Raw genomic sequence first — 115,343 nt, 5'->3', positions numbered from 1 at the left:
TTAACTCTATGGCAGGAATTTTGTCAAGTTCATTAATAATTTCGGCTGTTTTCACATAATCTTCAATGGCAGATCCCGATACGTTTACAATCATATTCGTCCGGATGTCTTTTATACGGGGATATATATGCTCTACAAAGTAATCAACTCCCTTATTTTGCAGTCCCACAGCGTTTAACATCCCCGAAGGAGTTTCTGCCATACGCGGATATGGGTTTCCTTCACGTTTGTGAAGGGTTGTCCCCTTTACAATGATACCACCTATTCGCGCTATATCAATGAAATCAGAGAACTCTTCGCCATATCCAAATGTACCCGATGCGGTCATCACCGGATTTTTCATTTGTAATTCACCAATATTTACACTTAAATCTGCCATAGTAGTTTATTTATATTAAAAACAGGACCTTCTTTACATACACACAAGTGACCTTCTGTCGTGTTCTCCACACAACAAAGACAGGCACCGATTCCACAAGCCATTGTGTTTTCCAAAGAGACTTCACATTCTATCTGATTACTTTTGGCATATTTTGCCACCGCTACCATCATCGGCTTGGGACCGCAAGTATAAATCTGTTCAAAACGCACCTTATTTAATATGGAATGTTGGGTAACATATCCTTTTTCTCCGTGACTGCCATCTTCCGTAGTAGTATACACTTCGCCATATTTAACAAATTCTTCCAGTTGCAACAGATCCTTATCACTACGTGCACCCAAAAGAAAGGTAGGTTTATGACCATTCTTAGCCAATTGCTCGCCCAAATATAACATCGGTGCTGTTCCAACACCTCCACCAACTAACAAAAGCTTATCTGAAGGATTCTGAGGCATTGTATAGCCATTTCCTAATGGAAGTACCACATTGATAACATCACCCGGATTTACTTCTGCCAATCGCCTTGTTCCGTCTCCAAGCAACTGGATGAGAAACCACACTTCGTTTCGCTGTTTGTCTACAAAATTAATAGAGATAGGGCGACGCAAGAATGTAGTAGGCGAACCGTCCACCCGAAGTTCGGCAAACTGTCCCGGTAGCATTTCGGGCAGCAATGACTGAGAAGTCAACTTTAGCAATACATAGTTAGCATGCAGTTTGATATTCTCAGTAACCGTCAGATCTAAAATAAATTTCTTCATGTATGGATATAAAAAGTATAAATTCGTATTCCGGGTACAAAGATACAGGAATTTGCTCAAACCTGCGATTTTACCACTTATTTTTCAGGTCTAAACGTTTCATAGGTATTATCATCAAAGAAAATTCTTATTTCAGTAATTTTCCTGGCAGGCTTTTCTATATACCTAATCTCTTGTTTTACAATCTCTTTAGGTGTATTTCCGGTACTTCTTAATGCCATTTCCTTGCGATTTTCCAAAGTAATCGTCTCTTTGGACGGATTTACAGGATTCTCATCAAACAAAGAAGGTTGATAATCACCATTAGAGGAAGCCAATGAAGATTCTTCAGCAGAAGCCAACATTTCACCTCTTCCATATAGTAACCATTCAAGATTTACGTAATTATAAGTCTGGTGAACTTTCATCACTACTTCCAGGCTTGGTTTGTTCCGGTCATTTAAAATATGTGAGAGAGTAGATTGCTGAACTCCGATTGTTTCAGCAAAAACTCTGGGAGGAACTTTTTCTCTCTCCATTATCATCCTAATTCTGTCTTTTATTTCCATATAGCCTTTTTTGATTACAATTGTGTGCATAACATGCTGATTTCACAAAAATACAAATCCTTTATGTGAATATACAAAGGTAAATATTTTGTTTCACAAATGCAAATCACAAATCTAAAAATATAGATATGACAAATGTGTGTATTTGTTTACTGATGTATTAGTATGTTTGTATACTCATAAAAACACTATCTTTCTAAATCATATTTCAAGTTTAATAAAAAGTGGTAAATAACTAATTATTAATTATATATTATTCGTAATTTATTTATTGATTTTGTTATTCACAAAAATACATTGTGTATAATATAGTCTGTTATAGTAAAAATTTAGATATCACATGCATATTACTGATAAACAGATGTATAAATGCGTAAAGATAAAGTGTTAACCCCTCTCCTTTCACCTTTATACTACTTTATTTATTCTTGTAATTTATATCATATACTTTTGTGTATAGCTTCTTCTCGTTACACTTGTGTTTGCATTACAATATTATATTTTACAAACGGAAAGTGTAAGATATACAAAAGTGAAATTGAGTAGTTGCATCAGCAATAAAACAAGAGAAAAAATCTATAATTCACTCATGTATATCGAACGCTTTTCAAATCATCTTTTACATGTCAGGTCTAAAATGGTAAATCCTTGCAATATTTACGTACTCTTCACCTATTCTCTACTTTTTTTCAATTCTAGAGGCCTTATTTTTATCATAATAATCTATAATACAGAGTGTTATTCCCATTTTTATGATATTAATCTTTAGATAAACTAGAAAAAATGGGGAGATTATTACAGAAAATCATAAAACTATCAAAATGACAGACCAGGTTTTAAACAAAAGGAAGTTTCTCTTTCGTTTTCGCTTAAAAAATCAAGAGGATATTATATACATTACAAGTTTTGATTTAATCTTGATTTTTCAATGGGATTTATTAAAAGAGACAAAATTCGGGAATCAAGTAAGATGAAAACAAAACGGGAAAAGTAACTCAGAAACACATATTTTCTATCAGGAAAAACAGATAAAGAAAGTGTGGTAATTTTGTAAAATATTCAGTTTAAAATTAGGATGCTAACTATTCATTTGGAAGGTTCAATATAGAGAATATAATAAGAGGTATATACTTACTTGAATGACAGTAAAAGTATATACCTCTTATTGATGTGAAACAGTCGCTTTTTCTAATGAAGAATTTTAAACACTAATTCACGCAGAATATCTCCGTCCGACATAGAACTATTTTTCACTCCTTTTGATTTTGCATCAGCATATCGTATTTCTCCAACGATTTGCATCGTCTTAACTCCGCTATATTTACGCATTGCCGCCATATAATCTTTAGCTTGCCAGGGCGTTCTTAGTCCTAACATTGTAGCGATTCCCTGCTCCGATTTGTCAGGAGCATAATATGCCAACATTAAGTTGGAATAGAAACTAAACAGCAGAGACAATGTCATTTGAATCGGGTTAGTTTTCGGATTCTCCTCAAAATATTTTATTATTTTATTTGCTTTAAGAATGTCTTTTTCCACTAGTGCACTTCGCAATTCAAAGTTATTATAATCCTTGCTAATGCCGATATTCTTTTCAATCTGTTCGGGAGTAACACGTTTCTGTCCTGCGGGTAAAGTAATAATCAATTTCTCCAGTTCTCCTGTCAGCCGACTTAAATCTGAGCCGACAAAATCAGCGAGCATGACTGTTGCCTTGGGTTCCATGTCTACGCCTTTCCGTTTCATGTAAGAAGCAATGAAGGCTGGGAGCTGTGCATCTTTTATCTTTTTAGATTCAAACAGCACACCCGTCTTTTCAACTTCGGCGGCCAACTTCTTTCTGCGGTCCAATGTACCATGCTTATGGCATATTACCAAGATAGTTGAATGAAGCGGCTTCTGAAGATAGTAAGACAGTTCCTCCATGTTACGCACTGCTTGTGCCTCCTTGACTACTACCACTTGATGTTCGGACATCATCGGATAACGCTTGGCAGCATTTATGATAGTCGCTACATCTACATCAGCCCCGTATACCACAGTCAGGTTGAATTCCTTTTCCGTATCGTTCAACACATTATCAGTAATGTAATCGGCTATCAGGTCGATATAGTACGATTCCTCTCCCATTAAATAATAAATAGGACGATACTGCTTTGCCTTTAATTCCTTGAGGATATCATCACAGGTCAGCTCTTGTTTTGCCATATATATTTTTCAGAAAGACTGGGTTTACCAGTCAAATTTCAAGTGTTTAACAGTTTTCTTTTCATCAATAATCATACGCAGAGAAGCAATACCGATTTCAACATGCTCCTCTACATAATTTCTGGTAACCAAATTATCACTCTTATCTGTTTTTACTCCGTCGGGAGTCATAGGCTGGTCAGATACTAATAATAATGCACCGGTAGGAATGTGGTTGGCAAAGCCACAACTAAACAAAGTTGCAGTTTCCATGTCGACCGCCATAGCCCGTGTCTTTTTCAGATATTCCTTGAATACATCATCATGTTCCCAAATACGGCGGTTGGTAGTATATACGGTACCGGTCCAATAGTCGCGGCCTTTGTCACGGATTGACGAAGAAACGGCACGCTGTAACATAAATGCGGGTAATGCAGGAACTTCAGGAGGAAAATAATCGTTGGAAGTTCCCTCCCCACGGATAGCCGCAATAGGAAGAATCAAGTCGCCAAGCTGGTTTTTCTTGTCGATACCGCCACATTTTCCCAAGAATAAACACGCTTTGGGACGAATAGCCCCCAGCAAGTCCATGATGATAGCAGCGTTGGGACTTCCCATACCGAAGTTAATCATTGTGATACCTTCGGCAGAAGCAGAAATCATATTTGCATCCCTTCCTAAAATAGGAACATTAAACTGATTTGCGAAAATCTCGACATACTTGTTGAAGTTAGTCAACAGAATATACTCTCCAAAATCCTCCAGGTTACGTTTTGTGTAACGAGGCAGCCAATTAGCTACGATTTCTTCTTTTGTTTTCATAATTATCTATTAAATTTGTGCTCCCGATGATGGGAACCATTATTTAACTTACAAAAATAATAAATGTTATCGTTAAACCTACCAGTATTCGACACTAAAATAAACGTACGAAACGGAAAAAATGTAATTTTCGACGTGATTCGCAAACGATATGTCGCTCTCACTCCGGAAGAATGGGTGCGTCAACACTTCGTTCACTTTCTTATTGCACACAAAGGATATCCGACCGCCCTTCTTGCCAATGAAGTAATGGTAAAGTTGAACGGCACTACCAAGCGGTGTGATACAGTGCTCTATCGCAGGGATTTGTCGGCACGCATGATTGTGGAATACAAGGCACCGCACATTGAAATCACACAGACCGTATTCGATCAGATAACCCGGTATAATATGGTACTGAAAGTAGATTACCTGATTGTCAGCAATGGAATGCAACACTATTGCTGCCGAATGGATTATGAACACCAGAGTTATATTTTCCTCCAGGATATTCCAGACTATAATAACTTATAAAAAAGAGTGTCGCTATCCGGTCACGATAGCGACGTTATGTAAAGCACATACCGTCACTATCACATCCATCTACCGACACCCTGATTCAGTCGTCTTCCGGATACTTTCCGGATAGTATTCTATCTTTACATACTCCCTTCCTGCTTATCGTTGTTTCCTTTCTTCTTGCTGAATTTCTCCTGCAATTTCTGCATTAATTCATAGAAGTTAGGTATATAAACCGTTGCCAGCAGTGTATTCATTGCCATACCAAAAACAACGGCGGCACCTAATGCAATGCGGCTCTGTGCACCTGCTCCAGAAGCAAATAATAACGGCATTACTCCCAATACAAAAGCAAAAGACGTCATTAGGATAGGACGCAACCTGACGTGTCCGGCTTCAAATGCCGACTCACGGATAGAGTTACCCTCGGCATGGAAGTCGCGGGCAAACTCCACAATCAGAATACCATTCTTGGCAGAAAGCGCAACAAGCAAGATAATACCGATTTGAGTATAGATGCTGACCGGAGTTCCCATTACCAGACAGCCTATCATAGCTCCCAATAATGCTACCGGCAATCCGATAACAGCCGCCACCGGACTCGTCCAGCTTTCATATTGTGCAGCCAAAACCAGGAAGGCGACAATCAGAGCCATTACTAAAACAATGGTAGTTGTATTCCCGGCCTGCGTCTCCTGATAAGCAACGGAAGTCCATTCATAACCAAATTCATCGCCCAACTGTTCCTTGAACAATGCTTCCACTTCTTGAATAGCTTGCCCTGTGCTACTTCCCGGAGCGACATTACAAGTCAGAGAAGCAGTCGAGTACATATTATAACGGTTGATCTGATCCTGTCCTAACTGTTCCTCCACCTTGGTGAAAGATGAAAAAGGCACCATTTCTCCTGCCGCATTGGGAACACTCAGTTTCAAGACATCATCAATCACCCGTTGCGCCTGGTCGCGCGCCTCTATCTTCACTTGGTAGATACGGCCGAATTCTACAAAATCATTTACATACGCCGCACCCATATAATAACTTAATGTAGAGAATACATCATTCAAAGCGATGCCCATAAACTGTACCTTATCCCGGTCGATATTCAGAAAATACTGGGGAACGTTTGCCTGATACTGGCTGGAGACGGAAGCTAAAGCCGGCTTGGAATGATAAGAGGCAAGCATGGCATTGATAGCCTGCTGCATTTCCGTCGGTCCCAGATTCCTCCGGTCTTCCAGCTGAAGCTGTAACCCACCGGACGCTCCCAATCCCGGAATGGCGGGAGGAACCATGGCAAACACAGTCCCAGCCTGAATCGTCATATACGCTTCGCCATTAAAGCGGTTGACAACAGCGGCTGCCGTATGCTCCTTCCCTTTCCTTTCACTCCAGTTTTTCAGTACAACGAAATAAGTGGCCGAGTTACTTTGTTCTCCTCCGCCCATGACGGAAAATCCGGAGATTCCAATATAATTCTCCACTTCCGGATACGAATCTAGAATCCGGTTAATCTTGTCACCTACCGCCTGTGTACGTTCCAGACTGGCTGCGGGCGGAAGTTGGACAACCGCAATAAAATACCCGTCATCTTCATCCGGAATGAATGTAGACGGCCAGTGCATAAAGAGCAACACGGCAATAGCAGTCAATATGCCATACGACACAAGAGCCATTCCGGGACGTGCCAACAACCATTTGACTATCTTATCATACGCTCCCTGCGTCTTATCATAAGCCTTGTTGAATCCTTTGTATATGAAGAAGTTAGAAGGCTTGCTCTTTTCCAGAAACAACGCACAGAGAGCAGGTGTCAATGTCAGGGAGTTAAAACCGCTCAATACGGTAGAAGCTGCAATAGTCAGCGCAAACTGTTTGTATAATTGTCCGGAAATTCCACTAATCAGCATAGTCGGAATAAATACCGCAAGCAACACAAGCACCACTCCGACGATTGGTCCGGTAATTTCTCCCATAGCTTTCGTCACAGCTTCACGAGTTGAATATTGTCCCGTTTCCAACAATCTCGAAGCGTTCTCCACCACCACTATGGCATCATCCACCACTATGGCAACTGCCAAAATCAATCCGAACAATGTCAGTGTATTAATAGAAAAGCCGAATGCTGCCATTACCGCCAGTGTACCAATCAGAGACACCGGAATGGTAAGACAAGGAATAATCACCGCCCTCCAGTTCTGCAAAAACAGGAAAATCACAAGTATCACCAGCAGCGTTGTTTCAAAGAAAGTAACCATAACTTCATCAATAGAAGCATGAATCACATCCGTAGTATCCAACGTAACATTATAAGACACTCCTGCCGGGAAGTTGGCGGCCAGTTCCTGCATCTTGGCTTTCACTCCTTTCGAGACATCCAGCGAATTGGAACCCGGTTGCTGATAAATAGCAATAGCCGCCGTAGGCTGCCCTTTCAATCGGGACACCACACTGTAAGAAGCAGATCCCAGATCAATCCTGGCAATATCTTTCAGACGGAGCATGGCCCCATTCTGTTCGCGGCGGATGATAATATTTCCGAACTGTTCGGGAGAACTGAGCCGCCCCTGCACATTCAGTGTATATTGAAAAGCATTCTTATTCTCTTCCCCGATAGGCTGGCCGATATATCCGGCAGATACTTCCATATTCTGCGACTGGATAGACTGATAAACTTGTTGCGGTGAAATATTCCGGATACGCATTGCTTCCGGATCGAGCCAGATACGCATGGAGTAATCCCCTGCTCCCATTACATTCACGGCACCCACTCCGGGCACACGTGTCAACTGGTCGACGAGATTCAACTTTGCATAATTGGTCAGATACAGACTGTTGTAAACAGAATCCTGTGAGGTCATTGTCAGGAACATGACAATATTCGATGATTGTTTCTGTACAGTGACTCCCTGCACCACTACGGGTTCGGGGAGCGATGATTGTGCGACGCTTACCCTGTTTTGTACCTGGACGGTTGCCATATCAATATCCGTACCGACGGCAAATGTGATCGTCAGAGAATAGGCTCCCGAAGAAGATGAATTAGAGGACATATAAAGCATACCGTCTACCCCGTTCACCTGCTGTTCGATAGGAATACCTACTGTTTGGGCAACGGTTTCGGCATTTGCCCCCGGATAAACAGCAGATACCTGTACCGTTGGCGGTGTAATCTCCGGAAATTGCGCTACCGGCAATATATTGAGTGTCACCAGACCGGCTACTACAATCAGCAAGGCAAGGACGGTAGCAAATATCGGTCGGTTGATAAAAAACTTAGAAAACATAAGATTATAGTTTAGGATTAATATTCAGTTTACGGCATCGGTTTTATCTTCATTCCGTCCCTGACCTTCATCAGAGCCTTCGTGACATACCTGTCTTGCGGAGAAAGCCCTCCCGTCACTTGCCGTAAAGTATCACCTATCAACTGCCCTATCTCAATATGCCGGTAACGAACAATGTTAGAATCATTGACAAGATACAAGTATTTTCCCAACTGGTCCGTCCCGATAGAAGCCTCTTTTACCAACATGGCATTATCGGCTTCTCCATACGGTAACGTGATACTTACATATAATCCGCTCTTTAGTATCCCTTGCGGGTTGTCAAAGTTGGCACGAACTGTCAACGTTCCCGTATTCAAGTCCACGTTCGGAGACAGATAATCCAGTGTGGCCGGATACATTTCCGAACCTTCCTTGCCCAACTGAACCATTATTTTCTTCGGAAGTTCCTGTGCACTTTGCCGGTTGTTCATCAACATTCCCAGCCATTGGTTGTCAGCTACATTGAAATATGCGTACATTTGATTATCCTTATAGATAGTAGCCAAAGTGACAGGCTGCAACGAACCGCCCACATAGCTGCCTATATCAGCAGTTGCTTTACTGATCGTTCCGTCAAACGGAGCGCGGACATAGCAATAGCTCAGATTCGTACGGGCCGTGCTCAAAGCTGCTTCCGCATTATTGACCGCCGCCACACCTTCTGCCACGGAAGATTCCGCTTGAAGTACCTGTATCTGACTCACGGCATCGCTTTTGACAGCTTCTTTCATACGGCTGTAATTGCTGCGGGCATATTCCAACTGGGCTTGGGCCGTTTTTAGTGCAGCTTCCGCCTGTTCCACCTTATCCTTATATAAGGTAGGTTCGATGACAAACAATAATTGTCCCTGTTTCACCCGTCCTCCCGGAGTATACGAAGTCGATTGCAGCGTTCCGTTCACTCTGGCCACCAGGTTTACAGTCTTTTCCGTTGTCAGATAGCCCGGATAATCTTTCGTCAGAGTTACATCCTTTATTATTGGTTTAGCTACGCTAATTTCCGGAGTTGGCATCCCTCCCATTGCTCCTGCGCTTTTTTTCTCCTTGCAACCGGTCAATATCGGCAGCGCAAAGAAAATATACATTAGTTTTTTCATATCCGTTACGTTAGGTTATATTTTTATTTATAGATTCTTTATTCTTGCCAACCGCCTCCCAAAGCCTTGTAGAGAGTTATCAACTGGAGTAGCGAATTCCCCTGTGCCTGTACCAACTGATTCTCATAGGACAACAAAGACCGCTGTGCATCCAACACATTCTGAAAGGGAGAAAGCCCCTGTTTATAAAGTTCCAATGAAAGTTTCAGTGTCTCAATTCCCTGATTGCGTACTTCGCGCAGCGCTACAATCTGCTTGATTGAATTCCGGTAAGAATTCATTGCATTATCTGTTTCCTGTACAGCAGTCAGGACAGTCTGATTGAATTGGTTGATTGATTCGTCCAGTTGGGCTTTAGCCAGTCGTGTAGCATTAACCAACTGCCCTCCGCTGAAAAGCGTCCAACTCATTGACGGTGAAATCTCATACATCATGCTTTTACTCTTTGTCAAGTCTTTCAAGTCACGAGCCGCATAACCGAACGAGCCTTTCAGAAAAACTTTCGGCAACCAGTCCGCCTTTGAAGCTCCGAGCAATGCCGCTTGTGCGTTCACGCTTCGTTCCGCACTCCGCACATCGGGACGTCTCATCAACAGATCGACAGGCATTCCCACGCCGATCGGTTCCATATAGTCGGGCAATGTTCCTACAGGTTCCAGTACCGGACGAATGTCCTGCGGATACATTCCCAGCAAAACTGCTAACATCGTAATATACTGATTGATACCGGCTTCCAGTTGTGGAATGGAAGCTTTTGTGCTATATAACACAGACTTAGCCTGTGCGACATCCAGCTTAGCCACTAATCCAGTGTTATACCGTACTTCCGTGATTTTCAGTACTTCTTCCTGAGAAGCGCAGTTTTTATTCACAACTTCAAGTTCCTGTTGCAGTTCCCTCAAATTGATATAGGCCGAAGCCACTTCCGCCGCCATAGAAATCATTACTCCGGTATATTCCTCCTTACTGGCAGCAAAGTTCTCTTTCTGTGCCTTTACCCGTTTGCGGATACTACCGAACACATCAATTTCCCAACTCATGCTGAGTGATGCATCATAATAATGTTCCGTAGTTTGGGGAATTGAGCTTGTATTTCCACTTGTTTCCTGTCGGGTCCAACCGGCATTCAATCCGATTGAAGGAAAGAAATTGCCACGTTCGGCCCAAAGGTTGGCACGGGCAGCAGCGATGCGGTTAATTGCCATTGCAACGGAATAGTTACGGTCTACCGCCAAAGCAATCAGAGAATCCAGTTTGCTGTCCCCGAAAGATTTCCACCAATGGTCGTCTACCGGAAGTGTCTGTTGAAACACTTCCCCATTTTCTTCCCAGCCGTTAGGGAGAGGAGCTTTCAAATAGCGGTTTGCAGTTTGCCCAACCGCAGTCACAGTTGAAAGAAACAAAAGGAGCGATATGCTCCATGCTCGTATGTTCATATTCAGTTCAGGTTTTTATGAAATGAAAAGATAACAACTAAAGGGTGAGTTTGTTTACCGGCGTAACGACAGAACAAAGTTTCTATTCAGCGTGATGTTATCTTGGGTACGAGATCCCTGTTTATACGGACACTGATAAAAAAAGCCCTGCATTGTTGCAGGGCTTCCTATATTAAACAGTAACTTTAACTACTTGTTAATGGATGATTTCTCTTATTCAGCAGTTTTTCTTCTGATAGCTCTTTTAGTAGTTGGTGCCGGAGCTTCTTCTACCTTGTGCTCGATTTGTATGCCAGCCAATTCAGGGTCAATCATGATGCGTCCGCAATATTCGCAAACGATTACCTTCTTACGTGAACGGATGTCCAACTGTCTCTGAGGCGGAATCTTGTTAAAGCAACCACCACAAGCATCACGCTGTACGTATACAATACCCAAACCGTTGCGGGAGTTCTTACGGATACGCTTAAATGACTGTAACAAGCGCGGTTCGATCTTAGTTTCCAGGTCTTTAGCCTTGTCTCTCAGTTTTTCTTCTTCCTGCTTGGTTTCAGAAATGATTTCGTCCAGTTCGCCTTTCTTCTGTTCAAGGTCTTTCTGTCTTTCGTCAAGCACCAGTTCATTCTTTGCTACTTCAGCCTCTTTTTCTTCTTTATCTGCAGAATACTCTTTAATTCTCTTTTCACAAAGTTCAATTTCCAATGTCTGGAACTCGATCTCTTTGGTCAGGAAGTCGTATTCGCGGTTATTGCGAACGTTGTCCTGTTGCGACTTATATTTTTCTACTGAAGATTTAGCAGTTTCAATTTCCACCTTCTTGCCGGCAATAGCAACTCTCAGTTCCTCCACTTCTGCTTTGATCTTGTCGATACGAGTACTCAAACCAGCAATTTCATCTTCAAGGTCCTGTACTTCCAATGGAAGTTCACCTCTCAATGTTTTGATTTCATCAATCTTAGACAACATCGTTTGTAGTTGGAACAGCGTCTTCAACTTCTGTTCTACTGTCAACTCATTCGGATCTTTTTTTGCTTCTCTAGCCATTTTACTTACAAATATTTTATGGGATTCGTATTTATTTTACTCAATTGGAGCGCAAAATTAGGAAATAAATCCCGGATTATGGAATAAAAAATTTCTTTTGTATATTGTTCGCTTTCGTAATGACCAATTTCCGTCATCAGGATTTCCCCTTCGTGACCGAAATAATCATGATACTTTATCTCACCTGTAATAAAAACATCCGCTCCCGACCGGATTGCCTGTGGAAGCAGAAACGCGCCTGCACCTCCGCATAGTGCTACTTTTCGTATTTCCCTGCCCGTCAACTTATTATGGCGCAGACAGCCAACCTCGAAGGTTTTTTTGATACGTTTCAGAAATTCAAGTTCGGTTTCCGATTCATCCAGTTCACCGATAATTCCCGAGCCTGCCTGTGTCCAGTCGTTCTGCAACGGATAAATGTCGAACGCCGGTTCCTCATAAGGATGAACGGCCAGCAAGGCTCTGACGACTGCCGATTTTTTGAATGCAGGGAGGATAGTCTCTATCCTTACTTCTCCTTCACGATGCAATTCGCCGATTGCCCCACAGAAAGGATGCGTTCCCTCCTTTGCCCGGAAAGTCCCCTCTCCTTCTAAATTGTAACTGCATGAATCATAGTTGCCTATGTTTCCGCATCCCGCAGCAAACAGCGCTTCCCGCACTGCATCAGCTTGCGCATTAGGAACAAATGTAACCAATTTAATCAGGCTATTCTCCTTCGGTTCAAGTACTTTCAGATTCTTCAGTCCAATTTTTTCGGCTATCTTATAATTCACTCCGCCTTGGGCATTATCAAGATTGGTATGTGCCGAATAGATCACAATATCATTCTTTATTGCTTTCAGCATACAGCGTTCCACATAATCTTTGCCCGTAATGGACTTATATCCTTTAAAAATCAGCGGATGATGTGATATGACGAGATTGTATCCCAACGCGATAGCTTCATCCAACACAGCCTCGGTGACGTCAAGACACAACAAAGCCCCTGCTGCTTCCGCATCTGTCAATCCGATTTGCAGGCCGGCATTATCGAAACCGTCTTGCAATGGCAGAGGCGCGAATTGTTCAAGGGCGCTTACTATTTCCTTAATTTTCATTATTCGTAGAAAATTTGGTTGCAAATATAAGAAAATAAAAGGGAACAAACACTCTTTGTTCTCATTTTTTTAGTAAATTTGTCGCCTATCCTATAATCATTGAACACGATGAAAACAATTTTATTCTATTTTCTACTAGCTATTTTGGTAGTTTCCTGTCAATTGAAACAGAGCGAGAATACCGAAAAGGAAGTTTCCGACAACGTAAGTAACAGTGATACTGAAGAATGTATTGCGGACACAATAAGCGCCACCGCTATCTTCTGGATAGATAAAGCGGAGACAAAACATTGCAAAGAATGGGGATTCCGTACTGTTAAAGCAAAAGTTCTCATTCATGAAAACGGAAAGGTCGATTTAGAGGCTTTCGTCAAAAAACAATCGCCGGATATGGAGAAGTATGTACGGCATCATCTCGCTAAATTTCAAGTATCAGAAAAAATGTTGGAAAGCGGATATGTGCAACCGGGTGAACAGTTCGTTCAGCTTCGTTGCTTATATGGGAAAGTCAAAGCAAAGTAAGACTCCGCTCCTCTTCCAACAGGGGACGATTTCTCCCGACTGTTTAGACTTGGTGTTTCGAGCCTTGGAAACTCCAGTTCCAAGGCTCGAAACTGTAGTTTCATACGCTGGAAACTGTAGTTTCATACGCTGGAAACTGTAGTTTCATACGCTGGAAACTGTAGTTTCATACGCTGGAAACTGTAGTTTCATACGCTGGAAACTGTAGTTTCATACGCTGGAAACTGTAATTTCCCATAAGGGAAACTAGAAGTATATATACAAAAAAAGAACTGAAATCCTTGTCCACACCAATCAAAAAGGGTAGCTAAGCTGGTGTTGCAGATAAAGTGTCTGCAATGCATCTGCAACGGTATCTGCAATACCTATAACTCTTTGATTTAAAGTTTGATACAAGTGTGTGTTGCAGATGTTGCAGTAAAATAATAGAAATAAGAATTCTTCTTCAAATTTGGTGGTAATTTAGCCAGTCGGTGGTATCTCCATTCCTCTCCTTCCCGAAGGAGGGGTGGCTGAAAGCCAGGGTGGTAGGTGGATACACAATGCTGATAATAAACGACTTACGCATTCACCTACCACCTCCCCCTACGGGTACTCCTCCTTCCCGAAGGAGGAGAATGTTGAATGCTATCGATTATCAAATTATTATTTTCCTAATTAATTTTACCGTCAAATTTGAAGAAGAACCAAATAACTTGTATGAGGAAAGATAGAAATTCCTCCAACTACCCAAAATCATCAAGAGGAATTTCTTCTTTCCGTGAGAACAGTCTTTTTATTCCGGTAGAACTCCTGTGACAACATTATTGCATTTGAAATCATCTATTGCATACTCGGTGGGCCGATACCAAGTCACATAATGAAATGCTCCTCCGGGTTTATTGTCTGTAAGTATTGTCTTACCGTCAATTGTTACCGGAATCATTATCGTCTTTTCTCCTTCAGTCGCCGTCTCATAAGTAAATTCGATTTCAGTTGCAAACTCTACATTTCTCCATGTAATAATCGTTTGCTCACCTGATTTGGTTATGGACGAATAACGGGCGTTAATTAGACCGGATTTATAACTGTTTCCGTAAGATTTTCCACTGGCTTCTACCACTAATGATTCATTGCCATACAAGTCCTTGGTTACAATCTCAAAAGAATAAGTGCCTTCAGGCATATCTTCCAGCAATACCGGAACACCATTAACACCGGAAGCCGGCAGCTCTTTTACCAGAGAATTCTGACGAACATTCCAATAAATAACACACTCTTTAATACGTTGTGCTGTATAGAACAGGTCCAACTGAATGCGTTCATTTCCGGGGCGAACCACCACCGCATCCACTTTTGCTGCATAAATATGTTCTCCCTGATCCAAATAAGGCTGATGCAAATCATTCATATCAGAGCAAGAAACAAGAAAGGATATTAGCACAATCCATAGATAATTATAATTATTCTTCATTTTCATTTTTCTTTAATTTAGTCATTTCTTATTTAGGAAATTCAAAGCCTTCCGGTCTGCCCCACATCTGGAACTCCATGAAGCACATGAATAATCCGCCACTCCAGGTTTCGAGCACTTCAACACGATAATATTTATATGCCGGCATATTTACATCAATATCAAAGTCCTCGCCTTGTCTTGCATATTCCAGATCTTCATTTGTAGTTACCGATGAATTTGAAGGTTTTATTGATTCAAATTCTCCCACCGGTTCCCATTTGAGATATTCTTCCGGATTGCTTTCATTATCAATTTGGGCACCTGCCAACGGATAATCATTTCTACCCAACAATCTGAAACGTTTCAAGTTTCCATGCGTATATTCATAATCCTTACGTTGCTGTATCCTGATACGGCTTAGTTTTACCGGACCTTGTTTCACGTTAAACGTAAAATAAGCAGGCCAATATCCATCAGCTTTCGACTGATATCCGGTGGTAGTATTATCATCGAATAGACGATTCAATGTCCACCCCCAGTCAACGGGCGCACTATGACTTTGCATTGGTTCTATTGATTTAGCCGGGACTCTTTCCTCAAACATTGGCGTCAAGGTGATGTCCTGTTTGTCCGTTATGTTATCCCAACGGTCCGAGACGTAATATCTCAACTTCGTATCTTCCGCTGCCATGCCACGAATCTTGCGGACACCATTTTTGGCTTTGGTATAGATTTTCTCTAAAGAGACATACTCGTTCTTCTCGTTCATGACATCAATATTAATCACAATATTCGATTCTGTCGGATTATTGTAAGTTACATTAATGCCTCCGAAAGCAGCTTCCAGTTTCAATTCTTTCTGTACGCCAAAAATGGGTGCTTCCAATGGTTGCACTTTCACTTCCAGCGGTTCCGATTCATTCTGGCTTCTATCTACCGATACCAAAGTCACAAGACGTTCATTCGTGTCTCCAAACCCTTGTAATTCAAGTATATTAGTATATACCGAAGATTTTACTTCCGACCTTTGCCCGTTATTTAAAATAAATGTCGCTTTCACATATAGCAAATCTTCATCATCCGGAAGTGTATAAGTCAACAAGGCTCCTCCCGGGGTATTTTGCACTTGTACCCCGGTCACATTTTGGGGAGGCATATTATCTACCGGGGTTTGCCCGACACTTTCTTCTGCACAACTATATAGTAATATAGCAATGCATAACATATTTATGATGCCAACGATCTTTTTCATAATTCTTCTTTTTAAATTACCAGCCATAATTTTGTACCAGATTCTTGTTAACCGTCAAGTTATACTCCTTAATAGGCCAAAGATATTCTTTGCGGGTGAAGCTGCGACGATCTATTGATATTACATTATAATAATCCTCTTTATCTGCTCCGTCTATGTTCCAAGTGCGAACATCTTTGTTCAATTCATTCTCCGCTTCCTTCCACCTGCGTAAATCCCAGGTGCGAGCGCCTTCCATAGCCAGCTCAATACGACGCTCACGATGAATAATCTCACGAAGACCCTCTTTACTCAACGGCTTATCCGGGTAAATGGAATATTTTTGCCAAGCTTCCTTAACTCCTTTCAATCCGGCACGTTTGCGCACTAAATCCAAGTATTTGTATGCATCATCCGGTGGGGTGGATGCAGATTCGTTCAATGTTTCTGCATACAACAAATATAAATCGGCCACTCGGATTATCGGGAACGGAATCCTTCCGTCACCTCCCCATGTACCGGAACCTCCTGTTGAAGTATCCATTAACGGGCTATGCAGTTTCTTTGCCCAATATCCTGTAAAACTGTACGACTCTCCTGATTTTCCAGCTATCTCTGTACTTGCATTACCTGCATAAGCTCTAATATAACGTACTTCATCCTTGTTGTTATAATCTTTTCTCTTAAAGTCATATTTTCCGTTTCCCCACCAGATAGCTCTGTTGAAACCGATAGAGGCATAAAAACGAAGTTCACGGTCGAAATGCAAGCCGGCGGTATATTCGCCTTCCCGGATATACCATTTATATTCTGAAGTAGCCAGACGGGGTTCATAACGATGTTGATAGTCAAATTCACGGTCTTCTTCCATAGGTACGCCATTCTTGGTGTAATAAGCTTCCACTACATCAAATGTAGGGGAAAACAATTGCGATACCCACACTTGTGAGGCTTCTTTCGCAGAAACCTTACAACTAGTATATCTTTGTACTCGGTCAACAAAATGATTCTTCACAGATCCCCATACAGTTTCCTTATTCCATTTGGAGATCATTATAGCACGGAGATAATACTCTTGTTTTAAAGTATCAACCTCTACACCTACCAGTTCGGGAATCATAGGAACATCTTCGGGAAAAAGTAAACCTCCGTCAGCTGCTTCGATTGCATCAATCGCGGCTTTACACGCATCGGCTGCCAGTTTCCATTTGTTATCATCTTTTTCAATACTAAACAGATGTACATTTCTGTTATCCACCACATTGGCATAATCCGGATTACCATTGAATAAAGGACTTGCTGCCATTGTCAACAATTGCGCCTTTACACTCAAAGCAATCGCTTTCGTTGCACGCCCCATTTCATTACTTCGGTCTTGTATCTTCTCTGGAAGATCTACAATGGCTTCGTCCAACAAGTTACTGACATATTGCACACATTCGTCAAACGGAGTACGATACTGTGCCATTTGCTCCGGAGTATCGGAAACCGGCTGGTTCTCCTTTATCAAAACGATCGGACCATACATACGCATCAGGTAGAAATGATAAAATGCTTTCAAGAATTTCACTTCCGCCACCCAACGTTTGCGTTCGTATTCTTCCAGGTCATAAGGACGGTTTACATTTTCCAGGAAAATATTACAGTCGCGAATTGCCTTGTAAAGAGGTTGCCCGAACCAGACTTTACCAAATTGGTTGGATTGTTCTTCGTATTGGCCATCCCAAGTATTGCCTATCGGATTCGTTTTATTCTGAAGTCCGAATGTCAGTCCCCACATTTTGCGATCTAACCCATTTTTTACTGTGGTCATTTCACCAAAATAAAACTCATCCGCCCCCTGAAAGTCAGGAGTCTCAATAAAGTCTCCCATTGCGGGCAAATAACTGTAACACGTGAACAGGTATCCTTCGCAAGCGTGCCGATTAGCAAAAGCATGATCGAGCGTCGGAACATTATCGGGCACAACATCCAGATAATCACTGCATGAAGAAACGAATAATCCCGCCATTAAGACGATAATTACATTCTTTGTTGTCCTTTTTATTGTATTAAATTTCATCTTTTTCAAGTTTAAGGATTAACTAAAAGTTTAATTGAACACCTGCATTAATAACCATTTGAACAGGATATCCCAAGCCTTTGCCTCCCATTTCAACATCCCAAAGTTTGAATTTGCTGAATGTTAACAGATTGGTACCACTCAAATAGAATCTGAGCATACTTATATGAGCTTTCTTTGTTATCTTTTCCGGAATAGTATACCCCATTTCTACTGATTTTAACCGTAAAAACGAACCGTCTCTCATGAACCACGTACTCTTCTGATAGTTGTTCGTTCTTTTTGTTGCAGACAAACGAGGCCATAAAGCATACAAGTTACGATTTTCTTCGGACCAATGATCGTCAGCATAAGCCTTCAATAAGGTTCTTTGGTTGCCAATAAAAGGAGCTGTGTTTTCCGGATCAATCCAGAATGAAGAACGTGCCGAGCCTTGGAAGAAGCATGAGAGATCAAAACCTTTGTAACCGGCAGAAAAACCAAAGCCATATATGATTTCAGGAGAAGTCGGGTATCCAATGGGAACCATATCCGTTTCTGTAATCTGACCATCTCCATTAATATCTTTATACTTAATATCACCTGCCATTGCTTTCTGATTATCAAAACTCTGTACGGGCGAATTTGCAACATCTGCTTCATCGACAAACAATCGTTCAGCAACATATCCCCATGTCTGTGCCAAGCTATTTCCTTCGCGCCTACGCCATGGAGTATCAGAATAATCCGGTTCTTCATATTTCGAATATTCACTGGTTGCATAAGTAAAATTGCCACGTACCATTAACCACATACCATTGGAAAAAGAGTGGTTGTAATCAACAGAGGCTTCAAAACCATGACTTTTTGCTTCACCGACATTGGCTGAAGGATTTGTTTGCAAACCAATAAAAGAAGGGACGTGCGCACGCGTCATTAAGATATTTTTACGACGTTCACTAAAATAATCAGCTATAATCTCTACTTTGTCAAACAAACCTATCTCAACGCCGAAATCTGTTTTATATGCTGTTTCCCATGAGATATCTTCATTGGGATAGCGGACAAACGAAACACCACCGCCAGGATGCGAATAACTCAAATCAGTACCAAAAGCAATGTTTTTACCAGCATCTGCCACGTTCACGTTTGACAGATAGAAGAAACGGTCTTTGGTATTTCCAATAGCGTCATTACCTACCAAACCATAAGTTGCTTTCAGTTTCAACTTGTTCATCACTTTCTTCCAACTTTCCGGATAGAAATGTTCGTTTGAAATAATATAGCCGGCGCCTATTGAAGGGAAGAATCCCCATCTGTTCTTTTTGGCAAACCTCTCGGAACCATTATAACCAAAGTTTAATTCTCCAAAATAACGACTGTCATACGAATAAGTGGCACGTCCGGCAAGACCTATATTCCGGTGAGGCAACGAAAGTAGTAAAGAGCCTGCATTGGCTTCTTTATATTCACGCATCGTTCCTACAAGTAATCCTGTTACCGTATGTTTTTCATTAAAAACACGGTTATAATCTACGGCCGCTTCCAAATAATAAGAAGTATTGATTGTCTTGGGACCTTCTGTGTATTGAAGCGCTTCCGAACCTTTATCTTCATTCAAAGCACTAAGTTGATATGTGTTTGTAAACTTGTCGTATGAGTCCAGACGATAGAAGAATGGCACATACTGTCTACTTACATCAAAATATGAATAACGATTTGTGTTTGCTAATACGCGTGCATTCAGCCCTTTAGTAATAAACTCCAAATTCTGCTTCAACTCTACCTGAGCTACTATGGTAGTGGCTGAATAATCTTTATACCCCTTCACCAACTCGGCATAAGGATTTGTATAGTCCGCATTGGTTCCCGCATTACCGAATAAGATATTGGGTGCATTCTTATATCTCTCGTCCGGCTGATATACGGGTTGGAACATGACCGGATTAGTGTTCATTACCATTTCATAGAATTTACTACCATCTTTTAGTGGTCCGGTATAATCATCAAAAGTACCATACATACGCACTACAACTTCTGTACTTTTTGTCATATTGATATTAACCGTAGCTCGCATTATCATTCTTTGCAACGATATATTGTTATTAAAACTATTTTTCCCATTGACTTGCAATAAACCACTATCTTTACTATAACTTCCTGATAAATAATAACGGGCTACTTTACCTCCGCCACTGATATTGAAATTAAAACGATGATTGATTGCCTGATCTTTAAACAGCATTTCTTTCCAGTCAATAGCCGGATACACCTGTGGGTTTAATCCTGCTGCCGTAGATGCAATCTTTTCTTCAGAATAAGGCAAGGCCCCTAACGGATCACGTGTACGAACTGCTTCATTATGCAACTTCATATAAGTGATAGGATCTGCCAAATCAACAGTCCTGGTAGGACGTGACATTGCCAGTTCATAACGAATAGAAACTTTAGCTTTTCCTTCGGAACCTTGTTTTGTGCTAACCAAGATAACCCCATTAGCACCTCGCGAACCATATAATGCGGCAGCAGTAGCATCTTTCATGACAGAAAAACTTGCAATATCATCTGTTTGAAGTCTTGCCAGGTCGTCCGTACCCATTTCAATCCCATCAATAAGAATTAAAGGATTGGCACGGGTCTCACCCTCGAAGGTAGTGACACCACGTACAAAGAACTGAGCATTGTCTTTACCCGGCTCACCGCTAGTTTGGTAAGATATGATTCCCGACATACGCCCTGCCAGTGCGGTAGTAAGGTTACTGGAGGGGACTTTCAATTCTGCAGGTTTGATAGTTGAAACAGAAGCAATTACACTCTCCTTTTTCTGTTTTGCAAAAGCCACAACGGTGACCTCCTCCAACTCATCAATTTTCGGTTTCATACGAATCACATACGTACTTTTATCAGTCACCTTAATACGGGCATTCTGATAACCCAAATATGAAACTTCCAACTCCTGATTCGGAAAAGCACTCAATGTGAATTTTCCGTCCATATCTGTTATTCCACCTCCTGCTACGCCTATAACAACGACCGTAGCGCCAATAACAGGTTCTTCATTTTCATCAAGAACCGTACCCTTGATTTGCTTTTTAGATTTTTGATTTATCTCCTGAGTTATAGGAGTTGCTATATCAGTTGGCACTGCGTATGCAGATAGCGAACATAGACATGTACCAACAAGAAGAGTAAATAAAGAATATTTTTTTTTCATGTTATAAGTATTAAAAATAAAGTTTGATTTGAAATTATTTTCCAAAATTTCTTTTCACAATAGTTATTCTCCCATAGGCGTTTTGTTTTAGAGTTTATATTAAAAATATCTCCCGGTAGTTTTCTAAAAATATTTAGTATTAAGTCTAAATGAATTGCAGTAGATTTACCAAGTTCTACTGAGACTTATTTTGCATAATAGAGAAGTCTGTAAAATATTTGAGAGCGAAAAGCAACAAAAGGACTTATTTTAGAAGTAAAATATGGCTGAATATTGGATTAGAACCTTTCATCAATGATAAAACGAATATTTTAATAAAATATTTTATTAAATAAATGGTTTATTCTAAATTTATATATATATTTGCAGCAGGTTAATATGTTTGTAGTAGATATTATATAACTAATAAATTCTTTAAAGACGATATTACCAAGTCTCAGTAGAACTTGGTAATAAAAGAAAATAAAAAAATGACATAACCCAAAGAGGTTATGTCATTTTTTTATTTATTGGTTATTGCTTATAAATATGCTTTATGCTAAATTACATTTTCTAGTTTAAGGGTCCATGCATAATTGCATGGCATTTCATCATAATATAGAGAAGGCACTGTGATTACAATATCCTCTCCTTTCTGCTTCCAAACAATCTTTTTGTCTAATCCCAACATGGAGATTCTAGTTTTATTCGTTACTTTTATTCCTTTCAAAATAACAGTAGGTTTGGGATATTGAGGCAAAATGGCATATACGTCATTTCCTTTTTTTGTAAAAAACACCTCTTTCACGGCATATCCAGGTTCGGGATGAATGGTTTGTTTGAGAATCTCATTTCCACTGACATAATGTTTGCCTTTGGGTTTCCATTCTCTATTGCCTTTTGACCATTGGAAAGATTGCTTCCACATACGTGTACCGTATATAGCTTCACCATTCACACGTAGCCAATCACCAATTTGTAATAACCGTTCTTGCATTATAGGAGGAATTTTTCCGTTTGCATTAGGACCAATACCTAACAGTAAATTTCCACCTTGACTAACCACATTAACCAAAGTCAGCACCAAGGCTTGTGGTAATGTGTAGTCTTCCAGATCTTCATTCTGATTAAAACCAAATGAGAAACCTATGCCACGACACTCCTCCCAAGGCTTATTATATGTACTATTTGTATTACTATATTCTCGGGTATAATAATCCCCATGTTTGCGCCCGGTATTATTAGCCCAACGATCATTTACCACAATACTATCTTTCACCGGAGATTCTGAATAAAGCCAGGATAATGTACGTTCTACCTGCCATATCTTATCATTCATAGAATCGGGACCGTCTGCCCAAATCAGATCCGGTTTATAATTATTGACCAGGTCTTTTAATTGTGGGAAAAAGTGGCGTTCATAGAATAAATCCATTGTCTCACGATTGTATAACGGATTATCCCACTCCCGCAATGAAAAATAACATCCTACTTTCAAATCGGTCTTACGCAAAGCATTTACATATTCTCCAACCAAATCACGATGCGCGCCGATTTCCATACTATTCCAGGGTCTTCCGTATGATTTGGAAGCTTCTTTACTCGGCCATAACGCAAATCCTTCATGATGTTTAGTCGTAAGCACTATATATTTAGCGCCGGCACGCTTAAAAAGGTCCGCCCATTCGTTAGCATCATAACTCATGGCTTTAAACATAGGAGCAAAATCAGCATAAGTGAAATCCTCACCGTACATTTTCTTATGGTAGTCATAAACTTCTGTCCCGGTAAAATCTCCATTTCCAAGTAGAGTCTTCCGGTCCAACCAGTATTTATACCATTCCGAATAAGTGCCCTTGGGCGACCACATTGGTACCGAATACAAGCCCCAGTGGATAAAAATCCCAAACTTTGCATTCTCAAACCAGGAAGGGACAGGTCTTGTATCTAAGGACTCCCATGCAGGAGCATAAGTTTTTTGCCCCATTAAAGAAATAGATACCAAACAAAAAATAGCAATCAGATGTGTTTTCATCGTTTTCAAAATTAAACAGTTATTGTACTATTCTTTAAAGACATTGGCAAATATATTAAAAAATATAATTAATTGGATCATTTATTATTATATTATTTAATATGTAGGGGCAGATTAAGTTATTATACATGGCGGAATAGAACTTTATTCTTCAAAGCATATCGCTCGTCCACGACTCTATCTGTGGGGAAAAATGTAAAGATCAACCGCCATTCTCCTTTGTGATAAACGAACTTACGACCGTTTGCGCCTCGAAGAATTATTTCATATTTTTCCCATAGAAAGGCTTCAATACGTTCCGGCATTTCGCAGCCCATTGCCGAAAACTCCACTGTAATGAAGAAATGTGGAATAGATATTCCGGCAACTTCCTGAAATATACGATCGATTATTGTCATTTCTTAGCTTCTTTTGATACCTCCAAGAGCTTTCCGTATGCATCAAATGATCTTCGCGAAGCTAACGAAATGGTTATCATCAGCGACAACATGGATGCAGTGAATGTGATCACCATAATCATCATCTGATATTTGATAGCCACATTCGGACTGCTTCCTCCCAAAATCTGTCCTATCATTGTTCCCGGAAGGGCTACTAGTCCCATTACGGCAATATTGGCAATCAACGGGCTGAAGGATTTGATAATAGCTTGTTTGATAAATGGTGCCTGCGCTTCTTGTCGCGTAGCTCCATTTCCCAATAAATATCGGTATAGTTGTTGCTCACGTTTCAGGCCACTATAATATGTATTCAAAGCAATCACATTGCTCGATAGCATATTTCCCATTAGGATTCCGAAGATCGGAATAAAGTACTGGGCGCTAAAAATATTATCCAGTTGAAGCACAATACCTATAAAATATAATCCGACCAATATTACACTGCACAAGAATCCCACAGTAATGGGAATCAGTAAGATGCGTCGTTTCAGTCCGGTCCGTACCAATGCTGTTTGTCCCGCAACGAATATCATAACAATGACCCAAAGAAAATTAATCCAGGGGTTATTCCATAAAAAGAGATATTTTAGATAAATGCCGATAAAAAATAATTGAATAATCATTCGGAGTGTGCCTATCACAGCAGGTTTCAATAATCCCGTCTTAAATTTCCATAGATAGAAAAAGGGAATGGCAAGCAGCAGCAAGCCAACAAAAAGATTATAATATGATATATCAATGGTTCCCACAACAAGTTTCGTTTTATATCGTCCTAACAGATTTCGTTTATAATTCTATTAAATAATGGCATCCCGAAGCAAAGTCCTTATCATGCGATACCGCCAAAACAGCTGCCCCTTTTTCTGCCTGCCGTCGGAAAAAAGCCAGTACTTTGTCTGTCGATCCGGTATCTAATGCCGATGTCGGTTCATCAATTACAATCAACGGCTTATTGAGCAATGCGGCCACAGCTAACATAATGCGCTGGCGCTGTCCGCCCGAAACCTCATTTACTCTTTTAAAGTATAATTCATGCTCCAACCCCAACTCGTCAAAACACATAAAAAGCCTTTCTTCCGAAAAAGGAACGGAACGGTTTACTTTCAGCTCGAATGGCAAAGATACCATTTCTTTTACCCATTCGAAAGGTAACGCCAGTTCTTGGGGAATCCATGCAATCTGGCGGCGGACAAGATCAATGGTTGATTTATCCAGTAACGTCCCGCCTACTTTAATAGTCCCCTCATATAATGGCACAAAGCCCATTACGGCGTTTAGTAAGGAAGTCTTTCCACAACCGGATTGTCCTACGATACAGGCTGTCTCGCCCTTCTCCAATTTCATTTCAAAACCGGAAAAAAGGACTTCTGTTCCAAAAGCGATACAGGCATTATTGATATGTAACATGGCGTTTTTAATTCTTTCTTTCCGGCAAAGGTACTATTTTCTTGAAAAACGTTATCTTTGCCTCACTAATTAATTCGAGAAAAGTTATGATACTAAACGAAAGAGATGCCCGTCACGAGCATATATTGCAGGTTGCCCGTCAGATGATGACAGCTGCACGTACTGCTCCGAAGGGAAAGGGAATTGATATTATTGAAGTGGCCTTAATCACTGATGAAGAGATTAAACAACTATCCGATACAATGGTTGCTATGGTTGAAGAGCACGGAATGAAATTTTTCCTTCGTGACGCTGACAACATCTTAAATGCCGAATGTGTTATATTAATAGGAACGCGCGAGCAAGCGCAGGGCTTGAATTGTGGCCATTGTGGATTTACAACCTGTGCCGGGCGTATGGAAGGAGTCCCTTGCGCAATAAATAGTATTGATGTAGGTATCGCTATTGGTTCCGCTTGTGCCACAGCCGCCGATATGCGCGTAGATACACGTGTCATGTTCTCTGCCGGACTGGCAGCACAACGCCTGAACTGGCTGAAAGACTGCAAAATGGTTATGGCAATTCCTGTAAGTGCATCCTCCAAGAATCCGTTTTTCGACCGGAAGCCTAAACAGGAAACCAAGGCTTAACACCGTGTATGGCCGAGTTAAATTAAACAATTTATATAAACTTAAATAGATTAGTCTAATGGGAATTATGGTTGGACTCCCCAGCCCCAGTGGTTCGGAGAAGGATTTACAATTAAATTTCGGAAAGAATATGACCGTACAGGTGGAAATGAGAGCTCCTCATCTGCCTGCCGAATGGCATACGCAAAGCGGCATACAATTAACATGGCCACACGCCGGTACGGACTGGGCATATATGCTGACAGAAGTACAGGAGTGTTTTATAAACATAGCCCGGGAAATAGCAGAACGTGAATTACTCCTGATTGTCACTCCCGAACCGGAAGCCGTGAGAGAACAGATCGCTTCAAGCGTAAATATAGATAACGTCCGTTTCTTGGAATGTGAAACCAACGACACATGGGCGCGTGACCATGGTGCTATCACCATGATAGACAACGGCACTCCTTCCCTGCTCGACTTCACATTCAATGGTTGGGGGTTAAAGTTTGCCTCCGACTTGGATAATCGAATTACCCGACACGCCGTAGAAGCGGAAGTATTAAAAGGGCATTATGTCAATCGTCTCGGTTTCGTCCTTGAAGGAGGTTCTATCGAAAGCGACGGTATGGGTGTTCTACTCACCACTTCCGAATGCCTACTCTCTCCCAACCGGAACGGACAACTCAACCAAGTAGAGATAGAAGAATACCTGAAATCAACCTTCCATCTGCAAAAGATTCTTTGGCTGGATCATGGTTATCTGGCAGGTGATGACACTGACAGCCATATCGACACTCTAGCACGTTTTTGTTCTACAAATACCATTGCTTATGTGAAATGTGACGATAAAGAGGATGAGCATTACGAAGCACTGCACGCAATGGAAGAACAACTGAAGACATTCCGTACGCTGGCAGGAGAACCTTATCGTCTGTTAGCTTTGCCAATGGTCGATAAGATAGAAGAAAATTGCGAACGTCTGCCTGCCACATACGCTAATTTTCTGATAATGAATGATGCCGTTCTCTATCCTACATACAACCAGCCGGCAAACGACCGGAAAGCAGGTGAAGTACTGCAACAAGCATTTCCCAAACATGAGATAGTAGGAATTGATTGCCGTGCGCTTATCAAGCAACACGGTTCTTTACATTGTGTCACTATGCAATATCCACAAGGAGTTATTAAATAAACAGTCATTATGAGAAAGATAAAAGTAGGATTGATACAGCAATCCAATACCGCAGATATACGAATGAATTTAATGAATCTTGCGAAAAGTATTGAGGCTTGTGCTGCTCATGGCGCACAGTTGATTGTACTTCAAGAATTACATAATTCGCTTTATTTCTGTCAGACAGAGAATACTAATTTGTTCGATCTTGCCGAACCGATTCCCGGTCCTTCCACCGGATTTTATTCGGAACTGGCAGCAGCTAATAGAGTGGTTCTTGTCACCTCTCTTTTTGAGAAACGTGCTCCCGGGCTCTATCATAATACTGCCGTTGTTTTTGACCGTGACGGAAGCATTGCAGGAAAATACCGTAAAATGCACATTCCTGATGATCCTGCCTACTACGAGAAGTTCTATTTCACTCCCGGAGATATAGGGTTTGAACCGATCCAGACTTCTTTAGGAAAACTTGGAGTATTGGTATGTTGGGATCAATGGTATCCGGAAGCTGCCCGTCTAATGGCGCTGAAAGGTGCAGAACTTTTAATTTATCCTACTGCTATCGGCTGGGAAAGTAGCGATACGGATGATGAGAAAGCTCGTCAACTCAATGCATGGATTATCTCCCAACGTGCCCATGCTGTTGCAAACGGTCTTCCTGTTATTTCCGTCAACCGTGTAGGACATGAACCCGATTCTTCGGGACAGACTAACGGTATTCTATTTTGGGGAAATAGCTTTGTGGTCGGTCCGCAAGGAGAATTCTTAGCGCAAGCAGGTAATGACCGTCCGGAGAATATGGTCGTCGAAATAGATATGGAACGTTCGGAAAATGTACGCCGTTGGTGGCCATTCTTGCGTGACCGTCGGATTGACGAATACGAAGGACTGACTAAACGCTTTCTGGACTAGAGTTTGAGATATAATCAATAGTCGTATATTAAAAAACGAAGGGCACAGAGTTTTAATTTTACATTTCACTCTGTGCCCTTTCTATATACTGTATAATGGACTTCTTATTGGAAAGTTATCTTTTTATTAGCCAAAAAATTGGCACCTCCATAAATAAACAAGCCCAGAAATTGCGCAAGATATTCATTAACGTCCAATCCTTCTACTAACAGGATAAGAAATAAGAATTGTGCGGTGTAAGCCACTCCGAAAGCAGAGCAAAAGAGCAGTATCTGTTTCCAGAGACTGTTCTTTTTGTTTTCTACGGGAAATATCCAGTACTTACACCAGATAAAATTATGAATCTGAGCTATCAGGTACGCCGTTATATTAGCCACCATATAGTCACCGTCGAATGATATTTCTTTCATCATTAACCATACAACCAACGCCATAATCAAAGCGTTCATTGTACCGATTACTATAAAACGGAATATACGTACTGATTCTTTCACTCTCCTTCCTTGATATCAACGATCAAATTCAATTCGTCAAGTTGAGTCTGGTCAATAGCAGACGGCGCATCCAACATTACATCACGTCCTGAGTTGTTCTTCGGGAACGCAATACAGTCGCGGATAGAATCGAGCCCGGCAAACAGAGATACCCAACGGTCAAGTCCGTATGCCAAACCACCGTGAGGAGGTGCACCGTACTTAAACGCATTCATCAGGAAGCCAAATTGTGCCTGTGCTTTTTCAGGTGTAAAGCCCAGAATCTCGAACATCTTAGCTTGCAGCTGTGCATCGTGGATACGGATAGAACCGCCGCCAACTTCCACACCGTTAATAACCATATCATATGCGTCAGCGCGCACAGCAGCAGGATCTGTATCCAGCAAAGGAATATCTTCTTCTTTCGGATGAGTGAACGGATGATGCATAGCCATTAGACGGCCTTCCTCTTCACTCCATTCGAACATCGGGAAGTCTATCACCCAAAGGCAAGCAAACTTGTTCTTATCACGCAATCCTAATTGAGAACCCATTTCCAAACGAAGCTCACAAAGTTGCTTACGTGTCTTCATCACATCATCACCGGACAGGATCAAGATCAAATCACCCGGTTTCGCACCGAACGCTTCTTTCATCTGCTGCAATACTTCCTGGGTATAGAACTTATCTACGCTCGATTTCACCGTTCCATCTGCTTCGACGCGGGCATATACCATACCTTTCGCACCAATCTGCGGTTTCTTCACAAACTCAGTCAATGCATCCAGTTGCTTACGGGTATAGGTTGCAGCACCTTCCGCACAGATACCACCCACGTAAGCAGCATTATCAAATACAGAAAATCCGTGGCCTTTCATGATATCCATTAGTTCCACAAATTTCATACCGAAACGTAAGTCTGGCTTATCACTACCATAATATTTCATGGCATCTGCCCAAGACATACGCAGGAACGGTTCGGTTAGTTCCACACCACGAAGGGTTTTAAACAGATGTTTAGCCATTCCTTCGAAAGTGGCGATAATGTCTTCCTGCTCAACGAAACTCATTTCACAGTCAATCTGTGTGAATTCCGGCTGACGGTCGGCACGCAGGTCCTCATCGCGGAAGCATTTTGCAATCTGGAAATAACGGTCGAAACCAGAAACCATTAGTAGTTGCTTCAAAGTCTGCGGAGACTGTGGAAGTGCATAGAACTGTCCCGGGTTCATACGTGAAGGCACAACAAAATCACGTGCACCTTCCGGAGTGGAACCGATCAATACAGGCGTTTCTACTTCGATGAAACCTAACTTGTCAAGATAGGTACGGACTTCGATTGTCATCTTATGACGTAACTCCAAATTAGAGCGGACAGCATTACGACGCAAATCCAGATAACGGTATTTCATACGGATATCGTCACCGCCGTCCGTGTTATCTTCAATTGTAAACGGAGGAGTCATTGCAGTATTCAGTACGTTCAGTTCGGAAACAATGATTTCAATGTCTCCGGTAGGAATATTTGCATTCTTGCTGAAACGTTCGTTTACCGTTCCTTTCACCTGAATAACGAATTCACGTCCCAATTTATTGGCACGTTCACAGAGTTCTGCGTTTACTTCTTCATTAAAAACCAATTGGGTAATACCGTAACGGTCGCGAAGGTCAATAAAGGTCATGCCCCCCATTTTACGGCTGCGTTGCACCCAGCCGGACAACGTAACTTGCTTATTTACGTCAGAGATTCTCAGTTCTCCACATGTATGCGTTCTGAACATATATTTTATTATTTAGATAATTATCACTCGTGTTTCTAATTTTGGACGAGCCAAAACTTTGCAAAAGTACGCAATAATTTGTAATTCGTGAGTAGTAATTAATAAATTTATTACCCCTTTTTCGTCAGTTTCTTTAATATCTTCTTGTTTCTATCTGTTATATTATCTACAATCGCTTCATTCATTAATTTGATTCCGTTCATGTACTCCTGTGCTCTTTGAAGCACATTTGCCGCATCTTTTTCTGCTGCTTGTGGCACTACCACACGCAAACCTCTCTGAATCAATTCAATATTCACATCAGCATCCGTTTCCATAGGATCACCGTCGAAATGTACCACACCCGGAGCGGTTCTACGAATACACAATCGTCTACAACGGAATGTTTTGATACGGCTATTCTGATCAATAGTCTTATTGAATAACTGAAAAGCGAGTGAAGGAACATCTAAAACGGTAAACGGTTCGAGAATGGTCACATCCAGCAATCCATCTGTCAGTGTAGCTTGCGGAGCGATATATGCATTGTTTCCATACTGCGAAGCGTTACCGCATGCAATAAGAAAAGCTTTGTATTTGGTTACTCCATTTTCCGTTTTCAGTTCATAAGTTTCTGGCTGATATTTAAGACTTTCCTGCAATGTCTTTTCCAGATAAGTCAATAACCCACGTTTGCCGGCATGCGCAAACTTCAAGCTAACAAAAGCATCGAAGCCGACTCCGCAGGTACAGAAAAAATCTGTTCCGTTAATCTTGCCATAATCTATTACGTCCATGCAACCTTCATTAAGCACTTCCAATGCTTTCTTCGGTTCCATGGGTATATGCAGGTGCCGTGCAAGTCCATTGCCCGAGCCACAAGGAATGATTCCCAAAGCGGTATCCGTATGCACCAACGAACGAGCTATCTCATTGATCGTTCCGTCTCCTCCGATAGCTACTACTATATCTGCCTTTTCCTCGGCAGCTTTCGCGGCTATTTCTACTGCATGACCGGCTCTCTCTGTATACACTACTTCCCAAGAGTATCTCGCCTTGTCTATTTTTTCATTCAGCAAGCTAAGAATCAATTCCTTACTTTGTGTACCCGAAATAGGATTGACGACGAATATTATTTTCTTCATTCTTTCGTTCATGCTATTCTTGTCGATTGTAGACGACAAAAGTAATACAAATATATTAAATTTTAATCTATTAGAGGTTTCTAATCATACGAAGGCAACTTTTTTCCCTTAAAAAGAACAGATAAAAGCAAATTTTGTTATCTTTGCCCCCTGTTTTAAACACTTGTTAAGAAAAAAGGATTATTAGATCATCAGCGAGTGATCTGAGTATGAGTATAATAAATTATAATTCATGGGATTATTACAAGAGAAGTTAGCTAAGTACGACCTGCCACAAAAGTTTATGGCACAGGGCGTTTACCCATATTTCCGTGAGATTGAAGGAAAACAGGGTACAGAAGTAGAAATGGGCGGACACGAAGTGTTGATGTTCGGTTCCAACGCATACACTGGCCTTACGGGAGATGAAAGAGTTATTGAAGCAGGTATACAAGCCATGCACAAGTATGGTTCCGGTTGTGCCGGTTCACGTTTTTTGAACGGTACGCTTGATCTGCATGTCCAACTGGAGAAAGAACTGGCCGCCTTTGTAGGTAAAGATGAAGCGCTTTGTTTCTCAACTGGTTTCACAGTTAATTCCGGAGTTATTCCTGCATTGACAGACCGCAATGATTATATCATTTGTGATGATCGTGACCACGCTTCGATCGTAGACGGTCGTCGTCTTTCCTTCTCCCAGCAATTAAAATATAAGCACAATGATATGGCTGATTTGGAAAAGCAACTGCAAAAGTGCAATCCAGATTCAGTAAAACTGATTATCGTTGACGGCGTATTCTCCATGGAAGGCGATTTGGCAAACTTACCTGAAATTGTACGTTTGAAACATAAGTACAATGCTACTATCATGGTAGATGAAGCTCATGGTTTAGGTGTATTCGGAAAGCAGGGACGCGGTGTTTGTGACCACTTCGGATTAACTCATGAGATTGATCTGATTATGGGTACTTTCAGCAAGTCTTTGGCTTCTATCGGTGGTTTTATCGCTGCTGACTCTTCTATCATCAACTGGTTGCGTCACAATGCTCGCACATATATATTTAGTGCATCCAATACTCCGGCTGCTACTGCATCTGCTTTAGAAGCTCTTCATATCATTCAGAATGAGCCGGAAAGACTCGAAGCTCTGTGGGAAGCTACCAACTATGCTTTGAAACGTTTCCGTGAGGCAGGTTTCGAAATCGGTGCTACCGAATCACCTATCATTCCTCTTTATGTACGTGATACAGACAAGACTTTCATGGTTACTAAACTGGCTTTCGATGAAGGGGTATTCATAAATCCGGTTATTCCACCCGCATGTGCTCCACAAGACACATTGGTGCGTGTGGCATTAATGGCTACTCATACAAAAGAGCAGATTGACCGTGCTGTTGAGAAGTTAGTAAAAGCATTCAAGGCTTTGGATATTTTGTAATCAGTATTAGAATCATATAAAAAAGCTACTTTCCTGATTCCATAAAAAGGGAAGTAGCTTTTTTTATTTATTGGATGAAATGTATGTTCACATATTAAATTACATCATTTCTGTTTCGCATAGCGAATCTCCATTCCCCGATTATCCAAAACTAACGAGTCAGCCGTTATTTTTTTTATCTTCATTGTATCTATAAACTCAATTGTCTGCCCATTGCCAATACTGTTTCCTGCCAGAATCAGTTGATCACCTTCCTGCTTCCAATTTTTATAAACTAATGTAGCCATATTAACGGAAGATGCAATACCACCTTCTTCCAGTTTAATACCCTGCACTTGGTCTTCCATTCCTGGGATAGGCTCAATCCATACTCCTGTGACGGAAGCAGAGTTTCCACTACATGCAGCCAATAGCCCTGTCAACAAAGTTGTTGCCAACATTTTCTTTTTCATAATTCTACGTTATTGTTAGATTAATTATTTATTGATTCCGGTTTTTCTTTCCTATCACAATCACTTTTTGAGCGGTCGGTATAGTATTTAACCCGGGTTCTTCCTCCTCTTCTATATAATTCACTCTCACCGTATCTCCTAACTCAAAGCCTGCTACATCGTTTGGCTCTTGATCCATTGTACTAATAAAGAGTGTATCTCCTTGCAAGGTAATTAGCATAAAGTTATTCATTGAAGCGTCCTTTACAACTCCGGTTATTATTTTTATCTCTTCAGTTGGGTTAGTCGACAAACTGTCAACTTCTACCTCCTGCTCTATGTTTTGTTTACTTCTCGACTGGCATGAACTAAAACCAATCATAACTGCCAACAATAAAAAAACTTTCATTCTATTCATACACATTCTCCTATTTGATATAAAATTGGAATAGTGCAAAGATAATTTATTCAATTGTCTTTTAAACTAAAAACAACAAAAAACATTGTATTTATTCACTCTTCATTATCAATGCCGGATTGATGCGGACAGCCCTACGAACCTGCCATAACAATGTTCCTAAAGAGATTATTAATGTAAGAATAAAACCTGTTATAAATATATCGACTCCGACTGGAGCTTTCACTGTAAAGTCCTTGGTATAATCATGAATGATATAATAGGCCAAAGGAATAGCAACTGCAAATGCCGCCCCCAGTATATATAGATACTTCCGTACCAGCAATAAGGCCACTTGTTTGCCTGTAGCGCCATTTACCTTGCGCAAGGCTATCTCCCGATATCTCTGGCGAATATCATACAACGACAGACCGAACAGGCCGAGACAGGATATGCAGATAGCCAGTCCGGCAAAAGTGACATAGATCTGAGTGGCTCTTTTATCTTCATCATACAACTTTTTCACTTCATCTTCCACAAACGAGTAATCAAATTCTCCCTGTCCCAACACTTCATCATGCAACTCTTTCAGAAAATCAACCGCTTCTTTACGCTTTCCTTCCACAATTGTCGCTATCAAAGGGTTAGTAGGATTATCTCCTTTATCATATAATATAGCTAAAGGAGCATCTCCTTTCGCCAAATGTCCTGTCCGAAAATCCTCTATTACTCCTACTATCTCGAAAGGAGGATTTTTCCCTTCATCTATTCCCATACTCCACCACAAACGTGATTCCGGCTGTAATGAAGCCTCCTCTATATTCTTTATTTGAAATAACTTCTTAGCTGTTTCGTTGATAATCATTTTATACTGGGCAAACTGATCTTTGTCGTTCCACTCCCTCCCTTCTTTCAGTTTCAATCCGAACATATCCATATACTCTTTATCGGCATTCATAAGGGCTACTTTATGTTTTTCTCCGTTATCCGCTTCCAAGTTAATGTAAGGTTCCAGATTTATAGGAATTTCACCATAGCTCCATGTAACGAACAAAGGACACGCATTCATTTTCTGCTTAATAACTTGTTCTTTGTGCTGTTCCAAATCGTGCTCTTTCTGCCATTCTTCATCACTTGCATACCTCCTGTTTTGTGTCTCGTGTGACAGGAATTGGCAAGATATAATATCCTTTGCCCGATAACCCAAATCAGCATGAAGCATAGTATATAACTGGCGCACAAAATACAAGGAAACCACAATTAAACAGAAAGTGATGATATATTGAACGAATAGAAAAAATGCACGAGACACAATGGAATGTCCCCCGACACTGACTGAACGCAATGAGGTGATAGGTGAAGAGTAATTGTATCTTAAAAAGGGATAGATAGACGTAATTAACGGTAACCCGAATAATATAATAAGAGACAGTAGTAAATCAAACTTTAGATCCGGTTTCACGGGTATTGAATATACAGTTGCGAATAACCCTGCTGTAACCTCTATCAGCATCCATATAATCAGCATTGAAGTAGCAACCATACATAGATTTTCTGCATATATTTGGGAAAATACTTGAATACCATTCGCACCATACACCTTTTTAACTCCAAACTCACGCGCCCGCTTCAGTATAATAACCGTGTAGATATTGATAAAATTGAAAATTCCGACCAGCAACAGCATACATGCTACAACAGACAACACAATAACATGTTCTTTATTCCCTCTTAAGAAGAAACCGGATGCAGAGCTTACCACCTTATTAAAATATAGCTCTTTCAATGGAAAAAGCCTGAATTGTATAGGTGAATGACTAAAACAAATCAATGACTGTGGTTTAGAGATTTTTTCATTAAACTTAGCCAACTCCGTACCCTTAACCAAACGTGTTATACAAAATCCCATTCGGCTCCAATCCATATATTTTCCCTGATTCACAGGAGTTATCAAATCAAACTGCAAAGAGGATTTGGTATCCGGTTCATCTACAATTCCCCGTATAGTAAGTGTATAGCCTGCGGAAGAAACAAGTTGCTTTCCAAGCGGGTTTTCATCCTTAAAAAGATGTTTAGCATATTTTCGGGTAATGATCGCATCATCCGGACGTTGAATAGTCTTAATGCCTGAAATGACAGGATAATCCATTAGTTGTAGAAAGAAACTATCGGTCACTAAAACATTGGCTTGAAAACGGTGATCATCAACTATGATATAATCATCCTTAAAAGAAATGCAATATGAATACTTTTCTACTTCCGGATTCTTCATCGGATCAATAAAATTAGGATCATTATTCCTGTCCGTATTGTCAATTATTGAAATATGACCGTTACTTCTTTGAGCTGTCAATATATATAATTGATCCAGATCCTTGCAAAAGTGGTCTACGGTCACTTCCTGATGAATATAACGTACGATTATTAATGTTGCCGCTACACTAATCGCAAGCCCTATAATATTTATTATCGTATAAATTCTAAAACGAAACAGGGCCTTGATAGCTGATAACTGGTTCTTCATATTGCTTTTATTAAATAATATTCTTACTCACTTTTAATCACCTCTGCCGGATTCTGCCGGGCTGCTTTCCATACTCTCCAAATAATGCTCAGGAAAATGATAAGAAGCATTACAATAAATATTCCTCCATATATCCAAAGACTTATCGGAGTCTGTTTTACATAACTTTCAAGCCAATGTTTCATAATGACGTATCCTAATGGAAAAGCGATACATGATGCAATGATAAGCAAAAGCAGATATTCTTTAAAGAATAAATTCAGAATTGTTCCTATACTGGCACCATTGACTTTACGAATAGCAATCTCTTTACGACGTTGCTCGCACGATAAAGTAACTAAAGAAAAGATGCCGAATACGGCAATTGCTATACATATAAAGGAAACAATACTCAATAGCATATTTAAAGAATTTTCCGATTTCATGTACTCATCGTATTTCTCCTCCATATTAATCAAACGTAATTCTGCATTCGGATTAACTTTATAAGCTTCTTCTCTCAATTTTTGAGAAACATTTTTCCAGGTACCCTCTTTAAACTTAAAAATCAAATGACCTCTACTTTCACTTTTTTGCTTGTTGTCCGGCAAGAAGAATATAGCTGGAGTAACCGGATGTATCGGGGCATTATAATAAATATTTTTAATAACCCCTTTTACTATACATTTTTCGTTCAGGTGTATCTTCTTTCCAATAGGATGATCCCAACCAAAAGCCTTTGCCGCAGCTTCATTTATAAGGACCGCCTCTTTCCCGTCTTTTTCATCCAACATATTACCTTCCAAAACTTCAACTTGGAAAAAATTAGCATAATCCTGATTGATGGTTTCCTTCTCTAACTTGATACGTTGTTCTTTGTCCGCCTGTCCTTCCCATTCCCTCACTTCATAACTATAAAATGACATTTTAGGAATAGGAGTATAAAAGCCATATAAACATTCTATAACATCAGGCATTTGTTCCAGAATTTCTTTAAAAGGAACACCTTCAAATCCATAACCGGAAGCTATAACTCCTATATTATGTCTATTCAACCCAAGTTCTTTTGAATTCAATAGATAATCCAGCTGTTTCATCATCACCATAGTACAAAACACCAAACCAATACTAACAAATAATTGAAAGGAAACACTTCCTTTATAAAACCAACCGGAAAGATGAAGATTTGATTTATGTTTAATACTATCAAGCAAAGACTGCTTGCTGACATATCGGATAAGTATGGCTGCCAGACTTATAGTTATCAATATTAATAATAATATATACATAAGCGTTTCACTATAATAGAATGAAGTATCCTCGGCTATTTGTGATAGAGATCTAAAGCCCGGTAAAATGAGTTCTATTATCATAAGTCCTAATCCCGATGATACAATGAGTAACAATACCAATTCCCAAAGAAGCAATGACAGCAAACTACCATTAGAAGCTCCATTTACTTTCCGTAATGCCAATTCACGTTTTCGCATTCGAATACGAGTAACAAGCATTGTTAAATAGTTACATAATCCACAAATAATAACCAAAGCTCCAATCCAGGCAAAAAGACGAATGTGATTCAATTTGACATTAACATCTTCTCTCGGATGTGTACTTCGTAAGGTAGATAATAAAGCAATAGGAGTAGACATTAACTGTTTATATGAGTCTTGTTGCACTTCATATTTAGCCAATCTTTTCTCCAATGCATTTATATCACTATTAGGGTAAATACGGAAAAGTGTATGGCTTCGTTGACTCCCCCAATGTGGATCTTGATCCTCATAAGGTAATAATATATCAAAAGGATATAAAGAATGACCTTCCCATGATTTTACCACTGCAACTATTGTCATCTTTGTATTATTTGTATTAGGAAATATCAATTGCTTACCTATCGGAGATTCAGTTCCAAATATTTGCTTAGCAATTTTATCAGTAATAGCAATCTGGTTATTCTCTAATCTCATACGGTTGCTTCCTTCTAATACAATAATATTAAAGATTGAGACAAAGTTTGAATCAACTCTTAATTGTTGTGTCTGATATACATTTTTCTCATATTCAATGGGTATTATGTTTTTTTGTATTATATGGCAAGCCTTTTCTACTTCCGGACAGTTTTTCATTATATAATCAGCCAACAAACTTGACGAATAATAAGAGAATCCGTCTCCTTGCAAATCAAATTTATCACCTGCCAGATAAATACGGTCTGCTCCTTCATGAAAATTATCATACGTCATTTCATAACGAATCCATAATACGGAAAGCGCAAAGCAAGTAAAACCAACCGATAATCCAATTATGCTGATAAGTGTCTGCGTTTTGTATTTTACTAAGTTACGAAAAGCTACTTTTAAATAATGTGTAATCATAATATCACCATTAATTATTATTCATTCTTAATTACTTCTGCCGGATTCTGCAAAACAGCTTTCCATACTTGGCAGCCTATACATAGTAAGATAAAAAATCCTATAATTCCAAATATAGCTACATATATCCATACCTCAATCGGCGTTTGCCTTACATACCGATCAATCCATTGTTTCATTAAAACGTATCCGACAGGAAAAGCTATTATAACAGCTGTTGCCAGCAACAATAAATACTCACGGAAAAATAGATGAAGAATATGATATACCTGTGCTCCGTTGACTCTACGTATGGCAATCTCCTTACGACGTTGTTCACAAGATAATGTAACCAATGAGAATATTCCGAACAAAGAGATCAGAATACAAACTAATGATACGAAAGTCAACAGCTTCATTAAAGCACTTTCCGAACGGAGATACTTATCATATTCTTCCTCCTCATTAAACAATCGTAAATAGGCATTCGGAAAATCTTCTTTATGCATGGCCTCAATCGCTTTCCGGCATTCGCGCCAGGAACCTTCCTCAAATTTAAACAAAATACTGGCACGAAACAGCAGATAATTTTGTGCTTGAGGTTGTTGTAAAGCGATACATCCCGGAATACTTGTAGGCGGTTGATAACAGAAATTCCGGACAACTCCTACCACTCTATATGAATGAAGAATTTTGCCATCCTTCTCATATCCCAAAGTCTTTCCTACTCCTTGGTTCCAACCAAATATCCGAAGTGTATTTTCATCAATTACAATATCATTGGGAGCATTCTTTTCTGAGAGCAGTTCGCCTTCAATTAATTTCAAATCATAAAAATCAAAGAAATCCTTCATTGCAGGCATTATGCCAACAGTTATAGGTTCTTCTACTGCTTCAGACATATCCTCCCAATGGTTCATTTCCGCATACATCATTGGTCCGGTAGGGATAATCGGAAAATAACGGGGAGGCAGAACTTCGGTCACCATAGGTAAAGCTGCTATCTTACCGCCCCACTGTTTTATATCACCTCTCCATAATGCAACATTGGCAATATTATGACGTTCCATTCCTAAGTCTGTATGCTTCAGGAAATAAATCTGTTTCATTATAACCACTGTACAGAATATGAAAACAAGACTGACTATCAATTGTATAACAATCCCGAACTTACGGAAAGCATACGGTCTGTTTACTGAAACTTTCCCTTTGACAGCGTCTTGCAAAGTTCGGCGACGAAAATGATATAGTGGTATCTGAGCCAACAAAAGAGACAAAGCTATCACAATAAACAGATATACTAAAATCTCTCCATAATAAGAGTTGGGAGCTATTCGTGTGAACTCGAGGAAACGGGACATATATATTTCAATAAAGAACAATCCGGCTACCAAAGCTATAAACTGAACAATCAATAGTTCAACGGTCAACTGAACAAACAAATCTTTATTACCTGCTCCATTCACTTTGCGAAGTGCCATTTCACGCCTACGCATATATAACCGACTGATATAGAGAGTCAAATAATTAAATAACGAACAGATAATGACCAATCCACCGGCTAATGAAAAATATAAGATATAGCTAAAAGTAATCACGGTATCTTCCCGAGATACATAACCGGAATAGCGTAAAGCCGATAGCGGGGTCAATAATAGCTCTCCCAATTCATTTTCCTTCTCAATATCATTGATACGGAGAGCAGCAATTTTTTTCTGAAATTCTTCCCCATTTGTCCCCTTACGAATGCGAACAAATAAGTTTTCATTCGCACTCCCCCATTGTGTATAATGTCTGGCAGAAGTTAATATACTATATGGAATATTGGAATGAGAAGACCAGCCACTCACGATTGCTCCAACTTTAGAAGCATGTCCACTAACCTCTACCTCCCGACCCAATGCCTCTTCCTCTCCAAATATCCTTTTAGAAAATTCTTCTGTTATAGCAATTTCCCCATTGGTTCCCTTCAAGAAGTTCACTGTTCCTCTTAATACTCGTATATTAAAAAAGTTCATCAAAACAGAATCTGCAGCAGCCGACACAACATCCTTCTCAGTATCCTTCACACGAAATTTAACTTTCTGTACGGAAGTAGAAGCCATTGCCTCTATTTCCGGATTACCTTTCTGTAAATAATCAGCTAAAGGATAAGGAGTAGAATTGGATATCTTACCAGGTTCATGTGCATAATGTGCACGCACCAGATAAATACGTTCCGCACCTTCGTGAAAAGTATCATAAGTCATTTCATAACGAATCCACAAAGTAGACAATGCAAAGCATACAAAGCCTACTGCCAATCCTAAAATACTCACAATGCTTTGCACCTTATATTTCGCCAGATTGCGGAAAGCTACTTTTAGATAATGTTTTATCATCATACTCTTTTAATGTTACATGCTGACTTCAGTTACTACTTGTCCGTCGAACAGATTGATGACGCGATCAGCGTAACCGGCGTCATGCTGGGAGTGCGTTACCATTACAATCGTTGTTCCTTCCTTATTCAATTCGCTCAATAGCCCCATTACTTCTTTACCATTCTTTGAGTCCAGATTACCGGTAGGCTCATCGGCAAGGATCAATTTAGGGTTGGCAACTACTGCACGGGCGATAGCGACACGTTGCTGCTGACCACCTGACAATTGTTGGGGGAAATGTTTGCTACGATGAGTAATAGCCATTCGTTCCATGGCAGTCTCCACTCTCTTTTTACGTTCGGAAGCTGAGATACCCATATAGAGCAGAGGTAATTCAATGTTTTCATATACGTTCAGTTCATCTATCAGATTGAAACTCTGAAATACAAAACCAATGACTCCTTTACGGAGATTTGTACGCTGCGATTCCGTGTACTTCGAAACTTCCATTCCATTCAGATAATACTCTCCTCCTGTCGGATTGTCCAACAGTCCCAGAATATTAAGTAACGTTGACTTTCCACAGCCGGAAGGTCCCATAATAGCAACAAACTCACCTTGTTTCACTTCAATACTGACATTATTCAATGCCCAAGTTTCCACTTCTTCTGTCTTGAAAATCTTCTGTAAATTAATTGTTTTAATCATAATTGTACTATTTAAAAATTATTGAATTTATTCATTCTTGATAACTTCCGCAGGATTGAGTCGTACAATCCTTAGGATTCTAAAGATAACGGTTAGTGCAGTCAATAAAGTTACTCCTACAAATATTCCTACCCAATATAATATCCCGTCATTAAAGAATATCTGATATATTTCTTTCCACATATGGAGAATGACGTATACCACAGGAAAAGCTAATAAAGCCGATGTTGTCAAAAGTAACATATACAACCGGGAAAACAGTAAGATAATCTGTTTTATTCCCGCTCCGTTTATTTTCCGGATTGCCACTTCTTTCTGCCGACGTTCGGTGTCAAGAGTAATAGCTGAATATACTCCCAATAAAGTTATAATCAGACTTACAATAGAGAAAAATAAAGTTATATTCTTGAATTTAGTTTCCATGGCCTGTTGTTCAATGATATCATCCAAAAAAGTTGTTATTTCGGGCTCAACACTTTCCGGTAACACTTCCTGCAAAAGTTGGGTCATCCATTGGCGGACCTCTTCCTTTTTATCTGTGTAACACTTGATATAACAATGACCTACATTTCCATTATCTTTCATAGGAAAGAAAACATAAGGAGTCTGCTCCTCTTTATAAGCATAAACCGAGGGAGTAAAAGAAGACAATATACCGCGTACAGTATAAGCGTCTTTATAATGATAAAGAGTAGTCCCCAGTATATTTTCTTTTTCATTCATAAATATTTCATCGACCAATATATCATTATTGCCTTCCATATTTTGTCCTGCTGACAAGGGGATATTCATAAAAGAAATAAAATCAGGCGTTACCCTCATTATATTTATTTCCAGCCACCTATCCGAGTCTTTATCTAATTGTATGCCTGTACGATCCGGACTACCATTTAAGTAACCGTCTTCAGAAAGTAAGACATCTTTCACGCCTGAATACTGCCGGATACGTTCAACAAGCGCAACTTTTTCTTCATTTTTCATAAAAGTATAGTCCAATTTAAGACTTAATATGCTATTTTTCTCCGCTTTAGTCAACGTATTGTACAGCGTAGATATTGTAGTATTTGTTTGTAAATAAAGAGCGACAGTCATAGAAACGAATAGCCAACAAATGAAAAACTGGATTCCTAACATGCTATTACGAAAGAAATGCTTTTTACTTTTAAGCCCATTGCTCATGCCTAATTGTATGTTTACCCTACGGATATAAAAAGCAACAGAAAAACAGATCACAAATGTTGCTATGAGAAGAATGATAATATATTGTCCGGCTTGTAACATCAAACGCTCTCTATCAATGGACAAGCTTAAATCAGACAATGAGATATGCATTCCGGAAGACAATATTTCTATGAGTCCGAACATAAATAAAGAAGCGATTACAATGACCAAAAACAATTGCACAAAAAGCATCATTGCCAGATGAAACATATCATTTCCTATTATCTTCCGAATTGTAAATTCCCGTTGGCGATTGATTATACTTCCAATCTGAAAATGGAAAAAGTTTAGTAAAGCAACTAATAAGATTAAAACTGCTACAATGCTAGTTATTGAGCTAAAGATGGTTATCATGTCAGAGTTGCCATTACTTTTTCCAATAGGAGAAACAATCAGGTCATAATCGCAATTAAACATTCGGTGAGTGACATTACTCTTTCTATACACTTCATTTAAATCTTTGGCTGTTCTGCCTTCATGAAGCAATCCGTAAGTATAAACGCCTGTCTGGTCATTATTACCGGTCATTTTAAATAATCCTTCACTATCGTTCAGAATGAGAACTTCAATTGTCCGCATGAAGTTCATACTGACATTGGCTGGAATATCTTTAATCACAGCCTGAATTGTGTATGAGATACCTCCGCTATCAGGAGTTGTTTTCGGAGAAGACCATATTTTGCTTGTCATCACCATACGTTTACCGATAGCCTCCTGATTATATGGAAATAATTTGCGTGCTGTACTTTCTGTTATTACTACCGCATTAGGAGTATAGGCTGCCACTCTCCACGAACCTGCCACAACAGTCGGAGTGAACAAACGATTAAAAAACGAGTCGACTTCTATGCATTCAAATGTATAGGGTAGTTTCTTTTCATCATTTGTATACACATCAAAAGGCCGTTGCCGTGCATAAGCAACTCTGGAATATGCTTCTACTTCATGTCCATATTCTTTTGTCAACTTCTCCGCCAATATTGCAGGAGTACCGGATAACATCCTACCTTCATCAGCTAAATTGATGTCTACCAAACGATGATAATTATTAAAACATTGGTCAACACTCTGCATATAGCGGCTACAATAGAAACAAATACTGAAGCATAGCAGTCCCACAGCCAAGCCTATGGTTGATATAAGATTTTGGGTTTTATATTTCATCAAATTGCGTAAAGCAACTTTTGAATAATGCTGTATCATTTTGTTTTCTTTTATTTTCTAATTCAAATATGGTTTTCCTATTCATTTTTGATAGACTCCACCGGATTAACTCTGGCAATCTTCAAGATACGGAACCAAATCGTTAGTGCCGTTATCATAGCAACAGATATAAAAATCCCTGTCCAGAACCAGAATCCACAGTTAAAGAATACCGTATATATTTGTTTCCATAGCTGTAACACTAGGTATACTAACGGAAAGGATAGAGCTGCGGTAACCATCAACAAAGTTATATACAAACGGGCAAACAACCAGATAATATGCGACATTCCGGCTCCATTTACTTTACGGATAGCCACTTCTTTCTGTCTACGTTCAGTATCGAGGGTAATGCTGGAATATACACCCAACAAGGTAATGATGATACTGACGATTGCGAAAAACAGGATAGTATCTTTCAGCATATATTCCATAGCCTGTATTTCATATAGGTCGTCTTGAAATGTACGAACCTGATACGATATATTCTCCGGAAGTACTTCACGACGGATTTTCTCAATCCACTTTACGACTTCTTTTTGTTGTTCAGGGTAACATTTTACATAGCAATGGCCAACATATTCAGAAGGATCATAGAGCATAAAAGCATAGCCGCCACTATGATAATGGACATCAGCCTGGAAAGGAGTACAAACTCCACATACGGTATAATCATTATTTTGGTCATAAAAATTCATTCCAATTACATTCTTCTTTTGTTTGTTTTGCCATACTTTATCCATGACAAGGTCATTTTTTGTCCGGATAGTTCTGCCCTCCTCTATCGGAATATTCATAAAAGCAAAGAAATTCAGCGGAACGCACATAATATTGATATCAGTCCAGGAGTTGTCATTCCCTTTCTCGGTCATCAACAGGTTTCCGGATACTCCTTGTGTATAAGCAATATCTGCCAATAAGACATCTTTTACCCCTGCATGTTGCTGAAAACGTTCTACCACACTTAACTTCTCTTCATTTTTCATAAACGAATAGTCTAATGGAATGCTAAGAATCGCTTCTTTTTCTTTTTGGTTAAGCGTATGAAACAATGTTTGGGTTGTTTTCTCCGACTGTAAAAACAATGCGACAGTGAATGATACAAATATCCAGCAGATAAAGAACTGGATTCCCAGCATAAGGTTACGTCCCCACTGCTTACCTCGACGTTTATTTACTCCTCCATGAATGCCTGTTTGTATCGAAATTCTGCGAATACGGACAGATACAAACAGACAAATTGCAGCACAGAGCAATATAAGAAGAATGATATATTGCATAGCGTGTATCAAAAGAATTTCGGGCGGAAAAGTCATTGTAATGCCCTGTAGAGAAAAATCCATTCGGTTGCCAATCAATTCTATTCCCCATATTACTAAAAAGGAAGATATAACCACCACAATCAATGATTGTACAAACAGCAGGCAGAATTGTTGTTTCCAATTACATCCTGCCATTTTCATAATACTGTATTCTTTAGTGCGATTAAGAAAAGAACCGATCAGAAAGTGAAAGAAATTGATTAGTCCGACCAGTAATATCAATGTACCGACTATTCCTGTCACCCATCCCAACACAAAAGCACCTTTCTTCTGTGCCCTGTCGCTAATATAATTAGCAACAACCGCATAAGACTGATTATACATAGTATAACTATAATTACGCTTAGCAAACTGCTGCTCCAGTTCAGCTATATTCGTATTGGGAGAAAGCAAGACATAGGTTCTGGCTCCTGTCATATCGTGACGTTTCGTACTTCGGAAAAGTCCTTCACTATCGTTCAGAACCATTGCATCAGTATGCGTCATAAAACTAAAACCATTGTTTAGCGGGATATCTTTCATTACTGCCTGTACCGTATAAACAATACCTCCTGTTTTCGGAGTACTTTCAGGCGAAGTATGGAGTCGTCGCGCCAAAGTCAGATGCTTACCGATAGCACTTTCTATTTTACCGAATATCTTTATGGCAGTAGATTCACTTAAAATAACGGCATTAGATGTCCGGCTTGCCGTCTTCCAATTTCCGGCTACTATTTGGGGAGTGAATACCTTATTGTATAAAGTATCTATTTCTATCGTTTCAAGTTCGTATGGTAATGATTTTTCCTCTGAAATTTCGGCAAGATAAGAACGTTCACGCGAGTATGTCATACAAGAAATTGCTTCCACCTCTCCCATTGCCCATGTGCGGAGTTCTTCGGATAAAGCCACTTGTGTACCGGAAAAATATGTTTCCGTCTGATAATCATAAAGGTTTAATTCCACAATGCGAGTGTAATTACTGAAACAATGGTTGGTGGTCTCAACAAAACGACTACAATACATACATATGCAGAAACATAGTAATCCTACCGCAAGACCGATGATAGAAATTATATTTTGGGTCTTGTATTTCAGTAAATTACGAAAAGCAACTTTCAAATAGTGTCGTATCATATATTATTATTTTTATTCTATTTTCATTATTTTGGCCGGGTCAATACGTGATGCCTTTTTTATTTGCCAGCACAGTGTGCCTAAAGAGATACAACTTACTACGAGCAATGCTATCAGAAAGACATTCATGCTTAACGGAGCTTTTATCACAAGGGCTTTAGTATACTGATAAATCAAGTAGCAGGACAATGGAATAGATACTGCAAAAGCGCTTCCCAATACAACCAAATATTTACATCCAAGCAGCAAGTACAAGTCTTTCACCAATGCACCGTTTACTTTACGAATTGCAATCTCCCGATAGCGCTGACGAATATCAAATAATGAAATACCGAATAATCCGAGACAGATTATTATAATTCCAATACATGCAAAAATAGCATATACCATGGCTATTCGCCGGTCGTTTTTATAGAGTGCCGCCACATCATCATCCAATTGTGAGTATTTAAAATCTTCCGTACCATATACTTTTTTCTGAATATCTTTAAGATAATTGATGACTACCTGAGTTTTCCCCGGATAACAAGCAATCTGATAGTAATCTCCCTTCAACCGTTTATTTACGATAAATACCATAGGGCGAGCACCCAATCCTACATGTCTATCATAATAATCTTCTATTACGGCACCAATAGGCTGTGCCTGTAAATCGGGTTTTATCTTTCTCATCTGCTCATTAATTATAGTAGCCCCCTTGCAACTTGTGTAGCCTAAAGCGGCCAATGCGGCACGGTTGACAACTATAATCTCACCTCCTTGTTCTTTATCTGCTTCCGATAAATCTCCTTCAATAAAAGGAATCTCAAAGAGTTTAAAGAAACTGTCGGTAACATAACTCTGATTCAACGTAACCAGTTCTCCTTTTGCATTTCGAAATCCTGCAGAATAATCAAACCCAAGAATAGAATAAAAACCGGTTGTCCAGCTTTGGATATCCGGACAATTATCTATCAGTTGATCTATCGCTAAAACTCTTTCTTTACGTTGGTTTACAGTTTCAGATGTATACGAAGAATAATCGTTCGATTCATATATCATATTTGCCTGAATTATATCTTTTGTACGGAATCCCGGATCTGTCTGCAACATCAAATTGAATTGCTTATTAAAATAGATGGAAAGTAAGACCAATAAAAAGGTAACAACATATTGTACAAAAAGGAATATCATACGAAAACGAATAGAACGTTTATCGGTACCTAATGCCTTGAGAGCAACAGCCGGTAAAGAGCGCTGGCATTTTATATGTGAATACAGGCTTACAGTCAAAGACAGGAATATCAGGATAGATATCGACAATATCCAGTCGAATTTAGTATAGACTATCCGGCTATCCAACAAGTGGGATACAAAAACAGATGTTATTTCAACAATAAACCATGCAAACACAATAGAAACGGCTATCAGTAGAACGTTTTCTGTGAAAATTTGCGTAAACAGTGTATTGCCACTGGCACCGAATACTTTTCGAAGATTGTAAGTCCTCCCTCGTTTCACCATTAATACAGAATAAAGATTAATAAAGTTGATAATCCCGGCAAACAGTATCAATAAACAAATTCCTCCAAGAATGAATAGATGAGAACGATTCCCACTAACAAGCATACTAGGCCCTGTTTGGTAAAGTAATGCTTGCTCCCAATACATTTGACTGACAGGAATAAGAGAGAATGTGTATTTACGAACATCTCCGAAACGAGAATCTTGATTTATAAACCGGGGATAACTCCCTATTTGATTGGCTTGTTCCACTGCCTTCTCAGAAGTAAACTGAATAAACTCCAAAGGCATCCGTCCCCAGTCTGTCGAAAATGCATGAGAAAGTACTATATCGAAATTGAATGTTTGTTTATTTACCGGCTTTTTCAATATACCTGTCACCTTGATATCTTTACCGTTAGAAAAACGTAACACCTTACCTAGCGGATTTTCTTTACCAAAAAGTTTTTTGGCGAAATCTTCCATTAACAATGCTGATTCCGGAGCTTCCAAAGAAATCTCTCCCTGCAATACTTGATAAGGAAAAAGTCTGAAATAAGCATTGTCAGCTATTAAGGCATGTACAGAAAAACGATTTGTCTGATAATCTACATAATCATTCTCAAGCAATATTACACTTGAACGTGTCAGTATAACATTGTCATCTATATAAGTACTATCACGCTTTCCTATTTCTGCCTTACTCAACACCCGGTTTCCATCAAACGACACTTGAACTCCATATACCTGATTACGGTCTATACAATGCATATCTACTGTTGTTTCACGATAAATATAACGGGACAAGATAATACAACAGGCTAGACTAAGTGTCAGTCCGAGTAAATTGATAGTCGTATATGATTTCGCACGTAATAAAAAGCGTACTGCATATTTCAGTGTTTTCATACTATCTGTTTAAAGTTGTCTGTTTATCTTAATATTAATTCCTCAGCATCGCCAAAGGTATCATATCCCGTCGTAATAACCCAATCTCCCGGCCGTAAACCTTCTGTAATTTCGTATTGTTGCGGATTTTGGCGACCGACAGACAAAGGTACACGAACAGCTTTTGTTTTTGAAGCATTCACCTTATAAATCCATTGTCCTCCCGTAGCCTGATAGAAATTGCCGCGTGGGATAATAAGCGTCTGCTCCGGTTGCCCTAGTTCTATCTGTACACGGAAACTCTTGCCCACTCTTACGTTATCAGGCATATCATCTGTGAAAACAAGATCGACATCAAACATACGGTCTTTTACTTCAGGGACAACTTTCGTTATTCTTAACGGATATTTCTTCCCTTGATAATTAATGGTAGCAGGCAATCCGGTAGTAATCCGGTCAATATAATATTCACTGAGCGAAGTATGGATTTTATATTGGTCAAGTACCTTTATCTCAGCAATACTTTCGCCGGAAGACACTTGCTGCCCGGGAGTAACCTTCACAAAGCTAAGCTGTCCTTTTATCGGAGCCGTTACCACTAAATTATTCAAACGTTCATGAACGCGTTCATATTTTTTCCGTTCTCTTTCTCGGTCGTTGCGGATAAGTTCTTTACGAATCATTGTCACAGCAGAATCGTGCCGCAAGCTCTCCTGTTGCAAAGCTGCATTTTTTTGTTTATAATTATACTCATCTTCAGCTACTTGCAACTGGGCCTTACTCTTTACTCCCATTTGATATTCCTCACGGTCAAGAGCAATGCTTTTTTTCAGACGCTCAAGCTCATAATTATTCGTCAAGGCCTGCTGTTTCAAATTCAGGCTCTTTTGCTCCATTTCAATCTCCTGCTCCTGGTAGGTAATCATTTGTTTTTCCCATTCATCACGCTGATCTTCAATGTTACGAAGTAGGTCCGGATTAGAAAGAATAAGAATAGTATCACCTTGCTGAAGTAAACTGCCTTCTTCACCTACTATGCTTTCTACACTTCCTGCTTCGCGGGTATTGACTTTAATTGTCAATATAGGTTGAATTAGTCCTTCTACATCTACATATTCCATAAAGTCAGCATCTTTCACTTCCGCTATCTGAATATTCTCGGCATCAACACGCAGCTTCCTGGGACCTAATGAAAGGACGATTACATAAATCAGAAAGGAGATAAACAAAAGTCCTCCTGTCAGATAGTATCTATAACGAATGTACCACGGTTTCTTTTCTAATTTTATATCCATGAGGTTATATAGTTTTTATATTTATATCAATTATAAAAAATCATTCTATCCTATTCAATGAGGAGATTATAATCCTCCGTCAGCAACTTGTTACTCTCAAAATCATAAAGTGTCATGCTACGGAGTGTGTAATACAAACTCCAATAGTTGTATAAAGCCGATACATAATTACGGCGTGCACTATCTTTTTCTGAAATGGAAGCGTTCAAATCAAGAATGGTAGATTTTCCCAATATATAAAGTTTACGGGCAACTTCATTCCTCCGTTGGGCGGTTTCATCTGTACGGGCAGCGATACGGACACGTTGCGTTTGCAGATTAAACTGCTTCACCAGTTTACGGACATTCAGTTCAAAATCCGTCCTGTTTTGTTCCACCTGCGTATAAACCAGGTCACGGTTAGAACGGGCTACCCGTACCTGTCCCTTTCCCCGTCCCCAATCTAAAATTGGTAGGGAGATACTTAAACTTACATATTGTTGATCTAAAAGGTTTCGATAAGCCTCTGGTAATTTATCCGCTGTCTGTGTCAGTCCGAAACGAAGATAAATGTCTGCTTTCAAACCTGCATTGGCACGGGCTCTCGCAACCGCACTTTCACTTTCCAGCTTGCGCCGTTTCATCGTTTGTATATCCGGGCTATTCTCATACGCCAATGCTAGCGCCTCATTCAGATTAATACTGAAATCCGGTATCCGGGAACTGACACGTACACGAATCTCCCTCTCTTCCTGAATGCCCAGATATGAACGGAGTTCCTGCATACAGTTATCCATTTCAATACGGGCGTTCATACGATTTGTTTCTTCTGTAAGACGGTTAAGCTCCAGTTGCAGCATTTCATTCTCCGTTATTGTCCCGATATTGTAACGTCCTTGTGCATAGCGATATAACGTGTCGGCATTCGCATAATTAAAGGATGCTATGTCATAATTACTTTGGGCAGTGGCTAGAGCAAAAAATTTATTAATCGCATTGGCAGATACAAGTTCTAATGTCTCTACATAGCTTTTCTTTGCCTCCTGATAGCGTACCGGTTCTATTCGTTTATCCCATTTCAAACTATTGTAGCCGAAAAGCGATTGCCGGTATCCTATCATGATAGGTGAAGTCTGCCACGAATATTTATGTTCGCTGAACAAATCCATACGTTGTGCGGACGTTTCAAGAAACAAGGAACCTCCTGTCCAAGGTATGTTTTGTGAAAGATTCAAAGTCAGATCAGTATTCAACAAATTCTGCTCAACAAACTTAACGGAACCGTCCCCCATTGTTATCTTATTAATGGCACGATTCAGATTAGGATCGGATGTCAAGTTCAAAGTCGGTAAATAGTTGGCACGATAATATTTATAATTCCAATAAGCCGAACGGAAGCTATGACGTGCCGTCTGCGCATCGGGAGACTCTAGACGAGCAATCTTCACAACTTGTTCCAATGACAGTTCTGTTGTCTGATCTTGAGCAGCCAATAATTCCGTCGCCAGGATTCCAATACTTATGCAGATTATTTTCAGATTCATTCTTAGTTTTATTTGTTATTTATAATTCAAAACCTGTGCCATTTATATAAATATTTGTATATCAATGAAATATACTTGTTTTTCTTTTTAAAATAGCGTGCAAATACGCACGAAAATAGTGCGTAATCGCACATACAACACATGATTATTATCCATATCTTTGCCGGTGCAGTAAAGGAAAAAGATTATATTCTAATTAGCTAAAAGAATGGAAGAAGTAAACAAACTGGGAAAGATACTTATAGTAGATGATAACGAAGATGTCCTCTTCGCTCTAAACCTGCTGTTGGAACCTTACACAGAAAAAATAAAGGTAGCCACCACTCCCGACCGAATCGAACATTTCATGACCACTTTTCAACCTGATCTTATTTTATTAGATATGAATTTTAGCCGTGACGCTATTAGTGGTCAGGAAGGATTCGAAAGCTTGAAGCAAATATTGAAAATCGATCCGCAAGCGATTGTCATCTTTATGACTGCCTATGCAGATACTGATAAAGCAGTACGGGCTATCAAAGCCGGTGCAACAGACTTTATCCCCAAACCGTGGGAAAAGGAAAAACTACTGGCCACTCTTACTTCCGGAATGCGATTACGTCACTCTCAACGGGAAGTAAACATTTTGAAGGAGCAGGTAGAATTACTTAGCGGTCAGAATTCTTCGGAAGGAGATATTATAGGAGAATCTCCTGCCATGCAGGAAGTTTTCACCACAATAAATAAATTAAGCAGCACAGATGCCAATATCCTTATTTTAGGAGAAAATGGAACAGGAAAAGACGTAATCGCCCGTCTTCTCTATCGCTGCTCTCCTCGATACGGCAAACCTTTTGTCACTATTGACTTGGGAAGTATTCCCGAACAACTTTTTGAAAGCGAACTGTTCGGATTTGAGAAAGGAGCTTTCACCGACGCAAAAAAATCAAAAGCCGGACGAATGGAAGTTGCCACTAACGGAACTCTGTTTCTGGATGAAATCGGTAACCTTTCACTTCCTATGCAATCGAAGTTATTGACAGCTATTGAAAAGCGACAAATCAACCGTTTAGGCAGTACGCAGGCTGTTCCTATTGACGTCCGCCTGATTTGTGCCACAAACGCGGACATCCGTCAACTAGTGGACGAAGGAAACTTCCGCCAGGACTTGCTCTATCGTATCAACACCATTGAAATACATATTCCTCCACTCCGTGAACGTGGAAATGATATTATTCTACTAGCTGAATATTTTCTACAACGGTATGCACGTAAATATAAAAAAGATATGCGTGGCCTGACTCGGGAAGCCAAAAACAAACTGTTAAAGTATGCCTGGCCCGGAAATGTACGCGAATTGCAGCATACAATAGAGCGCGCTGTTATATTAGGAGACGGCTCTTTATTAAAACCGGAGAATTTTCTTTTCCATGCCAGTCCTAAACAGAGGAAGGAAGAAGAAATGATACTGAATCTGGAACAACTGGAGCGTCAAACTATTGAGAAAGCAATGAAACTCAGCGAAGGGAATATCTCCCGTGCTGCCGAGTATCTGGGCATAACCCGTTTTGCCCTATATCGTAAACTTGAAAAACTAGGCCTATGAAACGATTTGCAATCAGAGTGATTTTACACATCTTATTTATAATGCTGCTTTCTATCGGAAGTTGCCTGTTGTTTCAAAAACAGTTATGGTTCAGTACCGTTATCTGCATCATACTATTAATAACCTTTGGTATACACCTATACCGTATGCAATTCAAGCAAATAATTTTATTGAGACGGCTGACAGACGGACTTCGATACAATGACATGATGCAAACTTTCCACCCGCCTTTTAAAAATAAAATAATGAATGAGTGGGCAAAAGAACTTTCAGAGAGCCTAAAAGATTTTCGGGGAAGATTATTAGCAGAGGAAATCAAACATCAATATTACGAAAACTTATTAAATAAGGTAGATACAGCCGTACTTGTTACCGACAAAGCCGGACATATAGAATGGATGAACCAAGCTGCTGTCACGCATTTAGGACAGATCTCACAATTACCGGAAGCACTCCTGAGAGCTTCTGCAATTAATGATATTCCTATTATTCGTATTGAACAAAACAGCACTGTTTTGGAAATGGCTATTTCTTGTACGAAATTTGTAACACAAGGAAAAGAGCAACAAATAATCAGCCTGAAAAACATCCATTCCGTACTGGAACGAAATGAAATGGAAGCCTGGCAAAAGCTGATACGTGTATTGACGCATGAAATAATGAATTCTATCACACCGATTATCTCTCTTTCAGAAACACTGAGCGAAAGGGGGATACCCAAACTGCTTGGAGAAAAAGAATATTCCATTATGTTACAAGCCATGCAGACTATTCATAGAAGAAGCAAAGGATTATTGGAGTTCGTTGAAAATTATCGTCGCTTGACACGAATCCCTACTCCTGTCTGCACCAAAGTTTCTATCACGGAACTGTGTATGGATTTAAAGAAATTATTCCCGGAAGAATATATCCATTTTGAAATCCCTTCATCAGACCTAACCTTATATATAGATCGGGCTCAAATAGAGCAAGTTCTCATCAATTTATTGAAAAATGCCCGTGAAGCCTGTGGTAGGCAATCTGATAAGGATATTCGGGTAGAAGTAATAATTTCGCCTGCTGGCAATAAGCTTCTGACAGTATCTGACAATGGGGAAGGTATTTTGCCCGATGTTCTTGATAAGATATTTGTACCTTTCTTTACTACCAAAACATCCGGTTCCGGTATCGGACTTAGTTTATGTAAGCAAATTATGACTTTACATGAAGGGAGTATTAATGTAAAATCAGAATCAGGTAAAGGAAGTAAGTTTATTCTCACTTTTCCTAAATAATTGCAGTCTTTTTGTGTATCTTGTGGATAATATGAAAAACTCATGAAAGAGAGGTCTTCACCTTCTATCCCCGATAAATAAAAGAAAGTATCTGTTTCTGATTCATAACCCATAGCTTTAGATATCGTAAAGCTATGCTTTATCTCTCCTAAAGCACCGCTTTATATTATAGATGATGAACAAATAGAAATATATATCTATAAACAAGTTCAAAGATAATTCAAAGAATTGCCTTCTTTATCTCTCACAAACAAAGTAGAATCAACTTATCATTTGTATAAAACCAAAAAAGCTGAAACATAGTATGCATCAGCTTTTTATTTTTAAATTTCTTGACTTAATATTTTCGTCGGGGTAGCGGGATTCGAACCCACGACCCCCTGCTCCCAAAGCAGGTGCGCTAACCGGACTGCGCTACACCCCGAAAAACTTTTAACAGAACTTCCTTTTTCTTTGTAGTCGGGGTAGCGGGATTCGAACCCACGACCCCCTGCTCCCAAAGCAGGTGCGCTAACCGGACTGCGCTACACCCCGCTACTTTCTGAAGGATTGTTCTTTTCAAAAGCGGTGCAAAGATAGGGAGTATTTTTTAATTGACAATAGCTAAACGGATGTTTTTTACTTATTATTTTTCAATACCCTGAAATTCATTCGTTTGCATTTCAATATTTCTTTTTGGCAGAAATCAAAAGCATCATAGGACGTCGAAGCTCATCTTTCATTTCCGGAATAGTGTTCAACATCACTTCGTTTGGTTGTGGTTCTATTAATTCGAATATTTCAAATCCTGCTTGAAGAAGACTATCATACTTATTTTCTTTCATAATTTAAGTAAAGAGGGATCTGTTACATGGACAAAGATATGTATTAATGCGTTTATTGAGATGAATTAATCGAAAATATATTCTAGTAAAATGAACTATCTTTTGCTGTTTTCTGTTTTCAAAGTAGAAACTTAAAAAATAAAAGCCATATGAAAACAAGAAAACAAAAAGAAACAAATGAAAAAGAAATTCATTTGTTAGAACAAAAAGGATATGAAAGAATGATGAATGAGATAATGCCGGTACAACAGGCAGAGGTTTATCGCAAGCCGACCAAGAAAGTAGTAGAAGAGGCTGTAAAAGAATTAAATCCTGATACAAACAGCTTGGGTAGCAGAGGGTGAATTCATCCTCTGTCTTTTATGATTGTTTTAGAAGTCAATCTCTTTAAAAAACGATTTCTCTTAAAAATCATAAAAAACATTATTGCATCAATTCTATTGAAAAGACGAGAAAAGCTATAGTACTTGCGATATCAGATTCTTTCTATTTATCATTTTAAATACATTAATATCGAGAGAATACAAATCCCCTACTCACATGTTAAGATAATATTCCCGAGTCAATGCTATATATTCCTTACTATATTGATGCCGGGCAACTTCTGTCAATAGTTCTTCCACAATGCATTCCTGATTAGAAAAAGAAAAGGTAATCAGAGTACGTTTAGGAATACCACCGGGCTTAGTTATCACATTTAGTTGCCGGACTGCCTGCAATTTCTTTTCAGAAGCTATCATCTTTACTCTATCAGCTACATCCATCGGAATCACAATCGTAAAAGTACCATTTTCTGTCAATAAACCGGTTACTCCTTCCAATAATTCCTCATAAGTCAAAGAATCATTATGCCGGGCAGAATTTCTTTGTTGATCTGGACATCCTAATGAATCAACAAAATACGGAGGATTAGAAACAATCACGTCAAACTTCTCAGGAGATTGATATTTTCTAAAATCAGTCTGTACTACTTCTATCTGCTTCTTCCAAGGAGAACGAACAATATTTTCCTTAGCCTGCTCGGCAGCAGCTTCATCAATTTCCAATGCTACAATATTTGTATTCGGCAAACTACGTTGAGCCAACATTAAAGCGACCAACCCGGTTCCTGTCCCAACATCCAGAATACTATGCGCACCTTGAACAGAAGTCCACGCTCCCAAAAGTACCCCGTCCGTACCAACTTTCATAGCACACTTATCATGCCATACCGTAAACTGCTTAAATTGAAAATAAGGATTTGACATTTTATCACTTGTTTTTAAACCTGTTTTATTCTACTATTTTACTGGAAATCGCCAAAAATAAATAATTATTATGGAATACTTCTCCGATCGCTCTATATTTTGGCATTGTTTTTGTGTTTTTATTCTAACAGTGCTTTATTATTAGAGAGAATCAATTAACTTTGCAAACGATTTATGCATATTTGTATGACATAAACTAAATTAAAACGAAAAGATGAAAGAAAGATACTTATTGGAAGATGTAGGTGATAACAATGGCTTCTCGCTGATTACTGACTATGATGGCAACGACGAGCAAGCATTTGAAGTGAATGTCAAATCTGGTGAAATTCTTCCGGTCCTCCCCCTTCGTAATATGGTGTTGTTTCCCGGAGTTTTTCTTCCTATAACAGTAGGACGAAAATCCTCACTCAAACTTATACGTGATGCCGAGAAAAAGCATAAGGACATCGCAGTGGTATGTCAAAGATCAGCCCATACGGAAGACCCGAAGTTGGAGGATTTACATAATGTGGGTACTGTAGGACGGATTGTACGTGTGCTGGAAATGCCGGATCAAACAACGACTGTTATTCTTCAGGGAATGAAACGTCTGATTCTAAAAGACATCACAGAGACTCATCCATATTTAAAAGGTGAAATTGAACTCTTGGAAGAAGATGTTCCAAGTAAAGACGACAAGGAATTTCAAGCTTTGGTAGAAACCTGCAAGGACTTGACAATGCGTTATATCAAATCGTCAGATGTAATGCACCAGGACTCGGCATTTGCTATCAAGAACATTAATAATTCAATGTTCCTGGTTAATTTCATTTGTTCGAATCTTCCGTTCAAGAAAGATGAGAAAATGGATTTATTAAGCATTAACTCATTGCGTGAACGTACTTATCACCTATTGGAAATCTTAAACCGTGAGGTCCAGTTGGCTGAAATCAAGGCATCTATTCAAATGCGTGCCCGTGAAGATATCGACCAGCAACAACGCGAATATTTCCTGCAACAGCAAATCAAAACGATTCAGGACGAGTTGGGTGGTAGCGGTCAGGAACAGGAAATTGAAGAAATGCGCCAGAAGGCGGAACGTATGCGCTGGAATGCGGAGGTCAGAGAAACTTTCCTGAAAGAATTGGCCAAGTTGGAACGTACTCATCCGCAATCTCCGGATTACAGTGTTCAGCTTAACTACCTTCAAACCATGCTAAACCTTCCGTGGGGAGTTTATACGACAGACAATCTGAATTTAAAGAATGCAGAGAAGACATTGAATAAAGACCACTATGGACTGGAAAAAGTGAAAGAGCGTATTTTGGAACATTTAGCTGTACTAAAATTGAAAGGTGACATGAAATCACCTATTATCTGTCTATATGGTCCTCCGGGAGTTGGTAAGACATCCCTCGGAAAATCCATAGCGTCTGCATTAAAACGAAAATATGTACGTATGTCCTTAGGAGGCGTACACGATGAAGCAGAAATTCGCGGACACCGTAAAACATATATCGGTGCTATGCCGGGACGAATCATCAAAAGCTTGATCAAAGCCGGTGCTTCCAACCCTGTTTTTATTCTGGATGAAATAGACAAGGTGAGTGCCGACCGCCAGGGCGACCCGTCGTCTGCTTTGTTGGAAGTGCTCGACCCGGAACAGAATACTTCTTTCCACGACAACTTTCTGGATGTAGATTATGACCTGTCAAAAGTCTTGTTTATTGCAACTGCCAATAACTTGAATACAATCCCCGGTCCATTGCTCGACCGTATGGAACTAATTGAAGTCAGCGGCTATATCACGGAAGAAAAGATTGAGATTGCCCGTAAACACTTACTCCCCAAGGAACTGGAAGCTAACGGATTAAAGAAGAGTGATATTAAACTTCCGAAAGAAACATTGGAAGCTATCATAGAGTCATATACCCGCGAAAGCGGTGTCCGTGAACTGGAAAAGAAGATTGGCAAGATTCTTCGTAAGTCTGCACGTCAGTATGCAACGGACGGATATTTTGCTAAAACGGAAATTAAGCCGACAGACTTGTATGACTTTTTAGGTGCACCGGAATATACACGTGACAAATATCAGGGAAATGATTACGCAGGTGTAGTGACCGGATTGGCATGGACAGCTGTAGGAGGTGAAATACTCTTTGTTGAAACCAGTTTGAGCAGAGGCAAGGGCGGACGTCTCACATTAACCGGTAATCTGGGAGATGTAATGAAGGAATCTGCTATGCTTGCACTTGAATATATCAAGTCGCACGCTTCACTTTTGCAGCTTAACGAAGATATTTTTGATAACTGGAATATTCATATCCACGTTCCTGAAGGCGCAATTCCTAAGGATGGACCGTCAGCAGGTATCACTATGGCTACTTCTTTGGCTTCCGCATTGACACAAAGAAAAGTGAAAGCTAATATTGCCATGACAGGAGAAATAACTCTCCGTGGTAAAGTGCTTCCCGTAGGTGGTATCAAGGAAAAGATTCTAGCCGCCAAACGTGCCGGCATCAAGGAGATCATCATGAGTGTAGAGAATAAGAAAAATATTGATGAAATTCAGGATATCTATCTGAAAGGATTGACTTTCCACTATGTAAATGACATAAAGGAGGTATTTGCAATAGCTCTGACAAACGAAAAAGTGGCGGACGCCATTGATTTATCTGTTAAGAAACCCAGCCAGGAATGACATTTGAGTTACAATATACAGACACTAAAAGTAATGCCCGTGCAGGTTTGATTACAACAGACCACGGGCAAATACAAACCCCTATCTTTATGCCTGTGGGTACACTGGGCACAGTTAAAGGAGTACACCTGACAGAACTGAAAGAGGATATTCGAGCGCAGATTATTCTGGGGAACACCTACCATTTATATCTTCGTCCGGGACTAGAGGTGATTGAAAAGGCAGGTGGCCTGCATCGTTTTAACGGATTCGACCGTCCTATGCTTACTGATAGCGGTGGTTTTCAGGTATTTTCCCTCGCCGGAATCCGGAAATTACGGGAAGAAGGTGCTGAATTCCGTTCTCATATCGATGGCAGCAAGCATATTTTCACGCCGGAAAAAGTCATGGATATAGAACGTACGATCGGAGCCGATATCATGATGGCTTTTGACGAATGTCCTCCGGGAGACTCGGACTATGCGTATGCCAAAAAGTCACTAGGGTTGACACATAGGTGGCTCGACCGATGTATACAACGTTTTAATGAAACCGAACCTAAATACGGTTATAATCAATCTCTTTTTCCTATCGTGCAAGGATGTGTTTATCCCGACTTGCGTAAGCAGTCTGCAGAGTTTGTAGCTTCTAAAGGTGCCGACGGGAATGCTATCGGTGGTCTTGCGGTAGGCGAACCGGTAGACAAGATGTATGAAATGATTGAGATCGTCAATGAAATTCTTCCCAAAGACAAACCGCGTTATTTAATGGGAGTCGGCACTCCTGTCAATATTCTTGAAGGCATAGAGCGGGGAGTCGATATGTTCGATTGCGTGATGCCTACAAGAAACGGACGAAATGGCATGCTGTTTACAAAAGATGGAATCATTAATATGCGAAACAAAAAATGGGAAATGGACTTCTCTCCTATTGAAGTAGACGGAGCTTCCAGCGTAGACACTCTATACAGTAAAGCATATCTGCGTCATCTTTTCCACGCACAAGAACTGCTGGCAATGCAAATCGCTTCCATACACAATCTGGCATTCTATCTATGGTTAGTGGGTGAAGCCCGGAAACATATCATTGCCGGAGATTTTTCTACTTGGAAACCGATGATGGTTAAAAGAGTATCAACTAGATTATAAGGAATGAAAAGCAATCGATTTATAAAACGGCTGGACTGGTATATCATCAAGAAGTTCTTGGGGACATACGTATTTGCTATTGCATTAATCATTTCTATTGCAGTAGTGTTCGACTTCAACGAGAAGATGGACAAGCTTATGGAGCATGAAGCTCCTTGGAGTAAAATCATCTTTGAATATTACATGAACTTTATCCCCTATTTCTCTAATCTGTTCAGTCCGCTGTTCGTATTCATTGCCGTTATTTTCTTTACTTCCAAACTGGCGGAAAATTCTGAAATTATTGCCATGTTCTCTACCGGCATGAGTTTTAAGAGAATGATGCGTCCGTACATGATTTCTGCTGCCATTATTGCATTAACAACATTCATGTTAAGCTCGTATGTGATTCCTAAAGGAAGTGTGACGCGCCTGAACTTTGAAGATAGGTACATCAAACCTAAAAAGCAGAATACGGCACGTAACGTACAGTTGGAAGTGGATAGTGGTGTCATTGCATATATAGATAACTATAACAACGCAATGAAGACAGGAAACCGTTTCTCTTTGGATAAATTTGTCGATAAAAAACTGGTTTCACATTTGACCGCACGCCGTATAACTTATGATACTGCTACCGTCCACAAATGGACTATCCATGACTATATGGTACGCGAATTAGACGGTTTAAAGGAAAAAATCACCAAAGGAGACAAAATCGACTCTATAATCAACATGGAACCATCCGATTTCCTGATTATGAAGAACCAACAGGAAATGCTGACCAGTCCTCAATTGAGTGATTATATCGAGAAACAGAAACGAAGGGGATTTGCCAATATTAAGGAATTTGAGATTGAATATCACAAACGAATTGCCATGTCATTCGCCTCTTTCATTCTGACAATTATTGGTGTTTCGCTTTCGTCACGGAAAACAAAAGGCGGTATGGGACTTCATCTGGGTATCGGATTAGGATTGAGTTTCTCTTATATCTTATTCCAGACAATTACTTCAACTTTTGCTATTAATGGAAACGTACCTCCTGTTATCGCTGTGTGGATTCCAAACATCCTTTATGCGGGTATCGCATTCTTCCTGTACCAGAAGGCGCCTAAATAGAAGGATAAAGAATATATAAAATAGAAGTTCCGCCTATTCCTGCTTGAAAGCAAGTGTAGGCGGAACTTTTTTGTTGTATCCATTTCCTCTTTTGTCTATTCTTCATTATTCGCCAGACAGCGAACCGAAAAATACCTCTTTCTCCTTACATTTCCAAAATCGTCAACCGACTTCTTTTACATAAGCAGAAAGATCTGCAGCAGAGATGTTTTTGGCTATAATAACACCATTTCCATCCAATAAATAGTTAGTGAACCCCCGATTCAAACGGTACTTCTTAAACAATCCGGAGTCCTCGCCTTCTGTTTCCACGAAACAAGTGGGCGTAACTATTTGGTCCTTACGAACGGTTTCCTTGAAAATCGACTGATATTCGTCAAACGATACGGAAACCATTTCCACATTACGGGAAGAACGAAGCACATTGCTCAAACTTACATTTTGCATCCGGGACTGCGCATCATAACTTGCCCAAAAACTTAGCAACACATAGCGGCCTTTCATATTAGCCAGTTTAAATGCAGGTTGCTCTTCTGATGTAGATTCGATTTTAAAATCAGGGGCTACATCACCCTCACTCAAACCTCCGGTCGGTTTGTCTTTCTCAACGAAAGCGGTCAAGGAACAAATCAGTAATACAACAAAAATCCATTTTACATGTCTCATGTAATTCGGTTTTAGTTAATACTATCCGGGACTGTCCTTAAACAGTGGTTTCTTCCCGAAACGTTGTCTTTTCAGGCATCAGGCGAAGAGGAATCCGCTGATTATCAGAGCCTTTATTTTTGAAACCAAGTGCAAAGGTAAGTAATTATTAAATTAACTTCCAAAAAAACAAGCAAAAATCTTACTTTTTGAGTATAACTTTTTATGTTATTTAGCATAAAAACGAACTTTTTTCTCTACTTTTGCAGGATTAAAGTCTATTTCTTATGCAACTATCAAATACTGAATTAATTCTGATTCGAGTTACTGGCGAAGATCGCCCGGGACTGACCTCATCCGTGACTGAAATACTTGCCAAATATGATGCTACCATTCTCGACATCGGTCAGGCGGATATTCATAACACATTGTCATTGGGTATCCTTTTCAAAAGTGAAGAGAGACATTCCGGGTTCATCATGAAAGAACTGTTGTTTAAAGCTTCTTCATTGGGAGTCACGATTCGGTTTGAGCCAATCACGACCGAACAGTATGAGAATTGGGTAGGTATGCAAGGTAAAAACCGCTATATCCTGACTGTGTTGGGGCGCAAGCTTTCTGCGCTGCAACTATCCGCAGCTACCAAGATATTGGCCGAGCAAGGTATGAACATTGATGCTATCAAGCGTCTGACAGGTCGTATCCCATTAGATGAAGACAAGACAGACACACGTACCCGTGCCTGTATCGAATTTTCCGTGAGAGGCACTCCCAAAGACCGAGTTGCTATGCAGGAAGGATTAATGAAACTGGCAAGCGAACTGGAAATGGACTTTTCTTTCCAACAAGATAATATGTACCGCCGTATGCGCCGCCTAATTTGTTTCGATATGGATTCTACATTGATTGAAACAGAAGTTATTGATGAATTGGCTATCCGTGCCGGTGTAGGTGATCAGGTTAAAGCTATTACAGAAAGTGCCATGCGGGGAGAAATAGACTTCACGGAAAGCTTTACGCGTCGTGTAGCACTCTTAAAAGGACTGGACGAGTCTGTGATGCAGGAGATTGCAGAAAGTCTGCCTATTACAGAAGGTGTGGACCGATTGATGTATGTACTGAAGAAATATGGTTATAAAATTGCTATCCTTTCCGGAGGGTTTACTTATTTCGGTCAATACCTGCAAAAGAAATACGGCATCGACTATGTATATGCAAATGAGTTGGAAATTGTTGACGGGAAACTGACCGGACGTTATCTGGGAGACGTGGTAGACGGGAAGCGGAAAGCTGAACTACTCCGATTGATAGCTCAGGTCGAGAAAGTGGATATTGCACAGACAATTGCTGTAGGAGACGGTGCAAACGATCTGCCGATGTTAGGAATTGCCGGACTCGGCATTGCATTTCATGCCAAACCCAAAGTTGTGGCAAATGCCAAGCAATCCATTAACACTATCGGACTTGATGGAGTACTCTATTTCCTAGGATTCAAAGATTCTTATTTGAATATGTAATTGAGAGAGAAAAATAGTTTATCTTTGCTAACAAATAAATTGAAAGAATGAAGTTTTCCGAACTGCAACTTAATGCAAATGTGCTTGAGGCGCTCGATGCCATGCGATTTGACGAATGTACACCTATACAGGAACAAGCAATTCCAATAATACTTGAGGGTAAAGACTTGATAGCAGTGGCACAGACAGGTACAGGTAAGACGGCAGCATTTCTGCTTCCCGTACTGAATAAACTATCCGAAGGTAAACATCCGGAGGATGCGATTAATTGTGTTATCATGTCTCCTACCCGGGAATTAGCGCAACAAATCGACCAGCAAATGGAAGGTTTCTCCTATTTTATGCCTGCATCAAGTGTGGCGGTATATGGTGGAAACGACGGTATCCTGTTCGAACAACAGAAAAAAGGGCTTACATTAGGAGCTGACGTAGTTATTGCTACTCCCGGACGTTTAATCGCTCATTTAAGTCTTGGATATGTAGATCTTTCCAAGGTTTCTTATTTTATATTGGACGAAGCGGACCGTATGCTCGATATGGGATTTTATGATGATATTATGCAGATAGTGAAATACTTGCCGAAAGAACGGCAGACTATCATGTTTTCTGCGACAATGCCTGCCAAGATCCAGCAGTTAGCAAATACCATCCTGAATAATCCATCGGAAATAAAACTTGCAGTTTCAAGGCCTGCCGATAAAATTATCCAGGCTGCCTATGTTTGCTACGAGAATCAAAAGTTGGGAATTATACGTAACCTTTTTATGGATGAAGTTCCCGAACGTGTTATTATCTTCGCGTCTTCTAAAATCAAGGTTAAGGAAGTGACAAAAGCCTTGAAATCAATGAAGCTGAATGTAGGAGAAATGCACTCGGATCTTGAACAAGTCCAACGAGAAGCAGTTATGCATGATTTCAAAGCCGGAAGAATTAATATATTAGTAGCTACGGATATCGTGGCACGCGGCATTGACATTGACGATATCCGCCTGGTTATCAACTTTGACGTTCCTCATGATAGTGAAGATTATGTGCACCGTATCGGACGTACGGCACGGGCCAACAACGATGGGGTTGCACTTACATTTGTCAGTGAAAAAGAGCAGAGTAACTTTAAAAGTATAGAGAACTTCCTTGAAAAAGAAATCTATAAAATTCCTATTCCAACAGAATTAGGTGAAGCTCCCGAATATAAGCCACGTTCTTTTAGTAATAAGGGCGGCAACTATTCAAAGAGAAGAAACTTCAAAGGAAAAAGAAACAATGGAGGAGGAAAAGGGAACAACCGTCCCTCTCCCAGGCAGAACTAAATCTTTATTTGGTTGAAGCAATAGTCAGAGTACCGTCAAAACTGATTTCCAACTCTGCTATACTATATACAGAACTCTCCGGAATGGCTAAAATGGCTTGATAATGAAAACCATTCCGGTCTACTTTTAAAAACTTGGTATCAGATAAAATAGCCTGTACCAAGAAATCTTCGGGCACAACCTTATCAAACATTTGCTTCGTTATATCACTGGCAAATAAACTTTTCTTGCCTTCATAGACACAAATGTGCATCACATTGTCGTAATACACATTGTCCATGCTAATCCCGTCTTCAGAATAAGTTGTTTTGATAACTTTCATCTTGGAAGGATTAATATATACATAAGCACGATAACGAGCGCCATTATAAGTCACTACACTATCGCGTTTGGTTACTTCAGTATAGGTGGGAATAACCACTTCCTCACGGACAAAAGACAATGAATCATTAAAGTCCTCCGACTTATGCAGCTTGATGATATTATCCGTTATGGAATGAAACCAGAATATATGTTCTGCCTGCTTATCAATCTTATAATAAGTCGTATCATTCCCATAAGTATAAAGAGTGTCCCGTATAATTTTAAAAGCAATTGGAGCACTTTGCGAGTCTGCATAGAAAATTGTGTCTCCTTCTACGCGCATCAACGGGCTCTCCGTTTCATCATTCAGCCAAATCCCCTGCAACATTTCCTTGGCATTCGAATCTTCCTTCTCCTCCTCGGAAAAATACGAATTCTTATTGCCGGTACATGCCATAAGAAAGATAGCTATTAACGATATTGCCACATACTTTATCATTTGTCTCAATTTTGTAGTAAAGATACTCTTATTATCTTATTTACCAATACATGAGTAAACGAATCCAAGTTCTTCCATTTCTTTTTTATCATATATATTACGACCGTCCAACACAATCTGTTGTGCCATTGTTTTTCTGATAACCGCCCATGAAGGCAAACGGAACTCTTTCCATTCAGTCACCAACATCAAAGCATCAGCGTCAAGTACTGCATCATACATATCGCAAGCATAATAAACTGAATCTCCAATCCGACGTTTACATTCTTGCATGGCAGCAGGGTCGTATGCACGTATCTGACAACCGGCTTTCAGCAGCTTATCAATCAATACCAATGCCGGGGCTTCGCGCATATCATCCGTTTCCGGTTTAAAAGCCAATCCCCATAAAGCAATGGTCTTATCCTTTAAGTTGTCATTAAATTGTTTTACTAATTTATCAAACAGCACACTTTTCTGAAGTTCATTTACTTCTTCCACGGCACGAAGTACCTGCATCGGATATCCGTTTAGTTCCGCCGTTTTAATCAAAGCTTTTACATCTTTAGGAAAACATGAACCACCATATCCGATGCCCGGATATAAGAACTTACGCCCAATACGAGTATCGGAACCAATTCCGCTACGTACCATATTTACGTCTGCGCCAACCAGCTCACACAGGTTTGCGATGTCATTCATAAAACTGATACGGGTTGCAAGCATTGAATTCGCTGCATATTTAGTCATTTCCGCAGAAGGAATATCCATGAAAATCACACGGAAATTATTTAATAAAAATGGCTTATACAATTTAGACATCAACTTCTCTGCACGGGCTGACTCCACTCCGACCACTACACGGTCCGGACTCATGAAGTCACTGATTGCATTTCCTTCTTTTAGGAACTCCGGATTAGAAGCAACATCGAAATCTATTTTAACTCCTCTCTTATCCAATTCTTCCTGGATAACAGCGCGGACTTTTGGGGCAGTTCCTACTGGAACAGTACTCTTTGTTACTACCAATTTATATTGTTTCATATTGCGGCCAATGGTACGGGCAACTTCCAGTACGTATTTCAGGTCAGCACTTCCGTCCTCGTCCGGAGGTGTACCAACAGCACTGAATATAACTTCCACATCATCCAGACAACTTTCGAGTGATGTAGTAAACTTCAACCTTTTTGCTTTCATGTTACGAAGTACCATTTCTTCCAATCCGTTTTCATAAATTGGAATAATCCCCTTCTGCAAAGATTCTATTTTCTCACTATTTGTATCAACGCATGTTACGTCTACACCGATTTCAGCGAAACATGTACCCGACACTAAGCCGACATATCCTGTTCCCACAATTGCAATTTTCATACTTATCTATTGTTTGTTAGTCGTTTATTCAAAATATACGGCGTCCTTAAAGGCAGTCCCTTCTCTGTCTTTAGAGGATAATAACATTTGTGTTTCCGACAGTGGCCAATCTATTCCCAATGTTTTGTCATTGAATAGAATAGAAGCTTCTGCTTGAGGAGCATATTTATTATCTACTTTATATGTGAAAATAGCTTCCTCGCTCAATACGGCAAAACCATGGGCAAAGCCACGGGGAATAAAAAACTGTCTCTTGTTTTCTTCACTAAGCAGTACACTTACATACTGTCCGAATGTAGGTGACGATTTACGTAAATCGACTGCAACATCTAAAACTTCCCCTTTGATGACACGGACCAATTTAGCCTGGCTATATTCACCCTTTTGATAATGCAATCCACGTAAAACCCCAAAAGATGATTTCGATTCATTATCCTGCACAAAGTTTACAGGACCAATATGAGATTCAAACTCTTCTTTCTTAAAGGCTTCCATAAAATATCCCCTTTCGTCGAAGAATACTTTAGGCTCTATCAGCCATACTCCGTCTATTTCCGTCTGTATATAGTTCATTGTTAATAGTGCTAAATAAAACGATGCAAAAGTAGTGAATTTTTCGTAGTTTTCTGGGATATATTCAATTTATCTCTTAATTTTGCACACATGATTGAATTGGCACAACATATAGAGGCTTTACTATTGGAGAACGACTGCGTCATCGTTCCGGGATTTGGTGGATTTGTTGCACACTATGCTCCCGCAACTCATGTAAAAGAAGAAAATCTTTTTTTACCCCCTACCCGTACGATTGGTTTTAATCCTCAATTAAAATTGAATGATGGAGTATTGGTACAATCTTATATGTCAGCATACGATACCAGTTTTGCTGATGCAACTCGCATCGTAGAAAAAGAAGTAAGTGCATTTATCGAGATTCTCCACGAAGAAGGGAAAGCCCATTTGGAAAATGTTGGTGAGATTCATTATAATATTTATGGAAATTATGAGTTTATACCTTATGATTGTAAGATAACGACTCCTTCATTATATGGTTTGGATTCTTTTGAGATACACGAACTTGCTACTTTGCAACAAAAAGAGAAGGTCTTGATACCAGCCAATCTGACTAGAGAGAAGAAAACTTATGAGATAAGTATCAATCGTGTATATCTCCGTAATGCAGTAGCTATGATTGCTGCTGTCATACTGTTTTTTGCTTTCTCAAACCGGGTAGAAAATACAGATATTCAGAAAAACAACTATGCGCAATTATTGCCTGGTGAACTTTTTGAGCAAATAGAGAAACAATCGGTTGTAGTAACTCCTGTTTCTGTAAAGAGTAGGGGTACACAACAACAGGTGCAAAAGACATCTGTTCCCAAAATTACAGTAGATAAAGCTAAAACCTCAAGGCCTATTGCGGTTAAAGAAGTAAAAGTCAACAAGCAAGAAACAGTTCCTGCTCCTGTCGCTGCTAAATCACAAGCAAATTTCAATCATCCTTTCCATATTATTGTAGCAGGCGGAATCAGCATGAAAGATGCAGAAGCTATGGCAAATCAATTAAAGGAAAAAGGATTTGCAGAAGCCAAAGCCCTCAATACGGCAGGCAAGGTACGTGTCAGCATACGCTCATTTGATAATCGCGAAGAAGCAACCAAGCAATTGCTAGAGTTGAGAAAAAACGAAACTTATAAGAATGCCTGGTTACTGGCAAAATAAAATCCCCCTTTTAAAAACATGAAACGAGTTCTTTGTCCTAAATGTGAGAATTACCTTTATTTTGATGAAACTAAGTATAGCGAAGGCCAATCGCTCGTATTTGAGTGTGAGCATTGCGGCAAGCAATTTAGTATCCGGTTGGGGAAAAGTAAAGTAAAAGCTCTTAGAAAAGAAGAAAATCTGGAAGAAGAAGCCGAAGTACACAAAGAAGAATTCGGATATATCACAGTGATCGAAAATGTATTCGGCTTTAAGCAAATATTACCATTGCAGGAAGGTGATAATGTGATAGGGCGTCGTTGTGTAGGAACTGTCATTAATACCCCTATCGAAAGCGGAGATATGAGCATGGATCGCCGTCACTGTATTATCAACATAAAGCGTAACAAGCAAGGAAAGCTCATTTATACACTGCGGGACGCTCCGAGCCTTACTGGAACATTTCTCATGAATGAAATTTTGGGAGACAAAGACCGGATACGGATTGAAGATGGTGCTATTGTGACAATTGGTGCTACTACATTCATTCTCCACACAGCCGAAGAATAAGGAATTGCATTTCAAGACGACAGTATAAAGTCAGCCCCACTATTCTGAAAGAATAGTGGGGCTGACTTTATATAATCCTTTTATAAAAGAATATCCTTCACAGTTTCAAGCATACCTTTTTCTAGGATTGAATCTAAATTCGCTTTCACGGCTTCTGCCAACCCCGGAATTTTATTCAGGTCTTCTCCCCAAATAAATTCGGCACCTAATACACCTTCTGTTACCTTCTTTGTACAGCCTGTTGCCCAAAGTTCTTTCAGTAGATTCATAATTTCGGGAGCATCATTCGGAACAATTTCAGCGCCATCTGTACGTACACCACCTTTATAGTAAGTAATGATAGCGGCTAAACCAAGTACCAATCCTTTTGGAAGCTTACCTTTACGTCCCAGATATGTTTTCAGACCTGGCAGGTCACGAGTCTCATATTTCGGGAATGAGTTCAGCATAATGCTTGTTACTGCATGATCTACAAATGGGTTATTGAAACGCTCCAATACATCAGTAGCAAATTTTTCTAATTCATCCTTCGGCAGATTCAATGTTTCCATCAACTCGTCAAACATCACCTTATGGATATATTTACCAATTACTTCATGTTGGCAAGCATCGCGAACGATGTTTACGCCGGATAAATAAGCAACTGGAGAAAGAACTGTATGAGGGCCGTTTAACAAAGTAACCTTGCGTTCGTGATAAGGAGCTTCTGACGGAACGAATAATACATTCAAACCTGCCTTATCCGCCGGGAATTCTTTTGCAACTTTCTGTGGAGCTTCGATTACCCACAAATGGAAAATTTCAGCCTGTACAACGAGGTTGTCATCATACTGTATTTTTTCTTTAATAGTATCGATATCCTTACGCGGGAATCCGGGAACGATACGGTCTACCAATGTAGCATATACGCCACAGGCTTCTTCAAACCATGTTTTAAATTCACCACCCAAGTTCCATAATTCAATATACTGATAAATAGTCTCTTTCAGTTTATGTCCATTCAGAAAAATAAGTTCGCAGGGGAAGATAATCAATCCTTTTGACTTGTCACCATTAAATGTTTTAAAACGGTGATACAGTAACTGGGTCAGTTTGCCCGGATAAGAAGCAGCAGGTGCATCTTCAAGTTTGCAAGTTGGATCAAAAGCTATTCCAGCTTCCGTAGTATTCGAAATAACGAAACGCATTTCCGGTTGCTCTGCCAACTTCATGAATTCGTCATTTTGAGTATATGGATTTAATGCACGGCTGATTACGTCAATCATTGTCAGGCTATTAACAGTTTCTCCTTTATCTAATCCTTGAAGATTGACATGGTAAAGATCATCCTGTGCGTTTAACATATCGACCATACCTTTATCAATCGGTTGAACCACTACTACACTACTATTAAAGTCTGTTTTCTGGTTCATGTTATAAATAATCCAATCTACAAATGCGCGTAAAAAGTTACCTTCTCCAAATTGGATAATACGCTCCGGACGTTGTGTCTTAGGAGCAGTTCCTTTGTTTAATGCTTTCATGTTAGTTGTAATTTATAAAGTTGATATTATACAAATTCAAAATAAAAATCAATATTTTCCTTAATCAATATATCAATAGGCATATACTTTACGGAATCGACACTCTTCTTAAATACTACATGGTCACACAAGGCTTTCACCCCGCAATATCCTTGTAATCCGGGACGTTGCCCTATCAAATAATGTACATCACCTGATTTCAAAAGGTCTACATTTGCTTTCAGAAGGTCATATCCTATCAATCCCTTCATGCTATGTTCTGCGTGGCGAAGGTATTCCCCCAGTTGATAGACTCTGGAATTAAAGACGATTCCGAGCACAGCTTTCGGGTGTGCTTGAAAGAACTCGTCCAACGTCTGCTGGTTATTTTCCTGATTGGACTTATTGAGCACTACTTCATGAATTGTCAAGTTATCATATTCTTCCGTTATATAACTCATAAAACCTTTCAAACGGCGTTGCATCTGTATTTCGGCAGGGTTATTTTTATTATTGCTTAAAAATAGCACTAACTCCTGCCCTTCTCCCAATGAATAATTACGCATCAATATCTTAGCAGCAATGTATCCGCTTTTATATGAGTCCTGCCCAATATATGTTAATGCATTCGCTTCTTCCATATTGAAATCGACAAATGCGTAGGCTATCTTATTTTCCTGTAAATAAGATGTTAATTCTATTGTTTCTTCCCGGAAATTCGGAGCGATCAACACAGCATCTACGCTGCTGTCTCTAATAGTGTGACAAGCCTCCTGATAGCTCTTCTTGTCTCCATGATGATAACAAAGGTAGTTCACACTCACGTTAAAAGGGCGTAACTCTTGCCGTGCACGTTCTATACCGCCCACTACCGAATGCCAGTAGTCATGTTCTATATAATATGGGATCAGACAAATAAAAGTATATTTCTTTTTAGCCGCCAGTCCGATAGCAAACACATTGGGCTGATAATGAATCTCATCCAATACCTTTTGTACTTTAGCTTTACTTTTTGAAGACACGTCACCTCGATTATGCAATACCCGATCAACTGTTCCGGCAGAAACACCGGCCATACGGGCTATGTCTTTTATAGTATAGTTCTGGTCCTCCATAGTGCTAAAACTTAAATATTATAAATAATCGCTGCAAATATACGAATTATTTTGTTACTCCAAGTAAATTTTCTATTTTTGTGTTCGATAACGGTTAATAAAACTAAAACGATATTTACGCCTATTAGCTTTAAAATCAATACTATATAGGTATAAATGTAGAAAGTAATAATTTTATATACTTAAAACACAGTAATAATGAAGAACTTCATGGATGAAAACTTCTTGCTGCAGACAGAAACTGCACAAAAGTTGTATCACGAGCATGCGGCTAAAATGCCGATTATCGACTATCACTGTCACTTAATCCCCCAAATGGTAGCCGACGACTACAAGTTTAAATCACTGACTGAAATATGGCTGGGCGGTGACCATTACAAATGGCGTGCAATGCGTACTAATGGTGTAGACGAACGCTTCTGTACGGGAAAAGCCACAGATTGGGAAAAGTTCGAAAAATGGGCGGAAACAGTGCCTTATACGTTCCGTAATCCACTATACCACTGGACTCATTTGGAGTTGAAAACAGCTTTCGGCATTAATAAGATATTGAATCCAAAAACTGCACGTGAAATTTATGATGAATGTAACGAGAAACTTGCCCAACCTGAGTATTCAGCTCGTGGAATGATGCGTCGTTACCATGTAGAAACCGTATGTACTACTGATGATCCGATTGATTCGCTGGAATATCATATCAAAACGCGTGAAAGCGGATTTGAAATCAAAATGTTACCAACTTGGCGTCCGGACAAAGCAATGGCAGTAGAAGTTCCTGCCGACTTCCGTGCCTATGTAGAAAAATTATCAGAGGTTAGCGGTGTTACTATCTCCAGCTTTGACGACATGGTTGTTGCTTTACGAAAACGTCACGATTTCTTTGAAGAACAAGGATGCCGCTTGTCCGACCATGGTATCGAAGAATTTTATGCAGAAGATTATACTGATGTAGAAATTAAAACTATATTTAATAAGGTATATGGTGGCATTGAGTTGACTAAAGAAGAGATTTTGAAATTCAAGTCAGCAATGCTTGTGATTTTCGGTGAAATGGATTGGGAAAAAGGTTGGACCCAACAGTTCCACTATGGTGCTATCCGCAACAACAATACCAAAATGTTCAAGCTGTTAGGTCCTGACACTGGTTTTGATTCAATTGGCGAATTTACAACGGCAAAAGCTATGGCTAAATTCCTCGACCGTTTGAATAGCAATGGTAAACTAACAAAAACAATCCTTTACAACTTGAATCCATGTGCTAACGAAGTAATTGCTACTATGTTGGGTAACTTCCAGGATGGTTCCATTCCCGGCAAAATCCAATTCGGTTCCGGCTGGTGGTTCTTGGATCAAAAAGACGGTATGGAAAAACAAATGAATGCATTGTCTGTACTTGGTCTTTTGAGCCGCTTCGTAGGTATGCTGACTGATTCTCGTTCATTCCTTTCCTATCCGCGTCATGAATATTTCCGCCGCACATTATGTAACTTGGTGGGACGTGATGTGGAAAATGGTGAAATCCCGGCTTCTGAAATAGAGCGTGTAAATCAAATGATTGAAGATATCAGCTATAATAATGCAAAGAACTTCTTTAAGTTCTAACAGATAGTAACTCAATAAAAAATCCCTCTGTTTGAATCAAAATCCAAACAGAGGGATTTTTTATTGAGTTACGTACAATTTCTTCACCGATTAAAAAGAAAACCATCTTTTCTTTTTCTTCAGTGGTGCTGTATCTTCTTCGTTTTGGCTATATATATCGGCAAATGTTTTTTTTTCCTTAACCATTTCGTAGATAACTCCCCAATCCGGTAAGCCGCCAAGATTCCGGTCATCGATAAACAAATCAGCTTTCAATTTCCGGGAAAAACCCTGATGATCTTTTTGTTCTTCAGGATAATCCTTATTAATTGCGTAAAATTCCAACCCTCTGGCTTTACACCATTCAACTGCTTCGTCCAAAAGCGCTCCTTCCCGTACACTCCACAATATCAAACGGTGTTTTTCTTGTTGCAACAACTTTAGTGTATCAATAGCGAATGGAATCTCCTCGCCAATACGTGGATAACGATGTTCTACAATCGTCCCGTCAAAATCAACAGCTATAACCATAATTGTTTAAATACCTAATTTTACACAAAGATACGGACAGTCTGCCAAAAAAACGTATCTTTGCGCTGAATTAACATTTTAACTAAAAACATAACTACATGAACAATTCCCCTCAGCGTGCTGCCAAAGGCTTTACCAGAGCATTTTGGGTCAGTAACACAGTCGAACTGTTTGAACGGATGGCATATTATGCCGTTTTCATCGTTCTCACTATTTATCTATCCACAATTTTAGGTTTTAATGATTTTGAAGCAAGTATGATCTCTGGACTTTTTTCCGGAGGATTGTATTTGCTTCCTATTTTTTCTGGTGCTTATGCTGATAAGATCGGTTTCCGGAAATCAATGATTATAGCATTCTCCTTATTGTCTATCGGATATTTAGGATTGGGCGTCTTACCTACGTTACTGGAGACGGCAGGATTAGTCAACTATGGTGCTACTACGCAGTTTAACGGTTTGCCAGATAGCTATACCCGGTGGATTATTGTTCCTGTCTTATTTATACTTATGGTCGGAGGTTCTTTTATAAAGTCTATTATTTCCGCTTCCGTAGCTAAAGAAACGACAGAGGCAACACGCGCTCGCGGTTATTCAATTTTTTATATGATGGTTAATATAGGTGCCTTCACTGGTAAAACAATTATTGATCCTTTACGCAATGTGATCGGTGAGCAAGCTTATATCTATATCAATTATTTCTCCGGTGCTATGACAATTATTGCTTTGCTTGCCGTTATACTTCTTTATAAATCTACACATACAGCAGGTGAAGGAAAAAGTCTCCGTGAAATCAGCCGGGGATTTATGAAAATTATCACCAACTGGCGTTTATTGATTCTCATACTGATTGTCACCGGATTTTGGATGGTACAGCAACAACTTTATGCCACTATGCCTAAATACGTAATCCGTATGGCTGGTGAGACGGCGAAGCCAGGGTGGATTGCTAATGTGAACCCTTTTGTGGTAGTGTGTTTTGTTAGTTTCATAACACGTCTAATGGCGAAACGGAGTGCAATTACTTCAATGAATGTAGGAATGTTCTTAATTCCTTTTTCTGCTTTATTGATGGCTTGCGGTAATTTATTAGGTAACGATATTATCTCTGGCATGAGCAATATTACTTTGATGATGGTTGCCGGAATTATTGTACAGGCACTTGCCGAATGTTTTATTTCACCTCGTTATCTTGAATATTTTTCCTTGCAGGCACCCAAAGGAGAAGAAGGGATGTATTTAGGCTTTAGCCATTTGCATTCTTTTCTTTCCTCAATCTTCGGCTTTGGTCTGGCAGGTATTCTATTGACTAAATATTGTCCGGACCCTACCTTATTTGAGACGCATGCTGCATGGGAAGCAGCCAGTGCAAATGCGCACTATATATGGTATTACTTTGCCGCTATCGGATTGATTGCCGCCATAGCATTGCTATTATTTGCAAAAATCACCGAATCCATCGACAAAAAGAAGAAATCTTCTCGATAAATATCTTCTTTTTTGCGTATATTTGCCGTCACTTTGCTGTAAAAGTTGACGGCATTTTGCATTTTTAATAAAGAGGATAAAACATGAAAGTAAAATTTATAAGCCTGGCAAGTGGCAGTAGTGGGAACTGTTATTATCTGGGTACTGAAACCTATGGAATACTAATAGATGCTGGCATTGGTATCCGTACTATAAAAAAGACACTGAAAGACTTTAATATCCTGATGGATAGTATTCGTGCTGTATTTATAACACATGATCATGCTGACCACATCAAGGCTGTAGGTCATTTAGGAGAAAAACTGAATATCCCTGTTTATACAACGGCGCGTATTCATGCCGGAATCAACCGTAGTTATTGTATGACGGAAAAACTTAGTTCATCAGTTCGTTATTTGGAGAAAAAAGAGCCTATAACTTTAGAAGATTTCCACATAGAATCTTTTGAAGTTCCTCATGACGGAACGGATAATGTAGGTTACTGTATTGAAATTGACGGCAAGGTATTCTCTTTTCTAACCGACCTTGGAGAGATTACTCCTACAGCTGCTCATTATATAAGTAAAGCCAATTATCTGATTCTCGAAGCAAATTATGATGAGGAAATGCTTAAAATGGGACCGTACCCTCAATATCTGAAAGAACGAATTACAAGTAAGACAGGGCACATGAGCAACTCTGATACTGCCGAATTTTTGGCAGAAAATATCACCGAACATCTACGATATATATGGTTATGCCATTTAAGCAAAGATAATAATCATCCGGAGTTAGCCTATAAAACGGTAGAATGGAAATTAAAGAACAAAGGAGTCATTGTAGGTAAAGATGTGCAACTGCTTGCTTTAAAGCGAAATACGCCTTCCGAGCTTTATGTATTCGAATAAAGACGAAAAAAAGATAGTAAAAAAGCTGCATTATTGTTTGGTCAAATAAAATAAAAGACCTACTTTTGCAACCGCAAACGAGGAAATAAGCACTCTTAGCTCAGTTGGTAGAGCAACTGACTCTTAATCAGTGGGTCCAGGGTTCGAATCCCTGAGGGTGTACAAGTTCCGAAGTTGCAATAAAAATTTAATGTTGCACTCTTAGCTCAGTTGGTAGAGCAACTGACTCTTAATCAGTGGGTCCAGGGTTCGAATCCCTGAGGGTGTACAAAACAGAAAAAGGAGAACTTTTACAAGTTCTCCTTTTTTTATAAATCACCGTAGCTATGATGCTACGGTTTTTTATTCTCTTCTTTTCCTTCCCACTTTTCTCTAAATTCCCATAATTGGTCGATAGTAGGATGAAAAGTAGGATTCTCCCAATTTCTGCCGATCATTGCAACTAAGGATTCCAAATAAGTCTTACCATTGATTATAGTAGTACACTTATTTAATTCATATTTCTCGGTCGGATAATTTTTAGTTTCAAGCATTTTCTTTGCCCAGTTCAGCAATTCCTGAACAGATTCATTGTCATAAGTATGTTGTGTCATATCTTTATATTTTTTCGCAAAGATACAAAGTTTATTAATTCATAAATAAAGTTGTCCATTTCTTTTCATTGCCAATATTCGAATTATTATTCATACCTTTACAATATTAAACTAAATTAGATTAATCATTAAAAAAAATAATCATGAAGAAAATTTTTATTCTGGTATGTTCGTGTACCCTATTGGCGGCGTGCGGAAATAGTTCAAAAACAAACAAAGGTACAGATACAGACAGTACCACAATCGAAGTTGTTGATATGCATAATGCGGAAACTTCGCTTGATTACGAAGGAACATACAAAGGTGTTTTCCCTGCGGCCGACTGTCCAGGCATTGAAACAACCTTAATATTAAATCCAGATAAGACATATACGCTTCACTCCGTATATATTGATAGAGATAGTTCGTTCGACGATAAAGGTACATATACTTTAAAAGGTAACTTGTTAACTCTAAAAGAAGAAAACGGAGAAATATCTTATTATAAAGTAGAAGAAAACAGGGTGCGTTTATTAACTGATGACAAACAGGAAATAACAGGAGCACTTGCCGATCACTATATATTGAATAAAGAATAAATAAAAACTTTCTATTATATTAAATTCGGCAAATCGGTAATAAGAGCGATAGACATATCCTTTTATTACCGATTTGTCTTTTTCTGATTCTAATTGGAGCAAAGAACAAAATCAAGATATTTTATGTTTATATAAATAGAGATGAACTTAAAAAAAGAACAACTTATGATTTATAATTTTTTATTCCCTACAAGGCCAAATACAGCAAAAGTATCTTTGTTCCTATTGGCGGTCCGGATAATCTTCGGAATATTATTAATGAACCATGGTATACAAAAATGGAGTAACTTTCAGGAACTGTCAACTGCATTTCCTGACCCGTTAGGTATAGGTAGTCCCCTATCCCTCGGATTAGCTATTTTTGGCGAACTTGTCTGTTCAATGGCTTTTATCATTGGCTTCTTATATCGGCTGGCAATGATTCCGATGATTTTCACAATGGCGATAGCTTTCTTTGTGATTCATGCGAATGATATATTTACAGTCAAGGAGCTAGCTTTCATTTATTTAGTTGTATTCATTCTTATGTATATTGCCGGTCCTGGTAAATATTCAATAGACCACATAATAGGAAACGAACTGCAACGGCGAAAAGCGAAGTAACACAAATATTGAAAATAATAACCTTGATTAATTAAAAAATATTATATTTGCATACATATAACAGAGGCATTATAAACATTTTTTTATTAATTAAAAAACATTTCGACATGAAAAGAGAGAAACTTACTTTAGTTGCAGTGCTACTTAGTGGCAGCCTATTGTTCAGTTCTTGTGTAGGTTCATTTGGTTTATTCAACCGTTTATCTTCTTGGAACCAATCTATTGGAAGCAAATTTGTAAATGAACTTGTATTTCTAGCTTTCAACATTGTTCCGGTTTACGGAGTGTCCTACCTGGCTGATGCTTTAGTTATTAATTCTATCGAGTTCTGGAGTGGTTCCAATCCGATGGCTAACGTAGGTGACGTAAAGAAAGTAAAAGGAGAGAACGGCAATTACATGGTAAAGACACTTGAAAATGGATATTCCATTACTAAAGAAGGTGAAACTGCTTCTATGGATTTGATTTATAACAAAGAAGCTAATACATGGAATGTAGTTGCAAACGGTGAAAGTGCTGAACTCATAAAGATGAACAACGACGGTACTGCCGATTTGTTCTTACCGAACGGCGAAAAAATGAATGTAACTTTGGATGCTCAAGGCATGATGGCAGCTCGCCAAGCTACAATGAGCAACCTTATGTTTGCAGCTCGCTAATAATTAAAGAATAAATATGTAAGAGATGAAACTTTCTCAAACGAGTTTCATCTCTTTTTTATTATCATTCCCCACTATATTACTATTCTATGCTATGAACAAGATACATATATTAATCCTTTCACTAATAACATTCACCTGTTTTTCATGCCAAAAACAGAACCCCAAGACTCAATTGGAGGAGATAGCTATCAATTTCTGTGAATCTTTTTATAATTTCAATTATCCGGTTGCCGAAGAATGGAGTACTCCGTCTTCACTATCCTATCTTAGTTTTTTAGCATCTAATATTCAGCAAAATCATTTGGATCAACTCAAAACACAAGGAGCGGCAAAAGCTTCTATCATTACTTCGAGTGAGATAACTCCTGACTCTGAAATGGCAACAGTAATCTGCCAAATAAAGAATGCATTTATTATCAATCCTATCAATGGAAAAGCGGAACGGTTTTCTTCTCTGCAAGATACACTCCAACTAATAAAAGAAGGCAATAAATGGTTGGTTAGAAAGGATATCCCACTGCAAAATGGAAAGCAAAATCACGACTAAATTTAGGATGAATAATAGGAAAATGCTCTTTTTTAGTCTCAAAAGCTGGATTGACAGCCTTCATACCTCCATCAAAACGAAGAATAAAGAAGTCTAAGTCAAGACGAAGCCCTAACCCGTAAGCTACTGCTATCTGCTTATAAAACTTATTAAACTTGAAAACTCCACCCGGTTGATTGGCATATTCACGAACAGTCCAGATATTACCAGCATCAATAAAGACAGCTCCCTGAAATTTCCAGAACAACTTACTTCGATATTCGATACTGGCATCCAATTTAATATCTCCGGATTGATCGAGCAAATTTCCCTTACCGGCAAAAGACCCCGGACCTAGATCTCGTACACTCCATCCGCGAACACTGTTAGCTCCACCCGAAAAATATTGTTTCTCAAACGGAATAGTTTTTGCGTTCCCGTATGGAACAGCTATACCTATACCGGCATGAAATGCAAATGAATTACGATAGTCAATCCTGATATTTTTAGAGAAGTCAAACTCTCCCTTGATATATTGTGCATAAGGTATTCCAAGAATGGCATACTCATTATTAGCGTTTTTCCTAATTCCAGTCATCTTCGACAAAGCATACATTATATTTCCCGCAGACTCGAAATTAAAACGAATGGAATACGAGTTGGAAGCGATTGTATTATTAACAATAGCCCCTCCTACACTATTATAGTTATAGCTATATCCCATATTTATTATCAGGCGGTCTTGATAATTATATTGAAAAATATCATTTTGACCTTTATTTATATAGTCCTCTTTAAATCTTTCTGAAATTCGCGGCAAATAAAGGAAAGCAATATTAATCAAATCAATACGATGTTGTATTTTTTGACGTTGCGTCCACTTATAACTCCATGAAGCAGAAGCCATTGTACGCAGAAATTCAGGACGCATCTGATAGTTATATTGCAAGCCGAATTCAGTAGTTGCCCTAATTTTTCGTTTAAAATCAGAAGACACAAAAGGGAATAAAAAATTAGGGAAATTAATACTTGACTCTACTCCGAATTCTGTATAGTTATTATTTGCATACCCTGCTTGAAGTCCGGAGATCACTTCATAAGCGCCACGAAACTTTATCATAAAGGTTTCTGATCCGCGAAAAAGATTCCGATTTTGGAAAGAAACAGAAGCTGCTGCTCCCAAGTCACCGGCAGAGTTGGTCCCTTCTACCTCAAAAGCTATAGATTTATGCTTACTTTTAGTCAGCATCACATAGCAGTCAAGCTTTGTCGAATCTCCAATCTGCGTTTCCACAAAACGGATATTGGTATATTTCAATGCCGGCAAGCGTCCAAAACTGGAATATGTCTGCTGCACATCGCGCTCATTATACAAATCTCCGGGAGCAAAACGAAGATTATCCGTAAGCACCTTAGGACGCAAATACAGTTTATCTTTATAATAAATCGGATACCCTTTATAATTAATAGAGTCATTAATCTCCACACTGCTCAATGCCGACGACTGCAATACATCATAATCCGTAATAAAGTTAATCTTGTTAATCCAATATTGTTGATGTGTCTTTGCCGAATCACTGACATGAGTTTTAAATGGGTGCAAGTGTTGTGTCAAATCTACATTATAAGTATTTCGTACCGTATCTGCGGTATAGCCTATATAATCCTTATTGAATTTATAGTAACCATTCCGGAGTAATTTATCCGTGATTCGTTGCCTATCCGCATCCAACACGTTTACATCAAAATACATCTTCTCCTTCAATAAACTTTTTGCTGAATCTTGTTTCAAAAGAGCAGCTATTTGAGGATCGTTGATATCATATTTTATAGATTGAACGACGTATGGTTTTCCGGCTGTTACATCGTAATAGAGTTTTATTTTCTTCTTCTTTATTTTAGTGGAACGCTTTACCGTTGCTGCCATATATCCCATATTATGAACAGCCTTTGTGATTTCTTCTTCAGAACGTTGCGCTTCTTCTTCATTATATATCACAGGAGCATCACCTATCCTTCGTAGAAATTTATTCCCCCATTTGGTAGAATCACGTCCCGAAAGATTATAAACATATAACTGTGTTTTAATCAGGCTGAACCATTTGGCATTAGGATTCTGACGAACATACATTCGTAAAGATGAAGGCCGTATATTCTTCTGGTCCGTACGAATCTTGACTTCATCCAACAGGTAAGAACCCTCCGGCACAAACTTTGTGGATGTGCACGAAGCAAGTGACAAAATAGCGGCAGAAGCAAGCAAATAAAGAAATTTTTTCCTCATACGGTTTTACATCGATAGCATAAAAAATGCGCTCACAAAGATAAATTATATTTTCCGATGAGGAAAATAAATTAAGAAAAAGAGAGGAAAGTAAGGATAGATTGGAAATATCTTTATAGCTTTGTCACAAAATAAAGTTTATGGTATCGTTAAGTAAAAACAAAATAAAGTATATTCATTCGCTTGAGCTAAAGAAAATACGTAAAGAAGAACGAGTTTTTCTAGCCGAAGGTCCTAAACTAGTAGGCGATTTACTCGGACATTTCCCCTGTTGTTTTCTGGCAGCTACCGCATCCTGGATTCAGGAACATCCTGATCTTCGTATAAATGAAATAGCAGAAGTTTCTCAAGAAGATCTTTCACGAGCCAGTTTACTGAAAACTCCGCAGCAGGTGCTTGCTGTCTTTGAACAGCCCCAATATACTCTGACCCCGGGGGTTGCCCGCCATTCCCTTTGCCTGGCATTGGACGACGTTCAGGACCCCGGAAATTTGGGGACTATTGTTCGTTTAGCTGATTGGTTCGGCATTGAACATATTATTTGTTCGCAAAACACAGTGGATGTTTATAATCCCAAGACCATACAAGCCACTATGGGGGGGATTGCGCGGGTAAAAGTACATTATACCTCTCTCCCTGATTTTATTCGTTCACTCGGTGAAGATATACCTGTATTCGGAACTTTCCTTAATGGGAAAAATATGTATGAACAGCCATTAACCGCCAATGGTTTGATCGTAATGGGAAATGAAGGAAATGGAATAGGAAAAGAAGTAGAAACTTTAATAAATAGAAAACTTTATATTCCCAATTATCCACAAGGAAAAGAAACCTCCGAGTCACTCAATGTAGCCATAGCTACCGCAGTAATCTGTGCCGAGTTCCGTCGACAGGCTGCATGGAAATAAAATCAAACGGATAAAATAAAACAGGGAATAATACTTCCCCCTTCTCTTTTAATTCTTTTAATGACTCTTCAAAACACCGGGAAGATTGATTTAGAATATTGGAAGGATTAATTTGAAACACCGGGATATTTTTTAAAATCATCCCAGTGTTTTTTATTTCTTCAAGCTGGTCAGCAGGAAGCAAAACAATTACTCCCGGCATCCATTCAACCGACTCTATTTCTTCCGTTAGTGGAAATGTATCTCGAACAACTCCTTCATCGGTTATTTCCACTACCTGCTGTTTTATAAAACCAACATCAGGCATGAATAAATAATGAGATGCAAATCGTTTCATATCACTAACGAGTTTGACGTCTTTGCTGTTGTTGCCTGCGCTGATTCATTTGCCGTTCCTTTCTTTGTTCTATTCTCTCTTGCTGGATATGTTGCTCCACCTCGATCTGTTCCGGTTTCTTTTCACGTTGAGTTCCTGTACGACGACGGTTCATTTCTTCCGGCGTCAAACGTTGGACATCCTCTTTATGTTCTTCGGCAACTTTATGCAAGGAATCCACCACTTCTTCCTCCGAAATCTTTTTCAGAGAATCCGCTTTCAGAGCTTCTATCTTATTCAGGGAGTCACGAACAGCAAAAGCGAGAGTATCTTTGCAATGATAACGAGTCATAGTGAAATGGTCTGCTAATAGCGTTCCCCCTTTCTGCTCGCCTAACATCGGATAGTAAATGAAACCTCTAATTTCCTTCATAGCTTCCAGCGTATCAGCATATAAACGTATTTGCTGAACTCCCGGGCGGGTTATAGTCTTCAGATGATTTATCGTATCTTTTTCGTAGATAACCTGCATACCCATAGCTACCGCTCTCAAAGAATCAGCAAGCATTGGCTCCAGAAAACGATAATTCACTTCCCAAACCAAGGTATCACGGTCTTTATAGTTAGTATCGGTAGGCAATACGAACGAATAACGGTTATTCATCATCTCGCCGGTCAAACGTATCATACGCAACCAAGGCCATACATCAAGACTATCACCTGGTTCTGTCATTTTCGGTTTCTTATCTCGCAAAGCTATTAAATGATTAACTTCGTCCTGTTGGTCTTTCAAGCGTTTCTTTACTTTCTCATAGATTTTCGATAAAACTTCTGTGTTGCGTGTATACCAAACCATAGATGAGTCGAATACAGCCTGCGTAGTTCCATACTTCTTAAAAACAGCATCAATATACAACGCTTTTTTATAGTTCTCACTGTAAGGCAGGTTATCTCCCATGGACTTTGCCAGATGATAATCATATAGCAAACTCTCCATTTTCGATTCCGGGATTACGTCATTAGGTCTTTTCACTTTACATCCCGCTACCGCAAGCGCAAGCATGCAGATGAAACACAGATGAAACCGAAGCTTACTTTTCATGATTCTCAACTTCCTTTTTATCGCCTTTATCCAATGAATGATATGACTCATTCAGATATTTACTATAAAAGAGTAATAAAGCAATGATACCACAACTAATGGCAGCATCTGCAAAATTAAAGATCGGGCTGAAAAATATAAAATGCTCTCCACCTACGAATGGCAGCCATGCAGGCCAGTTTGTATCTATAATCGGGAAATAAAACATATCCACTACTTTACCATAGAACCAGGTGGAATATCCTCCGCCCTCCGGCATGAAACTCGCAATTTGTGAATGAGTGCTTTCATTGAAAATAACTCCATAGAATACACTATCTATAATATTACCTAAAGCACCGGTCAGAATCAGAGCCACACAAACGATATATCCGGTTTTGAAGCCTTTCTTTACAATTTTATATAGATACCAACCGATTAATGCAACTGCAACAATACGGAAAGTAGTCAGGAATAATTTCCCGAAAATCTCCATACCGAAAGCCATTCCGTTGTTCTCGGTGAAATAAATATAAAACCAGTCCGTCACACGTATGCTTTCGTGCCAGTACATATGAGTTTTAATCCAGATTTTAATGATCTGGTCGATAATCAATACGGAAAAGATAACGATCAGAGCGATTGTTCCCTTCGTGAATAGTTTCTTCATGCGTTCATTATAAATTAAACATAACGAGCTACAAGTGCCGTGCGTCAACATTGCGCAGCTACTTGTAGCTCGTCACCCGTAGCTTGTGTAGCTATCTATTATTTTTTACCACTGTTCTTAGCTTCAATGCTCAATGTCGCATGAGGAACAGCGCGCAGGCGTTCTGCCGGAATCAGCTTTCCGGTTTCGCGACAAATGCCATACGTTTTATTCTCTATGCGTACTAAAGCTGCCTGCAATCCCTGAATAAACTTCAGTTGGCGTTGTGCCAAACGGGTTGTTTCTTCTTTGGAAAGCGTATTAGCTCCTTCTTCCAACACTTTATATGTAGGAGATGTATCATCAGTATCATTACCGTCCAATCCCATCAAACTCTTTTTCAACTGTTCATAGTCACGTTGTGCTAGTTCCAGTTTCTCCATAATAATGGCACGGAATTCTTCAAGTTCCGCATCTGAGTATCTAGTCTTTTCTGCCATAATCTTACAATTTTAAAAGGTTAATCAATATAGTATTAGTCTTTTATCACATTCACAAACAGTGAGAAATCGTCAAAGCTAAGCTCTGTACCGTCTTTCACCTCATCAACAAGTTCAAGAGATGTGCCTAAAACCTGGTTACAAATATAAGTATTATATTCATTTACCGCATCATCTGTTTGTGTATTTTTCGAGATTGTTATTTTTATTTTATCTGTAATCTCGAAACCGCTTGATTTACGTATATTTTGTATACGATTTACCAATTCACGGGCAATACCCTCACGACGTAACTCTTCGGTAACTGTAACTTCAAGTGCCACAGTCAACTTGCCTTCATTAGCAACCAACCAGCCCGGAATATCTTCACTGATAATTTCCACGTCTGAGACTTCGATAACGGCTTCCTCTCCATTCAGGTTCAAAGTATATTTTCCATTCTTTTCCAGTTCGGAGATTGCTTCCTGCGACATTTCTGCAACGGCAGCAGCTACGGCTTTCATTTGTTTTCCAAATTTCGGCCCCAGTTTCTTAAAGTCACATTTCACTTTCTTTACCAAGACACCGGCCGCACCGTCTACGAACTTGATTTCTTTCACATTCACCTCGTTCATTATCAGGCTTTTCACAGCTTCGATATGTGCTTTCTGCTCTTCGTCCAGCACCGGCACCATGATACATTGTAGCGGTTGACGGACTTTTATATTCACTTTACGACGTAATGCCAATACCATAGAAGTAACGTCCTGTGCCATTTGCATACGGGTTTCCAATTCCTTATTTATCATTTCTTCCTGATATTTAGGGAATTCAGCCAAGTGTACGGATACTACATTATCACGTCCTGTTGCTGTAATCAAATCCGTATACAGACGATCTGCATAGAATGGAGAAATGGGGGCCATTAATTTAGCAACCGTTTCAAGACACGTATATAATGTCTGATAAGCAGACAGTTTATCTTGTGTAAATTCACCTCCCCAGAAACGTTTACGGTTCAGGCGAACATACCAATTGGATAAATTATCGTTGACAAAGTCGGAAATCAAACGCCCTGCTTTAGTCGGTTCGTATTCGTTATAACAAGTATCTACTTCTTTTATCAGCGTATTCAGTACAGACAAAATCCAACGGTCGATTTCCGGACGTTCTGCCATAGGCACATCAGCTTCTTTATACTCAAATCCGTCTACATTGGCATAAAGTGCAAAGAACGAGTAAGTATTATATAAAGTACCAAAGAACTTACGACGAACTTCTTCCACTCCTTCTACGTCGAACTTCAAATTATCCCACGGAGAAGAATTGGTAATCATGTACCAACGTAACGGATCGGAACCGTACTTTTCAATAGTCGTGAACGGATCGACAGCATTATTAAGGCGTTTGGACATTTTATTACCATTCTTATCGAGTACCAGCCCATTAGAAATAACCGCTTTATAGGATACACTATCAAATACCATAGTAGCAATAGCGTGCAATGTAAAGAACCAACCACGTGTCTGGTCTACTCCTTCAGCGATAAAATCAGCCGGATATACCTGACGGCTATCCAACAGTTCTTTATTTTCGAACGGGTAATGAATCTGCGCATAAGGCATAGCACCCGAGTCGAACCATACGTCGATCAAGTCGGATTCACGTTTCATTGGCTGACCGTCTTTCGATACTAATATAATATCATCTACATAAGGACGGTGGAGGTCAATCTTATCATAATTTTCTTCAGTATATTCGCCGGGTACAAAACCTCTATCTTTGTAAGGATTGGACTTCATAAATCCGGCAGCTACCGATTTTTCTATTTCATTGTATAATTCTTCTACTGACTCGATACACAATTCACCTGTACCGTCTTCCGTACGCCAGATAGGTAGCGGAGTACCCCAATAACGTGAACGGCTCAGGTTCCAGTCATTCAGATTTTCCAGCCATTTTCCAAAACGTCCCGTTCCGGTAGATTCCGGTTTCCAGTTGATAGTCTTGTTCAGTTCCATCATACGCTCTTTGCAAGCTGTAGAACGGATAAACCAGCTATCCAACGGATAATAAAGTACCGGCTTATCTGTACGCCAGCAGTGCGGATAGTTGTGGACATGCTTTTCTATTTTGAATGCCTGATTGTTTGCTTTCATCATCATAGCCAGAACAATATCCAGAGATTCGGCGGCTTGGGCAGCTTTCTCATCATATTTTCCGTCTATCATAAACACAGGATTGTAGGCGTTTTTCACCCATGCACCTTGATATTCCTTGTATTTTTCTACATCCACACATTCTTTTACAAAATTCTCGTCCAGTTCATTCAACAGGTAGAATTTACCAGTCAGGTCTACCATTGGACGAGTTTCGCCTCTCTTATTAATCATAAAAAGCGACGGTATTCCCGCAGCACGTGCCACGTTTGCGTCGTCTGCACCAAATGTCGGTGCGATATGGACAATTCCCGTACCATCTTCTGTAGTTACATAGTCGCCCGGAATTACACGGAATGCCTTATTACTAGCCTTCCAATCACCGTCTTCTGACACTTCAACCGGTTTTACCCACGGAATCAGTTGCTCATATTCCATGCCAATAAGGTCAGTACCTTTGTATTCGGCGATTACTTTAAATGGAACCAGTTTATCTCCTGCCTTATAATCTTCCAATTTCAAGTCAGCAGCTTTGGGGTTGAAAAGAGCATTCAACAAAGCCTTTGCCAAAACAACCGTGATAGGTTCTCCGGTATAAGCGTTATAGGATTGCACAGCAACATAATCAATTTTCGGTCCTACACAAAGTGCTGTATTTGAAGGCAATGTCCAAGGAGTAGTTGTCCATGCTATAAAATAGGGAGTTCCCCACTCTGTCATTTCCGGTTTAGGATTCTTCATCTTAAACTGAGCAACCACTGTCGTATCTTTTACGTCACGATAACAACCCGGCTGATTCAATTCGTGCGAACTTAATCCTGTTCCGGCAGCCGGAGAATATGGCTGGATAGTATATCCTTTATATAACAGTCCTTTTTTGTACAACTGCTTCAGCAACCACCACAATGTTTCGATATAACGATTATCATACGTGATATATGGATGTTTCATATCCACCCAATACCCCATTTGATGCGTCAAATCTTCCCATTCTTTGGTGTATTTCATTACGTCTTTACGACAAGCTGCATTGTAGTCGGCCACAGAGATTTTCTTACCAATATCCTCTTTTGTGATGCCTAATGCTTTTTCCACACTAAGTTCCACAGGCAGTCCGTGCGTATCCCAACCGGCTTTACGCTTCACCTGATAACCTTTCATTGTTTTGTAACGGCAGAAAATGTCTTTAATGGTACGAGCCATTACATGGTGAATACCCGGCATTCCATTAGCCGAGGGAGGTCCTTCGAAAAATACAAACGAAGGACAGCCATCACGTTCTGTCATACTCTTGGCGAAAACTTTGTTTTCGTCCCACTTCTTCAGTACATCTTTGTTCACCTGCGAAAGGTCAAACTGCGAATATTCAGTAAATCTCTTACCCATAGCTGTATCTACGATTTTACTATTTACAATTTACAATTTGAGGGGTATCCCCATTTTTAAGGGTGCAAATTTACAAAAACATTTGTTTAGTTGAGCAAAAAGCTAAGACTTTTAATCGGAATCATGTGAAGTTAACGATTATAAATAGCTGTCGGCCTAAACAAAACGGAAATCTCCTTGTTTTAGTGGGAAATAAAAAAGCACTCAATTATGAATTACGGTATCAGTATTTTATTCAGAGCAATCCCTTTGGCGATGGCACTCTTTTGCTTCGGATACGGAGCGTTTATTTATGGTTATGGAGATGCAGGAAACCGGGTCGTAGCAGGTCCTGTCGTGTTTTCACTTGGTATGATATGTATTGCACTGTTTTGTACAGCTGCCACTATTATCCGGCAAATCATACATACCTATAATGAAACAACAAAATACATTTTACCTATTGTAGGATATTTGGCAGCTCTAATCACTGTTATTAGTGGTATCTGTATTTTCAGTAATGCGACCTCTCCTTCCGCCTTTGTCGCAGGTCATGTAATAACCGGTGTAGGATTTATCACGGCTTGCGTAGCTACTGCCGCTACCTCTTCTACCCGATTCTCTTTGATTCCGGAAAACTCTAAAGCAACAGGAAATGAGGTCCCACAAGGAGCGTTTTCTGTGGGTCAGAGACGAGCAATGATCATTCTTGCAATCGTCATATCTATTATTGCATGGGTATGGGCATTCGTTTTATTAGGCAACAGCCACTCTCATCCTGCTTATTTTGTCGCAGGACACGTAATGGTAGGGCTTGCTTGTATTTGTACCAGTCTCATAGCATTGGTGGCTACTATTGCTCGTCAGGTGCGAAATGATTATTCGGAAAAAGAACGGAATAAATGGCCGAAACTAGTTTTATTAATGGGATCTATTTCTTTTGTATGGGGATTATTCGTTATTTTGGCAGATTCGGGGAGTGCAAACGGTACCACCGGATATATCATGCTTGGACTGGGTCTTGTATGTTATAGTATTTCCAGTAAAGTAATTCTGTTGGCAAAGATATGGAGACGGGAATTTAAACTAGCCAACCGCATCCCTATGATTCCGGTATTAACAGCATTGACTTGTTTATTCCTGGCTGCTTTCGTATTCGAACTCGCTACCGTACATGCAGATTATTTCATTCCGGCACGTGTTCTAGTAGGATTAGGGGCTATCTGCTTCACACTATTTTCTATCGTTAGCATACTGGAAAGCGGTACTTCTTCTAAATAAAAATATAGCGTCACTATCCTAAACACATAGTGACGCTATTCGAGATATATGGTGACGCTATTTTAACGGGATAACGTCACTATTTTATTTTTTTAATTTCACTTCATAGACATCATTTCTACGATCTTTCAAATTGCGTACACTACCGTATGTATGTAACGCACTCAATAAATCCAGATCGACATCCGAAACCAATATCATTTCTGTATTCGGAGTCGCTTCCGCTCGTTTTCCGTCTGTCGGAAAAGCAAAATCACACGGAGTAAATACACCCGATTGGGCATACTGAATATCCATATTGTGTACGCGGGGGAGATTTCCCACGCTGCCTGCAATGACAACAAAACATTCATTTTCGATCGCACGCGCCTGAGCACAGACACGAACGCGGGAATAGGCATTTTGTGTATCCGTCAGGAAAGGTACAAACAATATCTGCATTCCTTGATCTGCCATTAGCCGGGAGAGTTCCGGAAACTCTACATCATAGCAAATCAAAACACCAATCTTAGCACAATCTGTATCAAAGGTTTGTAGTAATTTTCCCCCACTCAACCCCCAACTCTTGATTTCATCCGGAGTGACGTGCATTTTTTCATACATTTCGTATGTTCCGTCGCGACGGCAAAGGAATCCTACATTATAAAGCAGCCCGTCTTCTTTCACATAGGGCATACTACCGGTAATAATGTTTATATTATAGCTAATAGCCAGATTTATAAACCGATCACGAATCTCATCGGTATATTTTGCCAATCCGCGAATAGCCTGCGATTCTCCTTTATCATTATACTTCGACATTAAAGGCGCATTAAAGTATTCCGGGAAAAGAACAAAATCACTTTTATAGTCTGATACTGCATCTACAAAAAATTCTACCTGTTCGAACAGATCATCCAGTGTTTTATAACTACGCATCTGCCATTGTACCAAACCTACGCGAACAGTAGTTTTTGGATTGATATATTCTTGTGTAGGAGGTTGATAATAGATATTATCCCACTGTAACAAACAGGCATAATGTTTAGACTCCTCATCATTCGGCAAATAATTAGTCATTACCTTGCGGACATGGAAATCATTTGATAATTGGAACGTAAGCACCGGATCGTAAATATCACGTTGACGTACCCGTTCGATATATTCTTTTGGACGCATCTTGTCAGCATATTTATGATAATTCGGAATACGGCCGCCGAACATAATGGCTTTCAGGTTCAATGTTTCGCATAGTTCTTTGCGATATTCATACATACGTCGCGCCAGACGCAATCCGCGATATCCGGGGTGAATAAATACCTCTATGCCATACAGAATATTCCCCTCAGGATTATGCGTATTAAATGTTTCCTTACCCGTGACTTGTGCATACGTATGGTCATTCTTCACCTTATCATAATCAACAATAATAGAAAGAGCGCAACCTACAATTTTGTCGTCAACCACTGTAACAATCTGTCCTTCCGGAAAAATATTGATTAATTTCTGAATCTGTTTATGGGTCCAGAACACATCGCTACCGTCAGAATAAACACGAGTAAACGATTGGGATAATTGTGCGTAATCTTCTATTTGAAGATTACGTATCTGCACTTTATTAATTTTAATCGGATGTTGTTCCATAACAATACGTGTTTTTATATAAAGACAGTGCAAAGGTACAGCTTATCCTCATATATTGTTCTCCAAAGATAAGAAAATAAAAATCCGTAAATCACAGATTCCTATATCTGCTGATTTACGGATTTTCCACAAGAGATATTATCTGATTTATTTATTCTTCTTCCATAGTTTGCTCATATCCTCCAATGTCTTACCTTTCGTTTCGGGCACCCAACGCCAAACGAAAATAGCAGCCGCTACACAGATAATTCCATAAAGACTATACGCAAACATCGGGCTGAAATCGTACAATGCCGGGAAAGTAGAAGATACAATATAATTGAATATCCATTGGAAAGCCACAGCGATTGCCACCGCTTTACCACGAATTGTGTTCGGGAAGATTTCCGAAATCAATACCCAGCAAATCGGGCCCCATGACATCATAAAGAAGGCGGCATATACGATAACCGAAAGTACCGGAAGAATTCCTTTTATTGCCATGCTATCACACATCGCTACTGCAAATGCACCTACGGCCATACCGATAGAACCGATTATCAACAGAGGTTTGCGCCCGAAGCGATCTACTGTAAAGATTGCAACCAGTGTAAAGATAATATTCACAACACCCATAATAACCGTTTGCATCATGCCACCTCCTTCTGCACCTGCATTTTCAAAAATACGAGGAGCATAGTAAAGCACTGCATTGATGCCGATAGCCTGTTGGAATACGGAAAGCAGAATACCGATAACAATTACTGCCACTCCATAAGTAAAGAGTTTTTCTGTTTTTTCGTGAGCAGTAGCTTTAATATCGTTAAGAATTTCTTGTGCTTTTGTCTTACCATTGATCTTTTCCAGAATTGAATAAGCTTTTTCATCTTGTTGTACCAATACCAAATAGCGAGGAGTTTTTGGGACAAAGAACAATAATAGACCAAAGAATGCAGCCGGAAAAGCTTCCGAGCCGAACATAAAACGCCAGCCTTCAAATACAGTCCACATATCAGATTCTGAGCTAACTGATAAAACTCCGGCAGCATCTTTCAGAATAATAGGATTTTGGTGATCGCCCATAATCAGGTAATTCACAAAGTATACAACCAACATACCGAAAATAATGGCAAACTGGTTGCACGAAACAAGTGTTCCGCGAATGTTGGAAGGAGCTATTTCTGCGATATACATCGGACAAACAGCAGACGCAAGCCCGACACCGATACCACCTAAAACACGATATAAGTTAAATGTAACCAGCAAATCCATATTCGGTTTTCCATATTCGAAAAACAGAAATTCCGGATAATAGGAACCTAATGCTGAAAGGAAAAAGAGTACGGCAGCAAGTCTCAGGGAGTTACGACGCCCTAGACGGGAAGCGAATATACCGGAGAACGCCCCACCAAGTACGCAGCCTGTCAATGCACTGGATGAAGTGATTCCATGCATTACTTTATTATATTGAAAATCGGAAGCGGAAAGGAAGAATGCTTCCAGACCCTTCTCTGCACCGGAAATAACTGCTGTATCATAACCGAAAAGCAATCCTCCCAGGATAGCAACAGAAGTTATCGAATATAGGTAGAGTTTACTACCTTCGTTCGTTGTATTAATCATGGTGTATAAGTAGATAAGTAGTGTGTAGTAGTTGGATTAGATAATAGTAAGGCGATAAAGCTCTACCTCTATCGCCTTATATTTGATTCTCTATTAGCAGTACATATTCAGAATTGCTTCGTAAAGTTCTTGTTTGCCGCTAGTCTGCTTTGGTTCACCGTTCGCTTTAGCATAAGCAACTACATCTTCCAAAGATAATTTACCTTCCTCAAATTCTTTACCTTTACCACCGTCGAATGAAGCATAACGATCAGACAACATTTTCTTGTATGGAGATTCGTTCAGCAGAGCTGCCGCACTTTCCAATGCACGAGCCATAGCGTCCATACCTGCAATGTGAGCAATAAAAATGTCTTCCAAATCAGTAGAATTACGGCGAGTTTTGGCATCGAAATTAGTTCCGCCATTACCCAAACCGCCATTACGGATGATTTGCATCATCGCCTGAGTCAGTTCATAGTTGTCAATCGGGAATTGGTCTGTATCCCAACCATTCTGATAGTCGCCACGGTTAGCGTCGATAGAACCTAACATACCGTTATCCACTGCTACTGCCAACTCATGTTCGAAAGTGTGGCCAGCCAAAGTAGCATGGTTTACTTCGATGTTAACTTTGAAATCTTTATCCAAACCATGAGCTTTCAGGAAGCCGATCACAGTTTCCGTATCTACATCATACTGATGCTTAGTCGGTTCCATAGGTTTCGGTTCAATCAGGAAAGTACCTTTAAAACCACGGGCACGAGCATAATCACGAGCAATAGTCAACATCTGTGCAAGGTGTTCTTTTTCACGTTTTTGATCTGTATTTAAAAGAGACATATAACCTTCACGACCACCCCAAAACACATAGTTCTGACCGCCCAATTCGATAGTTGCGTCAATTGCATTCTTGATTTGTACAGCAGCACGGGCCACTACGTCAAAATCAGGATTTGTTGCAGCACCATTCATATAACGGGCATGGCCGAATACGTTGGCAGTACCCCATAACAGTTTGATACCTGTTTCTGCTTGTTTCTGTTTTGCGTATGCTACGATTTCTTTTAAGTTAGTTTCATATTCTTCAATGCTAGCACCTTCTGAAACCAAGTCTACATCGTGAAAACAATAGTATTCAATACCCATTTTCTGCATGAATTCAAAACCTGCATCCATTTTATCTTTTGCAGCCTGTATAGCATCTGTATTACCGTTCCAAGGGAACAGTTTTGTTCCACTACCGAATTGGTCGCCACCTTCAGCGCATAATGTATGCCACCATGCCATAGAGAACTTCAACCAATCTTTCATCTTCTTGCCGTTGATTACTTTTTCAGCATCGTAATAACGGAATGCCATAGGGTTTTTACTATCTTTACCTTCGAATTTAATCTTTTCAATTCCCGGGAAAAATTCTTTTGTTGCCATAATTCTTTACATTTTAAATGATTATTTATATTGTTACTTGTTATCTGAGTTGAAAATAGAAATTTTATCGACCATTGATTTTTCTAGACGATATTTCCATTTGGCGTATGCATCTGCATATTCTTGGTGTTTAGCCACATTAGGTTCGATAATATTTAGCTTTTCAAGTGTTGCAAAAGCCTCATTATTATCCTTGTAGATACCTGCACCGATACCTGCGCCTTTGGCAGCACCGACAGAGCCATCCGTGTCATAAAGTTCGATTGTAGCCCCCGTCACTCCTGCCAAAGTGTCACGGAAGATAGAACTCAGGAACATATTTGCGTGTCCGGCATGAATCATCTTTACCGGAATACCCATTTGTTCCATAATATCTATACCATATTTAAAAGAAAACACAATACCTTCCTGGGCTGCACGAATAATATGATGTTTGCCATGAGTATTAAAATCTATTCCACGGATACTACAGCCTATCTCCTTATTATTCAGCATACGTTCGGCACCATTACCGAAGGGAAGAATGCTGATTCCTGCGCTACCTATCGGAGCTTTGGAAGCCAGCACGTTCATTTTATTATATGATATTCCTTCAGGTGCAATAGTACGTTTTACCCATGAGTTAAGGATACCTGTGCCGTTGATACAAAGCAATACTCCCAAGCGGATCTGCTCTTTCGAATGATTCACGTGCGCAAAAGTGTTGACACGTGACTGCGGATCATAATTCACTTCCCCATTCACTCCATAAACAACTCCTGATGTGCCTGCTGTAGAAGCAATTTCACCCGGATTGAACACATTCAGAGAAAGAGCATTATTCGGCTGGTCACCGGCACGATAAGTAATGGGGGTTCCTTCTTTTAATCCCAATTCTTTGGCTGCTATTGCATTTACACATCCTTGCTCGGCAAAAGTTGGTTTAATATCGGCAATCAATGACGAATTGAATCCATAATAATCCATCAAGAAATCGGCTATACGATTGTTTTTGAAGTCCCAGAACATACCTTCCGAAAGTCCGGAAACAGTTGTACAGATTTCTCCGCTCAATTTCATGGCAATATAATCACCTGGCAGCATTATTTTGTAAATCTGCTCATAGATAGCCGGTTCATTCTGTTTAATCCAAGCCAATTTGGAAGCGGTAAAGTTTCCCGGTGAGTTTAGGAGATGAGAAAGACATTTTTCTTCTCCGATAGTTTCAAATGCCTTCTGACCACAAGGCACAGCACGCGAATCACACCAGATAATAGCAGGACGCAATACTTGTTGGTCTTTGTCTACACATACCAGACCATGCATCTGATAAGAGATACCAATTGCCTTAATCTCAGCCGCACTGACTCCGGATTCATTCATAATGGCTTGTGTAGACAACTTTAAGTTCTCCCACCAGCTTTCCGGATCTTGTTCCGCCCAACCGGGATTCACTGCAATAATTTTTGCCTCTGTTTTCGGAAAGAATGCCGATGATACACATTTACCAGTTTCAGCATTTACCAAGCTCGCTTTTACAGACGAGCTACCTATGTCATAACCTAATAAAAACATGATTTTATTTACGATTTAACGATTTTCAATTTTATTACTTAGATTTACCAAACACCCGGCATATATCACCGTCTCACCTTATTGTATATCTTCTTATCGAACTTATAATAGCGTGCGGCACGATGGGCTACTCCTTGTTGCTTTTCTTCCAAAGGAACCACATATTCCATCATTGCTATTTTTTTATGGAAGTTACGCACATCTACAACTTTGTCATATACTAGTTCAAAAAGAGTTCTCAATTGCGCAGCTGTAAACTTACGCGAAAGTAGTTCGAACAACATTGAAGGGTTAAATTCCACAAACTGACGGATGTATGTCATTGCTTCCTTAATAATCAGATTATGATCGAACGCCAATGTCTTTACTTCTTTCAGAGCAATCCAACAAGCCTGATGCTCGTCCAGATTCTTATCCAAAGTTCTATCTATCTTAACCATTGACAAATATGCAATAGTCACAATACGCTCTACCCTTGACTGCATTGCCCGTTCCAACCAGCGAACATCTTTCGGATTACTCGTTCTGTTTTTGGAACCGAATGCTTTAAACTGCATCAGGTTTACATTTTTAAGTCCTGTCAATTCATATAATACGCGCTGTGCAGCCTCGTCCAGATCCTCATCCATATAAATAAGACTTCCGGGAAGTTTCATATCGTGATATACTTCTCCATTATCTTCACCTGCACGTTTCACAAGCAACACTTTCAGTTGTTCGCCGTCAAAACCAATCACTACACAATCTACTGATATATGATTGTTGGCCAAAGGTGTATTTTTCTGTATATTCTGCATATCCGTTTTTTTAATATGGCGCAAATATAGAGGCTAATATTCGCTTAAACAAAAATAATTAATATGCTATAAAACATTGTTTATCACATAAATACATATCATATATTTTACAATATCAATACTTAGTGTTATCTTATGAATTACAATATGTATTTTAGTCTTTTCCAGGAAGAGTAATTGTATAAAGTACAAAAACCAGATTGATGCTTTATTTTCAGTACTTTTCATGATCTATAGAATAAATTCAGATAGGGATACTTATTGTACTTTAAACGATATGTCATTTTGTACCTTATCGTTTTTTATTCTATCTTTGTATCGTAACTATTAAAAAATCCAAAATGGAACGTCATCCAGTCATTTTATCCATTGCTGGTTCCGATTGTTCGGGAGGAGCAGGTATTCAGGCGGATATCAAAACAATCTCGGCTTTGGGAGGCTATGCAGCGTCAGTCATCACCGCAGTTACCGTACAAAATACATTAGGGGTACACGCTGTACAATCAGTGCTGCCTGAGATTGTCCGTGGGCAGATAGAAGCTGTTATGGATGATTTGCGACCGGTTGCAATCAAGATAGGTATGGTTAGTGACATTCAGATCGTTCGTACCATTGTAGACTGCCTGCGAAAATATATACCGGAATATATTGTTTATGATCCGGTCATGGTGTCTACCAGCGGACGAAAACTAATGTCGGACGAAACTATAGAAGAAATTAAAAGAGAACTGCTCCCACTCGTCACTTTAATTACTCCCAATCTTGACGAAGCAAGTGTTCTGACAGATAAAAGCATTCATAACATACATGAAATGCAGGAAGCGGCCAAAAGGTTGGTGGATGAGTATCAGACAAGTGTATTAATAAAAGGGGGGCATTTGGAGGGTGACAGAATGTGCGACCTCTTACATACGTCAGAATCGATCTTCCATATATATGAGGAGAAAAAGATAGAAAGTAACAATTTGCACGGAACAGGCTGTACCCTCTCCTCCGCTATTGCGACCAACCTGGCAAAAGGCTATCCTTTACGGGAATCTATCCAACATGCCAAATCATATATCACTCAGGCTATCATTGCAGGCAAGGATTTGCACATCGGACATGGCAATGGTCCGTTATGGCATTTCCCGGATTCGGTTGCACAAATATGTACATTTTGTGCGGTCGTATCATAAAAATCCGTAACTTTGCACCCGCAATTAAAAATCAATTAAATAATAAAGATATGAAAGCATTCGTTTTTCCCGGTCAAGGTGCTCAATTCGTAGGAATGGGTAAAGACCTGTATGAAAATTCAGCTTTAGCTAAAGAATTATTTGAAAAAGCAAATGATATTCTTGGATATCGCATTACAGATATCATGTTCAATGGTACGGACGAGGATCTTCGTCAAACGAAGGTTACTCAACCTGCCGTATTCCTTCACTCGGTAATCTCCGCTCTTTGTATGGGGGATGATTTCAAACCGGAAATGACAGCAGGACATTCACTCGGTGAATTTTCCGCATTGGTTGCTGCCGGAGCTTTGAGCTTTGAAGACGGTCTGAAACTTGTTTATGCACGTGCAATGGCTATGCAGAAAGCCTGTGAAGCGACTCCTTCTACAATGGCTGCTATCATCGCATTGCCGGATGAAAAGGTGGAAGAAATCTGTACTACCGTAAATGCTGAAGGTGAAGTTTGTGTACCGGCTAACTACAACTGTCCGGGACAAATCGTTATCTCCGGTTCCGTACCGGGCATCGAGAAGGCTTGCGAACTAATGAAAGCTGCCGGAGCAAAACGAGCTCTCCCATTGAAAGTTGGTGGTGCTTTCCACTCTCCGTTAATGGATCCTGCAAAAGTAGAATTGGAAGCTGCTATCAATGCAACAGAAATCCATACTCCTAAATGCCCGGTATATCAGAATGTAGACGCACTTCCTCATACTGACCCTGTTGAAATCAAAAAGAATCTGGTTGCTCAGTTGACAGCTTCTGTACGTTGGACTCAATCTGTTAAAAATATGATTGCCGACGGTGCTACTGACTTCACAGAATGTGGACCAGGTGCAGTATTGCAAGGTCTGATTAAGAAAATTGACGGTACTGTTAGTGCTCATGGCATTGTATAAAATCAAGAAATACTGTATTTATCAGTTTACAGCGTGTTGGCAGAATTGCCAACACGCTTTTTTTATTCCGAATCTTCATACCAAAAAGAGAGTGATATGCTCTAAAACATTCAGGTAGATTTCTTTTTCGTAAACTTTCCGTATCTTGTTTCTGTTTTATTAGCAGGAATCATTTACTCAAATTTGTGAGCCATGAAAATACATGAATATCAAGCGAAAGAGATTTTCTCTAAGTATGGAATACCTGTTGAGAGGCACACTTTATGCCGTACTGCTGCAGGCGTTGTAGCTGCATATCGGAGTGTAGGTGCAGATAGAGTTGTCATTAAGGCACAGGTATTGACCGGAGGCCGGGGAAAGGCCGGAGGCGTCAAACTGGTAAACAACACGGAAGATGCTTATCAGGAAGCTAAAAATATACTCGGAATGAGTATTAAAGGCCTTCCCGTCAATCAGATATTGGTTAGCGAAGCAGTTGATATTACCGCCGAATATTATGTCAGTTTCACTATCGACCGAAATACACGTTCCGTTATTCTAATGATGAGTGCATCCGGTGGTATGGATATTGAACAAGTGGCTCGTCAGACACCGGAGAAAATTATTCGGTATTCAATCAATCCTTTCATTGGCATTCCAGATTATTTGGCACGTCATTTCGCCTTTTCACTTTTTCCAAAAACGGAACAAGCAAGTAAAATGGCTGTCATCCTGCAAGCACTTTATAAAATCTTCATGGAGAATGATGCCTCTCTGGTTGAGATCAATCCGTTAGCGCTAACAACAAAAGGTATGTTAATAGCTATTGATGCCAAAATTGTTTTCGATGACAACGCCCTATGTCGGCATCCTGAAATACATGCTTTATTCGACCCGACAGAGGAAGAAAAGGTAGAAGCCGACGCCAAAGAAAGAGGTTTCAGTTATGTTCGCATGGACGGTAATATAGGTTGCATGGTGAATGGTGCCGGACTCGCTATGGCAACAATGGATATGATTAAGATTTATGGAGGTAATCCTGCCAACTTTCTTGATATTGGCGGTAGTTCCAACCCCATAAAAGTAGTGGAAGCCATGAAGCTTCTATTACAAGATGAAAAAGTAAAAGTTGTTCTGATCAATATTTTCGGAGGGATTACCCGTTGTGACGATGTGGCAATCGGGCTTATTCAGTCATTCGAGCAGATAAAGAGTGAAATACCCATCATTGTCCGGCTAACAGGAACAAATGAAAATATCGGCCGCGATCTTCTACGAAATCATAGCCGTTTTCAGATAGCAACAACTATGCAGGAAGCAGCGTTAATGGCTATAAAATCATAATGCGTAACAATATCAATAAAAAGTAAAAAACAATTATGAGTATATTAATAGATAAATCCACCCGTTTGATTGTACAAGGAATTACTGGTCGGGACGGGCTCTTTCATGCCAGGAAGATGAAGGAATATGGAACCAACGTTGTAGGAGGTACTTCTCCCGGTAAAGGGGGAAGTGATGCAAACGGTATCCCAGTGTTTAACACCATGTATGAAGCTGTGGAACAGACACAGGCTAACACTTCTATTATCTTTGTTCCGGCACGTTTTGCAGCAGATGCTATCATGGAGGCGGCAGATGCCGGTATCCAGTTAATTGTCTGTATCGCGGAAGGTATCCCTACACTGGATGTCATCAAAGCGCATCAATTCATTAAACAAAAGGGGGCAATACTGGTTGGTCCTAACTGTCCGGGATTGATTTCTCCGGGAAAAAGTATGGTCGGTATCCTCCCGGGACAAGTTTTTCAGAAAGGAAACGTGGGTGTCATTAGCCGTAGCGGTACACTTACGTATGAAATTGTATATCACTTAACCGCTAATGGCATGGGACAATCCACAGCTATTGGTATCGGCGGCGACCCCGTAGTAGGGCTTCATTTCCGTGAACTGTTAGAAATGTTCCAGAATGACACCGAAACCGAAGCTATTGTTTTAATCGGTGAGATTGGCGGAAATGCGGAAGAACAGGCTGCCGAATATATTCGTAACCATGTAACTAAACCCGTTGTAGCATTCATCGCAGGGCAATCTGCTCCTTTGGGAAAACAAATGGGGCATGCAGGAGCTATTATCTCCGGAACTTCCGGTTCGGCTAAAGAAAAGATAGAAGCATTAGAGGCAGCCGGTATTCAGGTTGCACAGGAGCCGTCGGACATTCCTGCATTATTAAAAGCAGCAAAAGATACAACGAGAGATATTCTGAAATTACGGGAACAAGAACTGGTAGATTTGGAACTGGAACTCAATAACATGGTGGATGATGAAGAAAACAACAACGGAGATTAACAGAAAGAAGGGCGTGTTAGTTTCCTGACACGCCCTTTTTCTATCACTATTATTTAGTTTTAGTTCTTCGGCAAAGCTTCTTTCACTACCATTGAACGACCTACGTATTCTGCGCCATTCAACTGTTTGATAACATTATTAGCTTCTGCATCATCCGGCATTTCAACAAATGCGAATCCTTTTGATCTTCTAGTTTCACGGTCTGTGATTAACTTTACTGAAGCAACTGTTCCATACTCTTCCATTACATTTCTCAAGTCTGATTCCTTAACATTATAGCTAAGATTTCCAATGTACAAATTCATAAAATACAAATATAAAAAATTAATAATTCAATAAGAAAGTTATTGGAAAATCTTAATTAGAAATGGATATACTCAAATAAATGAGAAGATTCACGTAAAATAATCAAATCGTAATAAACCTTATTATTGTTGTTGGTTGCAAAGGAAAGCATTATTTGGCGATATTGCACTACATTCCTCTCTTTTTCTTTTCATAAAACATCTTTTTTATGAAATTAGGTCAATACTTAACGTTCATATTCCTCTTTCCCTTCTATCAAGTAATCAAAATCGATCGTTTTCTTCGGATATATCCTCAAAAAAGAATTTTAAAGTACGAGTACTGTAGAAATCTACAAATAAACTGTTGTGATAAGACAGCATATCTAAAGGAATGAAAAAATATCTGCCTAATAAGGAAGTCCGGTTTAAATAATCTTTTAAAATCATCCGCAATTAGGTATAATGTCACTCTTTTCATAAATTCGTCACCTATTAAGGCACGAAAACAATCTAACCAAACATGAAAAATTTTAATCACTATGCCGGACGCGAGGAATTCTCCGCATTTAAAGACTTCTTTTTGACACATGGGCAATGTAAAGAAATGAAGAAAAAGGAATATTTCACTCTGCAGGGAGCTTTGGCTACACATGGAGCTTACATAGAAGAAGGGTTATTTCGATATATCTGTACAGACGACAGAGGATACGAGCATATTGTCGGTTATTCTTTTGCCGGAGAGTATGTAGGTGACTATCCGGCATGCTTGAAAAAAGAGAAAGCTATGGTAAGCATCCAGGCTGCAAGTGATGCTCGAATTTACTATGCTTCTGCCGAAGATATGAGGAATTTCTTCTCTACAAATGAAATGACACAAAACTTAGAACGGATTCTTGCAGAAGAGCTCTTTGTACAAACCTATATGCGTCTATTAGACATTTATTGTAAAACTCCCACCGAACTGTATTTAGATTTAGTGAAACGCTATCCTGATTTTCAGAATTTTATTACTCTAAAAGAAGTAGCCTCTTTCCTTCGAGTTACTCCGGAAACGATTAGTCACATACGTAAGAAATTCGAATAATAACTACTAATAAAACTATCCGATGATGAACGTAGATCAATTGGTTTATTACTAAAAAATGAGATAAACAAAAAATTCCCGATTCATCACGAACCGAGAATTTTTATGAGTTATTTATACTACATTCGAAGTTTTGCTTTATTCTTTCACTTCTTCACCCTTTTCATTCATCAGGACTGTTACTTCCTGCGAATCTTTAGTAGTAAGAATTACTTTATAAACCTTACCGCTCTCTTTTTCCGCTACATAAGCTTCTTTGATTGTAGCACCTTCATAGTTCTTGGCAACAGCCTGTGCCACTGCTTCCGGTAACTCTTTTACATCAATCTTAGTAAACTCATCCTGTGGAACTTGCGCCTGCATTTCTACAGATGTAGTGTTGATTACTTCCTGTGCAAATGCTACAGAACTACCTAATCCCATTACTAATGCTACTGCTACTAATACCTTTTTCATAATCGTAATTTTTTAAGTGTGAATTATAAAAACCATTATTTATTATCGCTACACTTATCATATTGCAAAACGGATACCAAATATCAGCTTTTTACATATATCGTTAAAAATCAGACGAATAAAAAGTAGGCGGGTTCTATCTGATTGTGGAATTAGTGTAGAATTATGTGGAAGTGAGGAGTGCAATTGGGGAAAATAAAAGCCTATCTTGCTTTGAGAAGACAGGCTTTTACTCATATTATCAGTTACTACATTATCCGCAATGGAAATATTTATGAACCAAATCAAGCATTTCCTGCGGTTTTCCGTCCAGATCTGCACGTAGTGTCTTATCCTCATAATTGCGAAGTTTACGGATGATGCCGTCAATCATTGCCGAACTAAATACATTGTATTGTTCGAAAATAGCCCGTTGCTGTTCCAGACAATCGGCGGACGCAACACAGCTATCCGGTAATTGAGCCAATACTTTCAGCTTATCTTCGTTTTCTTTCTGGTGAATATTTACATTCACATACGTCTTTTCAGCCAGTTCCAAAGCATTTTCTATTTCAAAACCATGACGGCAGGCTACAGCCAGTCCGGCAAGCAGTTGATATAAATCTGCCGAACCGTCCGGTGAACGCATTTCCACAGTCTGCTTTTGGGTGGTATCAAAATAACTTTCCGTTTCTAACGGATTCGCTAATGTACACATATCCTTCTTGGCAGCCCATCCCAAAGGTACACGTACCAATACAGAACGGTTGCGGTCGCCCCAGCAAACATTCGTTGGTGCTTCCTGGTGCGGAACAAGACGGAAGTATGAAGTAGGATTTGTATTTCCGAAGGCTGTGATTGAAGGCGCAAGCTCCATCATTCCAGCAATAGCCTTCCGGGCTGTTTCCGACAAAATTCCGTCTTTTAACATCTGATTCTTTCCGTCCTGCATGATACGCATATGGACATGCAGACCGGAACCCGCTTTACCTGCTGTTATCTTAGGAGCGAACGTAACATTATATCCATATTTGAATCCTAAGTTACGAATTACCCATTTGGCAATCATCAATTGGTCGGCGGCCTGTTCGACAGGAACCGGCAAAAACTCTATTTCATTCTGCTCATAGATATAGCCTTCCAAAGTAAAGTTGCCTACTTCAGAGTGTCCATACTTAATTTGCCCGCCAGTTTGTGAGATATAAGACATACATTGTGTACGGAACTCATTAAATTTGGCATAAGGTCCCGATTCATGATAACCACGTTGATCGGTTGCCTCAAACATACCCGTATCCGGTGCTATCACATAATATTCTAACTCTCCCATTGCCTGAAACTCCATTCCCGTCACGTCCGTAAATGCTTTGCTCGCTTTATGAAGCGTATATTCCGGTGAACTTCCCAACGGTTCTCCATCCTTATTGAAGAAAGAACAAAGGATAGACAGCGTAGGTATTTCAGCAAACGGATCAACAAATGCTGTACGAAACCGAGGAATAACATAAAGATCACTACTTCCCGCTTCGATAAAAGAGAAAAGGCTGGAACCGTCCACCCGTTCTCCACAGGTAAGGATAGCTTCCAGATAAGCTTGATTGTTAATGACAAAATTCAAAGTTTTCAGACGACCATCTCCCGCAGGATACATGAAGTTGACCATACGGATGTCGTTTTGTTGGATAAATGAAATGATGTCGGCTTTGGTAAATTCAGAAGTCGGCTTCTGGAGAAATGCCACTAATTTATTGGCATTCATTGATAACTCTTGATTCATGATCGGTTGTTTTTCGTTGTTGTATGATTAAAAACGGTTTGTTAAACGCCAAAGATAAGGAAAAGTTGGAAAAACGACTTTAAAGAGAGTAAAAAACTATCTCTATGTCGTTATTAAAAACGCTTTAAATCTCTTTTTCCACAAAAAATATTCCGGTGTTATTATTGTAAGTCACGGTTGCCTATTTCCATATTGACTACGGCATAGGCCACAAGCTGGTTCGACTTTCTCTTGTCCCCGTAATTGCAGGGCTGCGCAAAATAATCTTATATATTGGTAAATACCTCATCTATCAGATAAATATAAGCAATTATTCTTCAAAACAGAGGTGAAAAAGATCTTATTTAAAAATGAAATACTACTTTTGTAAAAGATATCACCTTATATATAATGTTATGCAATACATTTACAAATATCAGTCCCCTATCGGTGGAATAACAATCGCAAGTGACGGTAGCTCTTTGACGGGTTTGTGGTTTGATGGACAGAAATATTTTGCAGCTTCGTTGTCTCCGGAACACGAAGAAAAAGTATTGCCCGTATTCGAGCAAACCATAGAATGGCTCGATTGTTATTTCAGTGGGAAAAATCCCGGTTTCATGCCTGAGATGCACTTGGAAAGTACTCCTTTTCGTCTCTCCGTATGGGAAATATTAAAAAAAATCCCTTACGGCAAAATCATTACGTACAAGGATATTGCTAAGGAAATAGCTCGCCTAAACGGGCTATCGTCCATGTCGACGCAAGCGGTGGGCAATGCGGTGGGACACAATCCTATTAGTATTATTATACCCTGCCACCGGGTTGTAAGTTGTAACGGTAGCCTGACAGGATATGCAGGCGGTATTTCTAAAAAGATAGAGTTGCTCACTCTTGAACAGGTGGATATGACAAACCTGTTCGTACCGAAGAAAGGAACAGCACTGTAAATCCGGAAAATGTCCTTTGCCTGAAAAACTAATTGATTGCTCCGCCTGTTTTATTTTCAGTAGAAACATTCAAATAACAAACCCATGAAAAAGGACATTTTAAAAGACCTGCTTGCTAAACCCGGAAGACAATATTCCGTCTCCGATTTCGATCCGTCATTTATCGGCGAACTATCCAAACAGGATGCTAAAGGTCAACTGACTAAAAACGTAGAGAAACTTTCCGAACTGCAAAGCATGCTCTACGCCCAGGATCGCTATTCGATTCTTATTATTTTTCAGGCTATGGACGCAGCCGGAAAAGACGGGACAATCAAACACGTCATGTCCGGTATCAATCCGCAAGGATGCCAAGTATTTTCGTTCAAGCAACCTTCTGCCGAGGAATTGGACCACGATTATCTCTGGCGTATCAATCGTTGCCTGCCCGAAAGAGGGAGAATCGGAATTTTCAACCGTTCTCACTATGAAGACGTGCTTATCGCCAAAGTGCATCCCGAAATTATACTGTCCAACAAATTGCCGGGTGTAGAAACCATCAAAGACATTGACTCTGATTTTTGGAAACGCCGTTACCGGCAAATCAATGATTTCGAACGTTATCTGACGGAAAACGGAACCGTTGTCCTGAAATTCTTCCTGAACGTATCAAAAGCCGAACAGAAAAAGCGTTTCATGGAAAGGTTGGATGACAAAACTAAAAACTGGAAATTTTCTTCCGCAGATGTTAAGGAACGCCAGTTTTGGGATGAGTATATGAAAGCCTATGCAGATGTACTAACCGAAACATCTACCGAACTGGCTCCGTGGTACGTAATCCCTGCCGACAATAAATGGTTTATGCGCTACGCAGTAGGACACATTATCTGCGAGCGGATGAAACAACTGGACCTGCATTACCCCAAACTATCTGAAGAAGGATTAAAACAACTGGAAGATTGTAAAAAAAGTGTGTCCGATATTAACTTCTGATTCACTTGCACTTATCCTTTTTTATTCTAACTTTGTAGAGCAACTATGTATAAACAAAAAATGATAAGCTATGGACATCCAAACATTTATTCAAAACTTCCGGGAGGCATTCGGAGAGAAGGCCGAACTGCCTCTTGTATTCTGGTATTCGGACACGCAGGAAGGAACGGCGGAAAAAATAAATGGCTGTATCTTTAAAGGTATGAAAACGGCAAGAGAAGGCGGTATCATCAGCCTGAATGCCGAAACAATCGGCTGTGGTGGCGGCAAGTTCTATACCGGTTTTACCGAAATGCCCGAACACGTCCCGACTTTTGTCTCATTAAAAGAGCGGTACAAACAGACTCCGCAAATGGTCATCGACTTTATACAGCAAATCGGAGTACTCAAAGCAGAAAAGAAATACCTTCATTTTGCGCGTATAGACAGGATAGAAAGTCTGAAAGAAGTGGAAGGTGTCGTATTCATAGCCAACCCCGATATGCTTTCCGGACTTACCACATGGGCTTATTATGATAATAATGCTGAAGACGGTGTAGTTTCCATGTTCGGTTCCGGTTGTAGCTGCATAGTAACGCAAGCTACCATAGAAAATCGAAAAGGCGGCAAACGGACATTCATCGGTTTCTTCGATCCGTCGGTACGTCCCTACTTCGAACCCGATAAATTGAGCTATACTATACCTATGTCCAGATTCAGGGAAATGTGTGGCACAATGCGCCAAAGTTGCTTATTCGATACTCATGCTTGGGGAAAGATCCGGGAAAGAATGGATAGTGAATAGAGCAAAAAACAGGTCAAATAGTTTCAAATAGGTATGAAACTTTTCCATCCTGTTTTTAATATAATAAGCAGATTGTTCTTTACCGGATTAAACCTTTCCTGCAAAGAACAGTCTTATCCTCAAGATATTATTGTTCTATTAAATATAAAAGTTCTTAACGAAAATGGAAACATCTGCCAAGCTCTACTCGCTGAATTACAGTAATGTAAAAACTTACTTGTTCGCTCTGTTGTTTATTGCAGGCAACATTGCACTTCCACAACTATGCCATCTCATACCTTATGGTGGTCCTACCCTGCTGCCCATTTATTTTTTCACGTTGATTGCAGGCTATAAATATGGCTTTCGTGTAGGATTATTGACCGCGATTCTTTCTCCTGTCATTAATCACTTGCTGTTCGCCATGCCTTCGGAAGCTACGCTTCCTGTTATGTTGATAAAATCCACTTTACTTGCTGGAGCTTCTGCCTTTGCCGCACGAATGCTAAAATCTGTCTCTTTATTGGGCGTTCTTGGTGTCGTGCTTTTCTACCAGATTATAGGAATAGCTTTTGAATGGGCGATTCTTGGTAATTTCTATGTAGCAGTACAAGATTTCCGTATCGGTACTCCGGGAATGTTGATCCAGTGGTTTGGTGGCTATGCCCTGTTAAAAGCGATTGCAAAATTCTAAACTCAAAATAGAAAAATGGACAGAAGGGACTTTTTAAAAACAGTAGCCATAACCGGTGCTGCTTTGACTATACAGCACTCGGAAGCTATGGAGGTATTAACTCAGACTATCAATAAAGCAAACGGAGCTAACCCTGATCTGGTAGCAGTCATGGGTGGAGAGCCGGAAGCCATGTTCCGCCGCGCCATAAGCGAACTGGGTGGGATGAAGCAATTCGTTAAACCAGGACAAAAGGTTGTTGTGAAGCCTAACATCGGTTGGGACAAGGTGCCGGAACTGGCAGGAAATACAAATCCGAAGTTAGTGGCGGAAATCGTGAAACAATGCTTTGCCGCCGGAGCAAAAGAAGTGACCGTATTTGACCATACCTGTGACGACTGGCAGAAATGCTATAAAAACAGTGGCATTGAAGCTGTAGCAAAAGCCGCCGGAGCAAAAGTAATGCCCGCACATCTGGAATCTTACTACAAACCGGTAGATCTCCCAAGCGGCAAAAAAATGAAGAAAGCAAAAGTGCATGAAGCAATCCTGAACTGCGACGTATGGATAAATGTCCCTATCCTGAAAAACCATGGCGGAGCCAATCTGACTATCTCCATGAAAAACCATATGGGAATTGTATGGGATCGCGGATTCTTTCACCAAAACGACTTGCAACAATGTATTGCCGATATTTGTACCCTGCAAAAGAAAGCCGCGCTGAACGTTGTAGATGCCTACCGGATTATGAAGACTAACGGTCCTCGCGGACGCTCTGCTTCAGATGTCGTTTTGGCAAAGGGATTGTTTATCTCACCGGATATTGTAGCGGTGGACACAGCCGCTGCCAAATTCTTCAACCAAGTGCGTGAGATGCCGTTGGATACAGTAGGACATCTTGCCAAAGGAGAAGCACTGAAAGTAGGAACCATGAATCTTGACAAATTAAATGTCAAGCGAATCAAGATGTAAATCAACCATGTTAAGAAAGATACGTATTGGAATATCAGCACTTTTTTTTGTACTGATTACTTTCTTTTTTCTCGATTTCGCAGAAATATTACCTAACAGTTTTCATCGTCTGGCACACTTGCAATTTGTTCCAGCTTTGCTTTCATTAAGTGTAGGTATCTTATTATTTCTCATTGTGTTAACACTTTTATTCGGCCGTATCTATTGTTCGACGATATGTCCTATGGGGATTTTGCAAGATATCATTGCGCGCCTGTCAAAATCAACAAGTAAAAAGAAAAAAAGATATAGTTACAGTCCTGCAAAAAATAGATTACGTTGGAGTGTGCTTGGGGGGACTGTCATCTCTTTTCTATGCGGATTCACGTTTATCGTAGGACTGCTTGAGCCATACAGCGCATACGGTCGGATAGTAGTACATGTATTTAAACCGATATATATGCTGGGAAATAATCTTTTGGAATCCGCTTTCTCCAAGTTCGACAATTATACGTTTTACCAGGTGGATACTTCTATTTTAAGTATTTCATCTCTTTTCATTGCAGTCGTCATACTTACAATGATTTTTATAATGGCATGGAAGCACGGACGGACTTGGTGCAACACGATTTGTCCTGTAGGAACAATTTTAGGCTTATTAAGCCGGTTCTCATTATTCAAAGTCCGCATTGACTCCGACAAGTGTAACAGTTGCGGACTCTGCGCTACCAAATGTAAGGCAGCGTGCATCAATAGTAAAGAGCATACTATTGATTATGGTCGTTGTGTAGATTGCTTTGACTGCCTGGGGGGCTGCAAACAAAAGGCATTGATCTACCAACCTTCACTCTCCCCTACCGATTCATCCAAACGTCGTTTTCTCGTTGCAGGACTACTTACTGCCGGAGCAGTTCCGAAACTACTTTCACAAGTTAAAGAATCCGTTGCAAGTCTGGAAGGTAAAAAAGTATACAAAAAAGAGAATCCGGTTACTCCGCCGGGGTCTGTCAGCCGTGAACATTTTCAGCAGCAATGTACATCGTGCCATCTTTGTATCAGCAAATGCCCATCGCATGTACTGAAGCCAGCTTTCATGGAGTATGGCTTGGCAGGAGTAATGCAACCTACCGTCAGTTTCGAGAAAGGATTCTGCAATTTTGATTGTACTGTTTGCGGAGATGTTTGTCCTAACGGGGCTATTCTTCCGATAAGTGTAAAGCAAAAACATCTTACACAAATGGGATATGTTGTTTTTATCGAGGAAAATTGCATCGTTTATACAGACGGAACTAGTTGTGGGGCCTGCTCTGAACACTGTCCCACGCAGGCTGTCGCAATGGTGCCTTATAAAGACGGGTTGACGATTCCCCATGTAAATAAAGAGATTTGCGTAGGCTGTGGTGGATGCGAATATGTTTGCCCTGCTCGTCCGTTCCGTGCTATCTATATTGAAGGGAATCCGGTACAGAAGGAAGCAAAACCATTTAAAGAAAGCGAAGAGCACAAGGGTGAAATAGACGATTTTGGGTTCTGATCGGCGTAGTACCGGAACAAAGTTTCCATCCGGCATACTAAAAACTATCCATTATATTTCTTCTACTTTCAATAAATTCACTAAATTCGTGGCGAATTAAAGACAGAAAAAACTCATGGAGGTATATACAAACAATTGGACGAACCGGAAATATCAGATAGGTTATGCTCTAAGTGGAGGATTTATTAAAGGATTCGCTCATTTGGGCGTAATGCAAGCTCTCCTGGAGCATGATATTAAACCGGATATTATCTCCGGAGTAAGCGCTGGAGCTCTTGCGGGAGTCTTTTATGCAGATGGTAATGAACCTCACAAAGTGCTGGATTATTTTTCCGGACACAAATTTCAAGACCTGACCAAGCTGGTAATCCCCAAGAAAGGATTATTTGACCTTTGCGAATTTATAGATTTCCTTCGTACCAATGTAAAAGCAAAGAATCTGGAAGAACTCCAGATTCCCTTGATCATCACGGCAACCGATCTTGACCACGGACGTATGGTTCATTTTCACCGTGGTTCCATTGCCGAACGGGTAGCTGCTTCGTGCTGTATGCCTGTCATGTTTGCTCCGGTAAATATTGATGGAACGAACTACGTAGACGGTGGATTGATGATGAATCTCCCGGTTTCCACTCTCCGTAGAGTCTGTGACAAGGTAGTAGCAGTTAATGTAAGCCCGATCATGGCGCAAGATTATAAAATGAATATTGTCAGCATCGCTATGCGTTCGTTTCATTTCATGTTCCGTGCCAATACTTTCCCTGAAAGAGAAAAATGTGATTTGCTGATTGAACCTTATAACCTATATGGGTATAGCAACACGGAATTGGAAAAAGCGGAAGAAATCTTCGAGCAAGGATATAATACCGCTAACGGAGTGCTGAATCAATTATTAGTTGAAAAAGGAAAAATCTGGAAGTAATGCTTTTTATTGAAGTAGTTAATATTAGAAATGTAAAAATCTACTCTATATGAATAACGAAAATAAAATAATTATCTATCAAGTGTTCACCCGGCTGTTCGGCAACAATAATAACCACTGCGTCTACAATGGAGATATAGTCACCAACGGTTGCGGAAAAATGGCGGATTTTACTCTCAAAGCACTTAGTGAAATCAAAAAACTGGGTACTACACATATTTGGTACACAGGTATTATTGAGCATGCTACTCAGACAGATTATCGTCGCTATAATATCAGTCCGGATCATCCTGCCATTGTAAAAGGAAAAGCCGGTTCGCCCTATGCTATCAAAGATTATTATGATGTAGACCCTGACTTGGCGAATGACATTCCCGAACGAATGAGAGAATTCGAGAATCTTGTACGACGTACACATCGTGCGGGACTAAAAGTTATAATTGATTTTGTTCCCAACCATGTAGCACGCCAATACCATTCTGATGCACAACCGGACGGGACAACGGAATTGGGAGCTAACGATGATTCAAGCCAGTCTTTCAGTCCCTATAATAATTTCTATTATATTCCTCAAGCTGAACTTCGTGCCCAGTTTGACATGAAAGACGGTGCGACAGAACCTTATCACGAATTCCCGGCTAAAGCAACAGGCAATAATCGTTTTGACGCTACTCCCAATATCACTGACTGGTATGAGACAATCAAATTGAATTATGGAGTAGACTACCAGAATGGAGGTACGTGCCACTTTTCTCCGATTCCGGATACATGGATAAAGATGTTGGATATTCTTCTGTTCTGGGCTTCCAAAGACATTGACGGTTTCCGTTGTGATATGGCGGAAATGGTTCCCGTAGAATTTTGGGAATGGGCTATTCCTCAAGTCAAAGAAGCATATCCGGACATTCTCTTTATTGCAGAAGTCTACAATCCGAATGAATATCGCAATTATTTGTTCCGTGGAAAATTCGACTATCTGTACGATAAAGTAGGCTTATATGATACACTTCGTAATGTAGCCTGTGGATATGAGTCGGCTGCTTCTATCACTCATTGCTGGCAGAGTCTGAACGGAATTGAGAAAAAGATGCTTAATTTCCTCGAAAACCACGATGAGCAACGCATTGCGTCCGATTTCTTTGCCGGTGACCCACGCAAAGGAATCCCTGCACTTATTGTTTCCGCCTGCATGAATACTAATCCTATGATGATTTACTTCGGACAGGAATTTGGAGAACCCGGAATGGACAGTGAGGGCTTCAGCGGAAGGGATGGACGGACTACTATATTTGATTATTGGAGTATAGACAGCATCCGTCGTTGGCGTAACGGAGGAAAATTTGATGGTAAAATGCTCAATGAAGATCATAAACGTTTATATGAAATTTATCAAAGAGTGCTGACTTTGTGTAATGAAGAACTGGCTATTGCAAAGGGTGTTTTCTTTGACCTGATGTATGCTAATCAAAATGGCTGGCGTTTCAATGAACATAAGCAATATACTTTTATGCGAAAATACAAGAACGAGCTATTGTTTATCATTGTCAATTTCGACAGTCAACTAGTAGATGTAGCAATCAATGTTCCCTCACACGCTTTCGACTTTTTACAAATTCCACAAATGGAATCCTATCAGGCTGTTGATCTTTTGACCGGTGCGAAAGAAGAAATCAGCTTATTGCCATATAAAGCTACGGAAGTTTCAGTTAGAGGCTACAATGGAAAGATACTGAAAATTGCATTCTGAAAAAGACGAAAAACCCTATATTCCCCTATAACCCGATCACACCATAATGACCGGGTTATTTTATATGTATCATTCAAACAAATAGTCATGATAGCTGTTTAGGTAGATAAATAATCTCCTAAACCATAAAGCTTATGAAGAAATTTAATATTATGGCGGTTCTGTTACTATTTTCCATATCAGTATTAGCGATTGTACCTCCTGATAATGTGCAGGCTACCTTCAAGAAAATGTATCCCAAAACAAATGATATAGCCTGGTCGCAAGATGACGGATACTATTGTGCCAATTTTGTAATGAACGGTTTCACCAAAAATGTATGGTTCAATGCGCAGGGACAATGGGAAATGACGCAGACTGATCTTGTCAGTCTCGATCGGCTGACACCTGTGGTCTATAATGCTTTTACATTTAGTTCTTATGCAAGTTGGGTTGCGGAAGATGTGACTATGGTAGAATTTCCTAAATGGCAGGCAATCATTGTTATTGAGGTAGGACAAGATAATGTTGACATTAAATATCAGTTGTTCTATACTCCTAAAGGGATATTGCTAAAAACACGCAATGTCAGTTATATGTACGACATTCTCGGTCCGGGCACATTCTTATAAAGAAAGCCCTTGCAAATCCAAGTATAGAAAATTTGCAAGGGCTTCTTTATTAATATATATCTACTTCTTCTTTCTCAACACTACGGCAGTACGTGCAGGAATATAAAGTTTCAACCATTCTTTCTTTTCTTTCTTATACAAAGGATCGGCAATCGTGAAGTGAACCACAGAATCATCGGCAAAGCCATTACCACCGAATGCTATATTATCCGTATTCAGAATCACCTCATAAGCTCCCGGAGCTACAAGGAAACCATAGTCTGTAAACGACTGCTTCGGATTGAAGTTAAATACAAAAATCAAATCCTTACGCTCATAAGCCAATACCTGGTCGCCGTCATTATGCCATATTTCTTGTATCGGGGTTGCCTGGAAATCCTTCACACTCTTAATGACTTTCAACATTTCTTCATCGAAGTCACCCATATAGTGATAGGCTAGATTCTTATTGTCGACCAGATCCCATTGGCGACGGGCATATTTGCAAGACCAACCGTTACCCTCACGCGGGAAGTCAATCCATTCGGGATGCCCGAACTCATTACCCATAAAGTTCAGATAACCACCGTTAATTGTGGAAGAGGTCAACAGGCGAATCATCTTATGCAAAGCAATACCACGATTGACTATATAATTTTCATCTCCCTTCTGCATGTGCCAATACATATCCGCATCAATCAGACGGAAAACAATCGTCTTATCTCCTACCAATGCTTGGTCATGGCTTTCTGCATAAGAAATAGTTTTTTCATCCTGGCGACGGTTAGTGACTTCCCAGAACATGCTGGAAGGTTTCCAGTCCTCATCTATCTTTTCTTTGATTGTCTTAATCCAGTAATCCGGAATATTCATAGCCATGCGGTAGTCGAATCCGTAACCACCATCTTCTACTTTTGCAGCCAATCCCGGCATACCGGACACCTCCTCAGCAATCGTTATCGCTTTTGGATTCACTTGATGAATCACTTCATTAGCTAAGGTCAGATAACAGATAGCATTATCATCCTGATGTCCGTTGAAGTAATCTCCGTAATTACAGAACGCTTCACCCAATCCGTGACTATAATACAGCATGGACGTTACACCGTCAAAACGGA

The 115,343-nt window shown here is 39.7% G+C and carries 95 protein-coding genes, 4 tRNA genes and 1 pseudogene (2 of these 100 cut by a window edge); 41 read left to right on the top strand and 59 right to left on the bottom strand.

All coding sequences use genetic code 11. The features are described from left to right. From CGC64_RS13710 to CGC64_RS13690, 5 genes are all read right to left on the bottom strand, one after another. Positions 1-379, bottom strand: partial view of a dihydroorotate dehydrogenase gene (locus tag CGC64_RS13710; RefSeq protein WP_005675821.1) — the beginning only. It extends 533 nt beyond the left edge of the window; only the first 379 of its 912 coding nucleotides appear in the window; it begins with the start codon at positions 377-379; its stop codon lies off the left edge, out of view. Next, on the bottom strand, positions 367-1,143 hold the full coding sequence (locus CGC64_RS13705) for a dihydroorotate dehydrogenase electron transfer subunit (protein ID WP_005675822.1): 777 nt from the start codon (positions 1,141-1,143) through the stop codon (positions 367-369). The genes CGC64_RS13710 and CGC64_RS13705 overlap by 13 nt, the downstream gene beginning before the upstream one ends. Positions 1,144-1,220: 77 nt before the next feature. Beyond that, complete coding sequence (locus tag CGC64_RS13700; protein WP_032838141.1) at positions 1,221-1,691, bottom strand: helix-turn-helix domain-containing protein; 471 nt, start codon at positions 1,689-1,691, stop codon at positions 1,221-1,223. 1,188 nt (positions 1,692-2,879) lie between these two features. Further along, positions 2,880-3,899, bottom strand: coding sequence for a DNA polymerase III subunit delta (gene holA / locus CGC64_RS13695; protein WP_005675826.1), 1,020 nt, complete (start codon positions 3,897-3,899; stop codon positions 2,880-2,882). Between the two features lie 24 nt (positions 3,900-3,923). Further along, a complete protein-coding gene (locus CGC64_RS13690; RefSeq protein WP_005675827.1) occupies positions 3,924-4,700 on the bottom strand; it encodes an AMP nucleosidase in 777 nt (258 codons plus the stop codon). Between the two features lie 63 nt (positions 4,701-4,763). Between CGC64_RS13690 and CGC64_RS13685 the strand changes: the two genes are divergently transcribed. Further along, positions 4,764-5,213, top strand: a complete 450-nt coding sequence (locus CGC64_RS13685; protein WP_005675829.1) for a type I restriction enzyme HsdR N-terminal domain-containing protein — start codon at positions 4,764-4,766, stop codon at positions 5,211-5,213. 125 nt (positions 5,214-5,338) lie between these two features. Here the strand turns inward: CGC64_RS13685 and CGC64_RS13680 are convergent, their stop codons facing one another. The 5 genes from CGC64_RS13680 to CGC64_RS13660 all read right to left on the bottom strand — a co-directional run bounded on the left by CGC64_RS13680 (position 5,339) and on the right by CGC64_RS13660 (position 13,204). After that, complete coding sequence (locus tag CGC64_RS13680) at positions 5,339-8,485, bottom strand: efflux RND transporter permease subunit (protein WP_005675830.1); 3,147 nt, start codon at positions 8,483-8,485, stop codon at positions 5,339-5,341. Between the two features lie 29 nt (positions 8,486-8,514). After that, positions 8,515-9,624, bottom strand: coding sequence for an efflux RND transporter periplasmic adaptor subunit (locus tag CGC64_RS13675; RefSeq protein WP_005675831.1), 1,110 nt, complete (start codon positions 9,622-9,624; stop codon positions 8,515-8,517). Between the two features lie 38 nt (positions 9,625-9,662). Beyond that, a complete protein-coding gene (locus tag CGC64_RS13670) occupies positions 9,663-11,060 on the bottom strand; it encodes an efflux transporter outer membrane subunit (protein ID WP_005675832.1) in 1,398 nt (465 codons plus the stop codon). A 213-nt stretch (positions 11,061-11,273) separates the two neighbouring features. Continuing rightward, complete coding sequence (locus CGC64_RS13665) at positions 11,274-12,104, bottom strand: zinc ribbon domain-containing protein (RefSeq protein WP_005675833.1); 831 nt, start codon at positions 12,102-12,104, stop codon at positions 11,274-11,276. Positions 12,105-12,109: 5 nt separating this feature from the next. After that, entirely contained in the window at positions 12,110-13,204 is a 1,095-nt protein-coding gene (locus CGC64_RS13660; protein WP_005675834.1) for a Nif3-like dinuclear metal center hexameric protein, read from the bottom strand. Between the two features lie 108 nt (positions 13,205-13,312). Between CGC64_RS13660 and CGC64_RS13655 the strand changes: the two genes are divergently transcribed. Then, positions 13,313-13,726: a DUF4891 domain-containing protein gene (locus tag CGC64_RS13655; protein WP_005675835.1), complete on the top strand. Its 414-nt coding sequence runs from the start codon at positions 13,313-13,315 to the stop codon at positions 13,724-13,726. A gap of 775 nt (positions 13,727-14,501) precedes the next feature. Here CGC64_RS13655 and CGC64_RS13645 read toward each other — a convergent pair. The 8 genes from CGC64_RS13645 to CGC64_RS13610 all read right to left on the bottom strand — a co-directional run bounded on the left by CGC64_RS13645 (position 14,502) and on the right by CGC64_RS13610 (position 25,508). Then, positions 14,502-15,179 carry a DUF4998 domain-containing protein gene (locus CGC64_RS13645; RefSeq protein ID WP_005681138.1) on the bottom strand — a complete coding sequence of 226 codons (678 nt, stop codon included), beginning with the start codon at positions 15,177-15,179 and terminating at the stop codon, positions 14,502-14,504. A gap of 28 nt (positions 15,180-15,207) precedes the next feature. Further along, the gene (locus tag CGC64_RS13640) at positions 15,208-16,413 is read right to left on the bottom strand and encodes a DUF4959 domain-containing protein (RefSeq protein WP_005681136.1); all 1,206 of its coding nucleotides are present in this window, start codon (positions 16,411-16,413) and stop codon (positions 15,208-15,210) included. A 16-nt stretch (positions 16,414-16,429) separates the two neighbouring features. Then, positions 16,430-18,454: a RagB/SusD family nutrient uptake outer membrane protein gene (locus tag CGC64_RS13635; RefSeq protein ID WP_005675839.1), complete on the bottom strand. Its 2,025-nt coding sequence runs from the start codon at positions 18,452-18,454 to the stop codon at positions 16,430-16,432. A 22-nt stretch (positions 18,455-18,476) separates the two neighbouring features. Beyond that, entirely contained in the window at positions 18,477-21,647 is a 3,171-nt protein-coding gene (locus CGC64_RS13630) for a SusC/RagA family TonB-linked outer membrane protein (protein ID WP_229127052.1), read from the bottom strand. Positions 21,648-22,185: 538 nt separating this feature from the next. Further along, complete coding sequence (locus CGC64_RS13625; protein WP_005675841.1) at positions 22,186-23,613, bottom strand: alpha-L-fucosidase; 1,428 nt, start codon at positions 23,611-23,613, stop codon at positions 22,186-22,188. Positions 23,614-23,783: 170 nt separating this feature from the next. Continuing rightward, complete coding sequence (locus CGC64_RS13620; protein ID WP_005675842.1) at positions 23,784-24,059, bottom strand: hypothetical protein; 276 nt, start codon at positions 24,057-24,059, stop codon at positions 23,784-23,786. Next, a complete protein-coding gene (locus CGC64_RS13615) occupies positions 24,056-24,850 on the bottom strand; it encodes an ABC transporter permease (RefSeq protein ID WP_005681132.1) in 795 nt (264 codons plus the stop codon). Before CGC64_RS13615 ends, CGC64_RS13620 begins: the two co-directional genes overlap by 4 nt. A 37-nt stretch (positions 24,851-24,887) precedes the next feature. Then, on the bottom strand, positions 24,888-25,508 hold the full coding sequence (locus CGC64_RS13610; RefSeq protein ID WP_005675845.1) for an ABC transporter ATP-binding protein: 621 nt from the start codon (positions 25,506-25,508) through the stop codon (positions 24,888-24,890). 86 nt (positions 25,509-25,594) lie between these two features. On the opposite strand from CGC64_RS13610, the gene CGC64_RS13605 reads away from it, so the two are divergent. From CGC64_RS13605 to CGC64_RS13595, 3 genes are read left to right on the top strand one after another with little or no spacing between them, the layout of a single operon-like run. Beyond that, positions 25,595-26,137: a ferredoxin domain-containing protein gene (locus CGC64_RS13605; protein WP_005675846.1), complete on the top strand. Its 543-nt coding sequence runs from the start codon at positions 25,595-25,597 to the stop codon at positions 26,135-26,137. A 58-nt stretch (positions 26,138-26,195) separates the two neighbouring features. Next, positions 26,196-27,311, top strand: a complete 1,116-nt coding sequence (locus CGC64_RS13600; RefSeq protein ID WP_005675848.1) for an agmatine deiminase family protein — start codon at positions 26,196-26,198, stop codon at positions 27,309-27,311. 9 nt (positions 27,312-27,320) lie between these two features. After that, the gene (locus CGC64_RS13595; RefSeq protein WP_005675849.1) at positions 27,321-28,205 is read left to right on the top strand and encodes a carbon-nitrogen hydrolase; all 885 of its coding nucleotides are present in this window, start codon (positions 27,321-27,323) and stop codon (positions 28,203-28,205) included. Between the two features lie 104 nt (positions 28,206-28,309). Here the strand turns inward: CGC64_RS13595 and CGC64_RS13590 are convergent, their stop codons facing one another. From CGC64_RS13590 to CGC64_RS13580, 3 genes are all read right to left on the bottom strand, one after another. After that, positions 28,310-28,699, bottom strand: coding sequence for a GtrA family protein (locus tag CGC64_RS13590; protein WP_032837757.1), 390 nt, complete (start codon positions 28,697-28,699; stop codon positions 28,310-28,312). Beyond that, positions 28,696-30,459: an aspartate--tRNA ligase gene (aspS, locus tag CGC64_RS13585; RefSeq protein WP_005675851.1), complete on the bottom strand. Its 1,764-nt coding sequence runs from the start codon at positions 30,457-30,459 to the stop codon at positions 28,696-28,698. The genes CGC64_RS13590 and aspS overlap by 4 nt, the downstream gene beginning before the upstream one ends. A 110-nt stretch (positions 30,460-30,569) precedes the next feature. After that, positions 30,570-31,595, bottom strand: coding sequence for a diacylglycerol/lipid kinase family protein (locus CGC64_RS13580; protein WP_005675852.1), 1,026 nt, complete (start codon positions 31,593-31,595; stop codon positions 30,570-30,572). A 220-nt stretch (positions 31,596-31,815) separates the two neighbouring features. On the opposite strand from CGC64_RS13580, the gene spt reads away from it, so the two are divergent. Next, positions 31,816-33,000, top strand: coding sequence for a serine palmitoyltransferase (gene spt, locus CGC64_RS13575; protein WP_005675854.1), 1,185 nt, complete (start codon positions 31,816-31,818; stop codon positions 32,998-33,000). 104 nt (positions 33,001-33,104) lie between these two features. Here the strand turns inward: spt and CGC64_RS13570 are convergent, their stop codons facing one another. The 11 genes from CGC64_RS13570 to CGC64_RS13520 all read right to left on the bottom strand — a co-directional run bounded on the left by CGC64_RS13570 (position 33,105) and on the right by CGC64_RS13520 (position 51,809). Beyond that, positions 33,105-33,452, bottom strand: coding sequence for a lipocalin-like domain-containing protein (locus CGC64_RS13570; RefSeq protein ID WP_005675856.1), 348 nt, complete (start codon positions 33,450-33,452; stop codon positions 33,105-33,107). Between the two features lie 28 nt (positions 33,453-33,480). Beyond that, a complete protein-coding gene (locus tag CGC64_RS13565) occupies positions 33,481-33,849 on the bottom strand; it encodes a hypothetical protein (protein WP_005675857.1) in 369 nt (122 codons plus the stop codon). Between the two features lie 91 nt (positions 33,850-33,940). After that, a complete protein-coding gene (locus CGC64_RS13560; RefSeq protein WP_005675858.1) occupies positions 33,941-36,352 on the bottom strand; it encodes an ABC transporter permease in 2,412 nt (803 codons plus the stop codon). A 23-nt stretch (positions 36,353-36,375) separates the two neighbouring features. Continuing rightward, the gene (locus tag CGC64_RS13555) at positions 36,376-38,709 is read right to left on the bottom strand and encodes an ABC transporter permease (RefSeq protein WP_089421578.1); all 2,334 of its coding nucleotides are present in this window, start codon (positions 38,707-38,709) and stop codon (positions 36,376-36,378) included. 17 nt (positions 38,710-38,726) lie between these two features. Continuing rightward, positions 38,727-41,069 (bottom strand): ABC transporter permease, encoded by a 2,343-nt coding sequence (locus CGC64_RS13550; RefSeq protein ID WP_032855022.1) that lies wholly within the window; start codon positions 41,067-41,069, stop codon positions 38,727-38,729. Between the two features lie 15 nt (positions 41,070-41,084). Next, the gene (locus tag CGC64_RS13545) at positions 41,085-41,759 is read right to left on the bottom strand and encodes an ABC transporter ATP-binding protein (protein WP_005675863.1); all 675 of its coding nucleotides are present in this window, start codon (positions 41,757-41,759) and stop codon (positions 41,085-41,087) included. A gap of 27 nt (positions 41,760-41,786) precedes the next feature. Beyond that, positions 41,787-44,183: an FtsX-like permease family protein gene (locus tag CGC64_RS13540; protein WP_032854967.1), complete on the bottom strand. Its 2,397-nt coding sequence runs from the start codon at positions 44,181-44,183 to the stop codon at positions 41,787-41,789. Positions 44,184-44,221: 38 nt separating this feature from the next. Further along, a complete protein-coding gene (locus CGC64_RS13535; RefSeq protein WP_005675865.1) occupies positions 44,222-46,621 on the bottom strand; it encodes an ABC transporter permease in 2,400 nt (799 codons plus the stop codon). A gap of 12 nt (positions 46,622-46,633) precedes the next feature. Then, the gene (locus tag CGC64_RS13530; protein ID WP_032854968.1) at positions 46,634-49,012 is read right to left on the bottom strand and encodes an ABC transporter permease; all 2,379 of its coding nucleotides are present in this window, start codon (positions 49,010-49,012) and stop codon (positions 46,634-46,636) included. A 23-nt stretch (positions 49,013-49,035) separates the two neighbouring features. Next, positions 49,036-50,286, bottom strand: coding sequence for an efflux RND transporter periplasmic adaptor subunit (locus CGC64_RS13525; RefSeq protein ID WP_005675869.1), 1,251 nt, complete (start codon positions 50,284-50,286; stop codon positions 49,036-49,038). A 50-nt stretch (positions 50,287-50,336) separates the two neighbouring features. Beyond that, positions 50,337-51,809, bottom strand: coding sequence for a TolC family protein (locus CGC64_RS13520; protein WP_005675870.1), 1,473 nt, complete (start codon positions 51,807-51,809; stop codon positions 50,337-50,339). Between the two features lie 208 nt (positions 51,810-52,017). Here CGC64_RS13520 and CGC64_RS13515 point away from each other — a divergent pair, with 208 nt between their 5' ends. Then, positions 52,018-53,394: a sigma-54-dependent transcriptional regulator gene (locus CGC64_RS13515; RefSeq protein WP_005675871.1), complete on the top strand. Its 1,377-nt coding sequence runs from the start codon at positions 52,018-52,020 to the stop codon at positions 53,392-53,394. After that, positions 53,391-54,668: a sensor histidine kinase gene (locus CGC64_RS13510; RefSeq protein WP_005675872.1), complete on the top strand. Its 1,278-nt coding sequence runs from the start codon at positions 53,391-53,393 to the stop codon at positions 54,666-54,668. The genes CGC64_RS13515 and CGC64_RS13510 overlap by 4 nt, the downstream gene beginning before the upstream one ends. Positions 54,669-55,017: 349 nt before the next feature. Here the strand turns inward: CGC64_RS13510 and CGC64_RS13505 are convergent. The 3 genes and pseudogenes from CGC64_RS13505 to CGC64_RS13495 form a co-directional block, all read right to left on the bottom strand. Then, a tRNA-Pro gene (locus tag CGC64_RS13505) sits at positions 55,018-55,092 on the bottom strand. 35 nt (positions 55,093-55,127) lie between these two features. After that, a tRNA-Pro gene (locus CGC64_RS13500) sits at positions 55,128-55,202 on the bottom strand. 128 nt (positions 55,203-55,330) lie between these two features. Then, positions 55,331-55,474, bottom strand: a pseudogene (locus CGC64_RS13495) (methyltransferase); the annotation flags it as partial. A gap of 167 nt (positions 55,475-55,641) precedes the next feature. Here CGC64_RS13495 and CGC64_RS13490 point away from each other — a divergent pair. Next, positions 55,642-55,836, top strand: coding sequence for a hypothetical protein (locus tag CGC64_RS13490; protein ID WP_005675876.1), 195 nt, complete (start codon positions 55,642-55,644; stop codon positions 55,834-55,836). A 192-nt stretch (positions 55,837-56,028) separates the two neighbouring features. Here the strand turns inward: CGC64_RS13490 and CGC64_RS13485 are convergent, their stop codons facing one another. Then, on the bottom strand, positions 56,029-56,739 hold the full coding sequence (locus tag CGC64_RS13485) for a tRNA1(Val) (adenine(37)-N6)-methyltransferase (RefSeq protein WP_005675878.1): 711 nt from the start codon (positions 56,737-56,739) through the stop codon (positions 56,029-56,031). Positions 56,740-56,953: 214 nt separating this feature from the next. Between CGC64_RS13485 and lon the strand changes: the two genes are divergently transcribed. The 3 genes from lon to CGC64_RS13470 are packed head-to-tail and all read left to right on the top strand — an operon-like array spanning position 56,954 to position 61,650. Beyond that, the gene (lon, locus tag CGC64_RS13480) at positions 56,954-59,422 is read left to right on the top strand and encodes an endopeptidase La (RefSeq protein ID WP_005675879.1); all 2,469 of its coding nucleotides are present in this window, start codon (positions 56,954-56,956) and stop codon (positions 59,420-59,422) included. Continuing rightward, a complete protein-coding gene (gene tgt / locus CGC64_RS13475; RefSeq protein ID WP_005675880.1) occupies positions 59,419-60,549 on the top strand; it encodes a tRNA guanosine(34) transglycosylase Tgt in 1,131 nt (376 codons plus the stop codon). The genes lon and tgt overlap by 4 nt, the downstream gene beginning before the upstream one ends. A 3-nt stretch (positions 60,550-60,552) precedes the next feature. Beyond that, the gene (locus tag CGC64_RS13470; RefSeq protein WP_005675881.1) at positions 60,553-61,650 is read left to right on the top strand and encodes an LptF/LptG family permease; all 1,098 of its coding nucleotides are present in this window, start codon (positions 60,553-60,555) and stop codon (positions 61,648-61,650) included. 162 nt (positions 61,651-61,812) lie between these two features. Here the strand turns inward: CGC64_RS13470 and CGC64_RS13465 are convergent, their stop codons facing one another. After that, on the bottom strand, positions 61,813-62,316 hold the full coding sequence (locus CGC64_RS13465; protein WP_005675882.1) for a thioredoxin family protein: 504 nt from the start codon (positions 62,314-62,316) through the stop codon (positions 61,813-61,815). Between the two features lie 266 nt (positions 62,317-62,582). On the opposite strand from CGC64_RS13465, the gene serB reads away from it, so the two are divergent. Both serB and CGC64_RS13450 read left to right on the top strand, forming a co-directional pair. Next, positions 62,583-63,812 (top strand): phosphoserine phosphatase SerB, encoded by a 1,230-nt coding sequence (gene serB / locus CGC64_RS13455; RefSeq protein WP_005675883.1) that lies wholly within the window; start codon positions 62,583-62,585, stop codon positions 63,810-63,812. Between the two features lie 47 nt (positions 63,813-63,859). Next, positions 63,860-65,122 (top strand): DEAD/DEAH box helicase, encoded by a 1,263-nt coding sequence (locus tag CGC64_RS13450; protein ID WP_005675884.1) that lies wholly within the window; start codon positions 63,860-63,862, stop codon positions 65,120-65,122. Between the two features lie 4 nt (positions 65,123-65,126). Here CGC64_RS13450 and CGC64_RS13445 read toward each other — a convergent pair whose 3' ends face one another. From CGC64_RS13445 to rfbC, 3 genes are read right to left on the bottom strand one after another with little or no spacing between them, the layout of a single operon-like run. Beyond that, on the bottom strand, positions 65,127-65,924 hold the full coding sequence (locus CGC64_RS13445; RefSeq protein ID WP_005675885.1) for a DUF4738 domain-containing protein: 798 nt from the start codon (positions 65,922-65,924) through the stop codon (positions 65,127-65,129). A 36-nt stretch (positions 65,925-65,960) separates the two neighbouring features. Then, positions 65,961-67,274 (bottom strand): UDP-glucose dehydrogenase family protein, encoded by a 1,314-nt coding sequence (locus CGC64_RS13440; protein ID WP_005675886.1) that lies wholly within the window; start codon positions 67,272-67,274, stop codon positions 65,961-65,963. Positions 67,275-67,298: 24 nt separating this feature from the next. Further along, positions 67,299-67,847, bottom strand: coding sequence for a dTDP-4-dehydrorhamnose 3,5-epimerase (gene rfbC, locus CGC64_RS13435; protein ID WP_005675888.1), 549 nt, complete (start codon positions 67,845-67,847; stop codon positions 67,299-67,301). Between the two features lie 90 nt (positions 67,848-67,937). Between rfbC and CGC64_RS13430 the strand changes: the two genes are divergently transcribed. Both CGC64_RS13430 and CGC64_RS13425 read left to right on the top strand, forming a co-directional pair. Then, positions 67,938-68,996 (top strand): HU domain-containing protein, encoded by a 1,059-nt coding sequence (locus CGC64_RS13430; RefSeq protein ID WP_005675890.1) that lies wholly within the window; start codon positions 67,938-67,940, stop codon positions 68,994-68,996. Positions 68,997-69,014: 18 nt separating this feature from the next. Beyond that, positions 69,015-69,545: an FHA domain-containing protein gene (locus CGC64_RS13425; protein ID WP_005675891.1), complete on the top strand. Its 531-nt coding sequence runs from the start codon at positions 69,015-69,017 to the stop codon at positions 69,543-69,545. A gap of 80 nt (positions 69,546-69,625) precedes the next feature. On the opposite strand, the gene CGC64_RS13420 is transcribed toward CGC64_RS13425, so the two are convergent. Next, positions 69,626-71,068, bottom strand: coding sequence for a tagaturonate reductase (locus CGC64_RS13420; RefSeq protein WP_005675892.1), 1,443 nt, complete (start codon positions 71,066-71,068; stop codon positions 69,626-69,628). Positions 71,069-71,094: 26 nt separating this feature from the next. After that, positions 71,095-72,162, bottom strand: coding sequence for a LacI family DNA-binding transcriptional regulator (locus CGC64_RS13415; RefSeq protein WP_005675893.1), 1,068 nt, complete (start codon positions 72,160-72,162; stop codon positions 71,095-71,097). Between the two features lie 198 nt (positions 72,163-72,360). Between CGC64_RS13415 and uxaC the strand changes: the two genes are divergently transcribed. Next, a complete protein-coding gene (uxaC, locus tag CGC64_RS13410; protein ID WP_005675894.1) occupies positions 72,361-73,764 on the top strand; it encodes a glucuronate isomerase in 1,404 nt (467 codons plus the stop codon). Positions 73,765-73,854: 90 nt separating this feature from the next. Here uxaC and CGC64_RS13405 read toward each other — a convergent pair whose 3' ends face one another. Beyond that, entirely contained in the window at positions 73,855-74,274 is a 420-nt protein-coding gene (locus tag CGC64_RS13405; RefSeq protein ID WP_005675895.1) for a BT0820 family HAD-type phosphatase, read from the bottom strand. 98 nt (positions 74,275-74,372) lie between these two features. On the opposite strand from CGC64_RS13405, the gene CGC64_RS13400 reads away from it, so the two are divergent. The 4 genes from CGC64_RS13400 to CGC64_RS13385 all read left to right on the top strand — a co-directional run bounded on the left by CGC64_RS13400 (position 74,373) and on the right by CGC64_RS13385 (position 76,916). Beyond that, positions 74,373-75,761: a peptide MFS transporter gene (locus tag CGC64_RS13400; RefSeq protein WP_005675897.1), complete on the top strand. Its 1,389-nt coding sequence runs from the start codon at positions 74,373-74,375 to the stop codon at positions 75,759-75,761. Positions 75,762-75,844: 83 nt separating this feature from the next. Next, positions 75,845-76,648, top strand: a complete 804-nt coding sequence (locus CGC64_RS13395) for an MBL fold metallo-hydrolase (protein WP_005675898.1) — start codon at positions 75,845-75,847, stop codon at positions 76,646-76,648. A gap of 89 nt (positions 76,649-76,737) precedes the next feature. Then, positions 76,738-76,810: transfer RNA gene (locus CGC64_RS13390), tRNA-Lys, on the top strand. A 33-nt stretch (positions 76,811-76,843) separates the two neighbouring features. Beyond that, positions 76,844-76,916: transfer RNA gene (locus CGC64_RS13385), tRNA-Lys, on the top strand. A gap of 64 nt (positions 76,917-76,980) precedes the next feature. On the opposite strand, the gene CGC64_RS13380 is transcribed toward CGC64_RS13385, so the two are convergent. Next, positions 76,981-77,241: a DUF6965 family protein gene (locus tag CGC64_RS13380; protein ID WP_005675899.1), complete on the bottom strand. Its 261-nt coding sequence runs from the start codon at positions 77,239-77,241 to the stop codon at positions 76,981-76,983. A gap of 143 nt (positions 77,242-77,384) precedes the next feature. On the opposite strand from CGC64_RS13380, the gene CGC64_RS13375 reads away from it, so the two are divergent. The 4 genes from CGC64_RS13375 (at position 77,385) to CGC64_RS13360 (ending at position 79,631) form a co-directional block, all read left to right on the top strand. After that, complete coding sequence (locus CGC64_RS13375; RefSeq protein WP_005675900.1) at positions 77,385-77,819, top strand: copper resistance protein NlpE; 435 nt, start codon at positions 77,385-77,387, stop codon at positions 77,817-77,819. A 165-nt stretch (positions 77,820-77,984) separates the two neighbouring features. Continuing rightward, a complete protein-coding gene (locus CGC64_RS13370; RefSeq protein ID WP_005681029.1) occupies positions 77,985-78,422 on the top strand; it encodes a DoxX family protein in 438 nt (145 codons plus the stop codon). 107 nt (positions 78,423-78,529) lie between these two features. Then, the gene (locus CGC64_RS13365) at positions 78,530-79,081 is read left to right on the top strand and encodes a DUF3332 domain-containing protein (protein ID WP_005675902.1); all 552 of its coding nucleotides are present in this window, start codon (positions 78,530-78,532) and stop codon (positions 79,079-79,081) included. 94 nt (positions 79,082-79,175) lie between these two features. Further along, entirely contained in the window at positions 79,176-79,631 is a 456-nt protein-coding gene (locus CGC64_RS13360; protein ID WP_032838116.1) for a nuclear transport factor 2 family protein, read from the top strand. Here the strand turns inward: CGC64_RS13360 and tamL are convergent. Then, on the bottom strand, positions 79,585-81,894 hold the full coding sequence (tamL, locus tag CGC64_RS13355) for a translocation and assembly module lipoprotein TamL (protein WP_005675905.1): 2,310 nt from the start codon (positions 81,892-81,894) through the stop codon (positions 79,585-79,587). The genes CGC64_RS13360 and tamL overlap by 47 nt on opposite strands. Positions 81,895-82,034: 140 nt before the next feature. On the opposite strand from tamL, the gene CGC64_RS13350 reads away from it, so the two are divergent. Next, positions 82,035-82,802 carry a TrmH family RNA methyltransferase gene (locus CGC64_RS13350; protein ID WP_005675906.1) on the top strand — a complete coding sequence of 256 codons (768 nt, stop codon included), beginning with the start codon at positions 82,035-82,037 and terminating at the stop codon, positions 82,800-82,802. On the opposite strand, the gene CGC64_RS13345 is transcribed toward CGC64_RS13350, so the two are convergent. From CGC64_RS13345 to ileS, 5 genes are all read right to left on the bottom strand, one after another. After that, positions 82,753-83,139: a hypothetical protein gene (locus CGC64_RS13345; RefSeq protein ID WP_005681028.1), complete on the bottom strand. Its 387-nt coding sequence runs from the start codon at positions 83,137-83,139 to the stop codon at positions 82,753-82,755. The genes CGC64_RS13350 and CGC64_RS13345 overlap by 50 nt on opposite strands. A 4-nt stretch (positions 83,140-83,143) precedes the next feature. Continuing rightward, positions 83,144-84,220, bottom strand: coding sequence for a DUF4296 domain-containing protein (locus CGC64_RS13340; RefSeq protein WP_005675907.1), 1,077 nt, complete (start codon positions 84,218-84,220; stop codon positions 83,144-83,146). Further along, a complete protein-coding gene (locus tag CGC64_RS13335; protein ID WP_005675908.1) occupies positions 84,210-84,869 on the bottom strand; it encodes a lipoprotein signal peptidase in 660 nt (219 codons plus the stop codon). The genes CGC64_RS13340 and CGC64_RS13335 overlap by 11 nt, the downstream gene beginning before the upstream one ends. 98 nt (positions 84,870-84,967) lie before the next feature. Then, positions 84,968-85,348, bottom strand: a complete 381-nt coding sequence (locus tag CGC64_RS13330; protein ID WP_004295883.1) for a TraR/DksA family transcriptional regulator — start codon at positions 85,346-85,348, stop codon at positions 84,968-84,970. Between the two features lie 35 nt (positions 85,349-85,383). Next, positions 85,384-88,872, bottom strand: coding sequence for an isoleucine--tRNA ligase (ileS, locus tag CGC64_RS13325; RefSeq protein WP_005675914.1), 3,489 nt, complete (start codon positions 88,870-88,872; stop codon positions 85,384-85,386). Between the two features lie 210 nt (positions 88,873-89,082). Here ileS and CGC64_RS13320 point away from each other — a divergent pair, with 210 nt between their 5' ends. Continuing rightward, the gene (locus tag CGC64_RS13320) at positions 89,083-90,132 is read left to right on the top strand and encodes a DUF2776 domain-containing protein (RefSeq protein ID WP_005675915.1); all 1,050 of its coding nucleotides are present in this window, start codon (positions 89,083-89,085) and stop codon (positions 90,130-90,132) included. A gap of 84 nt (positions 90,133-90,216) precedes the next feature. Here the strand turns inward: CGC64_RS13320 and CGC64_RS13315 are convergent, their stop codons facing one another. From CGC64_RS13315 to CGC64_RS13295, 5 genes are all read right to left on the bottom strand, one after another. Next, positions 90,217-91,755, bottom strand: coding sequence for a carbon-nitrogen hydrolase family protein (locus tag CGC64_RS13315; RefSeq protein ID WP_005675916.1), 1,539 nt, complete (start codon positions 91,753-91,755; stop codon positions 90,217-90,219). A 147-nt stretch (positions 91,756-91,902) separates the two neighbouring features. Beyond that, entirely contained in the window at positions 91,903-93,357 is a 1,455-nt protein-coding gene (gene xylE, locus CGC64_RS13310; RefSeq protein WP_005675917.1) for a D-xylose transporter XylE, read from the bottom strand. Positions 93,358-93,450: 93 nt separating this feature from the next. Continuing rightward, positions 93,451-94,767 carry a xylose isomerase gene (gene xylA / locus CGC64_RS13305; RefSeq protein WP_005675918.1) on the bottom strand — a complete coding sequence of 439 codons (1,317 nt, stop codon included), beginning with the start codon at positions 94,765-94,767 and terminating at the stop codon, positions 93,451-93,453. Positions 94,768-94,800: 33 nt separating this feature from the next. Continuing rightward, on the bottom strand, positions 94,801-96,321 hold the full coding sequence (locus CGC64_RS13300) for a xylulokinase (protein WP_005675919.1): 1,521 nt from the start codon (positions 96,319-96,321) through the stop codon (positions 94,801-94,803). Positions 96,322-96,386: 65 nt separating this feature from the next. Continuing rightward, positions 96,387-97,118, bottom strand: a complete 732-nt coding sequence (locus CGC64_RS13295) for an NUDIX hydrolase (protein WP_005675920.1) — start codon at positions 97,116-97,118, stop codon at positions 96,387-96,389. Between the two features lie 341 nt (positions 97,119-97,459). On the opposite strand from CGC64_RS13295, the gene thiD reads away from it, so the two are divergent. From thiD to sucD, 4 genes are all read left to right on the top strand, one after another. Continuing rightward, on the top strand, positions 97,460-98,296 hold the full coding sequence (gene thiD / locus CGC64_RS13290; protein ID WP_005675922.1) for a bifunctional hydroxymethylpyrimidine kinase/phosphomethylpyrimidine kinase: 837 nt from the start codon (positions 97,460-97,462) through the stop codon (positions 98,294-98,296). A 50-nt stretch (positions 98,297-98,346) separates the two neighbouring features. Beyond that, positions 98,347-99,234, top strand: coding sequence for an ACP S-malonyltransferase (fabD, locus tag CGC64_RS13285; RefSeq protein ID WP_005681026.1), 888 nt, complete (start codon positions 98,347-98,349; stop codon positions 99,232-99,234). Between the two features lie 192 nt (positions 99,235-99,426). Continuing rightward, a complete protein-coding gene (gene sucC, locus CGC64_RS13280) occupies positions 99,427-100,557 on the top strand; it encodes an ADP-forming succinate--CoA ligase subunit beta (protein ID WP_005675925.1) in 1,131 nt (376 codons plus the stop codon). A 35-nt stretch (positions 100,558-100,592) separates the two neighbouring features. Further along, positions 100,593-101,561 (top strand): succinate--CoA ligase subunit alpha, encoded by a 969-nt coding sequence (gene sucD / locus CGC64_RS13275; protein ID WP_005675926.1) that lies wholly within the window; start codon positions 100,593-100,595, stop codon positions 101,559-101,561. A gap of 59 nt (positions 101,562-101,620) precedes the next feature. Here the strand turns inward: sucD and CGC64_RS13270 are convergent, their stop codons facing one another. Next, positions 101,621-101,866, bottom strand: coding sequence for an RNA recognition motif domain-containing protein (locus CGC64_RS13270; protein WP_005675927.1), 246 nt, complete (start codon positions 101,864-101,866; stop codon positions 101,621-101,623). Positions 101,867-102,368: 502 nt separating this feature from the next. Between CGC64_RS13270 and CGC64_RS13260 the strand changes: the two genes are divergently transcribed. Next, positions 102,369-102,932: a Crp/Fnr family transcriptional regulator gene (locus CGC64_RS13260; protein ID WP_005675928.1), complete on the top strand. Its 564-nt coding sequence runs from the start codon at positions 102,369-102,371 to the stop codon at positions 102,930-102,932. Positions 102,933-103,070: 138 nt separating this feature from the next. On the opposite strand, the gene CGC64_RS13255 is transcribed toward CGC64_RS13260, so the two are convergent. Both CGC64_RS13255 and CGC64_RS13250 read right to left on the bottom strand, forming a co-directional pair. Further along, positions 103,071-103,388, bottom strand: coding sequence for a hypothetical protein (locus CGC64_RS13255; protein WP_005675929.1), 318 nt, complete (start codon positions 103,386-103,388; stop codon positions 103,071-103,073). A 253-nt stretch (positions 103,389-103,641) separates the two neighbouring features. Beyond that, complete coding sequence (locus CGC64_RS13250; RefSeq protein ID WP_005675930.1) at positions 103,642-105,144, bottom strand: glutamine synthetase family protein; 1,503 nt, start codon at positions 105,142-105,144, stop codon at positions 103,642-103,644. Between the two features lie 395 nt (positions 105,145-105,539). Between CGC64_RS13250 and CGC64_RS13245 the strand changes: the two genes are divergently transcribed. From CGC64_RS13245 to CGC64_RS13205, 9 genes are all read left to right on the top strand, one after another. After that, positions 105,540-106,073 (top strand): methylated-DNA--[protein]-cysteine S-methyltransferase, encoded by a 534-nt coding sequence (locus CGC64_RS13245; protein WP_005675931.1) that lies wholly within the window; start codon positions 105,540-105,542, stop codon positions 106,071-106,073. Positions 106,074-106,157: 84 nt separating this feature from the next. Beyond that, on the top strand, positions 106,158-107,045 hold the full coding sequence (locus CGC64_RS13240) for a polyphosphate kinase 2 family protein (protein ID WP_005675932.1): 888 nt from the start codon (positions 106,158-106,160) through the stop codon (positions 107,043-107,045). Positions 107,046-107,115: 70 nt separating this feature from the next. Then, positions 107,116-107,829, top strand: coding sequence for a DUF169 domain-containing protein (locus tag CGC64_RS13235; protein WP_005675934.1), 714 nt, complete (start codon positions 107,116-107,118; stop codon positions 107,827-107,829). 163 nt (positions 107,830-107,992) lie between these two features. Beyond that, the gene (locus CGC64_RS13230) at positions 107,993-108,502 is read left to right on the top strand and encodes a hypothetical protein (RefSeq protein ID WP_005675935.1); all 510 of its coding nucleotides are present in this window, start codon (positions 107,993-107,995) and stop codon (positions 108,500-108,502) included. Positions 108,503-108,517: 15 nt separating this feature from the next. Further along, on the top strand, positions 108,518-109,453 hold the full coding sequence (locus tag CGC64_RS13225; RefSeq protein WP_005675936.1) for a DUF362 domain-containing protein: 936 nt from the start codon (positions 108,518-108,520) through the stop codon (positions 109,451-109,453). Positions 109,454-109,460: 7 nt separating this feature from the next. Then, on the top strand, positions 109,461-110,966 hold the full coding sequence (locus CGC64_RS13220; RefSeq protein WP_005675937.1) for a 4Fe-4S binding protein: 1,506 nt from the start codon (positions 109,461-109,463) through the stop codon (positions 110,964-110,966). A gap of 115 nt (positions 110,967-111,081) precedes the next feature. Then, positions 111,082-111,888 (top strand): patatin-like phospholipase family protein, encoded by an 807-nt coding sequence (locus tag CGC64_RS13215; protein WP_005675938.1) that lies wholly within the window; start codon positions 111,082-111,084, stop codon positions 111,886-111,888. Positions 111,889-111,937: 49 nt separating this feature from the next. Continuing rightward, the gene (locus CGC64_RS13210) at positions 111,938-113,635 is read left to right on the top strand and encodes an alpha-amylase family protein (RefSeq protein WP_005675940.1); all 1,698 of its coding nucleotides are present in this window, start codon (positions 111,938-111,940) and stop codon (positions 113,633-113,635) included. A 134-nt stretch (positions 113,636-113,769) separates the two neighbouring features. After that, complete coding sequence (locus tag CGC64_RS13205) at positions 113,770-114,246, top strand: PepSY-like domain-containing protein (protein WP_005675941.1); 477 nt, start codon at positions 113,770-113,772, stop codon at positions 114,244-114,246. A 60-nt stretch (positions 114,247-114,306) separates the two neighbouring features. Here the strand turns inward: CGC64_RS13205 and CGC64_RS13200 are convergent, their stop codons facing one another. Next, positions 114,307-115,343 carry the 3' portion of an alpha amylase C-terminal domain-containing protein gene (locus tag CGC64_RS13200; RefSeq protein WP_005675942.1) on the bottom strand. The gene runs 976 nt beyond the window's last position, so 1,037 of the gene's 2,013 nt are visible here — the last part of the coding sequence; its start codon lies off the right edge, out of view; the stop codon is at positions 114,307-114,309.

The organism is Bacteroides caccae (assembly GCF_002222615.2).
GTDB lineage: Bacteria > Bacteroidota > Bacteroidia > Bacteroidales > Bacteroidaceae > Bacteroides > Bacteroides caccae.
The sequence above is the reverse complement of the archived record's forward strand: the minus strand, read 5'-3'. Positions and strand labels throughout refer to the sequence as shown.

Bases quoted from the DNA above. Each gene is read 5' to 3' on its own strand.
- CGC64_RS13580 (WP_005675852.1), bottom strand. From the start codon at position 31,595: ATGAACGAAAGAATGAAGAAAATAATATTCGTCGTCAATCCTATTTCG.
- serB (WP_005675883.1), top strand. From the start codon at position 62,583: ATGCAACTATCAAATACTGAATTAATTCTGATTCGAGTTACTGGCGAA.
- CGC64_RS13520 (WP_005675870.1), bottom strand. From the start codon at position 51,809: ATGAATCTGAAAATAATCTGCATAAGTATTGGAATCCTGGCGACGGAA.
- CGC64_RS13550 (WP_032855022.1), bottom strand. From the start codon at position 41,069: ATGATAAAACATTATCTAAAAGTAGCTTTCCGCAATCTGGCGAAATAT.
- CGC64_RS13415 (WP_005675893.1), bottom strand. From the start codon at position 72,162: ATGGAGGACCAGAACTATACTATAAAAGACATAGCCCGTATGGCCGGT.
- CGC64_RS13605 (WP_005675846.1), top strand. From the start codon at position 25,595: ATGATACTAAACGAAAGAGATGCCCGTCACGAGCATATATTGCAGGTT.
- CGC64_RS13395 (WP_005675898.1), top strand. From the start codon at position 75,845: ATGAAAGTAAAATTTATAAGCCTGGCAAGTGGCAGTAGTGGGAACTGT.
- CGC64_RS13440 (WP_005675886.1), bottom strand. From the start codon at position 67,274: ATGAAAATTGCAATTGTGGGAACAGGATATGTCGGCTTAGTGTCGGGT.
- CGC64_RS13705 (WP_005675822.1), bottom strand. From the start codon at position 1,143: ATGAAGAAATTTATTTTAGATCTGACGGTTACTGAGAATATCAAACTG.
- CGC64_RS13545 (WP_005675863.1), bottom strand. From the start codon at position 41,759: ATGATTAAAACAATTAATTTACAGAAGATTTTCAAGACAGAAGAAGTG.
- CGC64_RS13420 (WP_005675892.1), bottom strand. From the start codon at position 71,068: ATGAAAGCATTAAACAAAGGAACTGCTCCTAAGACACAACGTCCGGAG.
- CGC64_RS13245 (WP_005675931.1), top strand. From the start codon at position 105,540: ATGCAATACATTTACAAATATCAGTCCCCTATCGGTGGAATAACAATC.
- CGC64_RS13535 (WP_005675865.1), bottom strand. From the start codon at position 46,621: ATGATACGACACTATTTGAAAGTTGCTTTTCGTAATTTACTGAAATAC.
- CGC64_RS13570 (WP_005675856.1), bottom strand. From the start codon at position 33,452: ATGAAAAAGAAAATGTTGGCAACAACTTTGTTGACAGGGCTATTGGCT.
- tgt (WP_005675880.1), top strand. From the start codon at position 59,419: ATGACATTTGAGTTACAATATACAGACACTAAAAGTAATGCCCGTGCA.
- CGC64_RS13610 (WP_005675845.1), bottom strand. From the start codon at position 25,508: ATGTTACATATCAATAATGCCTGTATCGCTTTTGGAACAGAAGTCCTT.
- CGC64_RS13300 (WP_005675919.1), bottom strand. From the start codon at position 96,321: ATGTTTTTATTAGGTTATGACATAGGTAGCTCGTCTGTAAAAGCGAGC.
- CGC64_RS13620 (WP_005675842.1), bottom strand. From the start codon at position 24,059: ATGACAATAATCGATCGTATATTTCAGGAAGTTGCCGGAATATCTATT.
- CGC64_RS13215 (WP_005675938.1), top strand. From the start codon at position 111,082: ATGGAGGTATATACAAACAATTGGACGAACCGGAAATATCAGATAGGT.
- CGC64_RS13335 (WP_005675908.1), bottom strand. From the start codon at position 84,869: ATGAAGAAACTATTCACGAAGGGAACAATCGCTCTGATCGTTATCTTT.
- CGC64_RS13370 (WP_005681029.1), top strand. From the start codon at position 77,985: ATGATTTATAATTTTTTATTCCCTACAAGGCCAAATACAGCAAAAGTA.
- CGC64_RS13255 (WP_005675929.1), bottom strand. From the start codon at position 103,388: ATGAAAAAGGTATTAGTAGCAGTAGCATTAGTAATGGGATTAGGTAGT.
- CGC64_RS13685 (WP_005675829.1), top strand. From the start codon at position 4,764: ATGTTATCGTTAAACCTACCAGTATTCGACACTAAAATAAACGTACGA.
- CGC64_RS13210 (WP_005675940.1), top strand. From the start codon at position 111,938: ATGAATAACGAAAATAAAATAATTATCTATCAAGTGTTCACCCGGCTG.
- CGC64_RS13645 (WP_005681138.1), bottom strand. From the start codon at position 15,179: ATGAAGAATAATTATAATTATCTATGGATTGTGCTAATATCCTTTCTT.
- CGC64_RS13365 (WP_005675902.1), top strand. From the start codon at position 78,530: ATGAAAAGAGAGAAACTTACTTTAGTTGCAGTGCTACTTAGTGGCAGC.
- CGC64_RS13690 (WP_005675827.1), bottom strand. From the start codon at position 4,700: ATGAAAACAAAAGAAGAAATCGTAGCTAATTGGCTGCCTCGTTACACA.
- CGC64_RS13220 (WP_005675937.1), top strand. From the start codon at position 109,461: ATGTTAAGAAAGATACGTATTGGAATATCAGCACTTTTTTTTGTACTG.
- CGC64_RS13260 (WP_005675928.1), top strand. From the start codon at position 102,369: ATGAAAAATTTTAATCACTATGCCGGACGCGAGGAATTCTCCGCATTT.
- CGC64_RS13560 (WP_005675858.1), bottom strand. From the start codon at position 36,352: ATGAAGAACCAGTTATCAGCTATCAAGGCCCTGTTTCGTTTTAGAATT.
- CGC64_RS13235 (WP_005675934.1), top strand. From the start codon at position 107,116: ATGGACATCCAAACATTTATTCAAAACTTCCGGGAGGCATTCGGAGAG.
- sucC (WP_005675925.1), top strand. From the start codon at position 99,427: ATGAAAATACATGAATATCAAGCGAAAGAGATTTTCTCTAAGTATGGA.
- lon (WP_005675879.1), top strand. From the start codon at position 56,954: ATGAAAGAAAGATACTTATTGGAAGATGTAGGTGATAACAATGGCTTC.
- CGC64_RS13655 (WP_005675835.1), top strand. From the start codon at position 13,313: ATGAAAACAATTTTATTCTATTTTCTACTAGCTATTTTGGTAGTTTCC.
- CGC64_RS13400 (WP_005675897.1), top strand. From the start codon at position 74,373: ATGAACAATTCCCCTCAGCGTGCTGCCAAAGGCTTTACCAGAGCATTT.
- xylA (WP_005675918.1), bottom strand. From the start codon at position 94,767: ATGGCAACAAAAGAATTTTTCCCGGGAATTGAAAAGATTAAATTCGAA.
- CGC64_RS13660 (WP_005675834.1), bottom strand. From the start codon at position 13,204: ATGAAAATTAAGGAAATAGTAAGCGCCCTTGAACAATTCGCGCCTCTG.
- CGC64_RS13320 (WP_005675915.1), top strand. From the start codon at position 89,083: ATGAATTACGGTATCAGTATTTTATTCAGAGCAATCCCTTTGGCGATG.
- tamL (WP_005675905.1), bottom strand. From the start codon at position 81,894: ATGAGGAAAAAATTTCTTTATTTGCTTGCTTCTGCCGCTATTTTGTCA.
- CGC64_RS13530 (WP_032854968.1), bottom strand. From the start codon at position 49,012: ATGAAAACACTGAAATATGCAGTACGCTTTTTATTACGTGCGAAATCA.
- CGC64_RS13470 (WP_005675881.1), top strand. From the start codon at position 60,553: ATGAAAAGCAATCGATTTATAAAACGGCTGGACTGGTATATCATCAAG.
- CGC64_RS13405 (WP_005675895.1), bottom strand. From the start codon at position 74,274: ATGGTTATAGCTGTTGATTTTGACGGGACGATTGTAGAACATCGTTAT.
- CGC64_RS13375 (WP_005675900.1), top strand. From the start codon at position 77,385: ATGAAGAAAATTTTTATTCTGGTATGTTCGTGTACCCTATTGGCGGCG.
- aspS (WP_005675851.1), bottom strand. From the start codon at position 30,459: ATGTTCAGAACGCATACATGTGGAGAACTGAGAATCTCTGACGTAAAT.
- CGC64_RS13625 (WP_005675841.1), bottom strand. From the start codon at position 23,613: ATGGGGCAAAAAACTTATGCTCCTGCATGGGAGTCCTTAGATACAAGA.
- CGC64_RS13380 (WP_005675899.1), bottom strand. From the start codon at position 77,241: ATGACACAACATACTTATGACAATGAATCTGTTCAGGAATTGCTGAAC.
- rfbC (WP_005675888.1), bottom strand. From the start codon at position 67,847: ATGAACTATATACAGACGGAAATAGACGGAGTATGGCTGATAGAGCCT.
- CGC64_RS13635 (WP_005675839.1), bottom strand. From the start codon at position 18,454: ATGAAATTTAATACAATAAAAAGGACAACAAAGAATGTAATTATCGTC.
- CGC64_RS13270 (WP_005675927.1), bottom strand. From the start codon at position 101,866: ATGAATTTGTACATTGGAAATCTTAGCTATAATGTTAAGGAATCAGAC.
- xylE (WP_005675917.1), bottom strand. From the start codon at position 93,357: ATGATTAATACAACGAACGAAGGTAGTAAACTCTACCTATATTCGATA.
- CGC64_RS13295 (WP_005675920.1), bottom strand. From the start codon at position 97,118: ATGCAGAATATACAGAAAAATACACCTTTGGCCAACAATCATATATCA.
- CGC64_RS13240 (WP_005675932.1), top strand. From the start codon at position 106,158: ATGAAAAAGGACATTTTAAAAGACCTGCTTGCTAAACCCGGAAGACAA.
- CGC64_RS13680 (WP_005675830.1), bottom strand. From the start codon at position 8,485: ATGTTTTCTAAGTTTTTTATCAACCGACCGATATTTGCTACCGTCCTT.
- CGC64_RS13540 (WP_032854967.1), bottom strand. From the start codon at position 44,183: ATGATACAGCATTATTCAAAAGTTGCTTTACGCAATTTGATGAAATAT.
- CGC64_RS13510 (WP_005675872.1), top strand. From the start codon at position 53,391: ATGAAACGATTTGCAATCAGAGTGATTTTACACATCTTATTTATAATG.
- CGC64_RS13630 (WP_229127052.1), bottom strand. From the start codon at position 21,647: ATGAAAAAAAAATATTCTTTATTTACTCTTCTTGTTGGTACATGTCTA.
- CGC64_RS13665 (WP_005675833.1), bottom strand. From the start codon at position 12,104: ATGGCTAGAGAAGCAAAAAAAGATCCGAATGAGTTGACAGTAGAACAG.
- CGC64_RS13425 (WP_005675891.1), top strand. From the start codon at position 69,015: ATGAAACGAGTTCTTTGTCCTAAATGTGAGAATTACCTTTATTTTGAT.
- CGC64_RS13225 (WP_005675936.1), top strand. From the start codon at position 108,518: ATGGACAGAAGGGACTTTTTAAAAACAGTAGCCATAACCGGTGCTGCT.
- CGC64_RS13340 (WP_005675907.1), bottom strand. From the start codon at position 84,220: ATGAAAAGTAAGCTTCGGTTTCATCTGTGTTTCATCTGCATGCTTGCG.
- fabD (WP_005681026.1), top strand. From the start codon at position 98,347: ATGAAAGCATTCGTTTTTCCCGGTCAAGGTGCTCAATTCGTAGGAATG.
- CGC64_RS13330 (WP_004295883.1), bottom strand. From the start codon at position 85,348: ATGGCAGAAAAGACTAGATACTCAGATGCGGAACTTGAAGAATTCCGT.
- CGC64_RS13515 (WP_005675871.1), top strand. From the start codon at position 52,018: ATGGAAGAAGTAAACAAACTGGGAAAGATACTTATAGTAGATGATAAC.
- CGC64_RS13445 (WP_005675885.1), bottom strand. From the start codon at position 65,924: ATGATAAAGTATGTGGCAATATCGTTAATAGCTATCTTTCTTATGGCA.
- CGC64_RS13700 (WP_032838141.1), bottom strand. From the start codon at position 1,691: ATGGAAATAAAAGACAGAATTAGGATGATAATGGAGAGAGAAAAAGTT.
- CGC64_RS13205 (WP_005675941.1), top strand. From the start codon at position 113,770: ATGAAGAAATTTAATATTATGGCGGTTCTGTTACTATTTTCCATATCA.
- CGC64_RS13250 (WP_005675930.1), bottom strand. From the start codon at position 105,144: ATGAATCAAGAGTTATCAATGAATGCCAATAAATTAGTGGCATTTCTC.
- CGC64_RS13430 (WP_005675890.1), top strand. From the start codon at position 67,938: ATGATTGAATTGGCACAACATATAGAGGCTTTACTATTGGAGAACGAC.
- CGC64_RS13450 (WP_005675884.1), top strand. From the start codon at position 63,860: ATGAAGTTTTCCGAACTGCAACTTAATGCAAATGTGCTTGAGGCGCTC.
- thiD (WP_005675922.1), top strand. From the start codon at position 97,460: ATGGAACGTCATCCAGTCATTTTATCCATTGCTGGTTCCGATTGTTCG.
- CGC64_RS13465 (WP_005675882.1), bottom strand. From the start codon at position 62,316: ATGAGACATGTAAAATGGATTTTTGTTGTATTACTGATTTGTTCCTTG.
- CGC64_RS13600 (WP_005675848.1), top strand. From the start codon at position 26,196: ATGGGAATTATGGTTGGACTCCCCAGCCCCAGTGGTTCGGAGAAGGAT.
- CGC64_RS13490 (WP_005675876.1), top strand. From the start codon at position 55,642: ATGAAAACAAGAAAACAAAAAGAAACAAATGAAAAAGAAATTCATTTG.
- CGC64_RS13555 (WP_089421578.1), bottom strand. From the start codon at position 38,709: ATGATTACACATTATTTAAAAGTAGCTTTTCGTAACTTAGTAAAATAC.
- CGC64_RS13640 (WP_005681136.1), bottom strand. From the start codon at position 16,413: ATGAAAAAGATCGTTGGCATCATAAATATGTTATGCATTGCTATATTA.
- CGC64_RS13565 (WP_005675857.1), bottom strand. From the start codon at position 33,849: ATGAATAGAATGAAAGTTTTTTTATTGTTGGCAGTTATGATTGGTTTT.
- CGC64_RS13315 (WP_005675916.1), bottom strand. From the start codon at position 91,755: ATGGAACAACATCCGATTAAAATTAATAAAGTGCAGATACGTAATCTT.
- CGC64_RS13230 (WP_005675935.1), top strand. From the start codon at position 107,993: ATGGAAACATCTGCCAAGCTCTACTCGCTGAATTACAGTAATGTAAAA.
- uxaC (WP_005675894.1), top strand. From the start codon at position 72,361: ATGAAGAACTTCATGGATGAAAACTTCTTGCTGCAGACAGAAACTGCA.
- CGC64_RS13485 (WP_005675878.1), bottom strand. From the start codon at position 56,739: ATGTCAAATCCTTATTTTCAATTTAAGCAGTTTACGGTATGGCATGAT.
- holA (WP_005675826.1), bottom strand. From the start codon at position 3,899: ATGGCAAAACAAGAGCTGACCTGTGATGATATCCTCAAGGAATTAAAG.
- CGC64_RS13360 (WP_032838116.1), top strand. From the start codon at position 79,176: ATGAACAAGATACATATATTAATCCTTTCACTAATAACATTCACCTGT.
- spt (WP_005675854.1), top strand. From the start codon at position 31,816: ATGGGATTATTACAAGAGAAGTTAGCTAAGTACGACCTGCCACAAAAG.
- CGC64_RS13350 (WP_005675906.1), top strand. From the start codon at position 82,035: ATGGTATCGTTAAGTAAAAACAAAATAAAGTATATTCATTCGCTTGAG.
- ileS (WP_005675914.1), bottom strand. From the start codon at position 88,872: ATGGGTAAGAGATTTACTGAATATTCGCAGTTTGACCTTTCGCAGGTG.
- sucD (WP_005675926.1), top strand. From the start codon at position 100,593: ATGAGTATATTAATAGATAAATCCACCCGTTTGATTGTACAAGGAATT.
- CGC64_RS13595 (WP_005675849.1), top strand. From the start codon at position 27,321: ATGAGAAAGATAAAAGTAGGATTGATACAGCAATCCAATACCGCAGAT.
- CGC64_RS13675 (WP_005675831.1), bottom strand. From the start codon at position 9,624: ATGAAAAAACTAATGTATATTTTCTTTGCGCTGCCGATATTGACCGGT.
- CGC64_RS13670 (WP_005675832.1), bottom strand. From the start codon at position 11,060: ATGAACATACGAGCATGGAGCATATCGCTCCTTTTGTTTCTTTCAACT.
- CGC64_RS13345 (WP_005681028.1), bottom strand. From the start codon at position 83,139: ATGAAACGATTTGCATCTCATTATTTATTCATGCCTGATGTTGGTTTT.
- CGC64_RS13525 (WP_005675869.1), bottom strand. From the start codon at position 50,286: ATGGATATAAAATTAGAAAAGAAACCGTGGTACATTCGTTATAGATAC.